The sequence below is a fragment of the Natronomonas amylolytica genome, from assembly GCF_037031205.1.
GTDB lineage: Archaea > Halobacteriota > Halobacteria > Halobacteriales > Haloarculaceae > Natronomonas > Natronomonas amylolytica.
In genome coordinates this window covers 1-86,584 of record NZ_JAYEZM010000014.1, presented here as the reverse complement: position 1 = coordinate 86,584, position 86,584 = coordinate 1, and the positions used below count along the sequence as shown (strand labels likewise).

The 86,584-nt window shown below is 65.1% G+C and carries 93 protein-coding genes, 1 tRNA gene and 2 pseudogenes; 35 read left to right on the top strand and 61 right to left on the bottom strand.

The window, feature by feature from the left end:
• Positions 1 to 77: pseudogene (locus U5914_RS16610) on the bottom strand (IS6 family transposase); the annotation flags it as partial.
• Between the two features lie 245 nt (positions 78 to 322).
• Between U5914_RS16610 and U5914_RS16605 the strand changes: the two are divergent.
• A complete protein-coding gene (locus U5914_RS16605) occupies positions 323 to 2,212 on the top strand; it encodes a 2-oxoacid:acceptor oxidoreductase subunit alpha (RefSeq protein ID WP_336136864.1) in 1,890 nt (629 codons plus the stop codon).
• 2 nt (positions 2,213 to 2,214) lie between these two features.
• Complete coding sequence (locus tag U5914_RS16600; RefSeq protein WP_336136863.1) at positions 2,215 to 3,150, top strand: thiamine pyrophosphate-dependent enzyme; 936 nt, start codon at positions 2,215 to 2,217, stop codon at positions 3,148 to 3,150.
• Positions 3,151 to 3,203: 53 nt separating this feature from the next.
• On the opposite strand, the gene U5914_RS16595 is transcribed toward U5914_RS16600, so the two are convergent.
• The 3 genes from U5914_RS16595 to U5914_RS16585 form a co-directional block, all read right to left on the bottom strand.
• Positions 3,204 to 3,851, bottom strand: coding sequence for a dolichyl-phosphate hexose transferase (locus U5914_RS16595; RefSeq protein ID WP_418766792.1), 648 nt, complete (start codon positions 3,849 to 3,851; stop codon positions 3,204 to 3,206).
• Between the two features lie 200 nt (positions 3,852 to 4,051).
• Complete coding sequence (locus U5914_RS16590) at positions 4,052 to 5,635, bottom strand: GMC family oxidoreductase (RefSeq protein ID WP_336136861.1); 1,584 nt, start codon at positions 5,633 to 5,635, stop codon at positions 4,052 to 4,054.
• The gene (locus U5914_RS16585; RefSeq protein WP_336136860.1) at positions 5,632 to 6,156 is read right to left on the bottom strand and encodes a gluconate 2-dehydrogenase subunit 3 family protein; all 525 of its coding nucleotides are present in this window, start codon (positions 6,154 to 6,156) and stop codon (positions 5,632 to 5,634) included. Before U5914_RS16585 ends, U5914_RS16590 begins: the two co-directional genes overlap by 4 nt.
• A gap of 86 nt (positions 6,157 to 6,242) precedes the next feature.
• Between U5914_RS16585 and U5914_RS16580 the strand changes: the two genes are divergently transcribed.
• Positions 6,243 to 7,823 carry an ABC transporter permease gene (locus U5914_RS16580; protein ID WP_418766791.1) on the top strand — a complete coding sequence of 527 codons (1,581 nt, stop codon included), beginning with the start codon at positions 6,243 to 6,245 and terminating at the stop codon, positions 7,821 to 7,823.
• Between the two features lie 22 nt (positions 7,824 to 7,845).
• On the opposite strand, the gene U5914_RS16575 is transcribed toward U5914_RS16580, so the two are convergent.
• Together U5914_RS16575 and U5914_RS16570 are read right to left on the bottom strand one after the other, a co-directional pair.
• Complete coding sequence (locus U5914_RS16575; protein WP_336136858.1) at positions 7,846 to 8,736, bottom strand: class 1 fructose-bisphosphatase; 891 nt, start codon at positions 8,734 to 8,736, stop codon at positions 7,846 to 7,848.
• The gene (locus U5914_RS16570; protein ID WP_336136857.1) at positions 8,733 to 9,530 is read right to left on the bottom strand and encodes a class I fructose-bisphosphate aldolase; all 798 of its coding nucleotides are present in this window, start codon (positions 9,528 to 9,530) and stop codon (positions 8,733 to 8,735) included. The genes U5914_RS16575 and U5914_RS16570 overlap by 4 nt, the downstream gene beginning before the upstream one ends.
• A gap of 282 nt (positions 9,531 to 9,812) precedes the next feature.
• Here U5914_RS16570 and U5914_RS16565 point away from each other — a divergent pair, with 282 nt between their 5' ends.
• From U5914_RS16565 to U5914_RS16555, 3 genes are all read left to right on the top strand, one after another.
• Positions 9,813 to 10,748, top strand: coding sequence for an alpha/beta hydrolase (locus U5914_RS16565; protein WP_336136856.1), 936 nt, complete (start codon positions 9,813 to 9,815; stop codon positions 10,746 to 10,748).
• A gap of 63 nt (positions 10,749 to 10,811) precedes the next feature.
• The gene (locus U5914_RS16560) at positions 10,812 to 11,672 is read left to right on the top strand and encodes a 3-hydroxyacyl-CoA dehydrogenase family protein (protein WP_336136855.1); all 861 of its coding nucleotides are present in this window, start codon (positions 10,812 to 10,814) and stop codon (positions 11,670 to 11,672) included.
• A gap of 83 nt (positions 11,673 to 11,755) precedes the next feature.
• A complete protein-coding gene (locus U5914_RS16555) occupies positions 11,756 to 12,898 on the top strand; it encodes an acyl-CoA dehydrogenase (RefSeq protein ID WP_336136854.1) in 1,143 nt (380 codons plus the stop codon).
• A gap of 215 nt (positions 12,899 to 13,113) precedes the next feature.
• On the opposite strand, the gene U5914_RS16550 is transcribed toward U5914_RS16555, so the two are convergent.
• A complete protein-coding gene (locus U5914_RS16550; protein WP_336136853.1) occupies positions 13,114 to 13,386 on the bottom strand; it encodes a PadR family transcriptional regulator in 273 nt (90 codons plus the stop codon).
• 85 nt (positions 13,387 to 13,471) lie between these two features.
• On the opposite strand from U5914_RS16550, the gene U5914_RS16545 reads away from it, so the two are divergent.
• The 4 genes from U5914_RS16545 to U5914_RS16530 all read left to right on the top strand — a co-directional run bounded on the left by U5914_RS16545 (position 13,472) and on the right by U5914_RS16530 (position 16,676).
• Entirely contained in the window at positions 13,472 to 13,741 is a 270-nt protein-coding gene (locus U5914_RS16545; protein ID WP_336136852.1) for a DUF7111 family protein, read from the top strand.
• A 292-nt stretch (positions 13,742 to 14,033) separates the two neighbouring features.
• Positions 14,034 to 15,212, top strand: coding sequence for a thiolase domain-containing protein (locus U5914_RS16540; protein WP_336136851.1), 1,179 nt, complete (start codon positions 14,034 to 14,036; stop codon positions 15,210 to 15,212).
• Complete coding sequence (locus U5914_RS16535; RefSeq protein ID WP_336136850.1) at positions 15,209 to 15,592, top strand: Zn-ribbon domain-containing OB-fold protein; 384 nt, start codon at positions 15,209 to 15,211, stop codon at positions 15,590 to 15,592. The genes U5914_RS16540 and U5914_RS16535 overlap by 4 nt, the downstream gene beginning before the upstream one ends.
• Positions 15,593 to 15,638: 46 nt before the next feature.
• Positions 15,639 to 16,676, top strand: coding sequence for a response regulator (locus U5914_RS16530; protein ID WP_336136849.1), 1,038 nt, complete (start codon positions 15,639 to 15,641; stop codon positions 16,674 to 16,676).
• Here U5914_RS16530 and U5914_RS16525 read toward each other — a convergent pair.
• The 3 genes from U5914_RS16525 to U5914_RS16515 are packed head-to-tail and all read right to left on the bottom strand — an operon-like array spanning position 16,673 to position 19,091.
• Positions 16,673 to 17,578 carry an alpha/beta fold hydrolase gene (locus U5914_RS16525; RefSeq protein ID WP_336136848.1) on the bottom strand — a complete coding sequence of 302 codons (906 nt, stop codon included), beginning with the start codon at positions 17,576 to 17,578 and terminating at the stop codon, positions 16,673 to 16,675. The two genes, U5914_RS16530 and U5914_RS16525, sit on opposite strands and share 4 nt — an antisense overlap.
• A gap of 43 nt (positions 17,579 to 17,621) precedes the next feature.
• The gene (meaB, locus tag U5914_RS16520) at positions 17,622 to 18,662 is read right to left on the bottom strand and encodes a methylmalonyl Co-A mutase-associated GTPase MeaB (RefSeq protein ID WP_336136847.1); all 1,041 of its coding nucleotides are present in this window, start codon (positions 18,660 to 18,662) and stop codon (positions 17,622 to 17,624) included.
• Entirely contained in the window at positions 18,663 to 19,091 is a 429-nt protein-coding gene (locus U5914_RS16515) for a cobalamin B12-binding domain-containing protein (RefSeq protein ID WP_336136846.1), read from the bottom strand.
• Positions 19,092 to 19,280: 189 nt separating this feature from the next.
• Here U5914_RS16515 and U5914_RS16510 point away from each other — a divergent pair.
• Positions 19,281 to 19,352 (top strand) — tRNA-Ala (locus tag U5914_RS16510).
• Between the two features lie 299 nt (positions 19,353 to 19,651).
• On the opposite strand, the gene U5914_RS16960 is transcribed toward U5914_RS16510, so the two are convergent.
• Together U5914_RS16960 and U5914_RS16505 are read right to left on the bottom strand one after the other, a co-directional pair.
• Positions 19,652 to 20,242, bottom strand: coding sequence for a Pycsar system effector family protein (locus U5914_RS16960; protein WP_472802072.1), 591 nt, complete (start codon positions 20,240 to 20,242; stop codon positions 19,652 to 19,654).
• A gap of 407 nt (positions 20,243 to 20,649) precedes the next feature.
• Positions 20,650 to 21,087: a DUF8159 domain-containing protein gene (locus U5914_RS16505; RefSeq protein ID WP_336136845.1), complete on the bottom strand. Its 438-nt coding sequence runs from the start codon at positions 21,085 to 21,087 to the stop codon at positions 20,650 to 20,652.
• Positions 21,088 to 21,298: 211 nt separating this feature from the next.
• Between U5914_RS16505 and U5914_RS16500 the strand changes: the two genes are divergently transcribed.
• Positions 21,299 to 21,490, top strand: a complete 192-nt coding sequence (locus U5914_RS16500) for a hypothetical protein (protein ID WP_336136844.1) — start codon at positions 21,299 to 21,301, stop codon at positions 21,488 to 21,490.
• A 3-nt stretch (positions 21,491 to 21,493) separates the two neighbouring features.
• Here the strand turns inward: U5914_RS16500 and U5914_RS16495 are convergent, their stop codons facing one another.
• Together U5914_RS16495 and U5914_RS16955 are read right to left on the bottom strand one after the other, a co-directional pair.
• A complete protein-coding gene (locus U5914_RS16495) occupies positions 21,494 to 21,727 on the bottom strand; it encodes a DUF7385 family protein (RefSeq protein ID WP_336136843.1) in 234 nt (77 codons plus the stop codon).
• 89 nt (positions 21,728 to 21,816) lie between these two features.
• Complete coding sequence (locus U5914_RS16955; RefSeq protein ID WP_472802071.1) at positions 21,817 to 21,915, bottom strand: DUF7989 family protein; 99 nt, start codon at positions 21,913 to 21,915, stop codon at positions 21,817 to 21,819.
• A 253-nt stretch (positions 21,916 to 22,168) separates the two neighbouring features.
• Between U5914_RS16955 and U5914_RS16490 the strand changes: the two genes are divergently transcribed.
• Positions 22,169 to 23,638, top strand: coding sequence for a DUF7289 family protein (locus tag U5914_RS16490; protein ID WP_336136842.1), 1,470 nt, complete (start codon positions 22,169 to 22,171; stop codon positions 23,636 to 23,638).
• Between the two features lie 44 nt (positions 23,639 to 23,682).
• On the opposite strand, the gene U5914_RS16485 is transcribed toward U5914_RS16490, so the two are convergent.
• From U5914_RS16485 to U5914_RS16450, 8 genes are all read right to left on the bottom strand, one after another.
• A complete protein-coding gene (locus tag U5914_RS16485; RefSeq protein WP_336136841.1) occupies positions 23,683 to 24,447 on the bottom strand; it encodes a DUF7289 family protein in 765 nt (254 codons plus the stop codon).
• Positions 24,440 to 24,904 carry a DUF7266 family protein gene (locus U5914_RS16480; RefSeq protein WP_336136840.1) on the bottom strand — a complete coding sequence of 155 codons (465 nt, stop codon included), beginning with the start codon at positions 24,902 to 24,904 and terminating at the stop codon, positions 24,440 to 24,442. Before U5914_RS16480 ends, U5914_RS16485 begins: the two co-directional genes overlap by 8 nt.
• A complete protein-coding gene (locus tag U5914_RS16475) occupies positions 24,892 to 25,479 on the bottom strand; it encodes a DUF7288 family protein (protein ID WP_336136839.1) in 588 nt (195 codons plus the stop codon). Before U5914_RS16475 ends, U5914_RS16480 begins: the two co-directional genes overlap by 13 nt.
• A gap of 1 nt (position 25,480) precedes the next feature.
• Positions 25,481 to 26,065, bottom strand: a complete 585-nt coding sequence (locus tag U5914_RS16470; RefSeq protein WP_336136838.1) for a DUF7287 family protein — start codon at positions 26,063 to 26,065, stop codon at positions 25,481 to 25,483.
• 1 nt (position 26,066) lies between these two features.
• Positions 26,067 to 28,088 (bottom strand): type II secretion system F family protein, encoded by a 2,022-nt coding sequence (locus U5914_RS16465; RefSeq protein WP_336136837.1) that lies wholly within the window; start codon positions 28,086 to 28,088, stop codon positions 26,067 to 26,069.
• Entirely contained in the window at positions 28,085 to 30,538 is a 2,454-nt protein-coding gene (locus tag U5914_RS16460) for a type II/IV secretion system ATPase subunit (protein ID WP_336136835.1), read from the bottom strand. The genes U5914_RS16465 and U5914_RS16460 overlap by 4 nt, the downstream gene beginning before the upstream one ends.
• A 151-nt stretch (positions 30,539 to 30,689) precedes the next feature.
• Positions 30,690 to 31,832, bottom strand: coding sequence for a pyridoxal phosphate-dependent aminotransferase (locus U5914_RS16455; protein WP_336136834.1), 1,143 nt, complete (start codon positions 31,830 to 31,832; stop codon positions 30,690 to 30,692).
• Positions 31,829 to 32,317, bottom strand: coding sequence for an Lrp/AsnC family transcriptional regulator (locus U5914_RS16450; protein WP_336136832.1), 489 nt, complete (start codon positions 32,315 to 32,317; stop codon positions 31,829 to 31,831). Before U5914_RS16450 ends, U5914_RS16455 begins: the two co-directional genes overlap by 4 nt.
• 172 nt (positions 32,318 to 32,489) lie before the next feature.
• Between U5914_RS16450 and U5914_RS16445 the strand changes: the two genes are divergently transcribed.
• The 4 genes from U5914_RS16445 (at position 32,490) to U5914_RS16430 (ending at position 36,464) form a co-directional block, all read left to right on the top strand.
• Complete coding sequence (locus U5914_RS16445; RefSeq protein ID WP_336136831.1) at positions 32,490 to 32,672, top strand: DUF7317 family protein; 183 nt, start codon at positions 32,490 to 32,492, stop codon at positions 32,670 to 32,672.
• 84 nt (positions 32,673 to 32,756) lie between these two features.
• A complete protein-coding gene (locus U5914_RS16440; protein ID WP_336136830.1) occupies positions 32,757 to 34,007 on the top strand; it encodes an MFS transporter in 1,251 nt (416 codons plus the stop codon).
• A 70-nt stretch (positions 34,008 to 34,077) separates the two neighbouring features.
• A complete protein-coding gene (locus U5914_RS16435; protein WP_336136829.1) occupies positions 34,078 to 34,734 on the top strand; it encodes an O-methyltransferase in 657 nt (218 codons plus the stop codon).
• An 80-nt stretch (positions 34,735 to 34,814) separates the two neighbouring features.
• Positions 34,815 to 36,464 (top strand): long-chain fatty acid--CoA ligase, encoded by a 1,650-nt coding sequence (locus U5914_RS16430; protein ID WP_336136828.1) that lies wholly within the window; start codon positions 34,815 to 34,817, stop codon positions 36,462 to 36,464.
• Between the two features lie 34 nt (positions 36,465 to 36,498).
• Here the strand turns inward: U5914_RS16430 and U5914_RS16425 are convergent, their stop codons facing one another.
• A complete protein-coding gene (locus U5914_RS16425) occupies positions 36,499 to 37,071 on the bottom strand; it encodes a thioredoxin family protein (RefSeq protein ID WP_336136827.1) in 573 nt (190 codons plus the stop codon).
• Positions 37,072 to 37,121: 50 nt separating this feature from the next.
• On the bottom strand, positions 37,122 to 37,541 hold the full coding sequence (locus U5914_RS16420; RefSeq protein ID WP_336136826.1) for an EamA family transporter: 420 nt from the start codon (positions 37,539 to 37,541) through the stop codon (positions 37,122 to 37,124).
• A gap of 123 nt (positions 37,542 to 37,664) precedes the next feature.
• On the opposite strand from U5914_RS16420, the gene U5914_RS16415 reads away from it, so the two are divergent.
• From U5914_RS16415 to U5914_RS16400, 4 genes are all read left to right on the top strand, one after another.
• Positions 37,665 to 38,267 carry a DUF420 domain-containing protein gene (locus tag U5914_RS16415; protein ID WP_336136825.1) on the top strand — a complete coding sequence of 201 codons (603 nt, stop codon included), beginning with the start codon at positions 37,665 to 37,667 and terminating at the stop codon, positions 38,265 to 38,267.
• A gap of 10 nt (positions 38,268 to 38,277) precedes the next feature.
• Positions 38,278 to 38,985, top strand: a complete 708-nt coding sequence (locus tag U5914_RS16410) for a 5-formyltetrahydrofolate cyclo-ligase (protein ID WP_336136824.1) — start codon at positions 38,278 to 38,280, stop codon at positions 38,983 to 38,985.
• Between the two features lie 51 nt (positions 38,986 to 39,036).
• The gene (locus U5914_RS16405; RefSeq protein ID WP_336136823.1) at positions 39,037 to 39,282 is read left to right on the top strand and encodes a helix-turn-helix domain-containing protein; all 246 of its coding nucleotides are present in this window, start codon (positions 39,037 to 39,039) and stop codon (positions 39,280 to 39,282) included.
• A 112-nt stretch (positions 39,283 to 39,394) separates the two neighbouring features.
• Entirely contained in the window at positions 39,395 to 41,023 is a 1,629-nt protein-coding gene (locus U5914_RS16400; protein WP_336136822.1) for an SLC13 family permease, read from the top strand.
• 24 nt (positions 41,024 to 41,047) lie between these two features.
• Here U5914_RS16400 and U5914_RS16395 read toward each other — a convergent pair whose 3' ends face one another.
• The 3 genes from U5914_RS16395 to U5914_RS16385 all read right to left on the bottom strand — a co-directional run bounded on the left by U5914_RS16395 (position 41,048) and on the right by U5914_RS16385 (position 43,353).
• Positions 41,048 to 41,842 (bottom strand): ABC transporter permease, encoded by a 795-nt coding sequence (locus U5914_RS16395; protein ID WP_336136821.1) that lies wholly within the window; start codon positions 41,840 to 41,842, stop codon positions 41,048 to 41,050.
• A complete protein-coding gene (locus U5914_RS16390; RefSeq protein WP_336136820.1) occupies positions 41,839 to 42,759 on the bottom strand; it encodes an ABC transporter ATP-binding protein in 921 nt (306 codons plus the stop codon). Before U5914_RS16390 ends, U5914_RS16395 begins: the two co-directional genes overlap by 4 nt.
• Positions 42,760 to 42,843: 84 nt before the next feature.
• Positions 42,844 to 43,353, bottom strand: coding sequence for a DUF6789 family protein (locus tag U5914_RS16385; protein ID WP_336136819.1), 510 nt, complete (start codon positions 43,351 to 43,353; stop codon positions 42,844 to 42,846).
• Between the two features lie 77 nt (positions 43,354 to 43,430).
• Between U5914_RS16385 and U5914_RS16380 the strand changes: the two genes are divergently transcribed.
• Positions 43,431 to 43,601 (top strand): hypothetical protein, encoded by a 171-nt coding sequence (locus tag U5914_RS16380; protein ID WP_336136817.1) that lies wholly within the window; start codon positions 43,431 to 43,433, stop codon positions 43,599 to 43,601.
• A gap of 9 nt (positions 43,602 to 43,610) precedes the next feature.
• Here the strand turns inward: U5914_RS16380 and U5914_RS16375 are convergent, their stop codons facing one another.
• The 6 genes from U5914_RS16375 to coxB (U5914_RS16350) all read right to left on the bottom strand — a co-directional run bounded on the left by U5914_RS16375 (position 43,611) and on the right by coxB (U5914_RS16350) (position 48,881).
• Positions 43,611 to 44,267, bottom strand: coding sequence for a DUF7546 family protein (locus U5914_RS16375; RefSeq protein ID WP_336136816.1), 657 nt, complete (start codon positions 44,265 to 44,267; stop codon positions 43,611 to 43,613).
• Between the two features lie 4 nt (positions 44,268 to 44,271).
• Positions 44,272 to 44,550: a cytochrome C oxidase subunit IV family protein gene (locus tag U5914_RS16370; protein WP_336136815.1), complete on the bottom strand. Its 279-nt coding sequence runs from the start codon at positions 44,548 to 44,550 to the stop codon at positions 44,272 to 44,274.
• Positions 44,551 to 44,614: 64 nt separating this feature from the next.
• A complete protein-coding gene (locus U5914_RS16365) occupies positions 44,615 to 44,758 on the bottom strand; it encodes a hypothetical protein (RefSeq protein WP_336136814.1) in 144 nt (47 codons plus the stop codon).
• Between the two features lie 24 nt (positions 44,759 to 44,782).
• Positions 44,783 to 45,247: a hypothetical protein gene (locus U5914_RS16360; RefSeq protein ID WP_336136813.1), complete on the bottom strand. Its 465-nt coding sequence runs from the start codon at positions 45,245 to 45,247 to the stop codon at positions 44,783 to 44,785.
• A gap of 419 nt (positions 45,248 to 45,666) precedes the next feature.
• Positions 45,667 to 48,135, bottom strand: a complete 2,469-nt coding sequence (locus tag U5914_RS16355) for a cbb3-type cytochrome c oxidase subunit I (protein WP_336136812.1) — start codon at positions 48,133 to 48,135, stop codon at positions 45,667 to 45,669.
• Complete coding sequence (coxB, locus tag U5914_RS16350; protein ID WP_336136811.1) at positions 48,132 to 48,881, bottom strand: cytochrome c oxidase subunit II; 750 nt, start codon at positions 48,879 to 48,881, stop codon at positions 48,132 to 48,134. Before coxB (U5914_RS16350) ends, U5914_RS16355 begins: the two co-directional genes overlap by 4 nt.
• Positions 48,882 to 49,020: 139 nt before the next feature.
• Between coxB (U5914_RS16350) and U5914_RS16345 the strand changes: the two genes are divergently transcribed.
• Positions 49,021 to 49,464: a hypothetical protein gene (locus tag U5914_RS16345; protein WP_336136810.1), complete on the top strand. Its 444-nt coding sequence runs from the start codon at positions 49,021 to 49,023 to the stop codon at positions 49,462 to 49,464.
• 6 nt (positions 49,465 to 49,470) lie between these two features.
• On the opposite strand, the gene U5914_RS16340 is transcribed toward U5914_RS16345, so the two are convergent.
• From U5914_RS16340 to cyoE, 3 genes are read right to left on the bottom strand one after another with little or no spacing between them, the layout of a single operon-like run.
• Positions 49,471 to 49,701, bottom strand: a complete 231-nt coding sequence (locus tag U5914_RS16340) for an Rdx family protein (RefSeq protein WP_336136809.1) — start codon at positions 49,699 to 49,701, stop codon at positions 49,471 to 49,473.
• Positions 49,702 to 49,723: 22 nt separating this feature from the next.
• A complete protein-coding gene (locus tag U5914_RS16335; RefSeq protein ID WP_336136808.1) occupies positions 49,724 to 50,401 on the bottom strand; it encodes a DUF7546 family protein in 678 nt (225 codons plus the stop codon).
• Complete coding sequence (cyoE, locus tag U5914_RS16330; RefSeq protein WP_336136807.1) at positions 50,398 to 51,759, bottom strand: heme o synthase; 1,362 nt, start codon at positions 51,757 to 51,759, stop codon at positions 50,398 to 50,400. Before cyoE ends, U5914_RS16335 begins: the two co-directional genes overlap by 4 nt.
• Positions 51,760 to 51,858: 99 nt before the next feature.
• On the opposite strand from cyoE, the gene coxB (U5914_RS16325) reads away from it, so the two are divergent.
• The 9 genes from coxB (U5914_RS16325) (at position 51,859) to U5914_RS16285 (ending at position 60,020) form a co-directional block, all read left to right on the top strand.
• On the top strand, positions 51,859 to 52,617 hold the full coding sequence (gene coxB / locus U5914_RS16325) for a cytochrome c oxidase subunit II (protein WP_336136806.1): 759 nt from the start codon (positions 51,859 to 51,861) through the stop codon (positions 52,615 to 52,617).
• A gap of 194 nt (positions 52,618 to 52,811) precedes the next feature.
• A complete protein-coding gene (locus U5914_RS16320) occupies positions 52,812 to 53,693 on the top strand; it encodes a cytochrome c oxidase subunit 3 (RefSeq protein WP_336136805.1) in 882 nt (293 codons plus the stop codon).
• 129 nt (positions 53,694 to 53,822) lie between these two features.
• Positions 53,823 to 55,190, top strand: a complete 1,368-nt coding sequence (locus tag U5914_RS16315) for a hypothetical protein (protein ID WP_336136804.1) — start codon at positions 53,823 to 53,825, stop codon at positions 55,188 to 55,190.
• A 1-nt stretch (position 55,191) separates the two neighbouring features.
• Entirely contained in the window at positions 55,192 to 55,461 is a 270-nt protein-coding gene (locus tag U5914_RS16310) for a hypothetical protein (RefSeq protein ID WP_336136803.1), read from the top strand.
• 58 nt (positions 55,462 to 55,519) lie between these two features.
• Positions 55,520 to 55,921, top strand: coding sequence for a DUF7541 family protein (locus U5914_RS16305; protein WP_336136802.1), 402 nt, complete (start codon positions 55,520 to 55,522; stop codon positions 55,919 to 55,921).
• Positions 55,922 to 55,953: 32 nt separating this feature from the next.
• Positions 55,954 to 56,256: a DUF6684 family protein gene (locus U5914_RS16300; RefSeq protein ID WP_336136801.1), complete on the top strand. Its 303-nt coding sequence runs from the start codon at positions 55,954 to 55,956 to the stop codon at positions 56,254 to 56,256.
• 134 nt (positions 56,257 to 56,390) lie between these two features.
• Entirely contained in the window at positions 56,391 to 58,178 is a 1,788-nt protein-coding gene (locus U5914_RS16295) for a cytochrome c oxidase subunit I (protein WP_336136800.1), read from the top strand.
• A gap of 93 nt (positions 58,179 to 58,271) precedes the next feature.
• Entirely contained in the window at positions 58,272 to 59,513 is a 1,242-nt protein-coding gene (locus U5914_RS16290; RefSeq protein ID WP_336136799.1) for an MgtC/SapB family protein, read from the top strand.
• 228 nt (positions 59,514 to 59,741) lie between these two features.
• Entirely contained in the window at positions 59,742 to 60,020 is a 279-nt protein-coding gene (locus tag U5914_RS16285; RefSeq protein WP_336136798.1) for a DUF7520 family protein, read from the top strand.
• 69 nt (positions 60,021 to 60,089) lie between these two features.
• Here the strand turns inward: U5914_RS16285 and U5914_RS16280 are convergent, their stop codons facing one another.
• The 19 genes from U5914_RS16280 to U5914_RS16190 all read right to left on the bottom strand — a co-directional run bounded on the left by U5914_RS16280 (position 60,090) and on the right by U5914_RS16190 (position 79,308).
• Entirely contained in the window at positions 60,090 to 61,700 is a 1,611-nt protein-coding gene (locus U5914_RS16280) for a long-chain-fatty-acid--CoA ligase (RefSeq protein ID WP_336136797.1), read from the bottom strand.
• Between the two features lie 139 nt (positions 61,701 to 61,839).
• Complete coding sequence (locus U5914_RS16275) at positions 61,840 to 63,537, bottom strand: acyl-CoA mutase large subunit family protein (RefSeq protein WP_336136796.1); 1,698 nt, start codon at positions 63,535 to 63,537, stop codon at positions 61,840 to 61,842.
• Between the two features lie 70 nt (positions 63,538 to 63,607).
• Positions 63,608 to 64,432, bottom strand: coding sequence for a CBS pair associated ParBc domain-containing protein (locus U5914_RS16270; RefSeq protein ID WP_336136795.1), 825 nt, complete (start codon positions 64,430 to 64,432; stop codon positions 63,608 to 63,610).
• A 33-nt stretch (positions 64,433 to 64,465) separates the two neighbouring features.
• Positions 64,466 to 65,932 (bottom strand): DHH family phosphoesterase, encoded by a 1,467-nt coding sequence (locus U5914_RS16265; protein ID WP_336136794.1) that lies wholly within the window; start codon positions 65,930 to 65,932, stop codon positions 64,466 to 64,468.
• A 40-nt stretch (positions 65,933 to 65,972) separates the two neighbouring features.
• Positions 65,973 to 67,478, bottom strand: coding sequence for an NADH-quinone oxidoreductase subunit N (locus U5914_RS16260; protein ID WP_336136793.1), 1,506 nt, complete (start codon positions 67,476 to 67,478; stop codon positions 65,973 to 65,975).
• The gene (locus U5914_RS16255) at positions 67,478 to 69,007 is read right to left on the bottom strand and encodes a complex I subunit 4 family protein (RefSeq protein WP_336136792.1); all 1,530 of its coding nucleotides are present in this window, start codon (positions 69,005 to 69,007) and stop codon (positions 67,478 to 67,480) included. Before U5914_RS16255 ends, U5914_RS16260 begins: the two co-directional genes overlap by 1 nt.
• The gene (gene nuoL / locus U5914_RS16250; RefSeq protein WP_336136791.1) at positions 69,008 to 71,041 is read right to left on the bottom strand and encodes an NADH-quinone oxidoreductase subunit L; all 2,034 of its coding nucleotides are present in this window, start codon (positions 71,039 to 71,041) and stop codon (positions 69,008 to 69,010) included.
• A 1-nt stretch (position 71,042) separates the two neighbouring features.
• A complete protein-coding gene (nuoK, locus tag U5914_RS16245) occupies positions 71,043 to 71,357 on the bottom strand; it encodes an NADH-quinone oxidoreductase subunit NuoK (protein WP_336136790.1) in 315 nt (104 codons plus the stop codon).
• Positions 71,357 to 71,650, bottom strand: a complete 294-nt coding sequence (locus U5914_RS16240; RefSeq protein ID WP_336136789.1) for a hypothetical protein — start codon at positions 71,648 to 71,650, stop codon at positions 71,357 to 71,359. The genes nuoK and U5914_RS16240 overlap by 1 nt, the downstream gene beginning before the upstream one ends.
• Entirely contained in the window at positions 71,647 to 71,928 is a 282-nt protein-coding gene (locus tag U5914_RS16235; RefSeq protein WP_332312425.1) for an NADH-quinone oxidoreductase subunit J, read from the bottom strand. Before U5914_RS16235 ends, U5914_RS16240 begins: the two co-directional genes overlap by 4 nt.
• A 90-nt stretch (positions 71,929 to 72,018) precedes the next feature.
• A complete protein-coding gene (locus tag U5914_RS16230; RefSeq protein WP_336136787.1) occupies positions 72,019 to 72,225 on the bottom strand; it encodes a DUF8149 family protein in 207 nt (68 codons plus the stop codon).
• Between the two features lie 58 nt (positions 72,226 to 72,283).
• Entirely contained in the window at positions 72,284 to 72,736 is a 453-nt protein-coding gene (locus U5914_RS16225) for a cupin domain-containing protein (protein WP_336136786.1), read from the bottom strand.
• A gap of 255 nt (positions 72,737 to 72,991) precedes the next feature.
• On the bottom strand, positions 72,992 to 73,453 hold the full coding sequence (locus U5914_RS16220) for a NuoI/complex I 23 kDa subunit family protein (RefSeq protein WP_336136785.1): 462 nt from the start codon (positions 73,451 to 73,453) through the stop codon (positions 72,992 to 72,994).
• On the bottom strand, positions 73,453 to 74,502 hold the full coding sequence (locus U5914_RS16215; protein ID WP_336136783.1) for a complex I subunit 1/NuoH family protein: 1,050 nt from the start codon (positions 74,500 to 74,502) through the stop codon (positions 73,453 to 73,455). The genes U5914_RS16220 and U5914_RS16215 overlap by 1 nt, the downstream gene beginning before the upstream one ends.
• Entirely contained in the window at positions 74,502 to 76,187 is a 1,686-nt protein-coding gene (locus tag U5914_RS16210) for an NADH-quinone oxidoreductase subunit D (RefSeq protein WP_336136782.1), read from the bottom strand. Before U5914_RS16210 ends, U5914_RS16215 begins: the two co-directional genes overlap by 1 nt.
• On the bottom strand, positions 76,184 to 76,870 hold the full coding sequence (locus U5914_RS16205) for an NADH-quinone oxidoreductase subunit B (RefSeq protein WP_336136781.1): 687 nt from the start codon (positions 76,868 to 76,870) through the stop codon (positions 76,184 to 76,186). The genes U5914_RS16210 and U5914_RS16205 overlap by 4 nt, the downstream gene beginning before the upstream one ends.
• Positions 76,867 to 77,271: an NADH-quinone oxidoreductase subunit A gene (locus tag U5914_RS16200; RefSeq protein ID WP_336136780.1), complete on the bottom strand. Its 405-nt coding sequence runs from the start codon at positions 77,269 to 77,271 to the stop codon at positions 76,867 to 76,869. The genes U5914_RS16205 and U5914_RS16200 overlap by 4 nt, the downstream gene beginning before the upstream one ends.
• 209 nt (positions 77,272 to 77,480) lie before the next feature.
• Positions 77,481 to 78,104, bottom strand: coding sequence for a 5-(carboxyamino)imidazole ribonucleotide mutase (gene purE, locus U5914_RS16195; RefSeq protein ID WP_336136779.1), 624 nt, complete (start codon positions 78,102 to 78,104; stop codon positions 77,481 to 77,483).
• A 49-nt stretch (positions 78,105 to 78,153) separates the two neighbouring features.
• Complete coding sequence (locus tag U5914_RS16190; RefSeq protein WP_336136778.1) at positions 78,154 to 79,308, bottom strand: 5-(carboxyamino)imidazole ribonucleotide synthase; 1,155 nt, start codon at positions 79,306 to 79,308, stop codon at positions 78,154 to 78,156.
• Positions 79,309 to 79,424: 116 nt separating this feature from the next.
• Here U5914_RS16190 and U5914_RS16185 point away from each other — a divergent pair, with 116 nt between their 5' ends.
• Genes U5914_RS16185 through U5914_RS16175 form a run of 3 tightly spaced genes read left to right on the top strand, consistent with a single transcriptional unit; the run spans position 79,425 to position 81,776 of the window.
• Positions 79,425 to 80,168 carry a GNAT family N-acetyltransferase gene (locus tag U5914_RS16185; protein ID WP_336136777.1) on the top strand — a complete coding sequence of 248 codons (744 nt, stop codon included), beginning with the start codon at positions 79,425 to 79,427 and terminating at the stop codon, positions 80,166 to 80,168.
• A gap of 52 nt (positions 80,169 to 80,220) precedes the next feature.
• Positions 80,221 to 80,631, top strand: a complete 411-nt coding sequence (gene ribH / locus U5914_RS16180; protein WP_336136776.1) for a 6,7-dimethyl-8-ribityllumazine synthase — start codon at positions 80,221 to 80,223, stop codon at positions 80,629 to 80,631.
• Complete coding sequence (locus U5914_RS16175) at positions 80,628 to 81,776, top strand: pyridoxal phosphate-dependent aminotransferase (RefSeq protein WP_418766789.1); 1,149 nt, start codon at positions 80,628 to 80,630, stop codon at positions 81,774 to 81,776. The genes ribH and U5914_RS16175 overlap by 4 nt, the downstream gene beginning before the upstream one ends.
• A 246-nt stretch (positions 81,777 to 82,022) precedes the next feature.
• Here U5914_RS16175 and U5914_RS16170 read toward each other — a convergent pair whose 3' ends face one another.
• The 6 genes and pseudogenes from U5914_RS16170 to U5914_RS16145 all read right to left on the bottom strand — a co-directional run.
• Positions 82,023 to 83,606, bottom strand: a complete 1,584-nt coding sequence (locus U5914_RS16170) for a bacterio-opsin activator domain-containing protein (protein ID WP_336136775.1) — start codon at positions 83,604 to 83,606, stop codon at positions 82,023 to 82,025.
• Positions 83,607 to 83,787: 181 nt separating this feature from the next.
• Positions 83,788 to 84,201 (bottom strand): hypothetical protein, encoded by a 414-nt coding sequence (locus U5914_RS16165; protein WP_336136774.1) that lies wholly within the window; start codon positions 84,199 to 84,201, stop codon positions 83,788 to 83,790.
• 47 nt (positions 84,202 to 84,248) lie between these two features.
• Positions 84,249 to 84,590: a DUF8060 family membrane protein gene (locus tag U5914_RS16160; RefSeq protein ID WP_336136773.1), complete on the bottom strand. Its 342-nt coding sequence runs from the start codon at positions 84,588 to 84,590 to the stop codon at positions 84,249 to 84,251.
• On the bottom strand, positions 84,587 to 85,585 hold the full coding sequence (locus tag U5914_RS16155; protein ID WP_336136772.1) for a DUF7490 domain-containing protein: 999 nt from the start codon (positions 85,583 to 85,585) through the stop codon (positions 84,587 to 84,589). Before U5914_RS16155 ends, U5914_RS16160 begins: the two co-directional genes overlap by 4 nt.
• Before the next feature lie 61 nt (positions 85,586 to 85,646).
• Positions 85,647 to 86,417 carry a DUF2797 domain-containing protein gene (locus U5914_RS16150; protein WP_336136771.1) on the bottom strand — a complete coding sequence of 257 codons (771 nt, stop codon included), beginning with the start codon at positions 86,415 to 86,417 and terminating at the stop codon, positions 85,647 to 85,649.
• Between the two features lie 48 nt (positions 86,418 to 86,465).
• Positions 86,466 to 86,584 (bottom strand): annotated as a pseudogene (locus U5914_RS16145) (IS6 family transposase); the annotation flags it as partial.

Genomic DNA, 86,584 nt, shown 5'->3' with positions numbered 1-86,584 from the left:
CGCGGTGTCGCTTCTCGCTCCACAAAACCTAACTCAATCTCGTCCAAACATCCGTTGAGGCGGTCGTTTTCGGGCATAGATCACTCAGAAAACGCACCGCCTCACTCTTCATCCTTATCTGAACACCGCCGTCCGCCGGGGACGACCCCGTCGACAGCACGACGGACGGCCATTTATATAACGTTTTATTGATACAAACCACCAGTCGGCAAGCGTGTTTAAACACCTATATCATTATTAATCTATGCGAATAACTCACAAACCCTTTAGTCGGAGGCACCCGAAGTCGAGGCAAGGCGCCCTGCCGGGCGCAGTGATATCAATGACAGAGGAACTTATCTGGCGAATCGCGGGCGGTTCCGGCGACGGAATCGACTCGACGAGCCAGAACTTCGCGAAAGCACTGATGCGGTCCGGCCTCGACGTATTCACCCACCGGCACTACCCGTCGCGCATCCGCGGCGGCCACACCTACGTCGAGGTCCGGGCCGGCCCCGACGGAGTCACATCCCGGGGCGACGGCTACAACTTCCTGCTGGCGCTGGGTGACTCCTTCGCCCGCAACCCACAGGAGGACGCCTACTACGGCAACGAGGAGACCAAGCCGCTGGCGGAGAACCTCGACGAACTCCGCGAAGGCGGGGTCATCATCTACGACGAGGGGCTCATCGACCCCGATGAGATTCCCGACTTCGAGGAACGCGTCGAGGCGAACGACTGGCACGTCTACCCGCTGGACCTCCGTGGGATGGCCCGCGAGAAGGGCCGGGAGGTCATGCGGAACACCGCGGGCGTCGGCGCGACGGCCGCCCTCCTCGAGTACGACCTCCAGCACGTCGAGGACCTCATGGAGGACGCCATGTCCGGCGAGGTACTGGAGGCCAACCTCGAAATCCTCGAAGCCGCCTACCAGCAGGTCAGGGACATGGACTTCTCCCACGACCTCCGAATGCCCGAGGGCGAACACGACGAGGAGCAGGTCCTGCTGTCGGGCAGCAACGCCATCGCCTTCGGCGCCCTCGACGAGGGCTGCCGGTTCATCTCGGGGTATCCGATGACCCCGTGGACCGAAGTCTTCACGCTGATGAGCAAGTACCTCCCGGAGGTCGGCGGCATCTCCGAGCAGGTCGAAGACGAGATTGCCGCTGCCGCGCTCGCTCTGGGCGCATCTCACGCCGGCGTTAAGGCCATGTCCGGCTCCTCGGGCGGCGGGTTCGCGCTGATGTCCGAACCGCTCGGCCTCGCGGAGATGACCGAAACGCCGGTCGTCCTCATCGAGGCCATGCGCGCCGGCCCCTCGACGGGGATGCCGACCAAGCCCGAACAGAGCGACCTCGAACACGTCCTCTATACGAGTCAGGGCGACTCCACCCGGGTCGTCTTCGCCCCGAGCAACGTCAAGGAGGCCTACGAGCAGACCCGCGAGGCGTTCCGCGTCGCCTACGAGTACCAGCTTCCGGCCATCGTCCTCTACGACCAGAAGCTCTCCGGCGAACTGCGGAACGTCGACGAGTCCTTCTTCGACCGCGAGCCGAACCCGGACCTCGGCGAGACGCTCACCGAGGAGGAACTCGCCGAGGCCGCCCACCACGCCTCCGGGAAGTTCCAGCGCTTCCAGCACGACCCCGACAACGACAGGGGCGTCTCACCGCGCTCCCTCCCGGGACAGAAGGGCGGGAAGTTCCTCGCGACCGGCAACGAACACACGCCCGAGGGCCACATCAGCGAGGACCCGCAGAACCGCGTGGCCCAACTTGAACGTCGCCTCGGCAAACTCGATTCGATCCGCGAGGACCTCGACGAGAAGGAGGACAGCCACCAGACCTACCACGGCCCCGACGACGCCGACTACGGGCTCATCACCTTCGGTAGCCAGCAGGGCACCGTCTTCGAGGCCGTCGACCGACTGAACGACGCCGGCCACAGCGTCAAGGCCCTCAGCGTCGCCGAAATCATGCCGCTCGCGGAGGCCGAACTCACCGAGTTCCTCGAATCGGTCGACGAGGCACTCGTCGTCGAGATGACCGGCTCCGCGCAGTTCCGCGGCCTCATCCAGAAGGAACTGGGCCGGTTCGGCCCGAAGATGAACAGCCTCCTGAAGTACAACGGCAACCCGTTCGAACCCCACGAAGTCGTCGAGGGGTTCGAGACCATCATCGAGGGGAGCGAACCCGCGCCGACCACCCGGTTCGTCCCCGCGGCAGGTGACTGACCATGAGCGCATTCAACGCAATCGGAGCGGACCGCGAGGTAGAGCGTGACGAGTATACGCCGGGCATCGAGCCCCAGGCGACGTGGTGTCCGGGCTGTGGCGACTTCGGCGTCCTGAAGGCGCTGAAGGGCGCGATGGCCGACCTCGGGAGGGACCCCGAGGAGGTCCTGCTGGTGACCGGTATCGGCTGTTCCGGCAAACTGAGCAGCTACTTCGACAGCTACGGGTTCCACAGCATCCACGGCCGCTCGCTACCCATCGCCCGGGCGGCGAAACTCGCCAATCCCGACCTCGAAGTCGTCGCTGCCGGCGGCGACGGCGACGGCTACGGCATCGGTGGCAACCACTTCATGCACACCGCACGGGAGAACCACGATATGACCTATATCGTGTTCAACAACGAAATCTTCGGGCTGACGAAGGGGCAGACCTCCCCGACCAGCCCGAAAGGCCACAAGTCGAAGACCCAGCCCCACGGCTCGGCCAAGTCCCCGATTCGGCCCCTGACGACGGCGCTGACCTCGGGTGCCACCTACGTCGCCCGCACCGCCGCCGTCAACCCGAATCAGGCCCAGGAAATCCTCGTCGAAGCCATCGAACACGACGGCTTCTCCCACATCGACTTCCTGACCCAGTGTCCCACGTGGAACAAGGACGCAAAGCAGTACGTCCCCTACATCGACGTCCAGCAGAACGACGACTACGACTTCGACGTCTCGGACCGGCGGGACGCGGCCGAGATGATGCAGAAAACCGAGTCGGCCCTCTACGAGGGCGAGGTGCTGACCGGTCGGTTCTACCACGAGGCGGACCGGCCCTCCTACGGACAGGAGAAACGCGACCTCGGCGAGATGCCCGACGAACCGCTGGCCGAACGGTACCACGAAGACGACTACGAGTGGGAACGTAGCTACGACCTGCTGGGTCCGCACAAGTAAGCCGTCGGACCCCCTGATTTTCCCGCGCCCGATTTATAAGGGAACGAATACGGTTACCGGAACCGCTCTTCGAGGCCGACCGTCACGATGGATTTCGCGATGGCCAGTCCGCCCTCGATGGGGTCGAGTTTGGTCTCGCCGAGGCGTTCGGCGTACTCGATGGGGTGTTCGCGCACGTCGTAGCCGCGGGCCAGCGGGCGCATCAACAGTTCCGCCGACAGCCCCGTGTTCTCGGTCCAGTCGATGGACTGGACGACCTCCCGACGATAGGCACGCATCCCGGTCGTCGTGTCGTGGACGCGCTCGCCGAGCAGGACGCTCGCAATGGCGGCGAAGGCGTGGTTGCCGAACCGGTTGAACGCGGGCATCGCGTCGGCACCGTGATAGAGTCGGTCGCCGCTGACGACGTCGTAGCCCTCGTTGATGTACTCGAGGAACTCGGGTAACTGCTCCATCGGGTAGGTGTCGTCGCAGTCGGTGGTGACGACGATGGGACGGTCGGGAGTCAGCACGGCCTCGCGGACGGCGACGCCGTAGCCCTGCGGTTCCTGCCGGATGACCGTCGCGCCGTGGTCCTCGGCTATCGCCGGGGTCCGGTCCGAGGACCCATCGACGCAGACGACCTCGGCCTTGCCGTCGGTGACCTCGTCGATGTCCTCCAGAACGGTCGCGATGGCCTCCTCCTCGTTGTAGGTACCCATCACGACCGCGAGGTCCTCGAAGGTGTACTCCTCGGCGGCGGGTCCGGACGTGGATTCGGTCTCGGCGTCGGTGGCGGCCGCATCTCCATGAGCCGTGCCGTTGGCGCTGACGCCGTCGGCCGGCATCTCGACTGATTCGCTCATTACCACGCCGTTTCCACCCTACCCACTTGAATTTTTAGGTTCGCCTAAAACAATAGTCAGAGCCGCGTTCGGATGCTGTCGGCGGCTTTCAGCGCGAGGGCGGCGATGGTCAGCGTCGGGTTCATCGCGCCGCCGGTCGGGAAGACCGACGAGGAGGCGATCCAGCAGTTCTCGAGGTCGTGGGTCCGGAGGTTCGCGTCGACGACGCCCTCGCTTGGGTCCGCGCTCATTCGCGTCGTCCCCATGTGGTGGTAGGCGGGGCCGGTGCTCTCGGGGCCAGCAGTCCACTGGATGTCGGCGCCGAGTGCCTCCAGAATCTCGTGTTGGATGTCGTTGACGCGCTCGATGGTCCGGAGGGCGCGGTCGCCGACGTTCCAGTGGACGTCCGGCACCGGGTTGCCGAGGTCGTCGGTGCGCTCGGGGTCGAGGCCGACGTAACTGTCCTCGCGGGGGAGTTGCTCGACCAGCGCGCCGACGGCGACGTGGTCGCCGTAGCCGTTCCGGAGCCGTTCGAGTTGCTCGTCGCCCCAGTCGTCGCCCGACAGCGCCATCTCGACGGGCGAGGGGCCGGCGTAGTTGAAGAACTCCAGTTTGAACGGCGCGTGTTCCTCGTCGGCGTCGTCGTAGAACTGGTGGCTCTCGCTCGTGAGGAAGCCGACGTGGTTCTGCCGCGTGGGTTCGTCGAGGCGGCCGCCTGCGCCCGCAAAGAGGTGGTCCATGAAGTAGCGGCCGACGAGGCCGCTGGAGTTGGCGAGGCCGTCCGGGTAGTGTTCGGATTCGGAGAGGAGGAGCAAGCGGGGAATCTCGACGCCGCCGGCGGCGAGGACGAAGGCGTCGGCCTCCTGTCGGTGTTCGGTGCCGTCGGGCGTGACGTAGACCGCCGCCTCGATACGGTCGGGGCCGTGTTCGAGTTCCGTCACTCGCGCGCGGTCGATGACCGCCGCGCCCTTCGCCTCGGCGGATTCGGCGTGGACGGTTCCGTCGTACTTCGCGCCGGAGGGACAGACCGGCTGGCAGGTCCCGTAGCCGACGCACTCGCTGCGGCCGCCGTAGGACTCGGAGTTGCGGGCGTTCGGCACCGGATGCATCGCGATTCCGAGTTCGTCGCACGCCTCGGCGAACAGCGAATCGCTGTAGGAGGGCGGAAACGCGCCCATCGGATGCGGGTCCTCCCGCGGCGGGCCGAAGGGGATGTCCGCACCCGAGACGCCGAGTTCGGCCTCGGCGTCGGCGTAGTACGGCCGCAGGTCCGCGTAGTCGATGGGCCAGTCGGGGCCGACGCCACGCTCGCTGCCGGAGTTGAAATCCGCCTCGTGGAGGCGCATGACCATCCCCTGCCAGTGAAGGGTCGACCCGCCGACGCCCTTCACGCGGGCGTGATTCAGCGGGTAGGACCACTCTCCGGTAGCCGAATAGGCGTCGCGTTCGGGGTCGCCGTCCCAGACGTCCGGGCGGTCGTAGTACGGGCGAATCGCCCGCTCCTGTCGTTCGAGGCGCTCGGCGGAATCGAACCGCGGGCCGGCATCGAGGACGACGACCCGGTAGCCGGCGCCGGCGAGGCGGTCGGCGACGAGCGACCCGGCCGGACCGGCACCGACGATGCAGATATCGGCGTCCGAAACGGGCGTGCGGTCGGTCATCGCTGTGGCCCCCGCTGATAGCTGTCGGTGCCGCCGGGATGGCCCTGCGGGTTCTCGATGCCGACCAGTCGCCCGCCTTTCGGCGACGAATACAGCGCCAACAGCAGTTCGTTGACGACGTAATACCGAACCTGCTCGGCGGTGGTTCCGTCGGGGGCCTCGTCGGCGACGTCGGCACCCATCTCCCTGAGCAGGCTCTCGCGGGTGTCGACCGGCAGGTCGACGAAGTGGCCGTCGTACCACGATAGGGCGTGGTCGTCGAGTTCCGCGACGGCCGCCCGGAGCCCCTCGGCGTGTGTCGAGTCGTCGAGGCGGCCGTCGAGGAACCGCCGGACGAACGGCTCGATTCCCTCGACTTCCGAGGGGTAGACCACCTCGGCGGCCGCGACGAGCGTCCCCCGGACGCGCTGGTCGCTGGGGACGTCCTCGCTCCCTCGGGAGAGGTGGTAGCTGCCGGCTGCGGCGCTGCCGGCACCGAGTGCCGCGAGCGCCGCGACGGCGTCCCGACGGGTCAGCTCCATACCGTTCTTAGGTAAACCTAAAACCTTATACTCGGCGAACTGCGATTCACGAGATGTGATGGTGAGTAGCCGTGGGTAGTCCGCTTCTGGGTCGGGGCAGCGACGACGGCGAGTGGTCGTTCGGTCTCGCGATTCTCGCCGGCGTCATCGCCGCGTGTGTCGTCCTTCCCCTGACGTGGCTGTTCGTCGAAGCCGCCTCCATCGACCCCGCCCGCGCGTGGTCGCTGCTCTTCCGGCAGGCCACGCTCGACATCGTCGTCAACAGCCTGCTTCTGATGGCGCTCGTCACCGGCTTCTCGATACTGCTGGGCGTCCCGCTGGCGTATCTCACCACCCGAACCGACCTCCCCTTCCGGCGCTTCTGGTCGGTCGCCGTCGCCCTGCCGCTGGTCGTTCCGAGCTATCTCGGCGCCTTCGCCTTCGTCTCCGCGTTCGGACCGCGCGGGGAGTTCCACGACCTGCTCGCGCCGCTCGGCATCCAGCGACTGCCCGAAATCTACGGCTTCCCGGGCACCACGCTCGTCATCACGCTGTACACGTTCCCCTACGTCTACCTGACGACCCGCGGTGCGCTCCTCTCGTTCGACACCCGACTGGTCGACGCCGCCCGCACCCTCAACCACGACCGCTGGAAGGCGTTCAAGCGCGTGACACTCCCGCATCTCCGGCCCGCCATCGCCGCCGGCGCGCTGCTGTCGGCGCTGTATGCGGTCTCCGACTTCGGGACACCCTCCATCATGCGACTGCCCGTCTTCACGCGGCAGATATACGTCGAATACAGGGCCTTCGGCGGCGAGTACGCCGCGCTGCTCTCGCTGCAGTTGCTCGTGCTCGTGCTCGCGGTGCTGGCGCTCGAACGGTGGGTCCGCCCCGGCGAGGACGTCCACGGCTCCGGCACCAGTCGCGCCGAGGACGCGCCGGTCCGCCTCGGCAAGTGGCGCTGGCCCGCGGTGGCGCTACCCGCCAGCGTCGTCTTCCTCGCGCTGGTCGTCCCGCTGTGGATATTCGGCATGTGGCTCGTCACCGCCGACGGGGGGCGCCCCTCGCTGGCCTTCGAGTGGACCTACGCCCTCAACTCCGTGGGTGTCGCCGGAGCGGCGGCACTCGTGGCCGCACTGGCGTCGCTGCCGGTCGCCTACTTCGCCGCCCGGAGCGACTCCATCGTGGCGACGCTCTTCGAGCGGGCGACCTACGTCGGCTTCGCCGTCCCCGGTATCGTCCTCGCGCTCGCGCTGGTCTACTTCGGGAGCGGACTGGTCCCGTGGCTCTACCAGACGCTCCCGCTGCTCGTGTTCGCCTACGTCGTCCGCTTTATGCCCCAGTCGGTCGGCGCCGTCCGGACCTCGACGCTCCAGACGGACCCCCGACTCTTCGAGGCCGCCCAGACGCTCGGGGAGTCCTCATTCGGTGCCTTCCGTCGGGTCATCCTCCCGCTTATCGCGCCGGGCGTCGTCGCCGGGGCCGCCCTGGTCTTCCTGACGACGATGAAGGAGTTGCCCCTCACGCTCGTACTCCGGCCGACCGGCTTCGAGACGCTGGTGACCCAGATTTGGCGCGCACAGGAGTCCGCCTACTTCCAGTACGCCGCCGTCCCCGCGCTCGTGCTCATCGTCGTTTCGGGGCTGTCGCTCGTCGTCTTGCTGTCGCAGGAAGGCAACGAATACTGAAAAACGGCGTTCGCCGCCCGCGTTACAGCGCGTCTTCCAGCCGGTCGATATACTCGTCGTTGCCGACGAAAAGCGGCGTCCGCTCGTGGAGCCGCTCCGGTTCACACGCCAGCAGCGACCGCTCACCGTTCGATGAGGCCCCGCCCGCCGACTCGACGATGTAGGCGATGGGATGGCCCTCGAAGAGCAAGCGGAGTTTGCCTTCGGGGCGGTCCTGCAGGCCGGGATAGCCGAAAACCCCGCCGTAGGTCAGCACCTGATTCACGTCGCCGATCATCGCCCCGCCGTAGCGGAGTTTCAGTTCCTGCTCGACGGATTCGACGTAGGCCGCGAAGTCGTCGGTCCAGTTCGGCACCCGGCCGCCGAAGCCGTAGACGGTCGGGTCCGTCGGGAGCGTCAGGTCCTCGGTGACGACTTCGCGTTCGCCGTCGTCCTCGATGACGTACTCGGTCACGTCGCCGTCGCGGGCGACGACCATCGTCGTGATGGGGCCGTACAGCACGAACCCGGCGGCGACGAGGTCGCGGCCGGCGGTCGGCAGCGGTTCGTCGTAGACGCCGAAGAGCGTCCCCATCGTGTTGTTCGACTTCAGATTCGAGGAGCCGTCGAGGGGGTCCGCCGCGACGTGGAGATAGCCATCGTCTCGCGGCTGGTCGCCGCTCGTCGGTTCCGAGGCGCGTTGCGCCTCGCCCTCCGAAATTTCGTCGCGTTCCTCGCTGGCGTAGCTGCCGACCGCGTCGATGTTCAGCAGCCGTTCTTCGAGCAGTTCGTCGGCGTAGACGTCCGCCGCGAGTTGCTGCTCGCCGGAGGGGTTCTCCCCGCTTTCGTAGACGCGTCGACCCGCCAGCCCGCCGCGGACGTCGGGCGCAGTCGAGGCGACGACGTCGAGTATCGCGTCGATGGAATCGCTCATCGCTCGGCCGCGTCGAGGGCCGCGTCGACCGTGGTCTCCTCGAAGATGACCTTCTCCAGTGCGTCGAGGATGCGCGTCGGGTCCTCGCGCTGCCAGACGTTGCGGCCGACAGCGAGGCCCTTGCCGCCGGCGTCGATGGTCTGCTTGACCGATTCGAGGAACTCGCGGTCGGTCGTCTTCGAGCCACCGGACATGACGACCTTCGTCTTGCCGGCCATTCGGACGGCGTCTTCCATCGCATCCCGGCTGCCCGGGTGCTTGACCTTCGCCACGTCCGCGCCGAGTTCGAGGGCGAGGCGCGCGGCGTAGGAGATGGTCGAGGGCTTGGTGTCGTTCTTGAGGCCCTGTCCGCGCGGGTAGGACCACATGACCGTCGGCAGGCCGTGGTCGCGCGCGGCCTCCTGTGCGTCGCGGAACTCCTCGGCCATCTCGACCTCGTTGTTCGACCCGCCGTAGAGGGTGAAGCCGACCGAGGAGGCGCCGACCTCGGCGGCGTAGTCGACGGAGCAGTTGACGGCCGAATCCGGCTCGCCCATCCAGAGGTTCGACGTGCCGTTGAGTTTCATCAGCAGGTCGACGTCGTCCTCGTAGCTGGGGTAGTAGGCCTCGGCGATGCCCTTCTGGACCGCGACGGAGGTGACGGCGTCGTGGGTCGCCGCCTCGAAGGTCCGTTCGGGGTCGGCACTCTCGGGGACGCCTCGGAAGTCGACCGGGCCGTGTTCGAGCCCGTGGTCGTACGCGAGGATGAGTACCTTCCCGTCACGGCAGAGCGGCGTGTCGTCGATGGGAATCATACGGGCGAATCTGCGGCGAGATAGACAAAGAAGATTCTGGTATGGGGGGCGCGAGCATCAGCGAGCGCCCCGGTACGTGCGAACGGTGAGTGAAGCGAACCGTGAGCAGGGGCGGTCCGAACGGAGTGAGGACCGCCGAACAGGCGAACGGCGAACGAAGTGAGCCGTGAGCGGTGGGGACTCGACTGTAAGGAGAGGTCCCCGAGAGGTGAGCGGGGCGCGAAGCGAACCCTCGAAAGCGAGCGCCCTGATTGTTTAGTCGGTCGGGGCTGATACCGGGGTATGGCGCTCGATGCACACGAGGTCGAGGCGGCCGACGGAACGCGAATCCGGCTGTGGGAGGTTCCACGGGACGATACGGACACAGCCACCCTGTTCGTCCATGGGGCGACCTATCCGGGCCTCGCCGCGTTCGGCCCGCCCGGCAGCCCCGATTCGTGGCTTGCGCAGGCCGCCGACAACGGGACCGCGGCCTTCGCCGTCGACCTCCGCGGCTACGGCGACAGCGAGCGCCCAGCCTCGTTCGATGCCGATTCGACGGCACCGGAGACCGTACCTTCACGCGCAGCGGCCGCCGCCACGGACGTCGAAGCGGCTCTCGACCGCATCCGCGAGCGCTTCGAGCGCGTCCATCTGGTCGGCTACTCGTGGGGGTCCATCGTCTGTGGACGGCACCTGACGGGAAGCGGCGGTTCGGTGGCGTCGCTGACGCAGTTCGCGCCCGTTTACCGACCGGCAGCAGAGAAGGCAGCGCGGTGGGCGCCCGGGGAACCGCCGAGTCCCGCGCGACGGGTCACACGCGCGGAGGCCCGCCAACGCTGGGACCGGCAGTTTCCGGACGGGGACGACCCCTCGAAATATCGCCCCGACGGAGCATTCGAGTCGTTCTGGGACGCGCTCGCGGATTCGGGACAGTCCGTGCCCGACGCCGACGAGCCGACGATTTCGGCCCCGAACGGCACGCTACTCGACCTCGTCGCGGCCGCGAACGGCGACCCAGTGTACGACGCGGCCGACATCTCGGTCCCGACGCTCGTCGTCCGGGGGTCGCTGGACCCGACGGCGACCCGCAAGGACGCGCTCACCCTCTACGACGAACTGGGTTGTGGCGACGACCGCGAATACGTCGAAATCGCCGGCGGGACGCATTTCATGCCGCTGGAGCGGCGGCACGGGGCGCTGTTCGAGGCGGTCGCTGGGTTCCAGAAGTGGTGTTGAGACGGCGCCGTCGGCCGACGAATCGTCGACAGTATTACTCCCCACCGGGTTCAGGGGTCACGTATGCACGAGTTCGAAGACATCGAAACGGTCGGCGTCGTCGGTGCGGGAACGATGGGCAGCGGCATCGCTCAGGTATCCGCCGTGTCCGGCTACGACGTCGTGATGCGTGATATCGAACCCGAGTTCGTCGAGAACGGCATCGAGACCATCGAAGACAGCCTCTCGAAGTTCGTCGGCAAAGACGAGATTAGCCAAGAGGAGGCCGATGCGGCCCGCGAGCGCATCGAGGGAACGACCGACCTCGCGGACCTCGCCGACTGCGATATCGTCGTCGAGGCGGCCATCGAGAAGATGGACATCAAGCAGGACATCTTCGCCGATCTCGACGAGGTGACCGACGACGAGACGGTGTTGGCGACCAACACCTCGACGCTGTCGATTACGACCATCGCCAGCGCGACCGACCGTCCCGAGCAGGTGGTCGGCATCCACTTCATGAATCCCGTCCAGTTGATGGAGGGCGTCGAGATCGTCGTCGGGGAGAAGACCGACTCCGGCGTCGTCGAGTTGGCCCACGACTTCTCGGAGGCCCTCGACAAGACGACGTGGGAATCCGACGACAAGCCCGGCTTCGTCTCGAACCGCATCCTGATGCCGTGGATCAACGAGGGCGTTCGGGCCTTCGACGAGGGCGTGGCGACGAAGGAGGACATCGACCGCGGGATGAAACTCGGAACGAACGTCCCGATGGGGCCGCTGAAGTTGGCCGACCACATCGGCCTCGACGTCTGTCTGGACGCGACCCAGACGCTCCACGAGGAGTTGGGCGACCGCTACAAGCCCGCCTACCTGCTCAAGCGGAAGGTCGACGCCGGTGATCTCGGCAAGAAGACGGGACAGGGCTTCTACGAGTACGACTGACTCCAGCGGAATTCGTTTTCGACGAAACGGCAGGGCCGACAGGGGAGAGGAAAGGTAAAGTGCGGAGCGTCGAACCACAAGGTATGGACTTCAGTCTCACGGCCGAACAGAAACAAATCAAGGAGATGGTCGCCGACTTCGTCGACGAGGAGGTCGTTCCCGTTGCCGACGAAATCGACAAAAACGACGAGTTCCCGTGGGACCTCGTCGAGGAACTGGCCGACCTCGACCTGATGGGCATGCCGTTCCCCGAGGAGTACGGCGGCGCCGGCCTCGATTATCACGCCTACCCCGCCGCCCTCGAAGAGATCGCCCGCGGGTCCGGCGGCCTCGGGACCATCGTCGCCGCCCACATCTCGCTGGCCGGCAACATGGTCTACGAGTTCGGTAACGAGGCACAGAAAGAGGAGTACCTCACGCCGCTCGCGCAGGGTGAGGACATCGGCGCCTTCGCGCTGTCGGAACCCGGCGCCGGCAGCGACGTCCCCGCCATGGAGACGACCGCCGAGAAGTCTGGCGACGAGTACGTCATCAACGGCGGCAAGCTCTGGATTTCCAACGGCTCCGTCGCCAACACCGTCACGGTGTTCGCCAAGACCGACCCCGACGCCGGCAACAAGGGCATCTCCTCCTTTATCGTCCGCCCCGAGGAGGACGACGGTTTCATCGTCGAAGGCACGGAGGACAAACTCGGCGACAAGGGCTGTCCGACCGCCGAACTCCGCTTCGACAACCTCACAATCCCCGAATCCCGCCGGCTGGGCGAGGAGGGCCGTGGCTTCGTCCACGCGCTGAAGACGCTCAACGGCGGCCGCATCACCATCGCCGCCCGCTCTATCGGTATCGCGCAGGCCTCCCTCGACGCCGCACTGGAGTACAGTCAGGACCGCGAGCAGTTCGACCAGCCGATTTCGGACTTCCAGGCCATCCAGCACAAACTCGCCGACATGGACACCAAGACGCGAGCGGCCCGTCTGCTCATGCACTCGGCGGCCGACAAGAAGATGGACGGCGACTACTTCGCCAAGGAGGCCGCACAGGCCAAACTCTACGCCTCCGAGGTCTCCCGTGAAGTCGCCAACGAGGGCATCCAGATCCACGGCGGCTACGGCTACACCAAGGACTTCCCGGCCGAGCGGTTCTACCGGGACGCCAAACTCAACGAGATCTACGAGGGCACCAGCGAAGTCCTGCGGAACACCATCGCCAACGAATTGTTGAACTAAATCCCACTTTTTGCACGAGAACGCGGGTCGCGGCAACGCCGCGACCCCGGTTCTCGGCAAAAACATGGGTAAAATATGCGCGAGCGGTTCCGGCCGCCTCCCTTCGGTCGGCGTTAGTCACCGCTCACTACGGCGATTCGGCGGCTTCGCCGCCTCATCGCCGTGAACCGCCTCGGGGCCTTCTTCGAAGGCCCTGCTCGGCGGATGCTCTTTTATTACGTCTCGACTCGCTCTTTCATCCACTCGAACTGCGTTTCGACCGATTCGGCGCCCGCGTCGGTCAGCGAATAGACGTCTTCCAGTCCTTCGACGTGCTTTTCAACGTAGCCGTTCTTCTCCAGCGAATCCAGCGCGCCGTAGAACCGGTCCGGTTTGACCCGTCGGTCGTAGCGCGCTTCGAGGGCCGATTTCAGCGACTGGGCGCGACGCTCCTCGCCGTACAGCAGAACACAGATATCGCGGCGGAGGCCGCTCGTGAGCCACTCCATGCCCACGCTTCGGCGGCCGACTGGAAAAGCCCATCCGTCGGCCGCGACCGGTAGTTTGGCATACGCCGCCGCCCTATCGCCGGACATGTCAACCGCCGAGGCCGACGGAATCTCCGCCCGCTACCGGGAGACCGACGAGGAACGCCTGCTCGAATTCGAGGCCGACGGCCGCACCGCCGCCATCGCCCAGAACATCGAGGGCTACGCGATGCTCAAGGTCCGCCCGACCGCCGACGGCGACGAACTCGAACGCTACTACGGATTCGACATGGCGCTGGACCACGCCGCCGAACTCCTCGGCGTCTCTCCCAACGACCTGCCGATTCCCGAGGACGCCGAAGACATGGGGATGTGACAGCCACTTTTTGCACGGCGCGCTTCGCGCGCCGGCAAAAACATGGGGAAAATATGCGCGAGCGGTTCCAGCCGGCTCCCTTCGGTCGGCGTTAGTCACCGCTCGCTACGGCGACTCGACGGCTTCGCCGTCTCGTCGCCGTGAACCGCGCTCGCTTCGCTCGCGCGGATGCTCGTCGTGTTTTGCCGATTTGCCAAACCGAGAATCACAGATGCCCGAGTCGTGAATCGTATTTATAACCCCGCTTGCCGCGGCCGATAGTCCGTTAAGTCCCAATAACGGATTTGGGTGCATGGCAACCGTACGCATCGCAGGAACGGGGCTGACCCCGTTCGGCGAACACCCGGGACGGACGGGACGTGACCTCTTCGCCGAGGCCGGCCTCACGGCGCTCGACGACGCCGACGTCGACCCCGATGACGTCGAACACCTGTTCTACGGGAATTTCATGGGCGAATTGGCGGAACACCAGGGCCATCAGGGACCGCTGATGGCCGAAGCAATGGGCGTTCAGGCGCCGGCGACGCGACTCGAGGCGGCGTGTGCCTCCAGCGGCGTCGCCGTTCGGGAAGGCGTCAAAACCATCCGTGACGGCGAGGCTGACGTCGTGGTGGTCGGCGGCGCCGAGCGGATGACAGACATGGGAACCACGGGCGCGACCGACGGCCTCTCCATCGCCGCGGACGACCTCTTCGAGATAAAGGCGGGGATGACCTTCCCCGGCGCCTACGCGCTGATGGCCTCGGCCTACATGCGCGACCACGACGCCGACCCCGACGACCTCGCACACATCGCGGTCAAGAACCACGACAACGCCCTCGAAAACGACAAGGCCCACTTCCAGACGGCCATCACCGTCGAGGACGCTGTCGAGGCACCGCGGGTGGCGACCCCGCTGGGACTCTACGACGCCTGTCCCATCTCCGATGGGGCCTCGGCCGTCGTGCTGACCAGCGAGGAATACGCCGCCGAACACGACCTCGACGCGCCGATTTCGGTGACCGGGTCGGGACAGGGCGGCGACCACCTCGCCCTACAGGAGCGGGAGACGCTCTGGAAGACCCCGGCCGCCGAGGAGGCCGCCGCCGAGGCCTACGCCGAGGCGGACATCGACGCCGACGACGTCGACTGTGCCGAGGTACACGACTGCTTCACCATCGCCGAAGTGCTGGCGACCGAATCCCTCGGCTTCTTCGAGCCCGGCGAGGGACTCGCTGCCGCGAAGAACGGCGAGACGACTCGCGATGGCTCGCTTCCGGTCAACCTCTCGGGCGGCCTGAAAGCGAAGGGTCACCCCGTCGGCGCGACCGGGGCCGCCCAAATCGCCGAACTCACCGAACTGCTGGCGGGCCACCACGCCCGGTCGGATGCGATTCCCGACGCAAGCGTTGGCGTCGCGCACAACGCCGGAGGGACCGTGGCGACGGTGACAGTTCACGTCCTCGAACACGACGGGGGTGTCGACCGATGAGCTTCGAGATGCGGCACGACGGGTACGACGACCTGCTGGATGCCATCGAGGAGGACGGGGGCTACTATCTCGCGTGTCCGAACGGTCACGGGACCGTACCGCCACGGCGAGTCTGTCCCGACTGCGGCAGCCGGGAGTTGACCGAACGGCCGCTTCCGGAGAAAGGCGAAATCCTCGCCGCGACCACCATCTCGGTGGCCGGCCCACAGTTCGAGGACGATGCCCCCTACGTGACGGCCATCGCCGACTTCGGGAACGTGCGCCTGACGGGGCTCGTCCGCGGAAGCGACGCCGAACCGTCACCCGGCGACGCTGTGGTCGTCGGCATCGGCGAAACGGTGACCGAGAACGAGCGGGCGCTCGTCTTCCGACTCGACTGACTGAGTCGGTCGGAACCATTATCCCAGTCAGCGACGCCGTTGTATTATGGCGCGCCCTACCCGCCTCCTTATCGTCGACGACGACCCCTCCCTCGCCGACCTGATGGCGAGCCAACTGAGGGACCTTCGGGAGGCGTTCTCCATCCGGGTCGAGACCGACCCCAACGACGCCCTCGATGCAGTCGACGAGGAAGACATCGACTGCGTGTTGAGCGACTACCACATGCCCGAGATGAACGGCCTGGAGTTGCTCAGATACGTCCGGCAGATGGACCCCTCTATTCCGTTCATCCTGTTTACCGCGCGCGGAAGCGAGGAAATCGCCAGCGACGCGGTCTCCGAGGGCGTCACCGACTACTTCCGGAAACGCCGGGGCGAAGAGCAGTGGCGCGTCCTCGCCAACCGCATCGAGAACGCCGCCGCCCGCTACCGCGCCGAACAGGCCGTACACCGCCGTGAGGACGCCCTCCGCGAACTCACCCGGACCGTCATCGATAGCGTCTCGACACCCGTCGACGGACTGCTCGAACTCGGTCGCGAAACCCTCGACCTCGAATACGCCGCCCTCCTTCGGGTCGACGACGACGAGAGCGAACTCCTCGTCGAGAGCGTCGCCGAAGGCACCGATTTCGCGACCGGAAACTCGTTTCTGCTTTCGGGACCACTCGACGACGCTCTCGACGGCGGCGACGTGACGGTAGCCACCGCCGACGAATCGAACGAATCAGCGGGTAACTCGACCGACGGCGAGAGGTTCCGGACCTACATCGGCGCCCCCGTCTACGTCGGGGACCGCCGTTACGGCACGATCTGTTTCTGTGACCGGGACAGCCCCATCGAATTCACCGCGTGGGAGCGCGCGTTCGTCGAACTGCTCGCCAACCTGCTCGGCCACGAACTCACCGACGAGTGGGCCCGCGACCAGAGCGAGGCGGTCCGCTCGGCGAAGAGCCGACTCGACCGCGCCCGCGACGCGCTCGACGAGGGCGACGAAGCGACGGTCCGCGCCGAACTGGACGCCATCGAGGAACTGCTCGAACGCGAGCCGCCAGCCTCGATTCCCGTCTCGGTCGAACTCTCCTAGAACAGTTCCTCGACGAAGGCCTCGGGGTGTTCCGCATGCGGCAACAGGTCCGCGTTATCGAAGACAACCAGCCGCGCGTCCGCCTTTTCGGCGAGTGCTCGGCCCTCCGACAGCGGCGGGAGGTCCGCCTCGCGGCCCCAGACGATAGTCGTCGGGACATCGGTATCCCCAATCGCCGCCGCGATGTCGACCTCGGAATCGAGGAACCCACTGATGAAGGACGCGGGGGCAAAGCGGGCGCGGGGCTGGTGGGCTGTCAACCAGTCATATTCGACCCATTCCTCGGAGACCGGACCGTCGAAGGCGTGGTCCGCGAGGAAATACCGGATGGCCGGCTTCGAGACGAGCAGGTTGTAGAGCCCCTCGCCGGCGACCGGCAGTCGGAACAGCGAGCGAAGCCACGCCCGTCGACCGGGAATCGTCGTCGCCGTCGGGCAAACGAAGACGAACGACTCGACGGCGAGTTCGTCGGCCGCCTCGGCGACGTAGGCCGCCGACAGCGACGAGGCCAGCACGGTCGGTTCGTCGGTCAAATCGCCGACGAGATCCCGGATGAAGGTGGCGTACAGCGAGTTCGAATACAGCAGCGGCGGCCGGTCGGAATGCCCGAATCCCGGCAGGTCCGGCGCCAGCACGTGATACTCCTCGGCCAGCGCATCGACGACGTATCGGAACTCGTGGCTCGACGCCGCGGCGTTGATGCCGTGAACCAAAAGGAGGTCGGGAGCCGCCGGGTCGCCAGCGTCCGTGTAGGCGACGTCGAAGCCCCGCCATCGGTACGTCGACAGGTCACGGCCCAGCGGCGTCGGCAGGTCGGTCTCGTCGCGAGCCACGAGTCGATTGCCCGCGACGGTCGCGCCGATCCCGAGGGCGGCCCCACCCAGCAGTCGCTTCAAGTTCATACCGATAGATGGGCGAGAACGGGCTTAGGGATACCGCCCGCGGCTATTCCTCGCGGCGGTCGCGGACGCACTCCTCCAGCGGTTCGATGAGTTCGTCGGCGACCGTGTACGGGTCCGTCTCCCGCGCGACGAGGTCGTCGACGAAGCCCTCCAATCCGCCGCGGGCGTCGATCTCCTCGGCCAGCAGCGACGCGGTATCCTCCCGGAGCAGCGTCCGGATTTCCGCCGTGTAGCGCTGCCGTTCCTGCGCTTCTAGTTCGCCGGTCTCGACGAGCCATTCGGCGTGGTCGGCAAGCGTCGCGAGGAACTCGTCGACGCCCTCACCGGTCTTGGCGACCGTCTCGACGATGGCCGGCTCCCACCCGTCCTCGTCATCGTCCTCGGTTTCGTCGTCCGACGCGAGCGCGCCGGCACCGTGATGGCCCGCCATCGCGGCGGAGTCCTGCATGTGGACCATCTCCCGGAGTTCCTTGACGGTCCGGTCGGCGCCGTCCATGTCGGCCTTGTTGACGACGAAGATGTCGGCGATTTCGAGGATGCCCGCCTTGAGCATCTGGACGTCGTCGCCCGACCCCGGCGGCACCAGCACCGCGACGGTGTCCGCGGTTTTGACGATCTCGATCTCGTTTTGGCCGGCACCGACCGTCTCGACGATAATCTTGTCCTTGCCGAAGGCGTCCAGCGCCTTCACCGCGTCCGTCGTCGCCGTCGACAGCCCGCCGAGCGACCCCCGGGCGGACATCGACCGGAAGAACACGTCCATGTCGCCGCGGTTCGAGGCCATCCGGATTCGGTCGCCGAGGACCGCGCCACCGGTAAACGGCGACGAGGGGTCGATGGCGATGACGCCGACCGTCTCGCCGCGGTCGCGGTACTCGGCGGCCATCTTGTCCACCAGCGTCGACTTGCCGGCGCCCGGCGAGCCCGTGATACCGATGACCTCCGCGTCACCCGTATGCTCGTGTAGTTGGGAAACGAGGTCACGATAGCCCGGCGACCGGTTCTCGATTTTCGTGATGACACGCGCGAGCGCCCGATGCTTCCCCGCCAGCAACTCGTCGACGAGCGTCTCGTTGTCGCTCATCTATCGCTCGGGCACGTTTTCGCGGACGAACTCGATGGTCTCTTCCATCGACGCGCCGGGACCGAAGATCTCGGCGACGCCCAACTCGTAGAGTTCCTCGCGGTCCTCGTCGGGGACGATACCCCCGACGAGAACGAGGGTGTCCTCGAAGGCGTCGTATTCCTCGAGGCCGTCGATTATCTTCGGCACCAGCGTGTCGTGGGCGCCCGAAAGGATGGAGATGCCCAGCACGTCGACGTCCTCCTGAACGGCCGCCTGCACGATCTCGTCGGGGGACTTGTGGAGGCCCGAATAGATGACCTCGAACCCAGCGTCCCGGAACGCCCGAGCGATTACGTGTGCCCCGCGGTCGTGACCGTCGAGGCCGACTTTGGCAACGAGACACCGAATGGTCCGCCCCTCACCGTGCTCCTCCTGCTCTGTGCTCATATCCCACACATTCGCTGGCAGGTGTTTGACTCTAACGGAGTGTTAGCCGTTGTTCGGCGAGTTTGTCCTATTACAAGCGTAGTTGTAGACACGCGCTGGAGCATCGCCGAGCCGTGGTGAAACCACCCACGGCTGCCGCCGCTTCGATGGGTTTATGAGTCGCACCCCGATACAATCGGATGCGTTCGAGGGCTCGTAGATCAGCGGTAGATCATCCCCCTGGCACGGGGAAGGCCCCGGGTTCAAATCCCGGCGAGTCCATTTCCTTCCGTCGCTTCGCTCCGTCAGTCAATGGACTCGCCGACCCTCGCGAAGCCTTCGGCTTCGCTCAGTCCCGGCGAGTCCGTACCTGTTTCTCTCAGGAAGCCGATGAGTTGAAAGGGCCACATATCGAGATGTCGACTCTTCGAGCCACTCCCTTGGCAAGCCCCAGCTGCTACCCGAAAGCAGCAAGCCCATCTAAAGGGTTGCATCCTTCGAGACAGCTGGATTTAGAGCGTCCGATTAGTTTCGTGAAGGGAGGTAGAACCCCATGACAAGATTGCCATCACACAACCACCTCATCGGACACCAATCAGAGTCAAGATATCGATAGCAAAGGGAATAATGAGTATAAGAAGTAGAGAAAATACAATAAGTAGAACACAGAAGTCGAAAAACGGAATAATGAGTATAAGGAGTAGAGAAAGTGCAGTAAGTAGAACACAGATGTCGAAATTCCTGTACTTTTTATTAGTCAACCGACGGTTGTTAGATGTCGTCACCTCGTAGTCAAGTAGATGCTTTTCAACCTGCTGTTCATACGACGTACCTGCATGCTCATGAAAGTCCTCTATTTTCTTTCCGGGTCTCCCGTAAGTCCTCGTACGTAGCACCCATAGACCGATTGCCGCAGACACCATAGCCGGAAGGACAACGAAAATGAGTGACCGCTGGGACAAGTTCATTTGCTGTCGAAAAATTCCGGTAAGTGAAACGATAAGCGCGTCAATAGTAACGACAGTCCCAATTTTGCTTTCTATGTTCGTCCGTCTGCGTTCCTCGTCGTCATACCTTCGTCGCGCTTCTTCCAGAGTCAATTCACGAGTTGGAAAATCAGGGGGTACTGTCTCCGGTTCAGTATCCGAGTCGTTCGGTGATAATCGAGACATAGCCTCAACATCCTCTACTTCAAACTCATTTCCGCACCGACTGCAAACCGCAGTTTCAGTGTTATCATTTTTTAACCACTCTGCCAATTCTGTCACCGAGCTTTTCGCTACGGCGTATTGAACGCTTTCCTCCCGACAATCTCCACAGAGCGGCATCAAAACTCCCTACCACAGCGACTACACACTTGTTTTTCTTTCTGAATAGTCTGGGACTCCGCTTCATCTCGGCACTCAGGACATAGGGGCATATAAAAGTGATAGAAAGTCAGAATAAAGTACGTTTCCCCGCTCCCCAAATACAATTGAGGAGCTACTGCTGAATATTCCACTTGTCCTCCTCAGTCTGTGCGTTGTCGTGTTCCCAAAGTACCTCCAGACTCATCTCTATCCTGCCGCTCGCCATCGAACTACTCGTCGTGGCGCTTGACGGTCGCCTGAATCTTCTCGCCGAGTTCGTCCCGACTGATGTCGCCGTCGCGGTGCTGTCGAACCCACCGGCTTTCCATGTGCCACGTGGCGACGAGGCTTCCGTCGACGAACACCTCGGCTTCGAGTCGGTCGACGTCCCACCCGCCGTAGATTCGGTCGTAATAGGCGCCGCCGGCCGTTCGGACGCTTTCCTCGACGCTCGCTTCGGTGGCTTCGGCGGGGGCGTATTCGAGTGCGACGACGCCCTCGCGGACCTCGAAGCGTCGAATCGTGATGCCTTCATCGGTGAGCGTGGTCCGGAAGGCGTTCCGGTAGGCCTCGTTCGGGTCGGATCGCTCCGTGCCGTCGTCGGTACAGCCGACGAAAGCGACGCCGAGCGCAGTCGAGAGACCGGCGAGATAGCGGCGACGACGCATCGACTGGGGGTCGGAGAGCCACTACCTAAGCCTTCGGCCGCACATACGAGGCAAAAACCGAGGGCGCCGCGCCCGCTGGGGGCGCCCGGGTCCGGTCTCCGCGACGAGGGGGACAGGGAGGTCGCCCCGTCGGGAAACCCGGTTGGACCTGAACCGATTCGGGCCATAAGCGTTTGGGTACACTCTTGTCGTTCGGGTAGCAACGACGGCTATGTTCGGGAGGATTCGGGCGTTGCTGCGGCGGTCGCTACCGCTCGTGGGAACGCTGTATCTGGTCTATCTGGCGCTTCAGCCGCCGCCGGTCCGCTACGTCGGAATCGTCTGTCTGGCGGTGGTCACGCCGTTCCTGCTCGGCTGGGCGGCCGGCACCCTCTTCGGCGTCGGCCCGTGGGCCGACGAGTGAGCCTCATTCGGGTTTGTGCGTGAAGATGAACGCCTGCCCGTCCTCAACGCCGACACAGAGGTCGAGCTGTTTCGAGAGGTTGAGGCTGGTCGGGTTCTGCTTGCAGACGACGAGGTCGTCGAACGGCTTCTCGCAGGCCGGACAGGCCACCGCGACGGTGTTCTGGTAGGATTTGATGGCCTCGTTTTCCTCCCGGGGCGTCAGCGACGCCAGCAGTTCGTCGGTATCGATGTCCATAGAACACACTACGCGGCGTCCCTATTCAATCTCGTGGACGGGGCGAAGCCGTCGCTGACCGACCGTATCTCGACGAAAAAGGAAGTGGATTACTCCGAGCGGTCGGCGCCGCGGTCCCAGACGTTCGAGACGGATTCGCCGGTCGGCGGTGTGTGGTCCACGTCTTTCAGGGTCTCTTTCTGACTCATCGTGCCAAAGCGTAGCATATCCGCTCTACTTAAGGGTTTCTCGCAGGTAGTTATAACACATTATAACATATATATTATTGAGAATCTGCTTTTTTATCCCTATTTAATCCAGATATATCAAAATATACTGCCAAATTACGCGCTATTTTATAATATACATCCACCCGAGAACGCATCTGCACGAAACGGCGTCGGCTCATCGAGCGGTGAATCGGCCAGTCCGCTTATAGGTCTTCGACACGGCTAACGGAACATGTACAGCGCGGGGAACGGCGACGACAGGGGACAGACCTCGCCGCTCAGCGTGCTGCTCATCGTGTCGCTTACCATCACCGCGGCGGTCGTCATCGTCGTCTTCGGCGGCGCCGCCCTCGAGAGCACTCAGGACCAATCGCGGACCGGACAGGCCGAACAGGCCATGACCCAGTTCGACTCCCGGGCCGCACAGGTCGCACTGGGCGATTCTCCCTCACAGAACGTTCGTATCGGCCAGCGGAACGGCAACTATCACGTCGACGAGGACACCGGCGGCATCAAGATATACCACGAGAACTACACCGACGGCAACACCGAATACATCTACGGCGGCGACAGCGATTGGGTTTCGCTGGGGGCCGTCACCTACGAGGGCGGAAACGCCGAAATCGCCTATCAGGGCGGCGGCGTCTGGCGTAAGGACGCCGACGGTGGCGTGACGATGGTCTCACCGCCCGAGTTCCACTACCGGGAAGCGACGCTCACCTTCCCGCTGATTCGAGTCAACGGCACCGATTCCGCCGGCGGCAGCACCACGGCGAGGGTGACCCGCCTCGAAACCGCGACCAACATCTATCCGCAACCGGGGCTTCACTACGACGGTAACACTTCCAGACGCGAATACCTCAATCCGGTACAGGACGGCAACATGACCGTCGAAATCAAAAGCGAGTACTGCGAGGCGTGGCGGTCGTACCTGACCGAACGGACCGAGGGAGAGGTCTCGGAGTGTGACAGCGACGACACCGTCAAGGCCCAACTGGTCACCCTCGGGACGCAGGGCGAGTTCAGCGTCATGCGAGGGTCGACGCTCCGTATCCGTGGGCAAGAGGGCGACGAACCACTCACCGATTTCAACCTGACCTTCGAGAGCGACTCCAGTTCGGGGTTCAACAACTTCGAGTGGAAGATGGCCAACGACGACAGCGCCGAAAAGCAGTTCGAGATATACATCGAGGCGACCGAGGGAGACGGACCCGACACGCCCGTCCACATGCACCTCTACTACAGCGATGACGGCGGCGACACCTATCACAGCTGGACGCTGCACAGTTCGAACTCCGATGCATTCAGAATCGAGGACAGCAAGGAGGACGCGACGCTCACGGTGAACCTACTCAACGGAAGCAAACAGATGGTCTACGAGGACTTCGGCACCCATGACCTCGCGGAGGGAGGCAACAACGGCGCGGGGCCGGTTTTCGAAAGCGGCGGCGGCGATTTCGACGAGAGCGATACGGTCAACGGGACCACCTACAACGCCAGTGAAACCGCCTCCCTCCAAAAAGTCATGCAGCACTACTTCGCTGCGGCCGAGGACCTCGACCTGACCATCGACGAGCGCCAACAGGGGAACGCCGGGCTCGACCCCGACGGTTCCTCCGGCACGATTATGTACAACGGCGGCGGCCGAGTCGTCACCTACCTCCACATCACCGAGAACCGCATCCGCATCGAACTCGACTGAATCGGGTTCCGAGAATCGGCAAAAACGGCCCGCCGTCACGTCGGTCAGACGGCGAGTTCGATGTCGATGAGCACCCGAGCGACGTAGACCTCGTCGGTATCGAGCTCGCAGGTAATCGTCACGGTCGTATCCTCCTCCGCGTCGGCCGGCGACGTGCTACAATTGTCGAGGCTCGCCTGCTTTCCGAGATACTGCCTCCATGCGGGCGCACGACCCGCAGTCGTCTGGAGGTCGAACTCCATGTCGTCGTGGTCCGAGACGTTCTGCCCGTACACCAGAAACGGCTGGTTGCGCTCGGCACGGACCAGCGCCGTCGTGGACCCGCCCACGTTCTGCTCGCCGCCCCGTGGCTCGATGTGGCGGATGACCGTCCGGTCGGTGCCGAAGAGGTAATCCGGTTGCCGTACCATCCGCACGCCGCCGTCGAGGTCGTTGCGGATGACCGCGCCCTGCTCGTAGACGATACGCGTCCCCGTCCCCCCATCGAAGACGATGGGTCGTGGCGCGGCCTCGGAGACGTTCGTCCCGTTGACCCGCACTCGCGTCCGGTATCGCTGTCCGACCATGAGTTGGGACTCCGAGAGCCGGATTTCGGTCGCCCGGTTGGGCGCCTCGGCGCGACCGAGTTCCTGCAAGTTGTCCGCCAACACGTCGAAGGCCCGCTCGGCGTTCTGGACCCGCTCGGCGTCCCGCGTCTCGTCGAGTCCGCCGACGCCGGCGATGTAGACGACGCTGACCGTCCCCAACACCAGCGAGAACACCATCACGAACCCGATGACCTCGCTGACGGCCCGCCCGTCGTCACACATTGTGTATCACCAGATCCCCGTTTTCTATCTCGACGGCGATTCGACCGCCGTCAGCGCTGCTTTCCGCAACGGTCGTCGACGGCGCGACGGCGACGCCGACGGTCACCGTCACCTCGGGGTCGGCGGTCCGCAATTCGAGATACGGCTGTGTCGGTCCCTCGGTGTCATTTAAAAGGTGTATCCGGTAGGACGACCCCACGATACGGTTCGGAACGGTCCGGGTTATCCGGAGCGAATCGGGATTGGCGCCATCGGTCCGGTTGAGCCGGTCGGCCGCCGCGATGTCGGCCGATATCTGCTGTCCGACGACGGTCAGTTCGTTCTCCGACGTCCGCTCGCGTTGGGTGTCGACGTACCCGCTGGCCGCCATCAGCAGCCCCGCGATGAGCAGCGTCGAGATGCTCAACGTGAGGGCGTACCCGAACACCGGCGACACGCCCCGGTCTACATCCGCCATACCGTCACCTCCACGCGAACCACGTTGTAGACGTTGCTACCGTCGCGTTCGGGAACGGCCTTGCTGTAGGAGTCCGCCGCCGAGACGTTCGTCCCTTCGTGGCCGGGCGCCGTCAGGGTATCGTCGTCGTACAGCGTCACCTGCCGACTCGCGGTGACGGCGTTGTCGCTCGGCTCACCGCGATATATCAGCCGCTGTGCCGAGTTTTGGCCCTCGGTGTAGAGTTCGACGTTGACCGCGAGGCCCCGTCCCCCGAAGGCGCGGTCGGTGATGTTGCCGAACTCGGTTTGTGGATACACGTTGGTGTAGTAGTCGAACGTCGACGTGTTGTGGAACCGCGATTCCGAATCGTTCCAGTAGAGAATCGCGTCCTTCAGCGCGCCCGATTCCTGGGCCGCCGCCAACACGCCGTCTGCCGAGGCGCGCTGTTGGTTCTCGATGTGCTGGTTCGACGTACTCGCCGACAGCGGCGTGACGGCCGTCACCTGCAGCGCGAAGACGAGACTGGAGATTATCAGCAGGGCCGCGATGACCGCCTCCAGCGTGTACGCCTGCCCTCGGTTCTCCTCGCCCATTTCAGTACACCTCCACGAGCAGTGTCGCATCACACGCTTCTGCACCCTCGAAATCGCAGTCATCGACGGTCACGATGCGCCGAGCCACCGTCACCGAACTCGCTGACTCGGGGTCTTCGCCGATTTCGTAGGAAACGTCGTCGCTATCACAGCGACTGTCCTCCTCGTGGACGACGGTCCCATCGTCGGTTCGACAGACCGTCCGATACCGGTCGTCGCCCGAGGCGCTGGCGTCGACCTGAACGAGACGGATGTAGAAGCCGACGTCCTCGCTGAGGCCGAGTCGCTTTCGCGGTTGGTCGTCCGTGTGGTTGCCGATGCTCCCACACTCCGGCGGGGCGTCGCTGTCGTCGAAGAAGGCCGTCGCACACGGCTCCTCGACGACCAGCGGTCGGTTCGGGTCCCCGAGCGCCCCCTCCGAGAGGTGGCTGGCGGTGCGGTCGGCCACGGCGCTTCGGTCCTGGTCGCCGTCGACGAACGGGGCCGTCAGCGAGGGGATGAACGTGAAGACGAACGCGATAGCCAGCAGAAAGATGCCCATCGCGATGGCGAAATCCAGCGTCGTCTGTGCGCGAGATCCGGACATGTTACACCATCATGAACACGAGGAGGGCAAGCGTCGGCAGGACGACCACGAACTTCAGGCCGGCCATGATGCTCACCTCGCGGATATAGCCCGCGATGAACCCGGAGATGACTCCCTGTAGCGTGACCGCATGGAAGAACAGCATCGTCAACATGTCGATGTCGAGGCCGCCACCGAACTGGCCGCCGCCTCCGCCAGCGCCACCGCTTTCGGCGTTTGCGGCCTGTTCGGTCAGCCCGGCCATCGTATCGAGGAACTCGACTTTCAGCAGGGCCATCACGCCCAGCAGCGTGACGTAGGTCATGATGATGATGACCATCTGCATCCGGGTCCGCGATTTGCGGTCCATCTCGATGTCGTCCTGGTTCTCGGAGGCCTGTGCCGCCGTCGACAGGACCTGTGTGATCTGACTGGAGGCCTCCTGTGCCTTCGAGATGAGTTTCATCGTCCGGGCCAGACGCGGGATGTGGTACTTGTTGTTGAACTCCCGGAGGGCCGTCTTGAGGCTCGTCCCGTAGTTGACCTTCGCGTACATGACGCGGAACTCCTCGGAAAGCTTTCCCGAGGAGGTGTCGGCGACGACCTTCAGCGATTCCAGCAGCGTCATCCCGGTGTCGTTGGCGCTGGAGAGCTTCCGGAGGTTATCGGAGAGCTTGTTCGTGATGGCGCTGCGGGAGCGGACGTTCCACTCGTGGAAGATCGTCAACGGGAGGAAGTTGACGTACAGCGGCACGAAGACCCAAAAGAAGGTCCCCCGAATCGGCGCGCTGACCATCCCGTCGAAACTCGTCGGCGCGAACCCGGCCATCACCGAGAAGGCCATCAGGACCAGCGTCGCCGGGAACGTAATCGCCAACACGGCAAGCGGGTAATCCCGGAAGAACAGGTGTGGGTCCTTCAGGACGTTGAGGGTGACGTGCGTTCCCTCCCTGGATTTGACGCGGTCGAAGATGCCGTAACGCCCGGCGTAATCCTCCGCGAGGCCGAGGTCGAACATCGACTCGGACTCGTCGACCAGCGTCTCGCCGTCCTCCGGCCGGAGGTAGCCGTCGCCGACCTCGTCCTGAACGACCGTCGAGACCATCACGAGAAAGCCGACGCCGATGAGCGGAATCAGACCGTAGACCGTACCGTACAGCAGCATGTCCTGTGCCTCGCCGAGCATCGACATGATGACGAGGATGATGATAAGCAGGAGGGGAAACAGCGACAGCGTCATGTACATCTCCCCGAACAGTTCGAGGGTCTCTAAGACGAGTTCCTGTTCCTGCTTGGAGGTCCGCATGTGCTTTTCCTTCTGGTCTTCGAGGAACTTCTCCATGTCACCGCCGGAGTTGATAATCGAGAGCATGTCCGTCAGGAACTGGCTGAGTTCGTCCGACGGCGTCTGCATCGCCTGATTCCGGACGGCCGTCCGGTAGTCTGTATCGAAATACTGCGTCTCCAGAACGATGGACTGGAACTCCTTTGCCACCTCGCCGTAGGTGTCGTCGGCCTTCGCCATCGCCTCGAGGATCTCCAGTTGGTTCAACCCCCCGACCGACAGCGCGTACATGAAGGACACCGAGTCGGACAGCAGGACGTTGATCTCCCGTTTCCGGGCGCTCGAATCGAGATAGGGCTTGGCGACCATGCCGCCGAAGCCCGAACCGAACCCGATAGAGCCGAATAGCAGCCCCGAGACCACGATGATGAAGGGAATTTTCAGCGAGTTGACGATAGAGAGGTACGGCTCGGGCATCGGCAAGCCGAGGAACGTCGGCGGTTCGGTGATGAGGAAGGTGACGATGGCCCACCCCAGCAACGTCCCGAGCAGCCACAGGCCGACGCCGGTTATGACGCCGATAGCGAGGGCTCTCGACAGGTATATCTCGACCGTCTGTGGGATTCGGGCCTCGGCGAGTTTGGTCTCGATGTTGCCGACGAAATCGCTGTCGTCGTCGAACAGGCGCACGTACAGGGGATAAAAGAGGTCGGCAAGCGGGTTGGTGCCGCCCGTGGAACCGGCCGTCCCGAGGCTCATATATCGTCCCCGTCGAAGGGGTCGCTGTCGTCGGCCGGTTCAGTCGCGTCGGGGGCGGGTTCGCCGCCATCGGCCGTCGCCTCGCCGTCGTCGGGGTTCTCGTCGCCGCCGCCACCGGCTTCGAAGGCGAACCCGCCGTAATCGAAGTCGCCGTCCTCCTCGTCGTCGAGGTCGATGTCCTCCTCTTCCTCGATTTCGAGCGCGTCCGCGACGCCGGCGTCGGGCATCTCACCGCTGTACTCCTCCAGCAGGTCCGAGGCCTCATCGAGGATGCGGCCCGTCTCCTCGAGCATCCCCTCGTCGGCGGAGGGCCGCGGCACCATCGCCTCCTTGTCGGGGTCGATGTCGATCTTGACCGACTCCATCTCCCGGAGGTCCTCCAGCGACCGTTCGAGTTCGTCGTTGGCGATGAGCGTCAGGATGGTATCGGAGTCGTTGATGAACGCCTGCAGCGTCGCCGCGACCTGCGTGTAGGTGTTGAGCCCGTTCTCGATGAGGTAGGCCAACACGACCTGCCGTTTGAACATCTGGTCGTCCAGTTGCTGGCGGGACCACCCGCGGTCGAACTGGATCTCGTCGAGGGTGTTGGACTCGCCCATCTGCAGGAACTCGTCGGTCTCGGCCTGCCACTGATAGACGTCCTGAACGTTAATTTCGTCGTTCTCGGGGTCGTAGTGGTTGATCTCGGTCAGCGACTTGTTCCGGCGGACCTTGTTGCCCTGCACCCGCGTCGACGTCTGGATGGAGACTAGGTCCAGCGCCGTGAACATCGTCTTCGAGACGTTGATGGGGTCCGTCGTGAAGCGCTTGATGACCTCGCCGACGGAGTCGGCGTGGAACGTCGTCAGCGTGGTGTGACCCGTCGACATGACCTGGAAGAGGGTCCGCCCCTCCTCACCACGAATCTCACCCATGACGATGTACTCCGGCCGTTGCCGGAGCGCGGCCTCCAGCAGGTCGAACTCGTCGACGTCACCCTTGTCACCCTCGCTGAAGGAGGGCCGGGTGACACTGGCGATCCAGTTTCGCTGCGGGAGTTCGACCTCGCGGGTGTCCTCGATGGAGACGATCTTCGCCTTCGAGGGAATGAACAGCGAGACGGCGTTCAGCGAGGTCGTCTTCCCGGATGCCGTACCCCCGGCGAAGATGAGCGATTTGTGGTTCTCGATACAGAGCCACAGGAACGCCATCTCGTCCAGCGAGAAGGTGTTCCAGTTGATGAGGTCGACCGGCGTGAACGGCACGTCCTTGAACTGCCGGATGGTGTAGTTGGTCCCGTGGTCGGAGACCTCCCGTCCGAGGGTCAACTGCGACCGGGAGCCGTCCGGCAGCGTCGCGTCGACCTGTGGGTTTCGTTTCGAGATACCTTTCCCGGACCGCTGGGCCATCTTGACCACGAAGTCGTCGAGTTCCTCTTCGCCGTGGTAGACGTTCGAGATGATCTGCTCGTAGTCGCCGTGGTAGACGAAGACCGGCGAGTTGTAGCCGTCACAGGAGATGTCCTCGACGTTGATGTCGTGTTTGATGCCGTCGATGCGCTCGAAGCCGATGAAGTCCCGCTTCAGCAGGTAGAGCAGTTTCTCGATCTGGTACTCCGAGAGCGTCTCGGAGTCCTCCTCCAGCAGCGCGGGCTCCGGCCGGGCTTCGACGCCCTGTAGTCCGACGTGTTCCTCGATCTCCGTCTCCTCCGCGAGGCCGACGAGTTCCTTGACGCTGTCGACGAACCCGTTGTCGTCCGGCCGGGCGCCCTCCTCGTAGAGGTCGTAGCGTTCCAGCAGGTTGTGGGTCTCGCGTTCGATGACGCCGGCACGGGCGTCGTCGCCGCCCTGCACCACGACCTCGTCGCTCGAATACTTGATGGCGGTTTTGAGCTTCCCGGAGATGAACTCCCGGAGGTCAGATTCGATGGGGGTGAGATGCGGCTCGATGAGGTAGTATTTCTTCTCGTTTTCCTTCTCGGAGTGGAAGATGATGACGAAGGCGTAGGGCTTGTTCACCCAGTAGCGTTCGACCTCCCGGAAGTGGCTCTTCTTCTCCTGTGGGACCGCCTTTTCGAGGTCGTAGCGGTTGACGACGGTCGTCGCGCCGTCGGCGTCGGTGAAGAAGGCGTCCTCGTCGAGTTCGGGGTTGACCCGAACGGTCCGCTCGTTGGCGACTTCGGTCAGTTGGGTGGCGCCGAGCCCGGAACCGCCGACGATGGTATCGAGGTCCTCGGGGTCGAAGCCGAGATACTCCGCGGGGTCGAACTCCTCGTCTTCCGGCGGGTTGCCCTCCTCGTCGTAGTAGTATTCCGCCTTGAAGTCCTCCCAGTCGTATTCGCCGACCGTCGCCGGAGGCCTCTCCACCTCGTCCTCGGCGTCGGCGTCGACGTCCGTGTCTCCGTCTGCGTCGGCGTCGGGTGCTGGACCCCCAACACCAGCACCCTCGCCGTCCGCCTCATCGATAGCCATTGTCACGCGATTGAACACGTCCGCGAAAAAGGTTTGCGGCCCTATCGAGACGTGAGACGCGCGATACGCGCGGGCACATACGCCGAGATGCGGGCCGGCGTATCCGTCGGGGATATAAAAGCCGACAGAGGTTCGAACTCGGGGCGTCCCGTCAGGAGATGAACCGTTCGAGGCGGTTCATCGCCTCCTTCAGCTCCGAGAGACCGGTCGCGTACGACGCCCGCAGGTGGCCGTCGGCACCGGCCCCGAAAGCGGTTCCGGGCACCATCGCCACCTGTTCGGCCTCCAGTAGGTCCTCGGCGAACTGCTCGGCGTCCTCGCCGGGACACTCCGGAAAGACGTAGAAGGCGCCGGTGGCCTCGAAGCAATCGATTCCCATCTCCGAAAAGCGCGAGAGGACGAAGTTCCGGCGGCGGTCGTACTGGTCGCGCATCTCGACGACCTCCTCGCGACAGTTCTGGAGCGCCTCGATGGCCGCATACTGGGCGGTCGTCGGCGCCGACAGCATCGTGTACTGGTGGATGCGGTTCATCGCGGTGATGACCTCGCTGGGGCCCATCGCGTAGCCGAGTCGGAGGCCGGTCATCGCGTAGGCCTTCGAGAAGCCGTTGAAGACGACGGTCCGCTCGCGCATGCCGTCGAACTCGGCGATGGAGACGTGCTCGCCCTCGTAGGTGAGGTCGGCGTATATCTCGTCGGAGAGGACGTCGACGTCGTGCTCACGACAGAACTGTGCGACTTCGGCGAGTTCCTCGCGGTTCATCGTCGCGCCGGTCGGGTTGTTCGGATAACAGTAGACCAGCAGGTCGGCGTCCTCGGCGCCCGCTTCCGAGAGCACCTCGGGGGTGAGTTTGAACTCGTCTTCGACGCGGGTCGGCACGTCCAGTACCTCACCGCCGGCGAAGGTGACGCCCGGCGAGTAGGAGACGTAGCAGGGCTGGGCGACGGCGACGGTGTCGCCGGGATTGACCAGCGCGCGGAAGGCGACGTCGAGGGCCTCGCTGGCGCCCGCGGTGACGAGTATCTCCTCGTCGGGGTCGTACTCGAGGTTCCAGCGCCGTGCGTCTCGGGCGATCTCCTCGCGGAGTTCGCGCATGCCGCGGTTGGCAGTATAAGAGGTCTGGCCGCGCTCCAGCGACGTGATGGCGGCCTCGCGGGCGGCCCACGGCGCCGAGAAGTCGGGTTCGCCGACGCCCAGCGAGATGACGTCGTCCATCTCCTCGGCCAACTCGAAGAACCGGCGGATGCCGGAGGGCGGGACCTCCGCTACGCGGTCGGAGGGCTCGAACGTCATGGCGTGACCGACAGGCGGTCGTCGTCGCCGCCGTCGTCGAAGCGATGGCCGCCCTGCTTGTACGTCTCCATGATGTAGTGGGTGACCGTCTGCGTGATTTCGGGGAGGGGTGCGACCTTGTCGCTGATGAAGCGGGAGACCTCCCGCATCGAATCGCCCTCGACCTCCAGCGCGAAGTCGTAATCGCCCGAAACGAGCCGAAGCCCCTGTACCTCGGGAAAGCCGGCGAGTCGCTTGGCCACGTCCCGGTAGGTCGTCTCCCGGTCGAGGGTGACGTTACACTCGACGTGGGCCTGCACGCGGTCGTCGCCGACGGCGTCCCAGTCGACGATGGCGGCGTATCCCTGAATGACCCCCTCGGCTTCCAGTTCCGCGATCTCCTCCTCGACCGTCTCGGCCGAAAGTCCCGTCAGACGGGCGAGGTCGGCCGTCGAGTAGCGGGCGTTCTCCGAGAGCAACTCGAGGAGTTCGTCGGCGTGGTCCATACCGGATAGGACAGTAGCGCGGACTAAAGCGTTGCGAGGCACCGTCAGTTCCTGCCACGCACCGGACGGGACACCTAGTATCACGAACGATAATGTTCTTCGGCATATAAGGTCATGCCTTGGTATATTATCTCTCGATACTATTATAATCCCTTGGAGTGCATCTACGAGTATGAAGCAGCACGCGCTTCGGACGGCGATGACACTGTATCAGGGTGGCACACTGGAGCTGGACACCGCGGCCCGTCGGGCCGGCGTCTCGCCCGACCGTCTTCGCCGTGCCGTCGACCGCCTCGGTACCGGCGCCCCCTCGCCGACGACCGAGACCGAGCGGACCCCCGTCCGAGCGGACTAACGCTCCCGTCTTCTCTCGTCGTTTTCCGAAGCCGATAGCTCGTAGACCGCAAGCGGCTTGACGACCGGGTGCCCAACTCCACCCGTGTCGCGTAACGCGCCGCTCGTGGTCGGTCTCGTCTCCGGTTCCCACGTCGTCAACCACGCCTATCTCCTGCTTTTCGCCCCCGCATTCTCCCTTTTGAGCGCCGACTTCTCCGTCACGCTCGGACAACTCGGCCTCGCCGTCGGCCTCGTCAACGCCGTCGTCACCGTCGGCCAACTCCCGCTGGGGTACGTCTCCGACAGCTACAGCCACGGGGCCGTTCTCGTGGGGTCGCTCGCGGTCGGCACGGTCGGCTGTGGGCTGGCCGCCCTCGCGACCTCCTACGAGTTGCTGCTGGCCGCCGCCGTCGTCATGGGGGTGGGCATCGCCGGCCACCACCCGGCCCACTACCCGCTCCTCTCCGCGGCCGCGCCCGACACCTACCGGTCGCGAGCCTACAGCGCCCACGGCTTCGCCGGCGCGCTCGGCCTCGCGCTGCCCTTCGCCGTCGTGCCCGCCGCCGTCGTCCTCGGCTATGGCTGGCAGGCCGCCTTCGGCGCCATCGCCGCCCTCGGGGCGGTCTACACCGTCGTCACGGTCATCGCCGTCCGGCGCCTGCCCGACAGCATCACCCGGGCCGGCGCCGAGGCACGCGAGGGGGAGGAACGCGTCGTCGACGCCCTCCGGGCCGTCGACACGGCGGGCGACCGATTCCGCCTGCTCGTCGGCCGCGCGACCGCCTACTTCCGCACTATCGCCGGCGCGCCGCTTATCCTCCTGCTTACCGCGCTGTGGTTCGTCAACAGCGCGGCGGTCTGGGGCGTCCGCGCCTACGCCGCGACCCTGCTGGATTCGGGCTACGGCCTCGACGCCGGCACCGCCAGCCTCGTCGCCAGCGCGATGCTCGTCGTCGGCGCCGTCGTCCTGCTCGGCGGCGGCTACGTCGCCGACCGGGTCGGGCCCACGCCCCTGCTCTTCGTCGGTTACGGCTCGCTGGTCGTCTTCGCTGGCGCCCTCTCGACGAACCTCCTGCCGCTCGTCGCCGCCGTCGGCGTCGTCCTCCTGCTCGCGGCGACTATCGACCTCTCGCGGCCCGCTCGGGCGACGCTGACCGACCTCGCCTCCGAGCGTCGCGACGTGGGCAAGAACTTCGCGCTGATGACCATCGGCATCTCGGCGGGCGGCGCCGTCGCCCCGCCGGCGTTCGGCTACGCCATCGACGTCGCCGGCGTCCACGCGGCCTTCGCCGGGGTCGCCGCGACCGCCGCCGTTGCGCTCCTGCTGTCGGTGTCGGTCGCCCGGGCCGCCTGAGTCGACCATCTCACCCCGACGGAACGACCGCAGCCTGCAGGTTTTTGCTCGCGGCACGCCATCTTCCGGTATGACCGTTCCCGACGACGTCGAGACCTTCGCCGCAGCAGTGGGGCCCGAACCGGACGACGTGCTCCGCGAGATGGACGCCCGCGCCGAGAAAACCGGCTTTCCGACCGTCGGCCCCGCCGTCGGCGGGTGGCTCCAGCAGTTGGCCGGCCTCGTCGGCGCCCGGCGCGTCTTCGAGTTCGGCTCGGGATTCGGCTACTCGGCCTACTGGTTCGCCCGCGGCCTGCCCGCCGAGGGCGAAATCGTGCTGACAGAAATCGATGCCGAGGAACTCGACGACGCCCGCGAGTACCTCGCTCGTGGCGGCCACGCCGATATCGCCCGGTTCGAGTTGGGCGATGCAATCGAGACGGTCGAGGCCTACGACGGCCCCTTCGACGTCGTTCTCGTCGACAACGAGAAGGACCGCTACGTCGAGGCCTTCGAGGCAGTTCGCGAGGCGGTCCCTGTCGGCGGTGTCGTCGTCGCCGACAACATGACCGCCGGCCCCTTCGAATTCGAGGCGATTCACCGGGTCGTCGTCGAGGGCGGCGAGACGGACAACGCGATGGCCCGTGGCGTCGCCGACTACCTCGACCACCTCGGGGACGCCGAGGACTTCGAGACGACCCTGCTCCCACTCGGCGAGGGGCTGGCGGTGAGCCGTCGCATCGCGTAGCCGGGTGCCTTATTTCCAGCAGTTGTGTCATGGAATTCCATGACAAAAACCAAGTCAGGACCATTCGTAGGTGTCGGCCCATGCCTGGAGGTACGAACCAGACCCTTCGACCGTTCCTGTGGCGTGCGGCGAACCTCTATCCCGACACCGAGATCGTCTCACGGACCCACGAAGGTATCGAGCGATACACCTACGAGGACTACGACGAGCGAACGGCGCAACTCGCCAACGCCCTCGACGAACACGGCATCGAGGACGGCGACCGGGTCGCGACGTTCTGCTGGAACCACCATCGCCACTTCGAGACCTACTTCGCCGTCCCGACCATCGGCGCGCAACTCCACACCATCAACCCCCTGCTGCCCGACGAGCACATCCAGTACATCGTCGACAACGCCGACGACGAACTCATCTTCGTCGACGAGTCGCTGGCGCCGAAACTGGCAGAGGCGGCCGCCGACGCCCCCGAGTTCGAGGGCGTCGACTTCGTCGTGATGTCGAGTAGCGGCACCGACGCGCTCGATGCCACCCCCTACGAGGAGTTCGTCGACGGCCAACCGACCGACTACGACTGGCCCGAGCTCGACGAGAAAAAGCCCGCCGGGATGTGTTACACCTCCGGGACCACCGGCAATCCAAAGGGCGTCGAGTACACCCACCAGATGCTGTGGAGCCACACGATGGCCACCCTGACGCCACAGGGCATCCCGATGGCCGACGACGACGTGGTAATGCCCGTCGTTCCGATGTTCCACGTCAACGCGTGGGGGATGCCGTTTACCGCGACCGCCGCAGGGTCGAAACACGTCTATCCCGGCCCCTCGCCGGAACCCGAGGACCTCGCACACCTCATCGAAAACGAGGGCGTCACCATCACCGCCGGCGTCCCCACGGTCTGGCTCGGCCTGATGGAGTACGCGGAGGAAAACGAGGTCGACCTCTCCTCGCTGGACACCGTCATCGTCGGCGGTTCGGCGGCACCCGAATCGATGATTCGCTGGTTCGACGACCGCGACATCGAACTCCTGCACGCGTGGGGGATGACCGAGATGTCCCCCATCGGGTCGGTCTCCCAGCTCAAATCCAGCCTCGAAGACGCCGACTACGAGACCCAACTCGAACACCGCAGCAAACAGGGCCTGCTCGTGCCCGGCCTCGAGATGAAGGTCATCGACGAGGACGGCGAGGAGATCGACTGGGACGGCGAGGAGTTCGGCGAACTGTGGGTCCGCGGCCCGTGGGTCACCAAGGAGTATTTCAAGCGGCCCGAGGCCAACAAGGAGGACTTCGAGGACGGCTGGCTCAAGACCGGCGACGTCGTCACCATCGACGGCGAGGGCTACATCAAGATCGTCGACCGAGCGAAGGACGTCATCAAATCGGGCGGCGAATGGATCTCCTCGGTCGAACTCGAGAACGCCATCATGGCCCACGACGACGTCGCCGAGGCGGCCGTCGTCGGGGTCCCCCACGAGCGCTGGCAGGAACGGCCCGTCGCATTCGTCGTCCCCGGCGAGAACGCCGACGAGGCGACCCTCGGCGACGAAATCATGGACATGCTCCGTGAAGACTACCCCAAGTGGTGGCTCCCGGACGCCATCGAGTTCATCGACGAGGTTCCGAAGACCGCCACCGGCAAGTTCTCCAAGAAGGACATCCGCGAGGAGTACACCGACGAATCGCTGGTCGAAGGACAGGTTCCCGAGGAAGCCGCGCCGGACGACGACTGAACGTCCCTCCGTTCACGAAGTATTTATTGCCGTTTCAGTTTCGCCACTTGATGGAACAGCCGCGGGAGGGACCGCGCTCGTCTTCGGGTTCCCCGCCGGCCAGCACGGTGTCGATGGCGTCCTTGATTTCGAAGCCCGGTTCGCCCGACGGCTCCTCGTCGGGGTTCGTCGCGTCGTCGAAGCGGCCGTGATAGACCAACCGGAAGTCATCGTCGTCGTTCGCGAAGAGGAAGGGGTCGGGCGTACAGACCGCGCCGTAAGCCTCGGCGACCTCCTGAGACTCGTCGCGGAGGTAGGCGGTGATGTCGATGTCGCCGCGCTCGACGTATTCGACCATCTTCTCGAAGGAGTCCTCCGGGTACTGCTCGGCGTCATTCGGGTTGATACCGACGACGGCGACGCTCCCGTACTCGTCGGCGATGTCGTTCATCGCGCCGTACTTGGCCTGTGCGTATGGGCAGTGGTTGCAGGTAAAGACCACGAGCAGGGCGTCGTGGTCGTCGAAATCGCCCAGCGTGTAGGTCTCGCCGTCGGTGCCTTCGAGTTCGAACTCGGGGGCGTGGTCACCGTGGTCGAGGACGTCGGATTCGGATTCGAGTGCGACCATACCGGACCTTGGGGCCGGACGGGCCTAAAGTCACCCCTCGTCGCGGGGGGTCATCCCTCGAAGGTGGTCAGGAAGACGGCGACCACCGCGAGGACGACGCCGGCGGCCTTCCGGGCGGTCAGCGCCTCGTCGAGGAAGACGACGCCGACGAGGGAACTGGCGACCAGAAAGAGGCCGAAGATGGGCACGACGACGCTGACGGGACCGGCCGCCAGCGCCCGATAGTAGGAGATGATGCCGACCGCGAGGAAGGCGCCGGCGGCGTACATGTACGGCGCGTGCTGGTGGGTAAGCGCCGAGAGCAGCGGTCGGTCGGTCGCGACGATGATGACGAGCGCCGTTAGCGCGAGCATGCCGTTGGTGACGAAGGCGACGGTATCCGCCGGTAGCTGCTGTGTCGCGACCTTCGTCAACGGCGCGACCATGGTGTAGGCCGCAAGGGCGAGAAGTGCGTACCAGAGATACTGCATATCGGCACGCGGGTTGGCGGTGACAAGGCCGTATCGGTCTCGCCTTCGGGGCCGTCTCGGAGGTTCCGGAACCCGCGTGCGGAAACCCAAGCGACCTTTGTGTGGCGGTTCCAACGAGCGTATATGTCGACAGCGCGCGGCCCGGCGTTCGCACGGGAGCATCCGCGGATTCTGACCGCCGTCCTGACCGTCATCGGCTACGTCGTCGTCATCGGAACGCTCTACGGCGACGCGTGGATATATCCGACCATCTCCGAATCGACCGTCGACCTGTTCGCACACATCATCGCCGTCATCAACTCGGCGACGGTCGTCTGTCTGGCCGCCGGGTGGTACTGGATTCGCAACGACGAAATCGAGAAACACCGCAAGGCGATGACCGCCGCCTTCTCGCTCATCCTGCTGTTCCTCGTCTTCTACCTCCTGAAGACGGGCGGCGGCGGCCGCAAGGAAATCGTCGCCGGCGCGCCGCTGCGGAGCCTCTATCTCGGCATGCTGGCGATTCACATCGTCCTGTCGGTGCTGGCGGTGCCGCTCGTCCTCTATGCCATCACGCTCGGAATCACCCACACGCCCGCCGAACTCCGCGAGACGGCCCACGCCAAGGTCGGCCGCATCGCCGTCTCGACGTGGCTCGTCAGCCTCGTGTTGGGCGTCGTCGCCTACCTCATGCTCACGTTCTTCTACGGGCCCGAACAGATCGAGTTCGTCCGCGGGATGGCGTGACCCTCGGGCGATGACCGACAAACAGGCCATTCGCGAACGCGTCTGGGACCGCCTCGAAGCCGAGGGATACGCCCGGTTTCCCTTCCCGCCGCACGGCCGCATCACGAACTTCGAGGGCGCGAAGGAAGCGGCCGAGCGCGCGCTGGCGCTACCGGAACTCGCCGATGCCGACGCGGTCAAAGCCAACCCCGACGCCCCGCAGTTGCCGCTTCGGCGGGGCCTGTTGAAGCAGGGAACGACCGTCTACATGGCGGTGCCCCGACTGCGCGAGGCCGACTGTTTCGTCGAGTTGGACCCCGACACACTCGACGACCTCGATGCCGCGCCGACCGTCTCGCACATGGCCGAACACGGCCGACAGGTCGGCCCCGAGGACGTACCGGAACTGGACGCCATCGTCCTCGGCAGCGTCGCCGTCACCACCGAGGGGGCCCGCATCGGCAAGGGCGAGGGGTACAGCGACCTCGAATACGCCATCCTCCGGGAACTCGACCTCGTGGACGACGACACGCCGACGGTCACGACCGTCCACGACACACAGGTCGTCGACGACGAGGTGGCGGTCGGCGACCACGACGTGCCGCTGGGCGTCATCTGCACCCCGACCCGGACGATTCGAACCGACGCGGGCGCGAAACCGGCGGGCCTCCTCTGGGACGACCTGAGCGAGGAGCGCATCGACGAGATTCCGGTTCTCGACGAACTCCGGTCGCCGTGAGGCCACCCGAATCCACAGACCTTTGTGCGATTGCGGTAATCTACCGCCCGGATGAAGGAGCGCCGACCCGTCGACGTGAACGAGGTCTCGCCGGAGGCGTGGCGGCTCCTCCGGGTCGCGGCCGGCTACGACCAGCGTGACGTCGAGCGGGCCGTCGACGGGATGCGACAGGCCCACGTCTCGATGCTCGAAAGCGGGACGCGCGCGCTCTCGGCCGACCGCCGGAAGCGACTCCTCGAACTCTATACCGAGGAGTTGACGGACGAGCAGATAGAAGCACTCATCGAACACTTCTGACGAACGGCGTTCGTGTTGTGCGGTAGCACTCATCGCGGTTGAGAACCCCACTCGATGCTGCGATGAACGGAAACCGCTAAATGTGATAATTCATGAACGTGAGAGTGTATCAATGATACACGGACGTTTGAGCAGGGCAAAGACCCGATTGCTGGTCTTCGCGCTGACGCTGGTCGGGACCGCACTCATCGCTTCCGCGCCGACGCCGGCCGGGTTGAGCCTACAGGCACAGTACGCCTTCGCAACCATGTTCTTCGCCGGGGTGCTGTGGGTGACCGGCGTGTTGCCGCTGGCGGTGACGGCTCTCTGTATTCCGGTGTTGCTCACCGCCTTCGGCGTGTATGCGGACCTCGATGCCGCGCTGACGGGCTTCGCCGACCACCTCATCTTCCTCTTCGTCGCGGGATTCATGCTTGCCAACGCGCTCCAGAAGTACGACATCGACCGCCGCATCGCGCTGTGGCTCATGTCCCGGCTCGGAACCGGCCCCCGGCGGCTCGTCGGGTCGGTGATGGTCGGGACCGCCTTCCTCTCGATGTGGGTCTCCAATACCGCGACCGCGGCGATGATGACGCCCATCGCGCTGGGCGTGCTCACGCAGGTCGTCGGCAACGAAGGGCTCGAAGCCGCGGCGGCCTCGGCCGACGACGTCGACGCCGACATCGCGGCCGACGGTGCCGGGGCCGTCGCCGACACCCCCGATGACGGCGAGTTCTCCAATCTGCAGGTGTCGATGCTGCTCGGCACCGCCTACGCCGCCAGCGTCGGCGGCGTCGGCACACTCATCGGGACGCCGCCCAACGCCATCCTCGCCTCGCAACTCAACGAACTGCTGGGCTACGAAATCGGCTTCGCTCAATGGCTCGCCATCGGCGTGCCCATCGTCGTTATCACGCTGCCGCTCGTCTGGTATCTGCTCACCTACCACCTCTATCCGCCGCGGGTCACGAACGTCGAGGCCGCCCGCGAGCAGGCGACCGAATACCTCGAAGAGGAGGGCTCGCTCGGGCCCCGCGGTCGCCGCGTCGCCGTCATCTTCGCCGTGACGGCCGGTCTCTGGGTGCTCGGCGGCCTCGGCGACCTCATCTCGCCCGGCCTCTCGGATTCCGTCGCCGTGACGTTGTTCGGCGGCGACGGCGCGAGCGTCTTCGGCCCCGAGGGCCATCAGGGACTGCTCTACTACGTCATGGTCGGGATGGCGGCCATCCCCGCGCTGGTGTTGAGCGACACGATGGAATGGGACGAACTCGTCGATATCGACTGGGGAACCATCCTGCTTTTCGGCGGCGGCATCGCGCTGGCCGACGCCCTGGCCTCGACGGGCGCGACCGGGTGGCTCGCCGACACCGTCTTCAGTTCCCTCACCAGCGCACCCATCGTTCTCGTCGTCGGCATCACGGTGCTTTTGGTCATCTTCCTCACCGAGATGACCTCCAACACCGCAACCTCCGCCATCATCGTCCCGCTGCTCATCGGCATCGGCGGCGGCTTCGCCGCGACGCTCGGCCTCTCGGAAATTGCGGCCGCCGTCTTCCTCGCAACCAGCGGCGCCATCGCCGCGAGTTTCGCCTTCGCGCTCCCCGTGGCGACGCCGCCCAACGCCATCGTCTTCGGCAGCGGCTATCTCAAGCAAGAGCAGATGATGCGCGCCGGCATCGCGTTGAACATCGTGATGACCGCCGTGCTGACCGGCCTCATCTGGCTCCTCTTCAAATTCGTCTGGCCCGCCATCCTCTGGTAGACCGGAGAATCGTGGCCCCGATTTTTAATCCGTTCGCGGCAGCGCCACCGCTCCGATAGCGAAGAAGACGACCGCCAGCGCCGTCAGTACCGCGAGGTTGAGATAGGGGTCGGCACCGACGAGACCGCCTTCGGTGCCGCGCCACGACGCCATCGTCCCCGGCGGGTTGTATGTCGCTGCCCGGACGCCGCGGGCGAAGTACGTCAACGGCGAGACGTTCATGAACGGGACGAACCACGCCGGCAGCATCGACGGCGGAACGAACGTCTCCGAGAGGAAAAGCAGGGGAATGGCGAGGCCGTTCGAGGCGGCGATGACGCCGTCTTGGGAGTCGGCAACGCGGCCCAAAATTGCGCCGACCGCACAGAACAGCGCCACGCCGACGGCCACGTAGGGTACGAGCAGGACCGAGAAGGTGAAGACGGCGTCGGTGACCAGCAGGACGAGTCCGAGGATGAGCAGCGACGCCAGTCCGATGACGACGACGTTGACGAGCGTCTGGGCGAGTAGCCACTCCGCTCGCGTCAGGGGTGTCGTCGCCAGTTTCTCGAAGCGGTTGCCCTCCCGGTGGCGCGCTACCTCGCTTCCCACGCGCGACAGCGGCGTAAAGAGGACGACGACGGCGAGATAGCCCGCGACGTAGTAGCCCGGCGGCTCCGAGAAGAGGCCGCCGCCGCTGGGGTCCGTCTGGACCAGCGCGCCGAAGATGAGGATGATGATGACCGGGAAGAAGAACGTGAAGAAGACCGCCGTCCGACGGCGGGTGAAGCCGTACCACGCCGCCTTCGTCTCGGCGGCGACCCGTCCGAGGCGACTCATGCCTCGGCCTCCTCGCGGGGCTGGCCGCCCGCACCCACGTCCGTGCCCGTCAGCGCGACGTAGACGTCGTCGAGACTCGGCTGGCGCCAGACCAGCCCCTCGTAGTCGACGCCCGCGTCCTCGAGCGTCTCCACGACGCCCGGAATCTCCTTCGGGCCGACCGGGACGGCGACGTGGCGCTCGTCAGGCAGGAGGTGATAGCCCGCCGTCTCCAGCGCACGCGTCGCCGCACCCTCGTCGTCGGCCTCGATGACGAGTCGACTGTCGCCGCCATGGCGCTCGATGAGTTCCCGCGGCGAGCCGAGGGCGACCAACTGGCCCTCGGAGAGCAGGCCGACGCGGTCGGCCAGTTCCTCGGCTTCCTCCATGTAGTGGGTCGTCAGCAGGACGGTCGTCCCACCGTCGGCGAGGCCCTCGATGAGCCCCCAGAGGTCCCGACGGCCCGTCGGGTCGATGCCCGTCGTGGGTTCGTCGAGGACCAGCAGGTCGGGGTCGTTGACCAGCGCCGTCCCGACACAGGCGCGGCGCTTCTGCCCACCGGAGAGGTTCTCGTAGAAGGTGTCGGCTTTCTCCGAGAGTCCCACGTCGGCGAGGACCGCGTCGACGTCCCGGGTTTCATCGTAGAGGCCGGCGTAGTACTCGAGCAACTCGCGGGCCGTGAGGCGCTCGGCGGGCGAGAACTCCTGTGGGAGGACGCCGAGGCGGTCGCGGTCGACCTCGGTCGGCGACCCGCCGAATAGCTGCACCTCGCCGTCGGCTTTCGTGGTACCCGTGAGTGCCCTGACGAGCGTCGTCTTGCCGGCGCCGTTCGGCCCGATGAGCGCGAAGATTTCGCCCTCCTCGACGGCCAAGGAGACGCCGTCCAGCGCCACCGTCTCCCCGTAGCGTCGGCGAACGTCCTGGGCGCGAATGACCATGCGGAATCACCGGCCGGAACGGCCCTAAAGGCTGCCGTTTGGCCGTCGACGGAACGTATTCTTAAAGAAGTGCTTCGCGCCGATTCAGACGAGCGGTTCCTCGCGGCCGCCGAGGTAATCGAAGACGGCCCCCAGCGAGAAGCCGTAGACGAGGTGGGCGATGAACGTGAAGACGACGTACAGCGGCAGGGCGAGGCCGGTGTAGCCGTCGTAGAACGCCAGCACGAACCCGGTCCAGAGGACGAACCCGAAGAAGGCCCCCTGTTTGGCGTAGCTTCCACCGGGGAGATAGCGGCCGACCGACGCGAAAAGCAGCGGCCACGTCACCATCCCGCCGGCGAGGAACAGCACGTAGCCGACGGCGGTGGGATTGCTGGGAACGACCGCGGCGATGCCGGTCAACTCGACGACCATCGACAGCGACGACATGTCGAAGGCCCCCAGCGAGGCCGCGACGAACAACACGACGGTCATCGCCGCGGTGCCGACCGCCCCGGCTGCGGCCCCGATGATGCCGTCGAAGACGATACCGGTCATCGAGTTCGACTCGTCCTGCGTGTCGAGGGCGTCAACGCCAGTGCTGTCCGATACCATGTTCCATATTAACACACCACTCGTATAAATATTGTCTCCGGGAAAGACGTATCCCCGTTCGGTCACAGCCCACCGGTATGGAGGCCAAGACGGCCCTCGGCATCGCCCTCGCGCTCGCGGTGGGGCTGCCGTACGTCACCGTCGGACTGATGGAGGGCGGTCGTCTCGGCCTCGTCGCCTTCAGCGCGCTTTTCGTGGCCGCCGTCGCCCTCGTCGTGGTCAGCGAACGCGGAAACGGCGAGACATAGACGGCCTCGTCAGCGGATACCCGGACGCCAGTAGAGCAGTCCGAGCGTGAGGACGAACACGGCCGTCGAGAGGTCGTAGAAGGCGTTCAGCGCGGCCGCCCCGAGGATTCCAGCACCGCCGAAGGCCGAGGTGGCGATACCCGCGAGTATCGGCCACGTACAGGAGACACACGAGAAGAGCCCGAGGACGCCCGCGATGGCCGACCCCGCCGCCTCCAGAAGGGTCACGTAGACGAGATAGGCCAGCGCCGCGTAGCCGACCAGAAACGCCGGCATGGCGGCGACGACGACGTACTCGCCGCCGTAGACGAACGCGGGGCCCCACCCCGGCGGGAGCCACGCGATGCGAACCCCGGTGGCCGCATCGCCGAGGCCCGTACTCACGATGCCGCCGAAGACGGCGAGGAGGCCGAAGTACGCCGCCGCCAGCGCCGCGGCCCGGCGACGGGTGGCGAAACCCGGGGGCTGCGGCGGGTCAGTCGCGTAGATAGCGGCGGCGCCGAGATTCACCCAGAGGAGACCGTAGAGCGCGTATCGCGGTTCGGTCGGTTCCGCGGTCGTCAGGGCGTAGTAGGCGACGATAGAGACCAACTGGACGTTCAAAAGCAGGGCGCCCCAGCCGAGTCGGCGGGTGGGGAGTCGACGCCCGAGAACAGCGGTGGCCATCCGGTCAGGCGACCGAGTAACTCGCCGCGGCCATCAACAACAGCACGAGGCCGAGGCTGACGCCCATCAGCCACGACAGCGAGCGGTTCTCCCAGCGGAGGTGCTGGTAGTAGCCGACGATGAGGCTGGTCTTGGCGACGGCCGCGCCCATCGTCAGCCCGAAGGACTGCCAGTAGCTGAACTCGATGCTGCCCGGCGGGTGGAAGAACAGGTATTTCGAGGCCGCGAGCGTGACGAGGGCGACGTATATCGCCGCGTACAGTCGGACCGAATCGGAGGCCATGTATGCCTGTGTTACTCAATGTCACAACCCCATATATAATTACCTCCGAGCGCCCCCGCGATGCTCACTCGTCGTCCCCATCCTCGTTTCGCCAGCGCTTCCAGAGGTAATTGGCCGCGAGAAGCCCCCCGACCCAGAAGGCGACGCCGAGCAGCGCGAAGACGAGCCCCTGAACGAACGGCGAGGTACCCATGAAAGCCAGTACCATACCGGCACCTGTACGCACGCCGCCTTATCGTTGCTGGTCAGCCCGGTACAACACGACCAGACAGCCGAGCAGCGCCAGTTCCGCGAGTTTCGAGACGAGCGCGAGCCGTTCGACTCGCAGGTGGGCGAAGATGACGAGAATCGGGTTCGCGTCGTGGGTGCCGTGGGCCTCGATGTACGGCCAGAAGGCGCCGTGGTCGAGGAGCGTATGCCACGCCGCGTAGCCGAGGAAGAACGGGAGCACCACGAGGATGCCGGCCAGATAGAGCCGTCGACCGGCGAAGCCGTTGGCGCCCAACACGACGCCGAAGACGAGCGCAAAACCCCCGAGAGTGAACAGGAGGGGCCGCGGGTCGCCGAGATAGCCGACCGACGCGTAGACCACCAGCGCGTGACCCCCGTGGCTCGGATGGAGGAGGTGGATTCCCGCAACGACGAGCGCGAGCGCCGCGGCCACCCACCGGAGCCGACGGACCGATGCCGCGTCCATGTCCCGCGTTTCCGCCGCTCCTGCCTAACGTTTCCGACCTATGGACACCACGAAGCGAACACCATCTATCGTTCTATAGCTACTCACCTTGAATCGAGAGAAGCATCCGCTTCGGGGGCGTCCGAAGGTCGCCCCCGAAGCGGTTTGCTCAAAAGAGCGTGGCGCGCTCTTTTGGCATGCCACAGGAGCGAAGCTCCTGTGTAGCTCGCAAATCTTCGATTTGCTTACTGACGAAAGGCGCTTCGCGCCTTTCGAACCACCCCGGACGCGAACGAAGTGAGCGTCCGGTAGCGTCCGACGACTACCGCGCCCACGAGCGGAGCGAGTGGGCGCGACTGGAGGAGGGCGCGCATATTTTCCCATGTTTTTGCCCGACTGAGCGCGCCAAAGGCGCGCGAAGGAGGTGCAAAAGTGGGGCTCTAGAAGAGATAAAACAGCGGGAACAGGAACACCCAGACGATGTCGACGAAGTGCCAGTAGAGGCCGAAGTACTCGACCGGCCGGTGGTCACTCGTGTACTTCCCTTGGTAGGCGCGGACGAACAGGAAGCCGGCGACGATGAGGCCGATGATGACGTGGACACCGTGCAGGCCCGTCGTCACGTAGTAGATGGTCGCCTGCACCGGCGGACCCTTCGGGTTCTGGGTGAGCGTGATGCCGACGTCGTAGATCTCGTGGTGCCACTCCCAGCCCTTGATGCCAAGGAACGTGAAGCCGAGCAGCATCGTGGCGCCGAGACTGCCCAGCAGGCCCTTGCGGCTGTTCCGCTTTGCCGCCACTAAGGCGAGGATGACGGTAAAAGACGAGGTGAGCAGGACGAACGTGTTGATGAGGCCCGGAAGGGACTCCGGTAGCGGACTCCAGCTCCGCCAGCCCGCGTGCACGCGGATGAAGACCGCCGCCGAGATGAACGCCCCGAAGACCAGCACGTCGGAGGCGAGGAAGAACCACATCCCTAGTTTGTTCTTCTCGATGCCCTCGAACGGCCAGCGGTTGGCGACCCCCATCGGCGGCGCGTAGAAGTCCTCGAGGCCCCACTTCACGCCAGAGTAGACAAACCCGGCGATGCCGAGGACGATGAGGGTCGGATACACCGGGTTCGAGACAGCGACGCCGGCCGCACCGAGCGAGTCGCCGACCGTGAACTCGACGGCGTCGTTGAAGCCCGAAAGGCCGAGCAGGAAGACGAACGTCGCGAAACTCATCGCGAAGGGCCAGATGCTCGCGTGGGAGGGGTGTCTGTCGCCGAGGACGTAGTCGCTTGCCTCGTTGGTCGTCGCGTGTCCCCCGTCGGCCGCCGCATGGCTGCCCTCGGGTGCGTCCTCGACGAATTCGAGGTGGCCGCTGGCGTAGGAGGGTCGGCCGTCCCAGTTCTCCAGCGGTGGCGGCGAGGAGACGGCCCACTCGGCGCTGCGGGCGAACTCCCACGGCTTGTCGGGGGCGTCCTCGCCGGCGACGTAGGACTTGATGAAGTTGTAGAACATGATGAAGAAAGAAAACCCGAGCAGGAACGCGCCAACGGTCCCGGCCTGATGGGAACTCATCATTGACTGCTGGTACTCGAAGACCCGGCGGGGCGTCTGCCACGCGGTGAACATCGAGAAGTAGACGACGTTGAACCCGACGAAGAACAGGGCGAAGTGTATCTTTCCGAGGAACTCGTCGTACATCTTCCCGGTCATCTTCGGGAACCAGTAGTAGGCGGCGCCGAACAGCGCCGTCGCGCCGCCGAACATGACGTAGTGGAAGTGGGCGACGACCCAGTAGGTGCCTCGGAACTCGTAGTCCAGCACGATGGCGCCGAGGAAGACGCCGGTGATGCCGCCGAGGATGAAGAGGAGGAGCGCGCCGAACGCGAAGAGGAAGGGCGTCTTGAACTTGATTCGACCCTTCGCGAGGGTGTAGATCATCGCGAAGACCAGCAGGTCGAAGGGCAGCGAGATGCCGATGGTCGTCGCCATCATCAGCGTCTTGATTTCGAGGTTGATGGTCGTCAGGAACATGTGGTGCATCCACACGAGGAACGACTGCAGCGAGATGAGGACGATGGCGATGATGACCCATTTGCGGCCGACAAGTCGGTTGCCCGAGAACGTCTGGAACAACTCCAGCATCGCGCCGAGCGCCGGGAAGAAGACGATGTACACCTCGGGGTGGCCGAAGAACCAGAAGAGATGCCCCCACAGCAGGGAGCCGCCTTCCGTCGCCGAGAAGTAGAGGCTCCCGAGCACGCGGTCCGAAGCGAGGATGAGGCCCGTCGCCAGCAGGACAGCGAAGGCAAAAAGCATCATCCAGACGGTCGCGAGGATGGACCACGTGAACATCGGCATGTCCATCAGACCCATCCCCTCCGCGCGGGAGTGGTGGATAGTCGTCAGGAAGTTAATCGTCGAGGCGGTCACCCCCGTGACGAACATCGCGAGGGCGAGAATCGCGCCGGTCGAGCCGATAGTCGGCGTGTACGCCGGCACGTTCAGCGGCGCGTAGAGCGTCCACCCGGCGTGCATCGTTCCACCCTGGAAGAACGAGATGCCGAGCAGGACTCCCGAAAAGAGGTACATCCAGTAGGACAGCGCGTTCAATCGCGGGAAGGCGAGGTCGTCGGCGCCTATCTGGAGCGGGACCAGGTAGTTCGCGAATCCGAACGCGAAGGGGGAGAGGAACCAGAAGACCATGATGAGGCCGTGGGCGGTGACCGTCTCGTTGTAGGCCATCCCCGAGAGGACGTTCACCGTCGGGTCCCACAACTGGACGCGCAACAGCAGCGCGAGGACGCCCCCGAAAAGCAGGAAGAACGTCGAAGTGAGCAGATAGAGGATACCGATGTCCTTGTGGTTGGTCGTCAGTAGCCAGCGCTTGACAGAGCTGGCCGGCGGGAGTTCGCTCATTGGCCCTCACCTCCGCTATCGCCGCCGCTGTCGTCCGGTTCGGTCCCCGCGTACCAGTCGTCGAATTCCGATTGCTCCATGATGATTATCTCGCCGACCATCTGGGAGTGGCCGATGCCGCACAGTTCGAAACACTCGATTTGGTGGGTCCCCGTCTCCTGTGGGATGAACCACGTCGTATCCGTCTGACCCGGGATGGCGTCGGCCTTGACGTGCATCGATTGCACGCCGAGGGCGTGCCACGTATCACGGGACGTGACGTGCAATCGTATCGTCCTGTTCGCCCCCTGCGGGACTCGGAGCGTGTTCTGCTCGACGTGCCCGTTGGGGTATTCGAACTGCCAGCCGAACTGGTAGGCCGTCACCTCTATCTCCATCGTCTCGCCGCCGGCATCGATGTCCTCGGAGGGGCCCTGCTCGACGTAGAGCAGCAGGCCGTAGGAGTAGACGACGAGGCTGATGACGATGATCGCGCTGAGGCCGAACGACATGAAGAGCTTCTTGCTCTTGCCGCCTTCCTGCCCGCGCGGGAGTTCGCCGAGTTGGGGCGCGTCGAACTCCTCGTCGGTCCCGCCGTCCTCGCCGGTGTCGCGGTACTTGTACACGTGATAGAGCGTGTACGTGACGACGACGATACCGACGGTGGTACCGATAGCGAGGAAGACGAAGAATATCTCGGAGAACACCTCGGATTGAGCCCGCCAGCTCTCGGGAATCGCGTGCTCGAGCACGAGGGAATCAATCATGGTAGTTCGTGACGTGGTAACTCTTGCCGCTAGGACACACTTAGCTTTTGCGTGCCAACGGCCGGAATATGGTCCGTCGACCGTCGAAGGATATTTGTATGCTGGAAGTTACCATACCACAATAGCAGGTGTCGACAGGATGGTCACACAGGCGGTCGTCAGTACGGTGATAATGGGTCTGCTGGTCGTCAGCGTCTTCGTCGCCGTGACACGGTTGAACGCGGCGGCCACGGCCACGACGGACGGCGCGACCGTTCAGCGGTACGGCGCCACCAGCGGCCGCATGGGCGTCTCCGAACGACCGGACGTGTTGGGGGTGGTGTTCGTCCTCGTCGCGCTGCTGGCCGGGGTCGTCACCGTCGGGGCCGTCGGGGGCCTGCCCCTGCTGTCCGGCGCCAACCCGTTCGGTCTCATCATGGCCGGACTCGGCCTGCTGGTCGCCGCCTTCCTGTTTCTCGGCCCCTACACCGTGGTCCGACAGAACGACCTGAGCCACGCCCTCGGGGTCGCCGCCGGCGTCGCCGGCCTCGGTTTCGCCTTCCTCGCGCTCGTCGTCGCGCAACTGGCCTACGGCGTGGTCTGACCGGTATCAGAGCGCCGAGCGAACCGACCGAGATATCTCGTCGAGGTCGTAGTCGTCCGACGCCTTGTCGAAGACCGTCTCGCCGTCGACGCGGACCCGAAATACGCCAGCGTCGCCCGTGACCAGCGAGACCCGGTCGAGGTCCGCACCGAACGTCGACAGCAGGACCTCGGCGGTATCGGTCGCACGGTTCAGGTAGCCACACGGGACGCAGTACTCGATTTCGACCTCGCTCATACGTCCATCTACGAGCGCCCGTTTATAAGCGCTGTCGGAGCCACTCGAAGCCCGGCCGCACGGACAGCAGGACGACGGTCACGACGAAGACGACGGTACTGAGGCCGTAGGACTGTGCTGTCGCCGCCGACGCCAGCGCCGCGCCGCCTCCGACGAGCCCGCCGACCAGCGACGCGATAACGGGGAGCGTACAGGAGACACAGGAGAACAGCCCGAGAAGCCCGCCCGCGACCGCACCACGGGCTTCGACGGCCGTCGCGTAGACGAGATACGAGAGAACGGCGTAGCCGAAGGCCGTATACGGGACGATGGCGAGCCGGAGGGTGTCGCCGGCATAGAGAACCGACGGGTTCCAGCCCGGCGGCAGTTCTGCGACCTGTATCGTGAGGCCCGTCGTGACCGGCCCCGACAGACCGACGAGACCGCCGACGACCGTGAGGACGGCGAAGTACGCGACTGCAATCGCGCCGGCGACGCGTTTCGTCCGGCGACCGGCCGGGGTCGGCGACGTGCGGACCAGCGCCCACGTCCCGACGGCGAACCAGACGACCGGAAACAGCCAGACGCGGGTCGGCGTCCGGTCGGAAAGGACGGCGAAAAGCAACACGAGGACGACGAGCGTGTTGGCGACGATTCCGGCGTACAGGAGCGCGCGTTTCCGGCGGTCGTCGAGGCCCGTGAGGCGGTCGCCGAAGTTCATATTGCCAGCGCGTCGACGACGATGGCAACCAGAAGCAGTCCGAGGTAGGCGTTCGAGGCGTGGAACGCCCGGAACGCGGCGCCGTCGGTGCGCTCGCGGTGGAGTCGGACGACCGTCCAGAGGAAGACCGCCCCCACAGAGACGGTCGTCGCGGCATAGAGCCAGCCGAGGTCAGAAAGCGCCGTCAGCGCGGCGGCGCTCAGCAGAGTCGCGCCGAGATACAGCAGGATGTGTTTCCGGGTCTCGGTCTCGCCGCGAACGACCGGCATCATCGGGAAGCCGCCGCGCTCGTAGTCGTCCTTGTAGGCCAACGCGAGGTTGTAGAAGTGGGCGGGCGTCCACAGGAAGATGACCGCGGCGAGCGCGAGGCCGACGAGGCCGACCGATTCGGTCACGGCCGCGTAGCCGATAAGCGCCGGAAGCGCGCCGGCCGCACCGCCGATGACCGTGTTCTGGACCGTATTGGGTTTCAACAGCAGGGTGTAGACGACGCTGTAGAAGACGATGGCCGCAAAGCCGAGGGCGGCGACCAGCAGGTTCACCGAGAGGAACGCCCCCAGCGAGGCGACCGTCAACAGACCGCCGAAGGCCAGGGCGTTGCGGACCGGGACCTCGTGGGTCGCGACCGGCCGGTCGGCGGTCCGTTCCATCCGGCGGTCGATGTCCCGTTCGAGGACGTGGTTGTAGGTGCCCGAGGCGCCGATGGCGAGGACGCCGCCGCCCAGCGTGAGCAGGACCGTCCGAACCGTCGGCGTCCCGCCGAGGGCCATGCCGGCGCCGGCGACCAGACAGAGGAGCCACATCAGCCGCGGTTTCATCAACTCGAAGTAGGCCCACGCCGTCGCCTTCAGGCGGGCGAAGCCGGTGAGCGAGGTCGGACCGACGCCGTCGACTGGCTCGTCGGCGAGGTCCGGTTCCGGGTCGTGGACGGGCGCGTCGTCGGTGCCTGTCTCGGCTTCGAGTTGCCACGCCAACGCGAGCACGAGCGCGCCGAAGATGCTCATCGCGACGAGGAGGTGCAGTCCGCCGAAGCCGCTACCCGACGCGACGAGCGCGCCGACGGCGACCTGTGCGGGATACAGGAGAATGGCGACGCCGAGGCCGGCCTTCGCCCGGCGGTCGAGGCTTCCCCACCCGAGGAGGGCGACCGCGACGATGAGCAGGCCGACGACCCCGGCCGCCGCGCGATGGAGGAGCGCGACGAGCACGACGGGGTTGGTGAGGTCGCCGCTGCAGAAGGGCCACCCGTGGCAGGCCGCCGCCGCGTCGGCCAGCGCCGCCGTCGCGCCGACGACGACGAGAACGTAAACACCGACGACCGCCGCCGCGAGCAGCGACGTGGGGCGTTCGAAACGCATTATCTAGTCCGTTCGCCCGGGCGCACTTAGACTATACGCTTCCGAAAGTCCGCGCCGAAAGTCGGCAGTTACTTTAGCCGGTACTCCTAACCGCCGATAATGAGAGTTGCGCGCATCTTCCCGGTCGCCCTGCTGGGCTTTCTGGGCCTCCTCGCGGTCGACCCCGTCGCTGCGCAGAATTCGGTCAACGACGAGCTCATCACGGACCTCAACCTCACGCTGCTGTACGCGGCGATTCCCATCAGCATCCTGGTCGAGGCCGTGCTGATTTACGCCGTCGTCAAGTTCAGAGGCAACGACGACCCCAAGCCCACACAGGAGAACCGCCGTCTCGAAATCACGTGGACGGTCGCGACGGCCATCGTCCTACTTTTCGTCGGCTTCGCCTCCTATCAGGTGCTGGCCGTCGAGGAAGTCGGCAACCCCGTCGACAGCGAGGAGCGCCTCGAACCGACCGTTTCCGAGGACCTCGAAGGCGCCGTCGGTCCCTATCCTGACGAGGAAGACGCCGTCGAAATCGAGGTCGAGGCCTACCCCTACGCGTGGTCGGTCACCTACGAGGGAACCGAGGTGCAGACGATGAACGAGATACGAATACCGACCGACAGGCCCGTTTACTTCCACATCTACTCCAGCGAGTGGCTCCACATGCTCCACGTCCCGGACATGGGTATCAAGCAGTCGGCCTTCGTCGGCCAATATAATACGGTCAAGACCGAGGCCTACCAGACGGGCAGCTACCAGTTCTACTGTACCGAATACTGCGGCGTCGGTCACTCCCAGATGAACGGCGAGTTCATCGTCATGGAAGGCGAGGAATACGACGAGTGGCTCGAAGAACAGCAGAGCAGCGAGTAACCCGTCCGTAACCGACGGTCGGTCCCCTTTTCGGTTCCGCGTATTACGGCGTGCCCACACCTTCTGCAAGCGAACACTCCCGTAGGTCGCATACAGCCGGCTGGCAACTCAGAAGTGATAACGGAACACATGGTAGGTCGGACGGGCCGGGCGCTTTGGGAGGGTTTTTACCCCTCGACTCGAATGTGCCGCGTATGAGCGTTGAGACAGACGACGGTCACGGCCACGATGGCGGCCACGACCACCACCTTCCGGCGGTCGAGGACTGGCCGCGGGGATTCGGCGAGGCCTCGTGGTGGCCATTCATCACCGCCCTCGGCGGCGGCGGGTTCTACATCGGTGCCGCGCTGTTCGTCCTCGGACAACCCGGCAACGACGTCGTACCCCAAGCACTCGGACCGATAGTCTTCATCCTGAGCACGTTCGCGTTCCTCACGGGACTGTACGGCTGGCTATACCACACCTTCATCGTCGACTTCTGGTCGGGCGAAGCCGCCGACTACGGCTTCCCGTTGAAACTGACGATGCTGCTGTTCCTCGCGACCGAAGTCGCCACGTTCGGTGCCGGCTTCATCTACTACTTCTTCATCCGCGGGTCGGCCGTCTGGAACGAGGAAGCACTCCCCGAACTGGTCGTCTCCGGTGACGTCCTCAGTTCGCTCGTCATCATCAACACCCTCATCCTGATCGCCAGTTCGATCACCATCCACTACGCCCACCACGCACTGTTGGCTGGCAACCGCAAGCGATTCGTCCGCCTGCTTGGGACCACGCTCCTGCTCGGTATCGTCTTCCTCGGCGGGCAAGTCTACGAGTACTACGAGTTCATCGTCCACGAGGGCTTTACGCTCACCGAGGGCGCCTACGGGTCGGCCTTCTACGGGCTGACGGGCCTCCACGGGCTCCACGTCGGCCTCGGGGCGGTCCTCATCAGTATCGTCTTCATCCGCTCGCTCTTCGGCCACTACTCGGCCGACAAGCACGTCTCGGTCAGTACGGTCTCGATGTACTGGCACTTCGTCGACATCGTCTGGGTCTTCCTCGTCGTCGTCCTCTACGCCGGCGCTATCCTCTAACACCGACGGAGAATTGAGACGGTTGTCGGACCTTTTCTGCAACGCGCTGCCGAACAGGGGCGACCGTTCCTGCCGGACGGTCGGCCACGTTTCGCAAGGTACTCCAGACCCCGCTACCAAATCGGGATAATGAGCCGCCGTCGTCGCCTCGCGCTCGTTTCAGTCGGCGTCCTGTTCGGTCTCGTCGGGTCGGCCGCCGCCCACGGCGCCGGCCTCGCCAGCGCCCCCGACCGCGGGTCGGACGTGCCGACGTGGCTCTTCCTCCTGACCGGCGGCGGCGTCATCGGCGCCTCGTTCCTGCTCGCCTCGTTCGTCACCGACCGGTCGTTCATGCGATATCTCCATCGCTCCCGGGGCAGGTGGTCGCCACCCGCCCGAAAGACGATTCGACGACTCGGGGGCGCCGTCGGCGTGGTCGGGCTCGCGTTCGTCCTCATGGTCGGCTTCGTCGGCCCCCGGGAGGCGCTGTACAACGCCGCCGTCCTCGTCGTCTGGGCCGGCTGGTGGTCCGGCTACGCGATGACGACCTATCTGGTCGGCAATAGCTGGCCGCTTTTCAACCCGTGGCGCGCCGTCGCCGAGATACTGCCCTCGCTGGACCGCCCCTATCCCGACCGGTTCGGCGCGTGGCCGGCCGTCGTCGGTCTGCTGGGACTCGTCTGGCTGGAGGTCGTCAGCCCCGTCGCCGACCAGCCGCGGTTCCTGGCGAGCGTCGTGGTCGGCTACACCGGCCTCACGCTCGCGGGCGCGGTGGTCTTCGGCCCCGGAACGTGGTTCGAGACCGTCGACCCGATCGCCCGCGTGTTCCGGTATTTCGGCCGGGTCGCACCGCTCTACTACGACGGGGGGCTCCGCCTTCGGCTCCCGGGGGCGGGCCTCGACGATGTACGCCTCGTGTCGGACCGAAGCGAGGTCGGGTTCGTCGTCGCCATCCTCTGGGTGACGACCTACGACGGCCTCGTCGCCACGCCGCCGTGGCGCCGCTTCGCCGTCGCGGTCGTCGAGGCCGGCGTCCCCGCACACCTGCTGTATCCGGTTTCGCTCGCCGTGGGCTACGCCGTCTTCCTCGGCGTCTTCCGGGTCGCCGCCGTCTACAGCAAGCGCCACGCGCGGACCTACCGTCCCGTCGCGGAACTCGCCCGGCGCTTTGCCCCGCCGCTTTTGGCCATCGCCGCCGGCTACCACCTCGCGCACTTCCTCGGCTACTTCGTCGAGTTGTCGCCGGCGCTGGTCGGCACGCTGACGGCGCCGCTTTCGCCCCCGGACCCGGTCGCGGTCGTGCTGCCGTCGTGGTTTACGGGCGTCGAAATCGCCTTCGTCATCGTCGGCCACCTGCTGGCCATCTGGGCCGCCCACGCCGCCGCCTACGACGTCTTTCCCGGCAAACTGCAGGCCATCCGGAGCCAGTACGCCATCACGCTGGCGATGGTCTGCTATACGATGCTCAGCCTCTGGATCGTCACCCAACCCTATGCGACACCACCGTACGTCTCCTGAGATGTCCGAAGACAGCTACACACCGCCGCCGGACGCGCCCGAACAGCCGGCCACCTGTGACTACTGTGGCGAGCAGTTCGTCGACGAGGAGTTGCTCGCGCTCCATCACGGACTGGCCCACGAAGAGGAACTGAGCGAGGCCGAAACCGATGCCTACCGGGCGGCCCGGGAGACCGAACGCGACGAGATGCGACTGTTCCGTCTCAAGGCGCTGGCCGCGCTCGTCGCCATCTACTTCGGGTTCATCTTCGTCTACGCGTTCGTCATCTAAAAGCGGTCTCGGAGGCCGGAACCGACGGCCATTTCAGGCGGTAGTCCAACGAACACGCATGGAAGCGGAACCGGAACCGGGCATCTCCGAACGCTACGAGAAAGCGAGCGCGTGGCCGCTCGTCGTCGTCTTCGGCCTCGTTCTCAGCGAAATCGGAATCCTGTTCAACCTTTACCCCGTGTCGGTCGCCGGCCTCATCATGTTCGTCGGCAGCGTCGCGGGCATCGTCCACGAGGCGGGATACGTGGTCCGACCGTGGCGACTCCTCTCGGGGCTCGGGGTCGCGCTGGTGGTCGTCGGCATGCTCATCGTCTCGACGCAGGTCGACGGCGGCGTCTCGGCCTATCTCTCGCAGGCGGCCGTCGCCAACCAGATCAGCCAGCGCGGCTTCACCATCGGCGCGACGGGCGCGGTCGTCGCCGTCGCCGGGGTCGTCCTCCCGCGCGTCCTGAATCAGTAATCTCTTAGTATGTCTACCCAAACCCACGAACAATGAGTGAGCGAACCTTCGACCGGGATACCCTGCTCGACCTGTCGGTCAACGTCATCCCGCTCGCGATCCTTCTGTTCTTCGTGGTGCTGTACGCGGTTGTCGCACCGTTCCCACAGAACTCGGTCGTCCTTGCGGTTCAGGTGTCCATCATCTCGATAACCGGACTGGCGCTGGCGCTTTTGACCTACTACTCCGGGAAGGCCATCAGCACCGCCGAAGACGAGACGGACGAGCCGATTCCCCCCGGCTACTCCGAGACCGACGCCGAGGTCGCCGGTATGCCCGGCCACGAAGACGAATAACGCGTCGAGACTCGCGAGCCGTCGTTCGAAGTCCTCGCCTAGTTTCACCGAACGCCGAGTCGAGGTTTTCCGGCAGGGCGGCGACATAACGCAACCTTTCTTTACCCTTGGTCCTACACCTCGCATAGATACACATGGCTGCAGAACAGCTTGCGCTAACGGTTCTCATGGGGGTACTCCTCATCGCGGTCTTCGCGTTGGTGGCCCGCATCGAGAACTGGCGCAGTTACACTCCGCTGGCGAGCGGCGAGGCCGCGAGCGCAGCGGGCCACGGCCACAAGCCGCCGGGCATCGCACGCTGGTTGACGACGGTCGACCACAAGGACATCGGCATACTGTACGGCACCTACGGCGTCATCGCGTTCATCTGGGGCGGCGTCGCCGTCCTGTTGATGCGCATCGAGTTGTTCACGCCGGGGACGAACCTCATCGAACCCTCGTTCTACAACGCGCTGTTGACGAGTCACGGCATCACGATGCTGTTCCTCTTCGGGACGCCCATCATCGCCGCATTCTCGAACTACTTCGTGCCGTTGCTCATCGGCGCCGACGACATGGCGTTCCCGCGTATCAACGCCATCGCGTTCTGGCTGCTTCCGCCGGGCGCGCTGCTCATCTGGGCCGGCTTCTTCGCGATGCCGCTGGATATCGGCATCGGTCCCGCCGAGACATCGTGGACGATGTACGCCCCGCTGTCGGTCAGCCAGCCGAACCCCGGCGTCGACCTGATGCTGCTGGGCCTGCATCTGACCGGCGTCTCCGCGTCGATGGGTGCGATCAACTTCATCGCGACCATCTTCACCGAGCGCGGCGACGACGTCACGTGGGCTAACCTCGACATCTTCAGTTGGACCATCCTCACCCAGTCCGGCATCATCATCTTCGCGTTCCCGCTGCTCGGCAGCGCACTCATCATGCTGCTGCTCGACCGGAACTTCGGGACGACGTTCTTCGCCGTGGAGGGCGGTGGACCCATACTCTGGCAACACCTCTTCTGGTTCTTCGGCCATCCGGAAGTGTACATACTCGTGTTGCCGATGATGGGACTGGTCTCGTGGATACTACCGAAGTTCGCCGGTCGGAAGCTCTTCGGCTTCAAGTTCGTCGTCTACTCGACGCTGGCCATCGGTGTGCTCTCCTTCGGCGTCTGGGCCCACCACATGTTCGGCAGCGGGATGGACCCCCGAATCCGGGCGTCCTTCATGGCGACGTCGCTCGCCATCGCGATACCCTCCGCAGTCAAGACGTTCAACTGGATCACGACGCTGTGGAACGGGAACGTCCGCCTGACAGCGCCGATGCTGTTCTGTCTGGGCTTCGTCTCGAACTTCGTCCTCGGCGGTATCACCGGCGTCTTCCTCGCGGCGATTCCGGTCAACCTCATCCTCCACGAGACGTACTACGTGGTCGGCCACTTCCACTACGTCGTCATGGGGATGATCGCATTCGCCGGCTTCGGGGCCGTCTACTACTGGTTCCCCATCGTCACCGGGAGGATGTACCAGCGCACCCTCGCGAAGTGGCACTTCTGGCTGTCGATGATCGGCGTCAACATCACCTTCTTCGCCATGCTCATCGCCGGCTACCTCGAGATGCCGCGCCGGTATGCGACCTACGAGTTCGACCCCGCGCTGGCGCCGCTGGCCGAGATCACGCTGCTGCACCGCGCGATGACCGTCGGTGCGGTCCTCATCGCCATCGGGACGGTCATCTGGCTGTGGAACATCGTCCAGTCGTGGCTCGAAGGCCCCGAAATCACCGACCCCGACCCGTGGGACACCAAGCAGTACGGTCTCCACGGCCGTGAATTCGCGTGGTTCGAGGACCAACTCGCCGAGGACGGCCTGCTGGCCACGACCGACGGCGGCGACGAGGAGGTCGCGACCGACGGCGGGACCGACGACGGCGAACACGACGACTGACCGACGGGACGTTATTTTTTGGACGCGGACGCGTCGCTCTACGGCGTCTACCTCCCGAAGTTTGACATCCGAGGGCGGTGAAGGCCGACAGGTATGGCCGAACCCATCGTCGACCCGGTACTTCTGCGTATCTTCATCGCGTTCGGCCTCGGTGCCCTTATCGGCCTCGAACGGGAGCAGGCCGAGTCGGGCGGTTCCTTCGCCGGAAGTCGGACGTTTCCCCTCTTTGCACTCATCGGCGCGATTTCGCAGGCGTTCTTTCCGGGACTGTTGCCGACGGCGCTGCTCGCGCTCGTCGTCCCACTGACCGTCGCCTACGTCGCGAAGGTCCTGACCGAACACGACATCGGACTCACGACGCTGGCGGCGGCCATCCTCACCCTCCTGCTGGGAGCGTTGACGGCCCACTCCGAGCGCGGGGCCGTCTTCGCGATCGTCATCGGTGGTATCGTGACCGCTCTCCTTTCCGCGAAGCCGACGATACACGGCTTCGTCGACCGGGTCGACGAAAGCGAACGCCGCGCCACGCTCAAGTTCGTTCTCGTCGTGTTCGTCGTCCTGCCGCTGCTTCCGGACCGCGAACTGGCCGTCCTCTACGGGGTGAACCCGCGATTCGTCTGGCTCATGGTGGTGTTCGTCACCGGCCTCAGTTTCGTCGCGTACATCTTGAATCGCGTTATCGGTGCCAGACATGGAATCGCCCTGACGGGCATCCTCGGCGGGTTCGTCTCCTCGACGGCGACGACGGTCTCGATGGCCGAACGGACGAGCGAGGCACCCGACATCTATCGAATCAGTTCGTTTTCAGTCATCGTCGCGTCGGTCGTCATGTTCCCGCGGGCGCTCGTCGAGGTCGCCGTCGTCAACCCGGCCTTGCTTTCCCACGTCGTCGTGCCGCTCGGGGCGATGACGGTCACGGGCTTGCTGATGGCGGGCATCGGCTACTGGCGTTCGACCCTCGAACCGACGATCGAAGCAGACCTCGAGAACCCGTTTCGACTCCAGCCGGCGCTGTTTTTCGGGGCGGTCTTCGCCGCGGTGCTGTTGGCATCGCAGTTCGCCAACTCGCGGTTCGGGGACGCGGGCATCTACGCGACGGCGTTCTTCTCGGGGCTCGCGGACGTCGATGCGATCACGCTCACGCTGAGCACACTCGCCGCAGACGGCGAGACGTCCCCGGCAGTCGCGACGACGGGCATCGTCATCGGCGCTATCGCGAACACGCTTACGAAGGTCGGACTCGTGTGGGTGCTCGGAACCCGACAACTCGGCGAACGGGTATCAGTAGCACTCGGCATCGTCGCAGTTGTAGGTATCGTCGTCGTGTTGCTCTGATAGCCGCTCGAAACGGCGACGGGAAAGTTATATCGACGTCAGCACCAGAATCAGCCCGGTCGCTGCCATGAGCAATGCGACTCCGACGAGGACGAAAAGCAGGTACTCCTTTTCGGTGAACTCCCGACGCTCTTGGGCCATAGTGGTCGTTGGGAACACCGCGCCAAAAGGGTTTCAGAACGACTTCGATTCCGAAGGCTCATCGGCCCGGCCGACGTACCGACAGCCGTGACGGAAACCGACACCGAAGGCTTCGGCGGCCACCGTATCATCATCTTCCTCTACGTCGTCGTCGTGAGCATCGCCGGCTTCATGGGCGCCGTTCTCGGGAGTATCGGGCTTCGGGACCTCGAAGCGGTCTCGTTTCTCGGATTGGTCACCTTCCAGCCGACGCCGCTGGGGCTGGCGGCGTTCGGGATGACGGCGATCGGGACCACGCTCGGCGTCCTGCTTTTGCTCGTCGTCGGCGTGTCGCGCCGCTACGTCGACGGCGACGCCGCGGAATAAAACGAATCGGGGCCAGATCCGCGAGGGGGCCGTCCGAGCGACGACCGAACGCACCGAGGTCGGAGCCGACTATCCCTGTCCGACCATCCGGTCTTCGTCGTCCCACTCTTCCTTCCGGAGTTCGTACTTCTGGACCTTGCCCGTCGCCGTCGTGGGCAGTTCCTCGACGAACTCGATACGGCGGACCGTCTTGTAGGACGCCAGTTCCTGTCGCGTGAACGCGACCAGTTCGTCCTCGGTGATGCCGGGGTTCTCGGGGTCGCCGCTGGCCGGGACGACGAAGGCCTTCGGCGTCTCGCCCCACTCCTCGCTGGGCGAGGGGATGACCGCCACGTCGTCGACGGCCTCGTGTTCGAAGAGGGTATCCTCCAGTTCGATGGAGGAGATGTTCTCCCCGCCCGAGATGATGATGTCCTTCTTGCGGTCCTGAATCGAGATCATCCCGTTTTCGTCGATGGTCGCGAGGTCGCCCATGTGGTAGTAGCCCTCGATGCGGTCGTTGAAGGCCTCCTCGGTGGCTTCGGGCTTTTCCCAGTAGCCCTCCATGACCTGATTGCCGCGGACGACGATTTCGCCGATTTCGGTGCCGTCGTTGGCCACGTCGTTGCCGTCCTCGTCGACGACCCGAACCTCGGTGCCGAGGTAGCCGAGGCCCTGCTTTTTCTTGACCGCGAAGCGGTCGGCGCTGTCGGCCTCGAAGTGGCGGCGTGCGTCGGAGGTGGTGATGAGCGGCCCCGTCTCGGTCGCGCCGTAGACGTGTTTGAGATACCAGCCGAACTCGTCTTCGACGGTCCGGATGGTCGCCTCGGGCGGTGCGCTCCCGGCGGTCGCGACCCGAACGTCGCGGGTCCCGGTCGTCTCGGGGTCGTGTTCCTCGTAGTAGCTGATGAGTTGGTTGAGGACGGTCGGCGCCGCACAGAAGTACGAAACGTCCTCGGTGGTGATAGCGTCGAATATATCCTCGGTGTCGACCCCCCGGGTACAGACGTGCTTGGCGCCGAGACCGGTGATGGCGTAGATGTGGCCCCAGCCGTTGACGTGGAACATCGGCAGCGTCCACAGGTAGGTGTCGTCGTCGGAGATCTCCTGATGGATGGAGACGAGGTAGGCGTGGAGGCTCTCGGCCCGGTGGGTCCGCATGACGCCCTTCGGGTCCCCGGTCGTGCCGGAGGTGTAGTTGATGGTGATGACATCGTCTTCGTCCATCTCCGGGCGGTCGTAGTCGCCGTCGTTGTCCAGCCACTCCTCGAAGTCCTCCCAGTCGCCCTCGACGGCGTCGGGGTCGTTGGTCACGAACAGGTCGGTCGGGACCTCATCGCGTATCGCTTCGATCTTGTCGGCGTACTCGTAGTCGGCGTAGACGGCCGACACGCCGGCGTTCTCGAGGATGTACTCGAAGTCGTCGGGCGTCAGCCGGTAGTTCAGCGGTGTATGAACCGCGCCGACCTGCATCGTCCCGTAGGCGGCCTCCAGATGGAAGTGCGTGTTCGGGTCCAGCACGGCCACTCGGTCGCCCTTCTCGATGCCGCGTTCCTGCAGAGCGGCCGAAAATCGGTCGGCCCGCTCTCCGAATTCGGCGTAACTGTATCGCTCTCCCGTCGTCGCCACGACCGCTTCCTCGTCGGCGTAGTGGCGCCGAGCGCGATCGAGGAAGTCGGTCACGAGCAATGGCTTGTGCATGCATCGCAACGTACAGAAGGAAACGCGTTAACTGTTTTGTGACGGCGCCATTCACATCAACTGAAAATAAACGTCCTGTGTATAGGCATCAACCGCCTGCATCGGACAAGACAGGCCTACGAACGGTCGTGAAGGCGAGTCAGGCGAGTCCGATCTTCTCCTGATAGGCGCCGTGGTGCTCTTCGAAGACCGCCATAATCTCGCCCATCGTGGCGTAGGCTTTCACCGCATCGATGATAGCGGGCATGACGTTCTCGTCGTTCTCGATTGCCTCGGAGATGTCGTCGAGGGCGTCTTCGACCGCCGCGTCGTCCCGTTCGTCCTTGACCTCCTCGAGTCGGTTCAACTGGCGGTCCCGCGTTTCGGGGTCGACCTGCAGGATGTCCGTATCCGGATCCTCGTTGATCTGGTATTCGTTGACGCCGACCACGGTTTCCTTGCCTGCATCGACGCGCTTCTGGTACTGGTAAGAGGCCTCCTGAATCTCACGGTGGAAGTAGCCCTGTTCGATGCCCTCCAGCACGCCGTCTCGGACGGAGCCGTCGCCCATTTCCTTGATTTCCTCGATGTAGGCCATGATTTCGGCCTCCATCTCGTTGGTCAACTTCTCGATGGCGAACGAGCCACCCATCGGGTCGACGATGTCGGCGATGCCGGATTCCTCGGCGAGAATCTGCTGGGTCCGAAGCGCCACCCGGACCGCGTCTTCGCTCGGCAGCGCCAGCGCCTCGTCGTAGCTGTTCGTATGGAGGCTCTGGGTGCCGCCCAGCACCGCGGCCATCGCTTGCACCGTCGTCCGGACGATGTTGTTCAACGGCTGTTGAGCGGTCAGACTCTGGCCGGCCGTCTGCGTGTGGAATTTGAGACGCTTGGCAGCGTCGGTCTCCGCGCCGTACCATTCTTCCATCACCCGTGCCCAGATGCGACGGGAGGCGCGGAACTTGGCAATCTCCTCGAAGATGGAATTGTGCGAGTTGAAGAAAAACGAGAGGAGCGGTGCGAACTCGTCGACGTCCATGCCGCGGTCCAGACAGTCCTCGACGTACGCAAAGCCGTCCGCCAGCGTAAACGCCGCTTCTTGAGCGGCCGTCGACCCGGCCTCCCGGATGTGGTAGCCCGACACCGACACCGGGTGGAGTTTCGGCGTCTCCTCGACGGCGAACTCGATGGTGTCCGTGACGACGTCAAGGGAGGGTTCCGGCGGAATCACCCACTCTTTCTGGGCGATAAATTCTTTCAGCATGTCGTTCTGGAGGGTGCCGCGAACCTCCTCGCGCGGCACGCCCTGCTGGTCAGCCAGCGCGATGTACATCGCATAGATGACTGGCGCGGAGGGATTGATGGTAAACGAAGTGGAGATTTCACCGATATCGATGCCGTCGAACAGAATCTCCATGTCTCGAAGCGTATCGACGGCCACGCCTTCCTTGCCGACCTCACCCTCGCTCATCGGGTGGTCCGAGTCGATACCCATCAGACTCGGCATGTCGAACGCAGTAGAGAGACCCGTCTGGCCCTCGTCGATGAGGTAATGGAACCGCTCGTTGGTCTCCTCGGCCGTCCCAAAGCCCGCGAACTGCCGCATCGTCCACGTCCGACCACGGTACATCGTCGGATACACCCCACGGGTGTAGGGCGGTTCGCCCGGAAGGCCGAGGTCCTCGTCGTAGTCCATCTCGGCGATGTCTTCCGGCCCGTACAGGCGGTCGACCTCGTGATTCGACACCGTCACGAAGTCGTCCTTCCGCTCGCCGCGCTCCAAAAACGGTTCAAGGGTCTCGTCTTCCCACCGCTCCCGCTCGCCACGTATCTCCGCTAAATCCTCCTCGTCGAACATACCAACAGTATCGGATGGACCAGATATGAAGGTTGGCGTCCGACCGAACCCGAACGCCCTGGAAGCCGTCCTACTGGTCTTGATTCCCCTGAAGCCGTTTGGTCGTCTCGACGAGCGGGTGGTGGGCGTAGTCGACCTCCTGGATGTCGTCGATGGATTCGAGATTGCCCTTCCGTGCCGTCTCGGCCATCCCCAACTCGACGCGTTCGTCGAGAACGATGACGTAGGCGTCAATCTCGTCGATTCCGAGCCTGTCGGCCGCCTTGACCCGGTGGTGGCCGTCCGCCAGCAGGAGTTCGCCCGCGTTGTCGATGACAACGAGCGGTTCTGCGAGGCCGTTCTCGAGTTCGTAGGTCCGGCCTTCGAGTTCGTCCGTGTACACCTTCGTCTGGGTCGGGGTCAACTCCGAGAGCTGGACCGTTCGGCGCTCCTCGGTCGTGCCGACGCCGTGGATGCTTTCGAGGGTCCGCATCAGTTTGCCGACCTTCTCGGGGGTCGCACGCTCGATCTGCGAGCGGATTACATCCGCATTGGAGATGATACCGACGAGATTGCCGGCGTCGTCGACCACCGGGAGCCGCTGGATGCCGGACCGAAGGATGACGCGGGCGGCATCGGTTATCTTCATGTCGGGGTGGGCGACGATGATGTCCTCGGTCATCACCTTGAAGATGGGTTCGGGGTCGTCGGCGAGCAGCAGGTCCCGTGCGCTGACGAACCCATCGACATGGCGGCCGTCACAGACCGGAAAGCCGCTGTGTGCGTCGCTGTCGGCGATTCGTTTGGCTACATCGCCGACGGTGTCGTCCGGCGACACCGTATCGACATCGCGGGTCATGTAATCGGCCACCCGCGGCTTGTTCTCGTGGAGGTCGTCTTCGGGCTCGTCGTCCATCGTACTGACGAACGGACCGACGCCGCAAAAAGCTCACTCACCGAGGTCGTCGGTGCCGAGGAAGTCGGCGTAGACCGCCGTCGCCGGACGGTTCAACTCGATGCCCAGCGTCTCGAAGAACCGCTCGGTGATGACCTCCTCGATGACCTCGCCGCGGTCGGCCTCGTCGTCCTCCTCGACGAGCATGCCGACGGGAATCTGGGCGCCCGCCATCTCCGCGTGGCCGCCGGCACTCCCGATCTGTCCGAAGGCGTCCCGGAGCGCCTCGCCCAAGTCGAGGTCCGTCCCCCGCGAGCGCGCCGACGCGTAGACGGTCTCCTCGGTATAGCCGAACACGAGCGTCGTCGAGATACCGTCCATCTCGAGGAGTTTGTCGGCCGCCTGTGCGAGGGCGTCACGGTCGCTTATCGGACCGACGCCGGTCGTCAGGACGTCCTCCTCGACGCGCCGGTTGGCGATGGCTGCGGCGACGGTTTCGAGCGTATCGGCGGTCACGCTCGGGGATTCGATACGCTGGAGCGCGCTGCTGTCGGCGCGGTCGACCAGTCGGGCCGCCGCCTCGAAGTCGTGATCGACCACTTCCCGGCTGAAATCGTCCGTGTCCGTCTGTATCCCGTAGAGCAGTCCCGTCGCGATATCGGCGGGCGGTTCGATACCCAACTGGTGGAAATACCCCTCGATGAGCGTGCTCGTCGACCCCATGCTACTGCGGAGGTCGACGAAGCGCGCTTCGACGGGGGCCCGCGGCGGGTGATGGTCGATGACGATATCGACCGGCGTCGACTCCGGGAGGCCGTCGTTGATGCCGGGGCGGGAGTGGTCGACCAGTGCAAAGCCCGCGAACTCCTCGACGAGGTCCGTTTCGGGCGTCAGGTTTCGGAGGTCGTACTCCAGAAGGTTGACCAGCGCACGATTTTCCTGATGGTTGATGTTCCCGTAGTAACAGGGGGTCGCATCGGTGCCGGTCGCCTCCGCGAGTCGCGTCAACCCGACCGCCGAGGCGATGGCGTCCGGGTCCGGGTTGTCGTGGGCGACGACCGCGAGCGTCCCGTCGATATCCCGGAGGATTCGCTTGAGCTTTCGCATCCGGACGCCCTTTTTAGCCGCCCGCTCGACCACGTACTCGCTCGTCTCGTCGGCCGCGTCGACGGTCCGGTCGACGAGGTCCGAAACGGCGGCACGGTCGGCCGCGGTGGCTCCCGAATCGATACACGCAAGCAAGAACGCGTCCGGGTAGGCCTCGCTGGCGAGGCGCGCCAGCGGGAGCAGGCGGTCGGCCTCGTCTGGCGCGAGGACGACCGAATCGACGGTGCCGGCGACGGTCCGGAGCCCATCGGGGTCGGTCCGTTCGAGCGACCGCGCGTCGATACCCTCCTCGCGGAGCGACCGCGCGCGCCGCTCGTCGTCTTCGAGGACCACGAGCAACGGCTCCGGACGGCGGGCGAGGCGCTCGACGAGCGGTAAGCCGGTCGACCCACACCCCAGCACCAGCCGATGCATGCGTATCGCTGCGGGCGGGAACGTCTAAAACGTAGGGAAGTTACCCCTGCAGGACCGCCGCGGCGGCGTCGAAGGCCGCCGTGTCGAAGACGGCGAGGCCCGGCAGCAGAGCGACGGTCATGACCGCAGCGATGAGCAACGCCGCGTACAGCGCCGTCGGATAGCTCCCGAGTTCGAGCGGTTCGTCGGCCTCTTCGAGCCACATCGCCTTGACGACGCGGCTGTAATAAAAGAGGCTCAGCGCGCTGTTGACCGCGCCCACGAGGGCGAGCCACCAGACGCCGGCACCGACCGCGCCCGCGAAGAGGTAGTACTTCGAGACGAAGCCGCCGCCGACCGGCAGGCCGGCCAGCGAGAACAGGAAGACGGTCATCGCGACACAGGCCATCGGCGCCTCCTTGGCGAGGCCGTTATAGTCGCGGAACGTGCGACCGACGTCCCAGTACTCGACGAGGGCGATGAACAGGAACGCGCCCGTGTTCATGAAGCCGTAGACGAGCAGGTGAATCATCCCGGCCCCGAGGACGGTCGATTCCGTCCCCGGACCGCCGATGCCCGTCAGGGCACCCAGCGCGATGAGGACGTAGCCGGCGTGGCCGATACTCGAATACGCGAGCATCCGCTTGACGTTCTCCTGGGTCGCCGCGGCGAAGTTACCCACCGTCATCGTGACGACGGCGAGAATCTGGAAGGCGAGCACCCAGTCGATGGCGTAGGCGCTGCCGGCGACTACATCGATGGGGAAGGCCACCACGAAGACGCGGAAGGCCACCACGAAGCCGGCGGCCTTCGAGGCCGACGAGAGGAACGCCGCGACGGGCGCGGGCGCGCCCTCGTAGGCTTCGGGCGCCCAGAAGTGGAACGGCACCGAGGCCGTCTTGAAGGCGAAGCCGCCCAGCACCATCAGGACGCCGATGCCGAAGACGCCGGGGAACTCCGCAGCAGCCGTCCGGGTCGCGAGGGCCACGTCGGTCAACAGGAGGCTGCCGGTCGTCGCGTAGATAAGCGAGATGCCGTAGACCAGAATGGACGACGACAGCGCGCCGATGAGGAAGTACTTCAGGCCGGCCTCGACCGACCCGCGGTCGTGCTTGAGGTAGGCAACGAGCGCGTAGGAGGGCAGCGAGGCCAACTCCAGCGAGACGAAGACGACGGCGAGGCTGTTGGCGGAGGCCATGATGGACATGCCGGTCGCCGCCAGCAGCATGAGCAGGTAGTACTCGGCCTTGTGTCCGAGGTCGCTGATGTAGTTGACCGAGGCGAGCGAAACGAGCGCCGTCACGCTCCCGAAGATGAACGTGAACAGCAGGCTCATCCCATCGACGACCAGTTGGCCGCCGAACAGTTCGACGCCGCCCTCGGCGGTACCGGCAAGCAGCATGATGCCGGAAAGCGCCATCGCGACGACCGAACCGGCGACCGTGATGACCGCAAGCGGTGCGTGGTGGGTACTTTTCGGGTCGATAGCGTCGACGACGAACAGCGCCAGTGCCGCGACGGCAAAGGCGCCCGCCGGTGCCAGCAGCCAGTTGCTCAGGAACTCCATTAGAGGTCACCTCCGAGGTCGATAACGTCGATTGTGGCGTCCCGAATCATCTCGAAGAAGATGTCGGGCGCCGTCCCCAGCGCGATGATGAGGAGCACGAGCGTCACCAGCGGCACGACGTCGTGGAGGGCCGCGGGCGTGATCTCGTAGTCCGTTTCGAGTCGGAACGGCCCGAACAGCGACCGCTGCATCGCCCACAGCAGGTAGCCGGCGACGATGACGATGCCGAACATTGCGACCGCCGTGAACAGCGGCGCGGCCGGCAGGACCGTCGACTCGAAGGCGCCGAGGAAGATGAACAGTTCCGCGGCGAAGCCGGCCATCAGCGGCAGGCCCATGTAGCCGAACGCGCCGGCGACGAAGACGCCCGACGTGATGGGCATCTTGTCGGCCATACCGGACATATCGCCGACCATGCGCGTGTGGGTCGTGTTGTAGATGACGCCGACCGTCATGAACAGCAGCCCCGAGATGAGGCCGTGAGCGATCATCTGGAAGGTCGCGCCGCCGACGCCGTAGACGGTGTAGGCGACGAGTCCGAGGATGACGTAGCCCATCGACGACACGGAGGAGTACGCAACGATGCGCTTGAGGTCCGACTGTGCCAGCGCGAGCATCGCACCGTAGATGATCGAGATAACGGCAATGGCCGCGATGGGCACCGCGAGCGTGGCGGCCTGCTCGGGCAGCATCGTGAAGTTGAACCGGAGCAGGGCGTAGGTCCCCATCTTCAGGAGGACGCCGGCCAGCATGACCGATGCGGGCGTCGGCGCCTCGACGTGGGCGTCCGGCAGCCACGTGTGGACCGGGACGACGGGCACCTTCACCGCGAAGCCGGCGAACATGGCGATGAAGGCCAGCAGGGCCAGCATCTCGGGCCCGAGCGGGCCGAGCGCGCCGAGTTGGCCGGCCCGAAGCGCCTGTGCGACCGCCGGCAGACCGGTCGAGGAGACCGCGTCGCCGAGGCCGAACAGGAGCGCGAAGTAGCCGACGAACATCACCAGCGAGGCGATGTTCGTGTAGACGAAGAACTTGATCGCGGCGTATTTCCGGCGCGGGCCGCCCCAGACGCCGATGAGGAAGTACATCGGGACGAGGACGGCCTCCCAGAAGACGAACCAGAGGATGAAATCCAGCGCGCCGAAGACGCCGATGAGGCTCGCCTCCATGAACAGCATGAGGCCGTAGAACTGGCTTTGCCGTTCGTCGATGGGCGTCCACGCGCTGAGGATGGCCGCCGACGTCAGCACCGTCGAGAGGACGACCAGCGGCAGCGAGATGCCGTCGAGCCCCATGTGGTAGTTGACCGCGTAGGGGCCGAGTTCGAGCCACTGGAAGAACGTCTCGTAGGCGATGTCGCCGCCGAGCAGGGCGTTGCCGCTGCCGTCGAAGGCGGCGTACATGTACAGCGAGACGACGAGCGGCACGAGGCTGACGCCGAAGGCGAGTTTCTTCGCGAAGCGGTTCGGGGCGACGAAGACCGCTGCGGCACCGACCAGACACAGCGCGATGAGGGCTTCGACGTACATTCAGAACCACCCCCCGAGCGCCGCGAAGGCGCCCAGCAACACGAGCAGGCCGAGAACGAGCAGTGCCACGTTGTTGGTCACGATACCTGACTGAAGCCGACGCAGGCGGTCGCCGGAGAAGAGACTCACGCTGGAGACCGCGTTGACCGCGCCGTCGATGACACCCTGGTCGAAGGCGTCGGCGATACGTGCGACGCGGAGCGTGAGGCCCTCGGCGAGCCACACCTGATACTCGTCTTGGTAGTAGTTGTGCATGAGCAGCGTCTGAATCCCGCCGAGTTTCTCTGTGTGACGGGTCGGTTCCGCACCGCGGTAGAGGAAGTAGCCCGCACCGGAGCCGGCAAGCGCCAAGCCGAGGCTGAGGCCGGCACCGAGCAGGAGCGTCCCGACTTCACCGCCGACGAGCGTCCCCGCCGAGTAGCCGGCGAAGTCGTGGGTCAACTCGCCGTAGTGGTGAGCGCTCGTCAGGAAGCCCTCGCTGGCCTCGTTGTCGAGGAACGCGTGGAGGAAGTCGACGGGCGCGCCCGTGAGTTTCTGGATGGGCAGCGGGTTGATGAAGCCGATGACGACGGCGAGGACACCCAGCACGCTGAGCGGCCCCTTGACGTTCCAGCGGACGGCGTGGGGGTCCTCGGCGATGTCCGTCCGGGGCTCACCGTGGAAGGTCAGCATGACCATCCGAAGGGTGTAGAAGCCCGTCAGGAACACGGCCGTCAGGCCCATCGCGTAGGCGCCCAACAGGAGGGGGCTACCGCCGAGGCCGTGGACGAGCGCCTCGTAGAGCACCTCGTCTTTCGACCAGAAGCCCGAGAACGGGAAGATGCCCGCCAGGGCGAGCGACCCGGCAAGGAACGTGAGGTAGGTCACGCGCATCTCGTTTTTCAGGCCGCCCATGTTCCACATGTCCTCGTCGTGGTGCATGGCGATGATGACCGACCCGGCGCCGAGGAACAGCAGCGCCTTGAACACGGCGTGGGTCGTCAGGTGGAAGAACGCGGCCACGTAGCCGCCCGACCCGAGCGCCAGCATCATGTAGCCGTACTGGCTGATGGTCGAGTACGCCAGCACCTGCTTGATCTCGTTTTTGACGAGGCCCATCGTCGCCGCAAAGAGGGCGGTGAAGCCACCGACGAAGGCGATGATGGCCAGCACCGTCGGCAACAGCGCGTAGAAGCCGTACATCCGGGCGACGAGGAAGACGCCGGCCGCGACCATCGTCGCCGCGTGAATCAGCGCGGAGACGGGCGTCGGACCTTCCATCGCGTCCGGCAGCCACGTGTGCAGCGGGAACTGGGCGGATTTGCCCATCACGCCGCCGAGCACGAGGAGGCCGAGCACCGAGAACCACGTCGCGGCGTCGAAGCCGAAGTACGTGGCCGACCCGGAGAGTGCCTCCTCGGCCAGCGCCGGGAAGCCCTCCGCGCCCGCGAACTGCGCGGTGCCGAACGTCGCCAGCACGCCGACGACGCCGACGAGGAAGAAGTAGTCACCGAAGCGGGTGACGAGGAACGCCTTCTTCGCCGCGGACGGCGGGGCGTCCTCCCGGAACCAGTGACCGATGAGCAGGAAGGAACAGAGGCCCACCAGCTCGAAGAAGATGAAGGCCATCAGGAGGTTGCTCGAGAAGACGAACGCGAGCATGCTCGCGCTGAAGAGGCCGAGGCCGGCGTAGTAGCGCGGCAGGCCGGGTTCGCCCTCGTCGTTCATGTAGCCGAGCGAGAAGATGTGAACGAGGAAGGCGATCAGCGAGACGATGACCAGCATCGACGCCGACAGCGGGTCGATGAGCACGCCGAAGGTCAAATCGAACGTCTCGGTGGCGTCGACGAACGTGTACAGCGTTTCGTTGTAGCCTTCGCCGGTCAGGGCGACGGTCCCGAGCACCACGAGCGACAGGCCGAGCGAACCGGCCGTCGCGAGGATGCCCGCGAGGGCGCCCTTCTTGGGCATCCATTTACCCGCGAGCAGGGCTACAAGGAACGACGCGAACGGGAGTGCGGCGATAGCCGGCGCGTATGCGAATACTCCTGCCATATTACCACTTCAGAGTCGTTGCCTCGGTTACGCTCACGCTCTCGAAGTTCCGATAGAGGACGAGGACGATGCCGATACCGATGGCGACCTCCGCGGCGGCGAGTGCCATCGTAAAGAGCGCGAAGGTCTGGCCGGTCACCTCCCCCCAGTAGAACGAGAACGCGACGAGGTTGATGTTCGCTGCGTTCAGCATCAACTCGACGCTCATCAGGAACATCAGCGCGTTCCTGCGCGTCAGGATGCCGAAGAGACCGGTACAGAAGACGGCCGCCGACAGGACGAGGTAGTACTCGACGGGAACGGTTTCGAGTACCATCAGGAATCACCCTCCTCGTCCCGCTCGGCGAGCATGACGGCGCCGTCAAGGGCGGCGTCGAGGACGACGGCGATGGTGATGAAGGACACGAGGAAGCCTTCACCGGCGATGTCGCCCCCGGAGAGGTCGAACATCGCATAGCCGATGGACCTCGTTATCGACCCGTCCCCGAAGCCGGCCGGCGACCCGAAGCCGGCGGTGAGGAAGACGGCGGCGAGGAAGCCGAACAACGCCACCGCGAGGATTCCGGCCGCCTTGTTGGTTTCCGTATGGAGGCGAGGTCGCGTCGTCATGCCGTCACCTCCTCGGTGTCGACGTCGTCATCCCGGCGGACTAACATGACGGCGAAGGTGATCAGGACGAGCACCCCACCGACATACACGAGCACCTGCATCGCCGCCAGGAACTCGGCGCTTAACATCACGTAGTGGACCGCGACGGACAACAGCGCCGCACCCAAAAGCAGCGCCGAATGCCACACGTCCCGGACCAACACGACGCCCAAGCTCGCCCCGACGGTCACCAGAGCGAACAACAGGAACGCCAGTGTCTCAAGCGGTACTACAGCCATTGTTTACCCCTGAAGCGGGGTACCCTTTGAAGATTTCCTTATGTAGCCGAAAACGGGGGGTAATCGGGGGTGGTTCGGGGCCGAATCGACCTATTCGTCGAGCAGTCCCATGTCCTCGGCGACGAAATCCGCGAGTTGGTCCAGCACGTTGGGGTCGACTTCGGCGATTTCCTCGCCGTCGTGCAGTCCCTCGTTGTGGCGCGCGACCGCATCCTCGACGTCCTCGAACGGCACCCGCGTCCGGGTGTCACACGCAGAACATATCACCGGCACTTCGGGGAGTTCCTCGTCGCTCATATGCGGCCCTCCGCGAGCGGACGTAAAAACCGGCGCGGTTCCGAGTCGATTCGAGCGCCTACATCTCGACGACGTTGCCGCAGTCGGGACAGGTCAGCGTCACGCCGTCCTCGCTCACCTCGGTCTCGTGGTAGTCCGCGCCGCACTCCGCACAGGGAACCTTCGCGCGCGTCTCGCCCATCTCTTGGGGCGCGCCGAGTGCCAGCGCGCGAATCCGGTCGTCGCTCTCGTTGCGACCCTCCTGATACTCGCCGGGCGCAAAGCGAATCACCTCGTCGGGGCCGACCTCGTAGGACTCCTCCTCGGTCTGGAAGGTAGCCGTCCCCTCCATCACATAGAAGACCTCCTCTTGGCCCATGTGGGTGTGCATCCCGCCGGAGAAGGAGTCACCGGGCGCCAACTCGTAGTAGTTCAGCGCCATATCCGAGAGGTTCAGGGGGTCGGTAGCGTGTTTCTGGACGTCCGCGACGCGCGGGGCGTTCGCCAGTTCGTCGATGTCGACTTTCTCCATGGCGACCGGTTGGTATCGTGGATTCGTGGTAAGCTTTGACGTTCCACGTCGTGATTGCCGGGAGAGCACTCCACAGAGCTCGACCATTTAAAAAGAATATAAGTGAAGCATACGTGAGCACGCCGAAGGCGCGCGAACGTTTCACCGCGCGACCGCAGGGAGCGCGGGACCAAGGGCCGACCGCAGGGAGGCCCGCAGTGTCTTTTTCATGAAAGTTTTTGCCGGCGCGCCTGCGGCGCGCCGTGCAAAAAGTTTCTATTGGTAATCCACTTCGCCTTCGCCCTCGTCGACCCAGCCACCGCGGTCGGGTTCGCGGGCGGCGAGTGGGTCGATGTCCTTGTACCACGGGACGTTCTTGAGTTGTTCCTTGTTGAGGGCGAACTCGTCTTTGGTGTCGGCGGTGAACTCGAAGTTCTGGGTCAGCAGGATGGCGTCGACGGGACAGACCTCCTCGCAGAGTCGGCAGTAGATACACTGGCCGATGTGGAGGTTGTACTCCTCGCCGTTGCGCTGTTCGTCGGTGATAATCTGGATGGTGTCGTTCGGACAGACGTTCTCGCACTGCCGGCACCAGATACAGCGTTCCTGACTGAACTTGTGGACGCCGCGGAACCGCGGGGAGACGTCGGGCGTCTCCTCGGGGTATTGGACGGTGAACTTCTCGCCGTCCAGGGCGTGTTTCATCGTCGTTGCCATCGATTTGAGCATTCCAATCATTATGCGATCACCCCAACGATGACGGCGGTGAGGATGAGGTTCGCCAGCGCGAGGACCAGCATCCCCTTCCAGCCGATTTCGATGAGTTGGTCGATACGCAGGCGGGGCAGCGCGGAGCGTGCCCACTGAGTGAACAGGAAGACGGCCCAGATCTTGATGATGAACCAGAGGATGCCGGGCAGGACGGGACCGGCCGGGCCGCCCAGGAACAGCGTCGCGATGATGGCCCCGCCGAGGAAAATGTGGATGAACTCGCCGAGGTAGACGAGCACGAAGTAGACGCTCGAGTATTCGGTCTGGTAGCCGGCGACGATCTCGGTCGGAGCCTCCGGGATGTCGAAGGGGTTGCGGCCGACCTCCATCAGGTTCGCGATCATGAACAGCACGAACGCGAAGGGGTTGACGAAGGCGTACCACGAGGGAATCGCGACGCCGCCGAGCGAGACGAGCGTCTCGGCCTGTGCGGCGACGATCTCGCTCATCTGGAGCGACCCGGCGAAGAGGACGACCGAGGCGGCCAGCAGGATGAGCGGGATCTCGTAGGCGAGGTTCTGTGCGACCGCACGCAGGCCGCCGAGCATCGAGAACTTGTTGTTCGAGGAGTAGCCGGCCATCACGAGTGCCAACGAAGCGATGGAGGCGACGGCGAAGACGTAGACGAGGCCGACCTCGGGGTCGGCGAGGTGGATGCCGTTGCCCATCGGGATGACGGCGAAGCCAAGCAGCGCGGACCACGCTAGCAGCAGCGGTGCGAGGTCCCACGCGGGGCGGTCGACGCCCTCGGGCACGATGAGTTCCTTCGACAGCAGACGGAGGGCGTCGGCCACGATGATAAGCAATCCGGCGGGGCCGTGACGGTTGACCGCATAGCGGTCCGTGAACGCGGCGGTGATCTTCCGTTTGGCCCACGGGCCGGCGATAGCCGTCATCGTCAGCATGAGCGTGCCGACGATGGCCGCGCCGATGATGCCGCCGACGACGTCGCCGAGCGTGCCACCGAGTCCGAGCAGGTCGGCGATCGTATCGGGAAGCGGTGTCGTCTGTAACATTACCGGTCGACCTCCCCGAGGACGATGTCGAGGCTCCCGAGCGACGCGATGAGGTCGGGGATGTACTCGCCTTCGGTCATCTCCCGCAGCGTGTGCAGGTTACAGAAGCACGGACTGCGGATCTTGAAGCGGGCGGGCTTGTCGGTGCCGTCCGAGCGCATGTAGATGCCGAGTTCGCCCTTGGCGGCCTCGACGCCGCGGTAGATTTCGGTGTCGGGGTCAGGTTTGAGCGTCCGCGGGACGTTGGCCTGAATGTTCCGCTCGTCTTCCGGCCACTCTTCAAGCAGGTCGACACACTGCTCGATTATCTTCGCGGACTCCTCGACCTCGCGCAGACGGACGAGGACGCGGCTGTAGTTGTCACAGCCGTCCTCGGTGACGACGTCCCAGTCGAGTTCCTCGTAGTAGCCGTAGGGGTCGTCACGCCGGAGGTCGATGTCGATGCCCGACCCGCGGGCGACGGGGCCGGTGGCGCCGTACTGCTTGGCGACTTCCGGCGGGAGTTCGCCCGTGTTGACACACCGGACCTGGAATATCTCGTTGGAGGTGACCAGGTTGTGGTACTCCTTGGTCTTCTCCGGGAGGTCGTCGAGGAAGTCCCGAATCTTCTCGAAGAACTCCTCGCGCGGTTCGGGGATGTCCCACGCGACCCCGCCGAGGCGGAGGTAGTTGAACATCAGCCGCTGGCCGGTGAGGTCTTCGAGGATGTCCTGAACGATCTCCCGGTCGCGGAAGGCGTACTGGAAGGTCGCCGTGAAGTCGCCGAAGACGTCCAGCGCGAACGTCCCCAGCGCGAGCATGTGGCTCGCGATGCGGCACAGTTCGGCGGACATGGTCCGGATGACCTGTGCGTACTCGGGAACCTCGATGTCGGCCATGTCCTCGGCGGCGCGGGCGTAGGCCCACTCGTTGAGGATGCCGGCGGAGACGTAGTCCCAGCGGTCGGGGTACGGCATGATCTGGTGCCGGTAGGTGCCCTGCTGGCACATCTGCTCCTCGCTGCGGTGCAGGTAGCCGATGTCGGGTTCGACGTCGGCGATCTGCTCGCCGTCCAGCACCGTCTCGACGTGCAGGACGCCGTGGGTCGCGGGGTGGTGTGGTCCGACGTTGATGAACATCGTGTCGGACTCGTCGCCGCCACCACGGTGGTCCTCCTCGAGCGGATTGGCGTGCTCGCGGAACGGGACGACCTGCGGCTTCTCGGGGTTGTAATCCTTCGAGAGCGGGTGACCCTGCCACGTCTCCGGCAGGAGAATCCGGCGCAGGTCGGGGTGGTCGTCGTACTCGATGCCGACGAGGTCGTAGGCCTCACGCTCGTGCCAGTCGGCGGTCCGGTAGACCGCTTCACCGGACTCCGAGACTGGTTCGTCACGCGAGGTGGGGACGACGACGCCGACCTCGTGGGTCGGGTCGTCGTACTTCTTGAGGTGGTAGATCGACTCGTAGCGGTCGTCATACTCCTGTGCAGTGACACAGGAGAGGTAGTCAAAGCCGGCCTGCTCGCGGAGCGTCGACAGCGCCTCCTGTACCTCGTCGGGCCGAATCACGAAGGCCGGCGCGTTGACGTGCTCCTCGCGGTCGATGACCGTGTCGCCGAGCAGGGCTTCCAGTTCCGCGTAGTCGACCTCGCCGTTTTCGGTGACCCCGAGTTCGACTTCGTCGGGGCGGCGTTTTTCCAGACTCATGGCGAGTTAGCCCAGTTGTAGCGCATGACGAGGTCCTCCTCGTCGATTTCGTCTGCGAGATGCTGTACGAGTTCGTCCGATTCGAGGTCGCCGAACTCTTCGAGTTCGTAGGGCTTGACCGTCACCGGCGACGTCTCGCCGTTGGCGACGCGCTCCTGCAGTTTGGCGATGCCGTAAATCAGCGCCTCGGGACGGGGCGGACAGCCGGGGACGTGGATGTCGACCGGGATGACCTCCTCGGCGCCCTTGATGACGTTGTAGCCCTCCTGGAAGGGGCCGCCGGAGATGGTACACGAACCCATCCCGACGACGAACTTGGGTTCGGCCATCTGGTCGTAGACCCGCTTCATCCGCGGGGCGAACTTCGAGACGATGGTCCCCGGAACGATGATGACGTCGGCCTGTCGCGGCGAGGCCCGCGGCACACCTGCGCCGAAGCGGTCGAGGTCGTGCTTGATGGCGTAGGTGTGAATCATCTCGATGCTGCAGCAGGCGATACCGAACTGCAGCATGAACATGGACGAGCCCCGCACCCAGTTCATGAACTTGTCGAACTTCGTGAGGATGAACGGCGAGGAACCGAACGCCTCGCGAAGCTTCGAATTGAACCGGCTGTCGACGCCTTCGCCCATCCGGGCTTCCTGCGTCGAGACTGTGTCGTGGATTTCCTGTTCGCTACTCATAGTTCACTCTTGATTTCCGCACGTTCGCTTTTGATCCAGCGAACGGCACCGTTGCGCCACGCCCACCCGAGTCCGATGATGAGGACTGCGAGGAAGACGAGCATCGGCCCCAGTACCGAATTCAGACCATGCTGGGCTACTGCGTCGTTGTAGATGAGTGCCCACGGGAAGATGAGCACCGTCTCGATGTCGAAGACGACGAACAGCAGCGCCACCATGTAGTACTGGATGTTGAACCGAATGCGCGTCGTTCCGGTCGGAACCTCACCGGACTCGTAGATGGCACGCTTACCTTGCTCGGGAACGCTGGGGCGGAGGAGACTCGAAATCGCGATCATCGAGAGGGGAATCGCGAGCCCCACCAACGCCAGCGCACCGACAGCGATCCATGGATTGCTCATCGCGTCTGTATCGTATGACGGTTAGGAGCAACCCTACATAAGAGTTGATTTACGGCCCGGGAGGCCCTTATAGGAGGTAGCAGGGTTTTGACGGTGTAATTCGGGGTTGAACTCGGTCTTTTATAAACGGACCGTAGCGACTCCTCGACCACCAGCGGGCCGAGAGGAGCGGAGGGTGTTCGTGCTGACCCAAGGATTATTTAAAAAGGCTAGTCGCGGTTCGCGCGGAACAGTTCGGTCCCCTGTTCGTGCAACTCCCGCGAGACCTCGCCGACGCCGTCCTGCAGGGCGTCGTGGTACTCGTCCAGTCGTGCCTCCAGTTCGGAATGCGCCCGCGAGAGAATCTGGGCGGCCGACAGCGCGGCGTTGAACGACTTACCGGCATCCACAGCGACGATGGGCGCGCCGGTGGGCATCCCGATGACCGAGTCGACCGATTTCTCCTGTACGGGCACCCCGACGACGGGAACCGGATAGGCGATGGAGGCGGTCATGTTCGGCAGGTCGGCCGACTTGCCGCCGGCGCCGGCGATGATGACGTCGAGGCCGCGCTCGCGGGCCGTCTCGCCGTAGGCGTACATCAGTTCGGGCGTCCGGTGGGCCGAGACGACGAACGTCTCGAAGGTAAACCGACTCTCGGGCGGGTCGTCGTAGTCGGTGACCTCCTCGAAGCCGAGTTCGGAAAGCGCCTCGTAGGCGCCGTACATGGTGTCGAGGTCCGAATCCGAGCCCATGATGATGCCGATATCGGGCGTATCCTCGGGGTTGCGGTCGGTCTCGGCCTCCGTCTCCAGCAGGTCGATGAGGTCCTGCACTGCCTCGGAACGGGTCATATCAGAGGTAGGAACGGGCCGGCGCTTTGGCGTTGTGGTTCCGACAGAGCTACTCGAAGGTGAGTTCGTCGCGCAGGGCTCGGGCCCGCGAGAGGAGGGTCTCACAATCCGATGCCTCGTCGTCGACCAGCGTCACGTGGCCCATCTTCCGGAGCGGCCGTACCTCACGTTTGCCGTACCAGTGCAGGGCGGCGCCGTGAGCCTCCAGCACCGATTCGGTCCCGGACAGCGAGGCGATTTCTGGCTCGTCGACGTCGCCGAGGATGTTCGTCGTCACCGTCGGCCCGCGCCGTTCGGCCGCGCCGAGCGGCCAGCCAAGCACCGCGCGGACGTGCTGTTCGAACTGCGAGGTCGAGGCGCCTTCGATGGTCCAATGCCCGGAGTTGTGCGGGCGCGGGGCGATTTCGTTGACCAGGATTTCCCCATCCCGAGTTTCGAACATCTCGATACCGTAGACGCCACGACCCTCCAGCATATCGAGCACGTCGAAGGCCACCTCCCGCGCACGCGAGCGGACCGACGTGTCGGTACGGGCGGGACAGGCCATCTCACGGAGGATTTCCTCCTCCTGAATCGTCTCGGTGACCGGATACGCGCGCACCTCGTCGTCGCCGCGAACGCCCATGACGGCCAGTTCCCGTTCGAAGTCGACCATCTCCTCGGCGAGGGCGGCCCCGCCAACCGCCGCCAGCGCGTCCTCGACATCGTCGGGCCCCTCGACTGGCAGGTTCCCGCGGCCGTCGTAGCCGCCCTCACGGGCCTTGAGCATCAGGGGCCAGCCCAATTCGTCGCCGGCCGCGAGCAGGTCCTCGGCGTCGTCGACCTGCCGGTATTCGGGCAGCGGAATCCCGGCGTCGTCGAGCGCGCGGTTCTGGACGAGTTTGTCCTGAATCGTCCGGAGGGTGTCGGGAGTGGGATGGACTGGCGTGTCCGTCTCCTCGCTGACCCGCTCCATCTCGTCGGGGTCCGCGAGTTCGATCTCGAAGGTGAGGACGTCGACCCGTTCGGCCAACTCCCGAATCGCGTCGTAGTCGTCGAAGTCGCCGACGATCTGGTCGCGGACGACCGGCGCCGCTGGGCAGTCCGGCGTCGGGTCCGAGACGACCAACTCCACGCCCAGAGGGCCCGCGGCCTCGCCCATCATCCGTCCGAGCTGTCCGCCGCCGACGACCCCGAGCGTCGCCGCTGGCGTGCTGTGTTCCATGTGCGTGGTTCCTTCCTCGCCTCCCGATAAGGTTTCTATTCACGGACGTGCGTTTCGTGTTACACGCCAACAACCACCAAGTTTCAAGCCGTTGGCGACCAAAGGTCGGAGGAATCATGCCCGGACAACAGCCGACCTTCGAGACGCGAGACCGCAGGCGTATCTACGAGTTCGTCGACTCGCGCGGGGGGACGACCTACGAAGAACTGCTGGATGCCGACCTCCTGACCGACCCCGACCGCTACCAGCAACTGGTCGCGGTGATGAAACGCGACGGCCTCTTAGAGGAAGACGACGGCGTGCTTCGGCCCGCACTGGAGGCGGGTATCGAGGAGGTACACGATACCGACGGAGGCGAAGTGACCATCCGACCGGCCAGACAGGAGGACATCTCCGGCATCATCGGCGTCATGCGCCAAGTCGCCGACGAGAAGCGCTACATCGTCGCCGAGGACGTGGCCAACGAACTCGCGGCCGACAGCGCGCTGATGCGCGGCGACCTCGAGGACCGCCGCTTCTTCGTCGCCACCATCGACGACGAGGTCGTCGGCTGGTGTGGCGTCGAGCGCCCGCAACTCGAAAAGCTCGCCCATACGGCCGAACTGACGCTGGGTATCCTCGAGGAGTACCGCGATGACGGCATCGGGGGCCACCTCATGCAGCGGGCGATGTCGTGGGCCGAAAAGGAGGGCTTCCACAAGGTCTACAACAGCGTTCCGGCGACTAACGTCCCAGGCATCGAGTTCCTCGAAGACCACGATTGGGACACCGAAGCCATCCGCCGGAACCACTACCAGATCGACGGCGAGTTCGTCGACGAAGTGATGATGGCCTACCGGACGAGCCCGCGTTCGCGGTGAACGGGACAACGAGTTCGGCACTTCTTTTACCGGCCGTCGCCCACCGACGAGTATGGTAGCGCTCGGGCTGGTGGTCGCGCAGTTCAACAAGGAGCGGCCGATTACCCACGAGATGGAAGACCGCGGACGGGAGGCGGCCGCCGAGGCCGGCGCCGATATCGTCGAGACCATCGAGGTGCCGGGGGCGTACGACACGCCGCTGGCCGCGGACCGACTGGCGCGCCGCGAGGACATCGACGCCGTCGCCGTCCTCGGGGCGATCATCACCGGCGACACCGACCACGACCAGGTCATCGCCGACGCCGCCGCACAGGGGCTGACCGACGTTTCCCTCGACCGGGATACGCCCGTGGCCTTCGGCGTCATCGGCCCCGGGATGAGTGGGGCCGAAGCCGCCGAACGCATCGACTACGGTGCGACCACCGTCGAGAGCGCTATTGAACTCGCCGAGGAACTACAATGACTATGGATTTCGCAGACCGCGTCAAGCGGGTCGAACCCAGCGCGACGCTGGCGATAAGCAACCTCGCATCGGAACTGGAAGCAGACGGCGTCGACGTCGTCGACCTCTCGGTCGGCGAACCGGACTTCCCGACGCCGGCAAACATCTCGGAGGCGGGCAAGCAGGCCATCGACGACGGCCACACGGGCTACCCGCCGTCGAACGGGATTCCGCCGCTGAAGGAGGCCATCGTCGAGAAACTCGACGGCGACGGCCTCGATTACACGACGGACGAGATCATCGTCACCCCGGGCGCCAAGCAGGCCCTCTACGAGACGTTCCAGACGCTCATCGACGACGGCGACGAGGTCGTCCTGCTGGACCCCGCGTGGGTCAGCTACGAGGCGATGGCGAAGATGGCCGGCGGCGACCTCTCGCGGGTCGACCTCTCGGCGCACGATTTCCAGCTCGAACCCGCGCTGGACGACCTCGCGGCGGCGGTCTCTGACGAAACAGAACTGCTCGTCATCAACTCCCCGTCGAACCCCTCGGGTGCCGTCTTCACCGACGAGGCCCTGGAGGGCGTCCGCGACCTCGCGGTCGACCACGACATCACCGTCATCTCCGACGAGATTTACGACGCCATCACCTACGGCGTCGAGCAGACCTCGCTGGGGTCGCTCAAGGGGATGGGCGACCGGACGGTCACCATCAACGGCTTCTCGAAGGCCTACTCGATGACCGGGTGGCGCCTCGGCTACGTCGCCGCGCCGCAGGCGCTCATCGACCAGGCCGGCAAACTGCACTCCCATTCGGTCTCCTCGGCCGCCCACTTCGTCCAGTACGCGGGCGTCGAGGCGCTGGAGAACACCGACGAGGCCGTCGAGGAGATGCGCGACGCCTTCGCCGAGCGCCGCGATATGCTCATCGACCTCTTCGCCGAACACGGCAAGGAGGTCCCCAACCCCGACGGCGCCTTCTACATGATGCTGCCCGTCGATGACGACGACCAAGCATGGTGTGAGGGTGCGCTCGAAGACGCCCACGTCGCGACGGTACCCGGCAGTGCGTTCGGGACGCCGGGCTACGCGCGACTCTCCTATGCGGCCAGCGAAGAGCGACTGAAGGAAGGCGTCGAGCGACTCGCCGACGCCGGCTATCTGTAGACCGGCGACATCCTTTTTTAAACGACTACGGTACGGCCGAAAAGCGTAGCGAGGACCTACCGGATCGCATGGGTGCACCCCACCTAGCTAACCGGTCGCCATCCCCCACGCATCAGGCGTGTAGCGACCGGGTCGAAGACTCGTGTGCGGACCGTGCGGGCCACGGCGTCGTGCCCGGCGACGGCGGCCCGATAGGACAGGAGCCTCCATACGCATGCTCTACACGTACGAGCATCAACCGTCCCTCTAGGCATCTAGGTGCTGGAAGTACGCTTCCACGAGCGCTCGCTGGGCCCGCCGGATGTGGTAGTGGAAGGTCGCCGAACTGATGTCCATCGCGTCGGCGATCTCCTCGGCGGTGGCGTCCCGCGGCCACGAGAAGTAGCCGCTCAGTTTGGCGTGTCTGAGTGCGGCCTGCTGGCGGTCGGTCAACTGTCCGGCGACCGCGTCGTAGAACTCGTCGGCGGTTCGGACCGGTCGCTCGACTTCGCGTTTCGAGACCAGTTCCGCGTCGTAGAGTTCCTCGGCCGCGTTCACGACCGGTCGGGTGTCCGAATCGCCCGGCAGTTCGGCGACGACCGTCGTCTCCCCATCCCGGGCGACCGTCGACGCCGGCGAGGCGCCGTTCTCGACGAGACGCCGGATGAGCGAATCGGTCGTCACGACCGTAAAGACGTGCTCGCCGTCGGTCCCACCGACGTGCTCTATCGATTCCAGCGTCGGGACCTCCGAGGCTATCGCGGCTACTCGCTCGGGGTCGATACCCGAAACCGTGATGTAGTGCCGATAGCGGCCCTCGGACATCGGCGTCGACCACTCGTGACAGCAGGGGCCGTCAGCCGCCTCGGAGGCGCGCGCGAGAAACGCGTCGGAACCCGAAACCCGGAAGGTGAGTTCCGTCGCCGTATCGGACAGGAGGAGCCGCTCGGTCTGGACGGCGTTGATGGCGAAGCCGATGACATCGCCGAGTCGGCGGAAGGCGGCCTGTTCGCGGTCGTTGAACGCCTTCGGGCGGGACGAGTACACGCTGAGAACGCCCATCACGTTCGATTGGTAGACGATGGGGACGGAGATGCCCGACTCGATATCCATGCGGGTGGCCGCGGCCCGGGCCGCCTCCGGGAGGTCGGAGTCGGGTATCTCCTGAACGACCTGCAGTTCGCCCGTCTCGATGGCAGTTCGTGCGGGGCGGTCCCAGTCGAGGTCGTTGAGTTCGTCGATGACATCGAGGAAGTCCTCGCTGGTGCCGACGCCGGCGTCCGGTTCGACGGTTTCTTCCAGCCGATTGCGGGCGATCCAGACCGACCGGTAGAGGTCGGAGGCCGCCAACTGGTCGCAGACGACCTCCTCGATCTCCTCGCGAGTGGCCGCGTCCACGATGGCGTGGATGACCTCGTGTACCGTCTCGCTGATCTGGTTCAGCGTCTCGAGTGCGTCACGCTGGCGGCGGATGGCCACCTCGCGTTCGTGGTGGGCCGATACGTCGCGGGCGATGCCGACCACGTACGTCTCCCCGTTCGACTCCAGAAGTCCGCCGTTGAACTCGTGGGGGATTCGCTCGCCGTCGGCCGTGAGGAGGTCGAACGTCCGGGTTTCGGTCGAATCGAACGTGCCGGCGGCCGCGAAGGAATCCCTCGCGGCCGGCCGGTCGTCGGAAGCGAGCAACTCGAAGGCGTTCCGGCCGGCGAGTTCGTCGTCCCCGTAGCCGGTCACCTCACAGAGCCGGTCGTTCCACCACGCCAACCGGCCGTCGGCATCCGCGATATAGACGATATCCGGAACCGACTCCAACAGACCCGCCGTTACCTCGTCCGGATTGAGTTCCGACATTATCCCCACTTGGTGTAGACTGACAGCGTGGGCAAATAAAAAACAGGTTACATGGGGACCGCCGTCGGCGGTCACCGATGAACAGTTAGGGCCGCCGGTGTCATACGGATGATTGTCGTCTGTTACCGGTCATCGCCGACCCGTACTGGCGATAACCGGTAACGCGTTACAATAACCCGTATCAGTCTTCGAGCGCGTCGGCGATGCGTCCGACCTCGCGGCGGAGGTCGTGGAGTTCGTCGCGGACCTTGCGGACCTCGCGGACGAGTTCCTCGTTGTCCTCGCCTTCGCTGGGGGCGCCGCCGGGGCCGCCGGGGCCGCCACCGAGGGCGCCGCCGGGACCGCCGCCGCCCATCATGCCGCCCATCATCTGCGCGAAGGGACTGCCGCCACCGCCGCCCATGCCACCGGGGGCGCCACCGGGACCGCCGCCCATCATCTCTTCCATCTTCTCCTCGCGGCTCAGGCCCTCGCCCTCACCTTCACCTTCGCGCTCGTCGGCGCGCTGCTGGCGAATCTCCTCGACTCGCTCGCGGAACGATTTCTCCTCGCCGCCTTCCTCGCCCTCGTCGGGGGCATCTTCGTTGTCCGTCATAGCCCCCCTTTTCGGCTCCCGGCAGAAAAGTCCATAGGTCTCGCACCTCACGCCCGCCGCAGGCGACGAGCGATGACGACGATTCCGGCCGCCGCCACACACAGCACCGCGAAGTTGAGTGCCGACCGCGCGAAGGGCTGATACCGGCGGGCGACCCAGACGTCGATAATCGCCGAAAGACTCCCGTACAGCCCGGCGGTCGCGATGACTGCGAGGATGCCGAGACCGACCAGCGCACCCCACATGAGATACGTGACGACGGTATCGACGTCGATGTCGGGGCCGCGTCGTGATTCCGGAGCCTCCTCAGAGTCGTCCGCATCCCATCCCGACGACTCCTTGGCCGCGGGTTCCTCGCGGGGGTCAGCGTCGGCATCGCCGTCGCTCATGCCGACCACCTCCGGGCGGCCAGCAGCGACCCGACGAGTGCCACGAGGGCGGCGCCGACGCCGAAGCCGGGTTGGCTCTCAGCGCCGGTTTCGGTCTCCATCTCACGGTCCGGCGCTCCGCCGTCGCCCGTCTCGAAGTCGCCGGCCTCGAACTCGATTTCCCGTCGCGTCTCGTTGACCGAAATCGTCTCCTCGGGGTCGAGGTTCGCGGCCGCCCGCGTCGATTCGAGGACGACCCCGTCGCGCCACAGCGTCGCATCGAGGTAGTAGTTGTTATCGTCGGGGACCGTCACCTGCACCGACGGCGAGGCGGTCAGTCCCGGTTCGACCGTCCCGACGCTCGTCTCCGCGCGGTCGGCCACGACGTATGCGTCGGCGTGTCGGGCCGTGACGACGAGGCGGAGCCCCGATTCGGGGTCGTCCCCGCCGTTGGTCAGATAGCTCGTCACGTCGAGGGTCACGCGGTCGCCGTCGGCCGACGCGATGCGATACTCGACCGAGGGCCGGTCGGAGAACTGATGGAAGGCGACCGACGTACGGGTTCGCGGCGGTTCGAGCGCCTCGACGCCCGAGACGGAGGCGGTGGCCGTATCGACCCGCTGGCCGTCGACGTAGAGTATCGTCGACACCTCGTAGCCGCCCTCGCGGGGGACGGTCACCGACAGCGACACCTCGCGTTCTCCCTCGTCTCGGACGGCACCGAGTTCGCGGCTCGTCGTATCGGCGACGAGGCCGCTCTCGGCGTCCGTCGCGCGGACGACCACCGTCACGTTCTCGGCGGGGCCGCCGCGGTGGCGGACGTAGGTCGTCACGTCGAGCGTGGCCGTCTCGCCGGTCACCTCGCCGGCCGAAAGCGTCGTCTCGGCCACGTCGAGGCGGGCGGGCGGTTCGTCGGGGCCCGGGTCGGCGACGAACCCGGTCACGAGCGTCGCGGCGGCGACCGTCCCAAGCAGGACGACGACGGCGACGCTCGCGAGGAGGGCTTCGATTCGCATGCCAAGAAATCCCACACCAGTTGATAAACCTCTTGTGGTGTCCCGAACCGCTGGTTCGGTATCAGTCGAAGGCACCGAGATTCGACTGCAGCGCCCGCGAGGAGGTCCCAGCCTCGAGTTCGTGGCCGACCAAATCGCGCATATCCACGGCGAACCGCCCGCCATCCCGTTCGAGAACCAGGACGCGACCTTTCGTCCCGAGGACGGTGCCCGAGGCCAACGTTTCGGCGACCGGGGCGGCATCGAGGTCGAGGCCGTACTCGAAGGCGTACGTCTCTTTTATATCGAAGTCGGCGATCAGGCGGTTCCACGCCCCCTCGTCGACCGTCCGGCCCATACCCCGGACTTTCCGGGGGACGCGAACCGCGTCCGGAATCGGGACCTCGGCGGCGAGTTCGGCCTCGATTTCGCGGGCGATACGGCCGTTTTCGACCGTGTAGACGTGGGCCCCGCGGTCGGCGCCCTGCTCGCGGAACCGCGTCCGCAGGCGGGGCAGTTTCGTCACGCCGACCTTGAACGTGTCCGGCGCGAAGGCCGCAAAGTAGACGGCGTGTCGCTGGTAGCAGTCCATCTCGGCTTTCAGGCAGTCGCCGGTACAGCGGGCACAGACCCACGTCGAATCGTGGGCCTCACAGTAGGGCGCCTCGCCGGCGTCACAGGCGATGTGTTCGGTGCCGTCGATGGCGCCGGCACACCGCCGCTCGCCGAGCGTGTAATCGAGCCGCCGGCCTTCGGGGAGGGGTTCGCGCTCGACCAATCCCTCACGAGCGACGAGCAGCGCGGCTTCCGCCGTCCCCTCGCGTTCGCCCGTCTCGTAGCCGACGACCTGCACGACACTCCCTAATCGAAGCGCGGCTTTAGGCTTTGCTTCCCATCGTGTTTAGTTAAGCGAATTCCACCAGACGGCGAAGGCTTGCAGCCATGTTTCTGCTGTCGTCGGCTGCACGTTGCTGAAACTATTACTAAACGAAGAAGTACGTCGTTTTACTTCTCTAAATA

Excerpts from the sequence above, each read along its gene's own strand:
- U5914_RS16605 (WP_336136864.1), top strand. The coding sequence starts at position 323 with ATGACAGAGGAACTTATCTGGCGAATCGCGGGCGGTTCCGGCGACGGA.
- U5914_RS16600 (WP_336136863.1), top strand. The coding sequence starts at position 2,215 with ATGAGCGCATTCAACGCAATCGGAGCGGACCGCGAGGTAGAGCGTGAC.
- U5914_RS16595 (WP_418766792.1), bottom strand. The coding sequence starts at position 3,851 with ATGGGTACCTACAACGAGGAGGAGGCCATCGCGACCGTTCTGGAGGAC.
- U5914_RS16590 (WP_336136861.1), bottom strand. The coding sequence starts at position 5,635 with ATGACCGACCGCACGCCCGTTTCGGACGCCGATATCTGCATCGTCGGT.
- U5914_RS16585 (WP_336136860.1), bottom strand. The coding sequence starts at position 6,156 with ATGGAGCTGACCCGTCGGGACGCCGTCGCGGCGCTCGCGGCACTCGGT.
- U5914_RS16575 (WP_336136858.1), bottom strand. The coding sequence starts at position 8,736 with ATGAGCGATTCCATCGACGCGATACTCGACGTCGTCGCCTCGACTGCG.
- U5914_RS16570 (WP_336136857.1), bottom strand. The coding sequence starts at position 9,530 with ATGATTCCCATCGACGACACGCCGCTCTGCCGTGACGGGAAGGTACTC.
- U5914_RS16565 (WP_336136856.1), top strand. The coding sequence starts at position 9,813 with ATGGCGCTCGATGCACACGAGGTCGAGGCGGCCGACGGAACGCGAATC.
- U5914_RS16560 (WP_336136855.1), top strand. The coding sequence starts at position 10,812 with ATGCACGAGTTCGAAGACATCGAAACGGTCGGCGTCGTCGGTGCGGGA.
- U5914_RS16555 (WP_336136854.1), top strand. The coding sequence starts at position 11,756 with ATGGACTTCAGTCTCACGGCCGAACAGAAACAAATCAAGGAGATGGTC.
- U5914_RS16550 (WP_336136853.1), bottom strand. The coding sequence starts at position 13,386 with ATGGAGTGGCTCACGAGCGGCCTCCGCCGCGATATCTGTGTTCTGCTG.
- U5914_RS16545 (WP_336136852.1), top strand. The coding sequence starts at position 13,472 with ATGTCAACCGCCGAGGCCGACGGAATCTCCGCCCGCTACCGGGAGACC.
- U5914_RS16540 (WP_336136851.1), top strand. The coding sequence starts at position 14,034 with ATGGCAACCGTACGCATCGCAGGAACGGGGCTGACCCCGTTCGGCGAA.
- U5914_RS16535 (WP_336136850.1), top strand. The coding sequence starts at position 15,209 with ATGAGCTTCGAGATGCGGCACGACGGGTACGACGACCTGCTGGATGCC.
- U5914_RS16530 (WP_336136849.1), top strand. The coding sequence starts at position 15,639 with ATGGCGCGCCCTACCCGCCTCCTTATCGTCGACGACGACCCCTCCCTC.
- U5914_RS16525 (WP_336136848.1), bottom strand. The coding sequence starts at position 17,578 with ATGAACTTGAAGCGACTGCTGGGTGGGGCCGCCCTCGGGATCGGCGCG.
- meaB (WP_336136847.1), bottom strand. The coding sequence starts at position 18,662 with ATGAGCGACAACGAGACGCTCGTCGACGAGTTGCTGGCGGGGAAGCAT.
- U5914_RS16515 (WP_336136846.1), bottom strand. The coding sequence starts at position 19,091 with ATGAGCACAGAGCAGGAGGAGCACGGTGAGGGGCGGACCATTCGGTGT.
- U5914_RS16960 (WP_472802072.1), bottom strand. The coding sequence starts at position 20,242 with ATGTCTCGATTATCACCGAACGACTCGGATACTGAACCGGAGACAGTA.
- U5914_RS16505 (WP_336136845.1), bottom strand. The coding sequence starts at position 21,087 with ATGCGTCGTCGCCGCTATCTCGCCGGTCTCTCGACTGCGCTCGGCGTC.
- U5914_RS16500 (WP_336136844.1), top strand. The coding sequence starts at position 21,299 with ATGTTCGGGAGGATTCGGGCGTTGCTGCGGCGGTCGCTACCGCTCGTG.
- U5914_RS16495 (WP_336136843.1), bottom strand. The coding sequence starts at position 21,727 with ATGGACATCGATACCGACGAACTGCTGGCGTCGCTGACGCCCCGGGAG.
- U5914_RS16955 (WP_472802071.1), bottom strand. The coding sequence starts at position 21,915 with ATGAGTCAGAAAGAGACCCTGAAAGACGTGGACCACACACCGCCGACC.
- U5914_RS16490 (WP_336136842.1), top strand. The coding sequence starts at position 22,169 with ATGTACAGCGCGGGGAACGGCGACGACAGGGGACAGACCTCGCCGCTC.
- U5914_RS16485 (WP_336136841.1), bottom strand. The coding sequence starts at position 24,447 with ATGTGTGACGACGGGCGGGCCGTCAGCGAGGTCATCGGGTTCGTGATG.
- U5914_RS16480 (WP_336136840.1), bottom strand. The coding sequence starts at position 24,904 with ATGGCGGATGTAGACCGGGGCGTGTCGCCGGTGTTCGGGTACGCCCTC.
- U5914_RS16475 (WP_336136839.1), bottom strand. The coding sequence starts at position 25,479 with ATGGGCGAGGAGAACCGAGGGCAGGCGTACACGCTGGAGGCGGTCATC.
- U5914_RS16470 (WP_336136838.1), bottom strand. The coding sequence starts at position 26,065 with ATGTCCGGATCTCGCGCACAGACGACGCTGGATTTCGCCATCGCGATG.
- U5914_RS16465 (WP_336136837.1), bottom strand. The coding sequence starts at position 28,088 with ATGAGCCTCGGGACGGCCGGTTCCACGGGCGGCACCAACCCGCTTGCC.
- U5914_RS16460 (WP_336136835.1), bottom strand. The coding sequence starts at position 30,538 with ATGGCTATCGATGAGGCGGACGGCGAGGGTGCTGGTGTTGGGGGTCCA.
- U5914_RS16455 (WP_336136834.1), bottom strand. The coding sequence starts at position 31,832 with ATGACGTTCGAGCCCTCCGACCGCGTAGCGGAGGTCCCGCCCTCCGGC.
- U5914_RS16450 (WP_336136832.1), bottom strand. The coding sequence starts at position 32,317 with ATGGACCACGCCGACGAACTCCTCGAGTTGCTCTCGGAGAACGCCCGC.
- U5914_RS16445 (WP_336136831.1), top strand. The coding sequence starts at position 32,490 with ATGAAGCAGCACGCGCTTCGGACGGCGATGACACTGTATCAGGGTGGC.
- U5914_RS16435 (WP_336136829.1), top strand. The coding sequence starts at position 34,078 with ATGACCGTTCCCGACGACGTCGAGACCTTCGCCGCAGCAGTGGGGCCC.
- U5914_RS16430 (WP_336136828.1), top strand. The coding sequence starts at position 34,815 with ATGCCTGGAGGTACGAACCAGACCCTTCGACCGTTCCTGTGGCGTGCG.
- U5914_RS16425 (WP_336136827.1), bottom strand. The coding sequence starts at position 37,071 with ATGGTCGCACTCGAATCCGAATCCGACGTCCTCGACCACGGTGACCAC.
- U5914_RS16420 (WP_336136826.1), bottom strand. The coding sequence starts at position 37,541 with ATGCAGTATCTCTGGTACGCACTTCTCGCCCTTGCGGCCTACACCATG.
- U5914_RS16415 (WP_336136825.1), top strand. The coding sequence starts at position 37,665 with ATGTCGACAGCGCGCGGCCCGGCGTTCGCACGGGAGCATCCGCGGATT.
- U5914_RS16410 (WP_336136824.1), top strand. The coding sequence starts at position 38,278 with ATGACCGACAAACAGGCCATTCGCGAACGCGTCTGGGACCGCCTCGAA.
- U5914_RS16405 (WP_336136823.1), top strand. The coding sequence starts at position 39,037 with ATGAAGGAGCGCCGACCCGTCGACGTGAACGAGGTCTCGCCGGAGGCG.
- U5914_RS16400 (WP_336136822.1), top strand. The coding sequence starts at position 39,395 with ATGATACACGGACGTTTGAGCAGGGCAAAGACCCGATTGCTGGTCTTC.
- U5914_RS16395 (WP_336136821.1), bottom strand. The coding sequence starts at position 41,842 with ATGAGTCGCCTCGGACGGGTCGCCGCCGAGACGAAGGCGGCGTGGTAC.
- U5914_RS16390 (WP_336136820.1), bottom strand. The coding sequence starts at position 42,759 with ATGGTCATTCGCGCCCAGGACGTTCGCCGACGCTACGGGGAGACGGTG.
- U5914_RS16385 (WP_336136819.1), bottom strand. The coding sequence starts at position 43,353 with ATGGTATCGGACAGCACTGGCGTTGACGCCCTCGACACGCAGGACGAG.
- U5914_RS16380 (WP_336136817.1), top strand. The coding sequence starts at position 43,431 with ATGGAGGCCAAGACGGCCCTCGGCATCGCCCTCGCGCTCGCGGTGGGG.
- U5914_RS16375 (WP_336136816.1), bottom strand. The coding sequence starts at position 44,267 with ATGGCCACCGCTGTTCTCGGGCGTCGACTCCCCACCCGCCGACTCGGC.
- U5914_RS16370 (WP_336136815.1), bottom strand. The coding sequence starts at position 44,550 with ATGGCCTCCGATTCGGTCCGACTGTACGCGGCGATATACGTCGCCCTC.
- U5914_RS16365 (WP_336136814.1), bottom strand. The coding sequence starts at position 44,758 with ATGGTACTGGCTTTCATGGGTACCTCGCCGTTCGTTCAGGGGCTCGTC.
- U5914_RS16360 (WP_336136813.1), bottom strand. The coding sequence starts at position 45,247 with ATGGACGCGGCATCGGTCCGTCGGCTCCGGTGGGTGGCCGCGGCGCTC.
- U5914_RS16355 (WP_336136812.1), bottom strand. The coding sequence starts at position 48,135 with ATGAGCGAACTCCCGCCGGCCAGCTCTGTCAAGCGCTGGCTACTGACG.
- coxB (WP_336136811.1), bottom strand. The coding sequence starts at position 48,881 with ATGATTGATTCCCTCGTGCTCGAGCACGCGATTCCCGAGAGCTGGCGG.
- U5914_RS16345 (WP_336136810.1), top strand. The coding sequence starts at position 49,021 with ATGGTCACACAGGCGGTCGTCAGTACGGTGATAATGGGTCTGCTGGTC.
- U5914_RS16340 (WP_336136809.1), bottom strand. The coding sequence starts at position 49,701 with ATGAGCGAGGTCGAAATCGAGTACTGCGTCCCGTGTGGCTACCTGAAC.
- U5914_RS16335 (WP_336136808.1), bottom strand. The coding sequence starts at position 50,401 with ATGAACTTCGGCGACCGCCTCACGGGCCTCGACGACCGCCGGAAACGC.
- cyoE (WP_336136807.1), bottom strand. The coding sequence starts at position 51,759 with ATGCGTTTCGAACGCCCCACGTCGCTGCTCGCGGCGGCGGTCGTCGGT.
- coxB (WP_336136806.1), top strand. The coding sequence starts at position 51,859 with ATGAGAGTTGCGCGCATCTTCCCGGTCGCCCTGCTGGGCTTTCTGGGC.
- U5914_RS16320 (WP_336136805.1), top strand. The coding sequence starts at position 52,812 with ATGAGCGTTGAGACAGACGACGGTCACGGCCACGATGGCGGCCACGAC.
- U5914_RS16315 (WP_336136804.1), top strand. The coding sequence starts at position 53,823 with ATGAGCCGCCGTCGTCGCCTCGCGCTCGTTTCAGTCGGCGTCCTGTTC.
- U5914_RS16310 (WP_336136803.1), top strand. The coding sequence starts at position 55,192 with ATGTCCGAAGACAGCTACACACCGCCGCCGGACGCGCCCGAACAGCCG.
- U5914_RS16305 (WP_336136802.1), top strand. The coding sequence starts at position 55,520 with ATGGAAGCGGAACCGGAACCGGGCATCTCCGAACGCTACGAGAAAGCG.
- U5914_RS16300 (WP_336136801.1), top strand. The coding sequence starts at position 55,954 with ATGAGTGAGCGAACCTTCGACCGGGATACCCTGCTCGACCTGTCGGTC.
- U5914_RS16295 (WP_336136800.1), top strand. The coding sequence starts at position 56,391 with ATGGCTGCAGAACAGCTTGCGCTAACGGTTCTCATGGGGGTACTCCTC.
- U5914_RS16290 (WP_336136799.1), top strand. The coding sequence starts at position 58,272 with ATGGCCGAACCCATCGTCGACCCGGTACTTCTGCGTATCTTCATCGCG.
- U5914_RS16280 (WP_336136797.1), bottom strand. The coding sequence starts at position 61,700 with ATGCACAAGCCATTGCTCGTGACCGACTTCCTCGATCGCGCTCGGCGC.
- U5914_RS16275 (WP_336136796.1), bottom strand. The coding sequence starts at position 63,537 with ATGTTCGACGAGGAGGATTTAGCGGAGATACGTGGCGAGCGGGAGCGG.
- U5914_RS16270 (WP_336136795.1), bottom strand. The coding sequence starts at position 64,432 with ATGGACGACGAGCCCGAAGACGACCTCCACGAGAACAAGCCGCGGGTG.
- U5914_RS16265 (WP_336136794.1), bottom strand. The coding sequence starts at position 65,932 with ATGCATCGGCTGGTGCTGGGGTGTGGGTCGACCGGCTTACCGCTCGTC.
- U5914_RS16260 (WP_336136793.1), bottom strand. The coding sequence starts at position 67,478 with ATGGAGTTCCTGAGCAACTGGCTGCTGGCACCGGCGGGCGCCTTTGCC.
- U5914_RS16255 (WP_336136792.1), bottom strand. The coding sequence starts at position 69,007 with ATGTACGTCGAAGCCCTCATCGCGCTGTGTCTGGTCGGTGCCGCAGCG.
- nuoL (WP_336136791.1), bottom strand. The coding sequence starts at position 71,041 with ATGGCAGGAGTATTCGCATACGCGCCGGCTATCGCCGCACTCCCGTTC.
- nuoK (WP_336136790.1), bottom strand. The coding sequence starts at position 71,357 with ATGGTACTCGAAACCGTTCCCGTCGAGTACTACCTCGTCCTGTCGGCG.
- U5914_RS16240 (WP_336136789.1), bottom strand. The coding sequence starts at position 71,650 with ATGACGACGCGACCTCGCCTCCATACGGAAACCAACAAGGCGGCCGGA.
- U5914_RS16235 (WP_332312425.1), bottom strand. The coding sequence starts at position 71,928 with ATGGCTGTAGTACCGCTTGAGACACTGGCGTTCCTGTTGTTCGCTCTG.
- U5914_RS16230 (WP_336136787.1), bottom strand. The coding sequence starts at position 72,225 with ATGAGCGACGAGGAACTCCCCGAAGTGCCGGTGATATGTTCTGCGTGT.
- U5914_RS16225 (WP_336136786.1), bottom strand. The coding sequence starts at position 72,736 with ATGGAGAAAGTCGACATCGACGAACTGGCGAACGCCCCGCGCGTCGCG.
- U5914_RS16220 (WP_336136785.1), bottom strand. The coding sequence starts at position 73,453 with ATGATTGGAATGCTCAAATCGATGGCAACGACGATGAAACACGCCCTG.
- U5914_RS16215 (WP_336136783.1), bottom strand. The coding sequence starts at position 74,502 with ATGTTACAGACGACACCGCTTCCCGATACGATCGCCGACCTGCTCGGA.
- U5914_RS16210 (WP_336136782.1), bottom strand. The coding sequence starts at position 76,187 with ATGAGTCTGGAAAAACGCCGCCCCGACGAAGTCGAACTCGGGGTCACC.
- U5914_RS16205 (WP_336136781.1), bottom strand. The coding sequence starts at position 76,870 with ATGAGTAGCGAACAGGAAATCCACGACACAGTCTCGACGCAGGAAGCC.
- U5914_RS16200 (WP_336136780.1), bottom strand. The coding sequence starts at position 77,271 with ATGAGCAATCCATGGATCGCTGTCGGTGCGCTGGCGTTGGTGGGGCTC.
- purE (WP_336136779.1), bottom strand. The coding sequence starts at position 78,104 with ATGACCCGTTCCGAGGCAGTGCAGGACCTCATCGACCTGCTGGAGACG.
- U5914_RS16190 (WP_336136778.1), bottom strand. The coding sequence starts at position 79,308 with ATGGAACACAGCACGCCAGCGGCGACGCTCGGGGTCGTCGGCGGCGGA.
- U5914_RS16185 (WP_336136777.1), top strand. The coding sequence starts at position 79,425 with ATGCCCGGACAACAGCCGACCTTCGAGACGCGAGACCGCAGGCGTATC.
- ribH (WP_336136776.1), top strand. The coding sequence starts at position 80,221 with ATGGTAGCGCTCGGGCTGGTGGTCGCGCAGTTCAACAAGGAGCGGCCG.
- U5914_RS16175 (WP_418766789.1), top strand. The coding sequence starts at position 80,628 with ATGACTATGGATTTCGCAGACCGCGTCAAGCGGGTCGAACCCAGCGCG.
- U5914_RS16170 (WP_336136775.1), bottom strand. The coding sequence starts at position 83,606 with ATGTCGGAACTCAATCCGGACGAGGTAACGGCGGGTCTGTTGGAGTCG.
- U5914_RS16165 (WP_336136774.1), bottom strand. The coding sequence starts at position 84,201 with ATGACGGACAACGAAGATGCCCCCGACGAGGGCGAGGAAGGCGGCGAG.
- U5914_RS16160 (WP_336136773.1), bottom strand. The coding sequence starts at position 84,590 with ATGAGCGACGGCGATGCCGACGCTGACCCCCGCGAGGAACCCGCGGCC.
- U5914_RS16155 (WP_336136772.1), bottom strand. The coding sequence starts at position 85,585 with ATGCGAATCGAAGCCCTCCTCGCGAGCGTCGCCGTCGTCGTCCTGCTT.